The sequence below is a fragment of the Exiguobacterium sp. FSL W8-0210 genome (assembly GCF_038006045.1).
In the GTDB taxonomy this organism is placed as follows: domain Bacteria; phylum Bacillota; class Bacilli; order Exiguobacteriales; family Exiguobacteriaceae; genus Exiguobacterium_A.
In genome coordinates, this window is the sequence record NZ_JBBOUK010000001.1 from 2,657,169 (window position 1) to 2,772,511 (window position 115,343).

General features: G+C 44.0%; 108 protein-coding genes, 3 pseudogenes and 1 riboswitch (2 of these 112 cut by a window edge). Of the genes and pseudogenes, 18 read left to right on the forward strand and 93 right to left on the reverse strand.

Features of this window, described 5'->3' with window-relative positions; all coding sequences use genetic code 11:
* A protein-coding gene (locus MKY22_RS13800; RefSeq protein ID WP_312193198.1) for a hypothetical protein crosses the window boundary here: on the reverse strand, positions 1-560 show its beginning. Its footprint begins 664 nt before the window's first position; 560 of the gene's 1,224 nt are visible here — the first part of the coding sequence; the start codon lies at positions 558-560; its stop codon lies beyond the left edge, outside the window.
* Between the two features lie 87 nt (positions 561-647).
* On the opposite strand from MKY22_RS13800, the gene MKY22_RS13805 reads away from it, so the two are divergent.
* Together MKY22_RS13805 and MKY22_RS13810 are read left to right on the forward strand one after the other, a co-directional pair.
* Positions 648-1,403, forward strand: a complete 756-nt coding sequence (locus MKY22_RS13805; RefSeq protein WP_341089323.1) for a hypothetical protein — start codon at positions 648-650, stop codon at positions 1,401-1,403.
* Positions 1,400-2,083: a hypothetical protein gene (locus tag MKY22_RS13810; protein ID WP_341089324.1), complete on the forward strand. Its 684-nt coding sequence runs from the start codon at positions 1,400-1,402 to the stop codon at positions 2,081-2,083. Before MKY22_RS13805 ends, MKY22_RS13810 begins: the two co-directional genes overlap by 4 nt.
* 46 nt (positions 2,084-2,129) lie before the next feature.
* Here MKY22_RS13810 and MKY22_RS13815 read toward each other — a convergent pair whose 3' ends face one another.
* The 3 genes from MKY22_RS13815 to MKY22_RS13825 are packed head-to-tail and all read right to left on the reverse strand — an operon-like array spanning position 2,130 to position 5,544.
* A complete protein-coding gene (locus MKY22_RS13815; RefSeq protein WP_341089326.1) occupies positions 2,130-3,890 on the reverse strand; it encodes a zinc ribbon domain-containing protein in 1,761 nt (586 codons plus the stop codon).
* Positions 3,857-4,279, reverse strand: coding sequence for a zinc ribbon domain-containing protein (locus MKY22_RS13820; protein ID WP_029342665.1), 423 nt, complete (start codon positions 4,277-4,279; stop codon positions 3,857-3,859). The genes MKY22_RS13815 and MKY22_RS13820 overlap by 34 nt, the downstream gene beginning before the upstream one ends.
* A 20-nt stretch (positions 4,280-4,299) precedes the next feature.
* On the reverse strand, positions 4,300-5,544 hold the full coding sequence (locus MKY22_RS13825; protein ID WP_290784585.1) for a TcaA 3rd/4th domain-containing protein: 1,245 nt from the start codon (positions 5,542-5,544) through the stop codon (positions 4,300-4,302).
* A gap of 539 nt (positions 5,545-6,083) precedes the next feature.
* Between MKY22_RS13825 and galE the strand changes: the two genes are divergently transcribed.
* Positions 6,084-7,091, forward strand: coding sequence for a UDP-glucose 4-epimerase GalE (gene galE / locus MKY22_RS13830; protein ID WP_290784587.1), 1,008 nt, complete (start codon positions 6,084-6,086; stop codon positions 7,089-7,091).
* 123 nt (positions 7,092-7,214) lie between these two features.
* Here the strand turns inward: galE and pelG are convergent, their stop codons facing one another.
* Genes pelG through MKY22_RS13855 form a run of 5 tightly spaced genes read right to left on the reverse strand, consistent with a single transcriptional unit; the run spans position 7,215 to position 14,034 of the window.
* Positions 7,215-8,675, reverse strand: coding sequence for an exopolysaccharide Pel transporter PelG (pelG, locus tag MKY22_RS13835; protein ID WP_312193186.1), 1,461 nt, complete (start codon positions 8,673-8,675; stop codon positions 7,215-7,217).
* The gene (gene pelF / locus MKY22_RS13840) at positions 8,656-10,074 is read right to left on the reverse strand and encodes a GT4 family glycosyltransferase PelF (RefSeq protein WP_341089333.1); all 1,419 of its coding nucleotides are present in this window, start codon (positions 10,072-10,074) and stop codon (positions 8,656-8,658) included. The genes pelG and pelF overlap by 20 nt, the downstream gene beginning before the upstream one ends.
* The gene (locus MKY22_RS13845; RefSeq protein ID WP_341089335.1) at positions 10,071-11,906 is read right to left on the reverse strand and encodes a DUF2194 domain-containing protein; all 1,836 of its coding nucleotides are present in this window, start codon (positions 11,904-11,906) and stop codon (positions 10,071-10,073) included. Before MKY22_RS13845 ends, pelF begins: the two co-directional genes overlap by 4 nt.
* On the reverse strand, positions 11,903-12,811 hold the full coding sequence (locus MKY22_RS13850; protein WP_311246694.1) for a hypothetical protein: 909 nt from the start codon (positions 12,809-12,811) through the stop codon (positions 11,903-11,905). Before MKY22_RS13850 ends, MKY22_RS13845 begins: the two co-directional genes overlap by 4 nt.
* Entirely contained in the window at positions 12,808-14,034 is a 1,227-nt protein-coding gene (locus MKY22_RS13855) for a GAF domain-containing protein (protein ID WP_290784597.1), read from the reverse strand. The genes MKY22_RS13850 and MKY22_RS13855 overlap by 4 nt, the downstream gene beginning before the upstream one ends.
* Before the next feature lie 72 nt (positions 14,035-14,106).
* Positions 14,107-14,191, forward strand: a riboswitch (cyclic di-GMP riboswitch).
* 106 nt (positions 14,192-14,297) lie between these two features.
* On the opposite strand from MKY22_RS13855, the gene MKY22_RS13860 reads away from it, so the two are divergent.
* The 3 genes from MKY22_RS13860 to MKY22_RS13870 all read left to right on the forward strand — a co-directional run bounded on the left by MKY22_RS13860 (position 14,298) and on the right by MKY22_RS13870 (position 16,348).
* Complete coding sequence (locus MKY22_RS13860; RefSeq protein ID WP_290784598.1) at positions 14,298-15,089, forward strand: endo alpha-1,4 polygalactosaminidase; 792 nt, start codon at positions 14,298-14,300, stop codon at positions 15,087-15,089.
* 233 nt (positions 15,090-15,322) lie between these two features.
* Positions 15,323-15,613, forward strand: a complete 291-nt coding sequence (locus MKY22_RS13865) for a hypothetical protein (RefSeq protein WP_290784600.1) — start codon at positions 15,323-15,325, stop codon at positions 15,611-15,613.
* Positions 15,614-15,784: 171 nt separating this feature from the next.
* A complete protein-coding gene (locus MKY22_RS13870) occupies positions 15,785-16,348 on the forward strand; it encodes a GGDEF domain-containing protein (protein WP_290784602.1) in 564 nt (187 codons plus the stop codon).
* A gap of 230 nt (positions 16,349-16,578) precedes the next feature.
* Here MKY22_RS13870 and MKY22_RS13875 read toward each other — a convergent pair whose 3' ends face one another.
* The 4 genes from MKY22_RS13875 to MKY22_RS13890 all read right to left on the reverse strand — a co-directional run bounded on the left by MKY22_RS13875 (position 16,579) and on the right by MKY22_RS13890 (position 19,001).
* Positions 16,579-17,190 (reverse strand): ATP-binding cassette domain-containing protein, encoded by a 612-nt coding sequence (locus MKY22_RS13875; RefSeq protein ID WP_341089341.1) that lies wholly within the window; start codon positions 17,188-17,190, stop codon positions 16,579-16,581.
* Positions 17,187-17,534: a DUF1430 domain-containing protein gene (locus tag MKY22_RS13880; RefSeq protein WP_341089343.1), complete on the reverse strand. Its 348-nt coding sequence runs from the start codon at positions 17,532-17,534 to the stop codon at positions 17,187-17,189. Before MKY22_RS13880 ends, MKY22_RS13875 begins: the two co-directional genes overlap by 4 nt.
* Before the next feature lie 57 nt (positions 17,535-17,591).
* Entirely contained in the window at positions 17,592-18,458 is an 867-nt protein-coding gene (locus tag MKY22_RS13885) for a hypothetical protein (RefSeq protein WP_341089346.1), read from the reverse strand.
* A gap of 75 nt (positions 18,459-18,533) precedes the next feature.
* On the reverse strand, positions 18,534-19,001 hold the full coding sequence (locus tag MKY22_RS13890; protein WP_341089348.1) for a hypothetical protein: 468 nt from the start codon (positions 18,999-19,001) through the stop codon (positions 18,534-18,536).
* A 500-nt stretch (positions 19,002-19,501) separates the two neighbouring features.
* Here MKY22_RS13890 and MKY22_RS13895 point away from each other — a divergent pair, with 500 nt between their 5' ends.
* Together MKY22_RS13895 and MKY22_RS13900 are read left to right on the forward strand one after the other, a co-directional pair.
* Entirely contained in the window at positions 19,502-19,936 is a 435-nt protein-coding gene (locus MKY22_RS13895) for a sigma factor (RefSeq protein ID WP_313289897.1), read from the forward strand.
* Positions 19,933-20,766, forward strand: coding sequence for a tyrosine-type recombinase/integrase (locus MKY22_RS13900; RefSeq protein ID WP_341089353.1), 834 nt, complete (start codon positions 19,933-19,935; stop codon positions 20,764-20,766). Before MKY22_RS13895 ends, MKY22_RS13900 begins: the two co-directional genes overlap by 4 nt.
* Here MKY22_RS13900 and MKY22_RS13905 read toward each other — a convergent pair.
* A complete protein-coding gene (locus MKY22_RS13905; protein ID WP_341089355.1) occupies positions 20,747-21,565 on the reverse strand; it encodes a tyrosine-type recombinase/integrase in 819 nt (272 codons plus the stop codon). The two genes, MKY22_RS13900 and MKY22_RS13905, sit on opposite strands and share 20 nt — an antisense overlap.
* Positions 21,566-21,795: 230 nt before the next feature.
* On the opposite strand from MKY22_RS13905, the gene MKY22_RS13910 reads away from it, so the two are divergent.
* On the forward strand, positions 21,796-22,239 hold the full coding sequence (locus tag MKY22_RS13910; protein ID WP_341089358.1) for a hypothetical protein: 444 nt from the start codon (positions 21,796-21,798) through the stop codon (positions 22,237-22,239).
* Between the two features lie 944 nt (positions 22,240-23,183).
* On the opposite strand, the gene MKY22_RS13915 is transcribed toward MKY22_RS13910, so the two are convergent.
* The 12 genes and pseudogenes from MKY22_RS13915 to MKY22_RS17385 form a co-directional block, all read right to left on the reverse strand.
* Entirely contained in the window at positions 23,184-24,404 is a 1,221-nt protein-coding gene (locus MKY22_RS13915; RefSeq protein WP_341089360.1) for a phospholipase D-like domain-containing protein, read from the reverse strand.
* A gap of 11 nt (positions 24,405-24,415) precedes the next feature.
* Positions 24,416-25,438, reverse strand: coding sequence for an exodeoxyribonuclease VII large subunit (locus MKY22_RS13920; RefSeq protein WP_341089362.1), 1,023 nt, complete (start codon positions 25,436-25,438; stop codon positions 24,416-24,418).
* Between the two features lie 400 nt (positions 25,439-25,838).
* Positions 25,839-26,411 carry a hypothetical protein gene (locus tag MKY22_RS13925; RefSeq protein WP_290752829.1) on the reverse strand — a complete coding sequence of 191 codons (573 nt, stop codon included), beginning with the start codon at positions 26,409-26,411 and terminating at the stop codon, positions 25,839-25,841.
* 38 nt (positions 26,412-26,449) lie between these two features.
* Positions 26,450-28,087, reverse strand: a complete 1,638-nt coding sequence (locus tag MKY22_RS13930; protein WP_341089368.1) for a hypothetical protein — start codon at positions 28,085-28,087, stop codon at positions 26,450-26,452.
* Between the two features lie 355 nt (positions 28,088-28,442).
* Positions 28,443-28,976, reverse strand: a complete 534-nt coding sequence (locus MKY22_RS13935) for a transposase (RefSeq protein WP_341089370.1) — start codon at positions 28,974-28,976, stop codon at positions 28,443-28,445.
* On the reverse strand, positions 28,973-29,671 hold the full coding sequence (locus tag MKY22_RS13940; protein ID WP_341089372.1) for a transposase: 699 nt from the start codon (positions 29,669-29,671) through the stop codon (positions 28,973-28,975). The genes MKY22_RS13935 and MKY22_RS13940 overlap by 4 nt, the downstream gene beginning before the upstream one ends.
* A gap of 438 nt (positions 29,672-30,109) precedes the next feature.
* Positions 30,110-30,811, reverse strand: a complete 702-nt coding sequence (istB, locus tag MKY22_RS13945; RefSeq protein WP_341089374.1) for an IS21-like element helper ATPase IstB — start codon at positions 30,809-30,811, stop codon at positions 30,110-30,112.
* Positions 30,812-30,822: 11 nt separating this feature from the next.
* Positions 30,823-31,305 carry a hypothetical protein gene (locus MKY22_RS13950; protein ID WP_341089377.1) on the reverse strand — a complete coding sequence of 161 codons (483 nt, stop codon included), beginning with the start codon at positions 31,303-31,305 and terminating at the stop codon, positions 30,823-30,825.
* 219 nt (positions 31,306-31,524) lie between these two features.
* Positions 31,525-31,677, reverse strand: a pseudogene (locus MKY22_RS13955) (ATP-binding protein); the annotation flags it as partial.
* 42 nt (positions 31,678-31,719) lie between these two features.
* Entirely contained in the window at positions 31,720-32,478 is a 759-nt protein-coding gene (gene istB / locus MKY22_RS13960; protein ID WP_341085887.1) for an IS21-like element helper ATPase IstB, read from the reverse strand.
* Positions 32,478-34,012: pseudogene (istA, locus tag MKY22_RS13965) on the reverse strand (IS21 family transposase). The gene istB (MKY22_RS13960) and the pseudogene istA (MKY22_RS13965) overlap by 1 nt, the downstream one beginning before the upstream one ends.
* Positions 34,013-34,310: 298 nt before the next feature.
* Entirely contained in the window at positions 34,311-34,619 is a 309-nt protein-coding gene (locus MKY22_RS17385) for a nucleotidyltransferase family protein (protein WP_445298383.1), read from the reverse strand.
* Positions 34,620-34,906: 287 nt separating this feature from the next.
* Here MKY22_RS17385 and MKY22_RS13970 point away from each other — a divergent pair, with 287 nt between their 5' ends.
* Together MKY22_RS13970 and MKY22_RS13975 are read left to right on the forward strand one after the other, a co-directional pair.
* On the forward strand, positions 34,907-36,088 hold the full coding sequence (locus MKY22_RS13970) for an IS256 family transposase (protein WP_341088539.1): 1,182 nt from the start codon (positions 34,907-34,909) through the stop codon (positions 36,086-36,088).
* 198 nt (positions 36,089-36,286) lie between these two features.
* Positions 36,287-37,078 (forward strand): LicD family protein, encoded by a 792-nt coding sequence (locus MKY22_RS13975; protein WP_341089379.1) that lies wholly within the window; start codon positions 36,287-36,289, stop codon positions 37,076-37,078.
* Positions 37,079-37,373: 295 nt separating this feature from the next.
* On the opposite strand, the gene MKY22_RS13980 is transcribed toward MKY22_RS13975, so the two are convergent.
* The 20 genes and pseudogenes from MKY22_RS13980 to MKY22_RS14075 form a co-directional block, all read right to left on the reverse strand.
* Positions 37,374-38,084, reverse strand: coding sequence for a phosphomannomutase (locus tag MKY22_RS13980; RefSeq protein ID WP_341089381.1), 711 nt, complete (start codon positions 38,082-38,084; stop codon positions 37,374-37,376).
* The gene (gene istB, locus MKY22_RS13985) at positions 38,081-38,782 is read right to left on the reverse strand and encodes an IS21-like element helper ATPase IstB (RefSeq protein ID WP_341088992.1); all 702 of its coding nucleotides are present in this window, start codon (positions 38,780-38,782) and stop codon (positions 38,081-38,083) included. The genes MKY22_RS13980 and istB (MKY22_RS13985) overlap by 4 nt, the downstream gene beginning before the upstream one ends.
* 11 nt (positions 38,783-38,793) lie before the next feature.
* Positions 38,794-40,230, reverse strand: coding sequence for an IS21 family transposase (gene istA, locus MKY22_RS13990; RefSeq protein ID WP_341088991.1), 1,437 nt, complete (start codon positions 40,228-40,230; stop codon positions 38,794-38,796).
* A 150-nt stretch (positions 40,231-40,380) separates the two neighbouring features.
* A pseudogene (locus MKY22_RS13995) lies at positions 40,381-41,460 on the reverse strand (phospho-sugar mutase); the annotation flags it as partial.
* Between the two features lie 21 nt (positions 41,461-41,481).
* Positions 41,482-42,441, reverse strand: a complete 960-nt coding sequence (manA, locus tag MKY22_RS14000; RefSeq protein WP_312193498.1) for a mannose-6-phosphate isomerase, class I — start codon at positions 42,439-42,441, stop codon at positions 41,482-41,484.
* A 193-nt stretch (positions 42,442-42,634) separates the two neighbouring features.
* Positions 42,635-43,708 carry a hypothetical protein gene (locus tag MKY22_RS14005; protein ID WP_312193497.1) on the reverse strand — a complete coding sequence of 358 codons (1,074 nt, stop codon included), beginning with the start codon at positions 43,706-43,708 and terminating at the stop codon, positions 42,635-42,637.
* A gap of 55 nt (positions 43,709-43,763) precedes the next feature.
* Entirely contained in the window at positions 43,764-45,155 is a 1,392-nt protein-coding gene (locus tag MKY22_RS14010) for a sugar phosphate nucleotidyltransferase (protein WP_312193496.1), read from the reverse strand.
* Positions 45,156-45,178: 23 nt separating this feature from the next.
* Positions 45,179-46,426 (reverse strand): glycosyltransferase family 4 protein, encoded by a 1,248-nt coding sequence (locus MKY22_RS14015; protein ID WP_341089385.1) that lies wholly within the window; start codon positions 46,424-46,426, stop codon positions 45,179-45,181.
* Positions 46,423-46,953, reverse strand: a complete 531-nt coding sequence (locus tag MKY22_RS14020; protein ID WP_312193494.1) for an acyltransferase — start codon at positions 46,951-46,953, stop codon at positions 46,423-46,425. Before MKY22_RS14020 ends, MKY22_RS14015 begins: the two co-directional genes overlap by 4 nt.
* Positions 46,950-48,476 (reverse strand): murein biosynthesis integral membrane protein MurJ, encoded by a 1,527-nt coding sequence (murJ, locus tag MKY22_RS14025; RefSeq protein ID WP_312193492.1) that lies wholly within the window; start codon positions 48,474-48,476, stop codon positions 46,950-46,952. Before murJ ends, MKY22_RS14020 begins: the two co-directional genes overlap by 4 nt.
* A 14-nt stretch (positions 48,477-48,490) precedes the next feature.
* Complete coding sequence (locus MKY22_RS14030) at positions 48,491-49,582, reverse strand: glycosyltransferase family 4 protein (RefSeq protein ID WP_312193491.1); 1,092 nt, start codon at positions 49,580-49,582, stop codon at positions 48,491-48,493.
* Between the two features lie 3 nt (positions 49,583-49,585).
* Complete coding sequence (locus MKY22_RS14035; RefSeq protein WP_312193490.1) at positions 49,586-50,695, reverse strand: glycosyltransferase family 4 protein; 1,110 nt, start codon at positions 50,693-50,695, stop codon at positions 49,586-49,588.
* Positions 50,692-51,720: an O-antigen ligase family protein gene (locus tag MKY22_RS14040; RefSeq protein ID WP_341089389.1), complete on the reverse strand. Its 1,029-nt coding sequence runs from the start codon at positions 51,718-51,720 to the stop codon at positions 50,692-50,694. Before MKY22_RS14040 ends, MKY22_RS14035 begins: the two co-directional genes overlap by 4 nt.
* Before the next feature lie 233 nt (positions 51,721-51,953).
* On the reverse strand, positions 51,954-53,033 hold the full coding sequence (gene gmd, locus MKY22_RS14045) for a GDP-mannose 4,6-dehydratase (RefSeq protein ID WP_312193487.1): 1,080 nt from the start codon (positions 53,031-53,033) through the stop codon (positions 51,954-51,956).
* Between the two features lie 17 nt (positions 53,034-53,050).
* Complete coding sequence (gene fcl, locus MKY22_RS14050; RefSeq protein WP_341089391.1) at positions 53,051-53,995, reverse strand: GDP-L-fucose synthase; 945 nt, start codon at positions 53,993-53,995, stop codon at positions 53,051-53,053.
* A 20-nt stretch (positions 53,996-54,015) separates the two neighbouring features.
* Positions 54,016-54,681, reverse strand: coding sequence for a sugar transferase (locus tag MKY22_RS14055; protein ID WP_312193506.1), 666 nt, complete (start codon positions 54,679-54,681; stop codon positions 54,016-54,018).
* Positions 54,682-54,783: 102 nt separating this feature from the next.
* Positions 54,784-55,668: a UTP--glucose-1-phosphate uridylyltransferase GalU gene (galU, locus tag MKY22_RS14060; protein WP_312193505.1), complete on the reverse strand. Its 885-nt coding sequence runs from the start codon at positions 55,666-55,668 to the stop codon at positions 54,784-54,786.
* A 187-nt stretch (positions 55,669-55,855) separates the two neighbouring features.
* On the reverse strand, positions 55,856-56,620 hold the full coding sequence (locus tag MKY22_RS14065; protein WP_312193485.1) for a tyrosine-protein phosphatase: 765 nt from the start codon (positions 56,618-56,620) through the stop codon (positions 55,856-55,858).
* Between the two features lie 11 nt (positions 56,621-56,631).
* Positions 56,632-57,327: a CpsD/CapB family tyrosine-protein kinase gene (locus tag MKY22_RS14070; protein ID WP_174316649.1), complete on the reverse strand. Its 696-nt coding sequence runs from the start codon at positions 57,325-57,327 to the stop codon at positions 56,632-56,634.
* Positions 57,320-58,051 (reverse strand): YveK family protein, encoded by a 732-nt coding sequence (locus MKY22_RS14075; protein WP_341089396.1) that lies wholly within the window; start codon positions 58,049-58,051, stop codon positions 57,320-57,322. The genes MKY22_RS14070 and MKY22_RS14075 overlap by 8 nt, the downstream gene beginning before the upstream one ends.
* Before the next feature lie 196 nt (positions 58,052-58,247).
* On the opposite strand from MKY22_RS14075, the gene MKY22_RS14080 reads away from it, so the two are divergent.
* A complete protein-coding gene (locus tag MKY22_RS14080; protein ID WP_341089398.1) occupies positions 58,248-59,399 on the forward strand; it encodes a hypothetical protein in 1,152 nt (383 codons plus the stop codon).
* A gap of 39 nt (positions 59,400-59,438) precedes the next feature.
* On the opposite strand, the gene MKY22_RS14085 is transcribed toward MKY22_RS14080, so the two are convergent.
* The 12 genes from MKY22_RS14085 to MKY22_RS14140 form a co-directional block, all read right to left on the reverse strand.
* Complete coding sequence (locus MKY22_RS14085) at positions 59,439-60,338, reverse strand: LCP family glycopolymer transferase (protein WP_341089400.1); 900 nt, start codon at positions 60,336-60,338, stop codon at positions 59,439-59,441.
* Positions 60,339-60,519: 181 nt separating this feature from the next.
* The gene (locus tag MKY22_RS14090) at positions 60,520-61,206 is read right to left on the reverse strand and encodes a hypothetical protein (protein ID WP_341089402.1); all 687 of its coding nucleotides are present in this window, start codon (positions 61,204-61,206) and stop codon (positions 60,520-60,522) included.
* Between the two features lie 15 nt (positions 61,207-61,221).
* Entirely contained in the window at positions 61,222-61,911 is a 690-nt protein-coding gene (locus tag MKY22_RS14095) for a hypothetical protein (protein WP_341089404.1), read from the reverse strand.
* A 15-nt stretch (positions 61,912-61,926) separates the two neighbouring features.
* On the reverse strand, positions 61,927-62,619 hold the full coding sequence (locus MKY22_RS14100) for a hypothetical protein (RefSeq protein WP_341089406.1): 693 nt from the start codon (positions 62,617-62,619) through the stop codon (positions 61,927-61,929).
* Positions 62,620-62,649: 30 nt separating this feature from the next.
* Positions 62,650-63,348: a hypothetical protein gene (locus MKY22_RS14105; protein ID WP_341089408.1), complete on the reverse strand. Its 699-nt coding sequence runs from the start codon at positions 63,346-63,348 to the stop codon at positions 62,650-62,652.
* A 44-nt stretch (positions 63,349-63,392) separates the two neighbouring features.
* The gene (locus tag MKY22_RS14110; protein ID WP_341089411.1) at positions 63,393-64,076 is read right to left on the reverse strand and encodes a hypothetical protein; all 684 of its coding nucleotides are present in this window, start codon (positions 64,074-64,076) and stop codon (positions 63,393-63,395) included.
* Between the two features lie 17 nt (positions 64,077-64,093).
* The gene (locus MKY22_RS14115) at positions 64,094-65,653 is read right to left on the reverse strand and encodes a S8 family peptidase (protein WP_341089413.1); all 1,560 of its coding nucleotides are present in this window, start codon (positions 65,651-65,653) and stop codon (positions 64,094-64,096) included.
* A gap of 135 nt (positions 65,654-65,788) precedes the next feature.
* Positions 65,789-67,363, reverse strand: a complete 1,575-nt coding sequence (locus MKY22_RS14120) for a S8 family peptidase (protein WP_341089415.1) — start codon at positions 67,361-67,363, stop codon at positions 65,789-65,791.
* 125 nt (positions 67,364-67,488) lie between these two features.
* The gene (locus MKY22_RS14125; protein WP_341089417.1) at positions 67,489-70,167 is read right to left on the reverse strand and encodes a glycoside hydrolase family 70 protein; all 2,679 of its coding nucleotides are present in this window, start codon (positions 70,165-70,167) and stop codon (positions 67,489-67,491) included.
* A gap of 206 nt (positions 70,168-70,373) precedes the next feature.
* Positions 70,374-73,718: a hypothetical protein gene (locus tag MKY22_RS14130; protein ID WP_341089419.1), complete on the reverse strand. Its 3,345-nt coding sequence runs from the start codon at positions 73,716-73,718 to the stop codon at positions 70,374-70,376.
* Between the two features lie 500 nt (positions 73,719-74,218).
* On the reverse strand, positions 74,219-74,629 hold the full coding sequence (locus MKY22_RS14135) for a hypothetical protein (RefSeq protein ID WP_341089421.1): 411 nt from the start codon (positions 74,627-74,629) through the stop codon (positions 74,219-74,221).
* 61 nt (positions 74,630-74,690) lie between these two features.
* Complete coding sequence (locus MKY22_RS14140) at positions 74,691-75,932, reverse strand: UDP-glucose dehydrogenase family protein (RefSeq protein ID WP_341089424.1); 1,242 nt, start codon at positions 75,930-75,932, stop codon at positions 74,691-74,693.
* 111 nt (positions 75,933-76,043) lie between these two features.
* On the opposite strand from MKY22_RS14140, the gene MKY22_RS14145 reads away from it, so the two are divergent.
* A complete protein-coding gene (locus MKY22_RS14145; RefSeq protein ID WP_230088487.1) occupies positions 76,044-76,295 on the forward strand; it encodes a hypothetical protein in 252 nt (83 codons plus the stop codon).
* A 69-nt stretch (positions 76,296-76,364) separates the two neighbouring features.
* Here the strand turns inward: MKY22_RS14145 and MKY22_RS14150 are convergent, their stop codons facing one another.
* From MKY22_RS14150 to MKY22_RS14175, 6 genes are all read right to left on the reverse strand, one after another.
* Positions 76,365-76,790 (reverse strand): helix-turn-helix domain-containing protein, encoded by a 426-nt coding sequence (locus MKY22_RS14150; protein ID WP_029342712.1) that lies wholly within the window; start codon positions 76,788-76,790, stop codon positions 76,365-76,367.
* A gap of 112 nt (positions 76,791-76,902) precedes the next feature.
* Complete coding sequence (locus tag MKY22_RS14155) at positions 76,903-78,492, reverse strand: SdrD B-like domain-containing protein (RefSeq protein WP_341089433.1); 1,590 nt, start codon at positions 78,490-78,492, stop codon at positions 76,903-76,905.
* Positions 78,493-78,846: 354 nt separating this feature from the next.
* Positions 78,847-79,161 carry a four-helix bundle copper-binding protein gene (locus MKY22_RS14160; protein ID WP_341089434.1) on the reverse strand — a complete coding sequence of 105 codons (315 nt, stop codon included), beginning with the start codon at positions 79,159-79,161 and terminating at the stop codon, positions 78,847-78,849.
* Between the two features lie 96 nt (positions 79,162-79,257).
* Positions 79,258-79,680 (reverse strand): hypothetical protein, encoded by a 423-nt coding sequence (locus tag MKY22_RS14165; protein ID WP_029342715.1) that lies wholly within the window; start codon positions 79,678-79,680, stop codon positions 79,258-79,260.
* A 7-nt stretch (positions 79,681-79,687) separates the two neighbouring features.
* Entirely contained in the window at positions 79,688-80,110 is a 423-nt protein-coding gene (gene fabZ / locus MKY22_RS14170; RefSeq protein ID WP_341089437.1) for a 3-hydroxyacyl-ACP dehydratase FabZ, read from the reverse strand.
* 27 nt (positions 80,111-80,137) lie between these two features.
* A complete protein-coding gene (locus tag MKY22_RS14175) occupies positions 80,138-80,431 on the reverse strand; it encodes a DNA-directed RNA polymerase subunit beta (protein WP_056064243.1) in 294 nt (97 codons plus the stop codon).
* A 404-nt stretch (positions 80,432-80,835) separates the two neighbouring features.
* On the opposite strand from MKY22_RS14175, the gene MKY22_RS14180 reads away from it, so the two are divergent.
* Together MKY22_RS14180 and MKY22_RS14185 are read left to right on the forward strand one after the other, a co-directional pair.
* The gene (locus MKY22_RS14180; RefSeq protein WP_050678221.1) at positions 80,836-82,203 is read left to right on the forward strand and encodes a copper amine oxidase; all 1,368 of its coding nucleotides are present in this window, start codon (positions 80,836-80,838) and stop codon (positions 82,201-82,203) included.
* Positions 82,204-82,299: 96 nt separating this feature from the next.
* Positions 82,300-83,232, forward strand: coding sequence for a class F sortase (locus MKY22_RS14185; RefSeq protein WP_341089443.1), 933 nt, complete (start codon positions 82,300-82,302; stop codon positions 83,230-83,232).
* A gap of 211 nt (positions 83,233-83,443) precedes the next feature.
* On the opposite strand, the gene MKY22_RS14190 is transcribed toward MKY22_RS14185, so the two are convergent.
* Both MKY22_RS14190 and MKY22_RS14195 read right to left on the reverse strand, forming a co-directional pair.
* On the reverse strand, positions 83,444-83,767 hold the full coding sequence (locus tag MKY22_RS14190; protein WP_035410591.1) for a winged helix-turn-helix transcriptional regulator: 324 nt from the start codon (positions 83,765-83,767) through the stop codon (positions 83,444-83,446).
* Between the two features lie 66 nt (positions 83,768-83,833).
* Entirely contained in the window at positions 83,834-84,991 is a 1,158-nt protein-coding gene (locus MKY22_RS14195) for an AI-2E family transporter (protein ID WP_312450846.1), read from the reverse strand.
* A 250-nt stretch (positions 84,992-85,241) separates the two neighbouring features.
* Between MKY22_RS14195 and MKY22_RS14200 the strand changes: the two genes are divergently transcribed.
* Both MKY22_RS14200 and MKY22_RS14205 read left to right on the forward strand, forming a co-directional pair.
* Positions 85,242-87,782, forward strand: coding sequence for an ATP-binding protein (locus MKY22_RS14200; protein ID WP_341089448.1), 2,541 nt, complete (start codon positions 85,242-85,244; stop codon positions 87,780-87,782).
* Between the two features lie 100 nt (positions 87,783-87,882).
* Positions 87,883-88,731 (forward strand): NAD(P)-dependent oxidoreductase, encoded by an 849-nt coding sequence (locus MKY22_RS14205; RefSeq protein ID WP_341089449.1) that lies wholly within the window; start codon positions 87,883-87,885, stop codon positions 88,729-88,731.
* A gap of 50 nt (positions 88,732-88,781) precedes the next feature.
* On the opposite strand, the gene MKY22_RS14210 is transcribed toward MKY22_RS14205, so the two are convergent.
* The 3 genes from MKY22_RS14210 to MKY22_RS14220 all read right to left on the reverse strand — a co-directional run bounded on the left by MKY22_RS14210 (position 88,782) and on the right by MKY22_RS14220 (position 91,843).
* Positions 88,782-89,564 carry a flagellar hook-basal body protein gene (locus tag MKY22_RS14210; RefSeq protein ID WP_290756433.1) on the reverse strand — a complete coding sequence of 261 codons (783 nt, stop codon included), beginning with the start codon at positions 89,562-89,564 and terminating at the stop codon, positions 88,782-88,784.
* A 12-nt stretch (positions 89,565-89,576) separates the two neighbouring features.
* Positions 89,577-90,365, reverse strand: coding sequence for a flagellar hook-basal body protein (locus tag MKY22_RS14215; RefSeq protein ID WP_313351455.1), 789 nt, complete (start codon positions 90,363-90,365; stop codon positions 89,577-89,579).
* A 278-nt stretch (positions 90,366-90,643) separates the two neighbouring features.
* Positions 90,644-91,843 carry a multidrug efflux MFS transporter gene (locus tag MKY22_RS14220; protein ID WP_341089455.1) on the reverse strand — a complete coding sequence of 400 codons (1,200 nt, stop codon included), beginning with the start codon at positions 91,841-91,843 and terminating at the stop codon, positions 90,644-90,646.
* A gap of 180 nt (positions 91,844-92,023) precedes the next feature.
* Here MKY22_RS14220 and MKY22_RS14225 point away from each other — a divergent pair, with 180 nt between their 5' ends.
* Positions 92,024-92,893, forward strand: a complete 870-nt coding sequence (locus tag MKY22_RS14225) for a hypothetical protein (RefSeq protein WP_341089457.1) — start codon at positions 92,024-92,026, stop codon at positions 92,891-92,893.
* Positions 92,894-93,359: 466 nt separating this feature from the next.
* On the opposite strand, the gene mreB is transcribed toward MKY22_RS14225, so the two are convergent.
* From mreB to MKY22_RS14345, 24 genes are all read right to left on the reverse strand, one after another.
* Positions 93,360-94,340 carry a rod shape-determining protein MreB gene (mreB, locus tag MKY22_RS14230; RefSeq protein ID WP_341089459.1) on the reverse strand — a complete coding sequence of 327 codons (981 nt, stop codon included), beginning with the start codon at positions 94,338-94,340 and terminating at the stop codon, positions 93,360-93,362.
* A 219-nt stretch (positions 94,341-94,559) separates the two neighbouring features.
* Complete coding sequence (gene murA, locus MKY22_RS14235) at positions 94,560-95,864, reverse strand: UDP-N-acetylglucosamine 1-carboxyvinyltransferase (protein ID WP_149427920.1); 1,305 nt, start codon at positions 95,862-95,864, stop codon at positions 94,560-94,562.
* Between the two features lie 251 nt (positions 95,865-96,115).
* On the reverse strand, positions 96,116-96,334 hold the full coding sequence (locus MKY22_RS14240; protein ID WP_231925663.1) for a DUF1146 family protein: 219 nt from the start codon (positions 96,332-96,334) through the stop codon (positions 96,116-96,118).
* 334 nt (positions 96,335-96,668) lie between these two features.
* Positions 96,669-97,082, reverse strand: coding sequence for a F0F1 ATP synthase subunit epsilon (locus tag MKY22_RS14245; protein WP_029342737.1), 414 nt, complete (start codon positions 97,080-97,082; stop codon positions 96,669-96,671).
* 26 nt (positions 97,083-97,108) lie between these two features.
* The gene (gene atpD, locus MKY22_RS14250) at positions 97,109-98,527 is read right to left on the reverse strand and encodes a F0F1 ATP synthase subunit beta (protein ID WP_290777670.1); all 1,419 of its coding nucleotides are present in this window, start codon (positions 98,525-98,527) and stop codon (positions 97,109-97,111) included.
* 36 nt (positions 98,528-98,563) lie between these two features.
* A complete protein-coding gene (atpG, locus tag MKY22_RS14255; RefSeq protein WP_058704130.1) occupies positions 98,564-99,415 on the reverse strand; it encodes an ATP synthase F1 subunit gamma in 852 nt (283 codons plus the stop codon).
* Positions 99,416-99,457: 42 nt separating this feature from the next.
* Positions 99,458-100,966: a F0F1 ATP synthase subunit alpha gene (gene atpA / locus MKY22_RS14260; RefSeq protein ID WP_023469496.1), complete on the reverse strand. Its 1,509-nt coding sequence runs from the start codon at positions 100,964-100,966 to the stop codon at positions 99,458-99,460.
* Between the two features lie 19 nt (positions 100,967-100,985).
* Positions 100,986-101,519: a F0F1 ATP synthase subunit delta gene (locus MKY22_RS14265; RefSeq protein WP_023469497.1), complete on the reverse strand. Its 534-nt coding sequence runs from the start codon at positions 101,517-101,519 to the stop codon at positions 100,986-100,988.
* A complete protein-coding gene (gene atpF, locus MKY22_RS14270; RefSeq protein WP_214852108.1) occupies positions 101,519-102,052 on the reverse strand; it encodes a F0F1 ATP synthase subunit B in 534 nt (177 codons plus the stop codon). Before atpF ends, MKY22_RS14265 begins: the two co-directional genes overlap by 1 nt.
* A gap of 127 nt (positions 102,053-102,179) precedes the next feature.
* Positions 102,180-102,392 (reverse strand): F0F1 ATP synthase subunit C, encoded by a 213-nt coding sequence (gene atpE / locus MKY22_RS14275; RefSeq protein WP_023469499.1) that lies wholly within the window; start codon positions 102,390-102,392, stop codon positions 102,180-102,182.
* A 75-nt stretch (positions 102,393-102,467) separates the two neighbouring features.
* Entirely contained in the window at positions 102,468-103,211 is a 744-nt protein-coding gene (gene atpB / locus MKY22_RS14280) for a F0F1 ATP synthase subunit A (protein WP_023469500.1), read from the reverse strand.
* 8 nt (positions 103,212-103,219) lie between these two features.
* A complete protein-coding gene (locus tag MKY22_RS14285) occupies positions 103,220-103,606 on the reverse strand; it encodes an ATP synthase subunit I (protein WP_023469501.1) in 387 nt (128 codons plus the stop codon).
* Complete coding sequence (locus MKY22_RS14290) at positions 103,603-103,821, reverse strand: AtpZ/AtpI family protein (protein WP_023469502.1); 219 nt, start codon at positions 103,819-103,821, stop codon at positions 103,603-103,605. Before MKY22_RS14290 ends, MKY22_RS14285 begins: the two co-directional genes overlap by 4 nt.
* Positions 103,822-104,594: 773 nt before the next feature.
* Positions 104,595-105,728, reverse strand: coding sequence for a non-hydrolyzing UDP-N-acetylglucosamine 2-epimerase (wecB, locus tag MKY22_RS14295; protein WP_341089477.1), 1,134 nt, complete (start codon positions 105,726-105,728; stop codon positions 104,595-104,597).
* A 318-nt stretch (positions 105,729-106,046) separates the two neighbouring features.
* Positions 106,047-107,228 (reverse strand): IS256 family transposase, encoded by a 1,182-nt coding sequence (locus tag MKY22_RS14300; RefSeq protein WP_341088539.1) that lies wholly within the window; start codon positions 107,226-107,228, stop codon positions 106,047-106,049.
* A 79-nt stretch (positions 107,229-107,307) separates the two neighbouring features.
* Positions 107,308-108,051 (reverse strand): HNH endonuclease, encoded by a 744-nt coding sequence (locus tag MKY22_RS14305; protein WP_341089479.1) that lies wholly within the window; start codon positions 108,049-108,051, stop codon positions 107,308-107,310.
* A 212-nt stretch (positions 108,052-108,263) separates the two neighbouring features.
* Complete coding sequence (gene upp, locus MKY22_RS14310; RefSeq protein ID WP_023469504.1) at positions 108,264-108,893, reverse strand: uracil phosphoribosyltransferase; 630 nt, start codon at positions 108,891-108,893, stop codon at positions 108,264-108,266.
* Between the two features lie 72 nt (positions 108,894-108,965).
* Positions 108,966-109,922, reverse strand: coding sequence for a hypothetical protein (locus MKY22_RS14315; protein ID WP_290777677.1), 957 nt, complete (start codon positions 109,920-109,922; stop codon positions 108,966-108,968).
* 154 nt (positions 109,923-110,076) lie between these two features.
* Positions 110,077-110,745: an ABC transporter ATP-binding protein gene (locus MKY22_RS14320; RefSeq protein ID WP_290721651.1), complete on the reverse strand. Its 669-nt coding sequence runs from the start codon at positions 110,743-110,745 to the stop codon at positions 110,077-110,079.
* Positions 110,742-111,770: an ABC transporter permease gene (locus MKY22_RS14325; protein ID WP_341089487.1), complete on the reverse strand. Its 1,029-nt coding sequence runs from the start codon at positions 111,768-111,770 to the stop codon at positions 110,742-110,744. Before MKY22_RS14325 ends, MKY22_RS14320 begins: the two co-directional genes overlap by 4 nt.
* Before the next feature lie 75 nt (positions 111,771-111,845).
* Positions 111,846-113,201: a HAMP domain-containing sensor histidine kinase gene (locus MKY22_RS14330; protein WP_214728369.1), complete on the reverse strand. Its 1,356-nt coding sequence runs from the start codon at positions 113,199-113,201 to the stop codon at positions 111,846-111,848.
* Entirely contained in the window at positions 113,198-113,866 is a 669-nt protein-coding gene (locus MKY22_RS14335; protein WP_214728371.1) for a response regulator transcription factor, read from the reverse strand. Before MKY22_RS14335 ends, MKY22_RS14330 begins: the two co-directional genes overlap by 4 nt.
* Positions 113,867-113,940: 74 nt before the next feature.
* Complete coding sequence (glyA, locus tag MKY22_RS14340) at positions 113,941-115,200, reverse strand: serine hydroxymethyltransferase (RefSeq protein ID WP_290777686.1); 1,260 nt, start codon at positions 115,198-115,200, stop codon at positions 113,941-113,943.
* A gap of 111 nt (positions 115,201-115,311) precedes the next feature.
* Positions 115,312-115,343, reverse strand: partial view of a TIGR01440 family protein gene (locus MKY22_RS14345; protein ID WP_149427926.1) — the 3' portion only. The gene runs 508 nt beyond the window's last position; only the last 32 of its 540 coding nucleotides appear in the window; its start codon lies beyond the right edge, outside the window; the stop codon is at positions 115,312-115,314.

Consider the following 115,343-nt stretch of genomic DNA (forward strand, 5'->3'; position numbering starts at 1 on the left):
AGTTCACCATCAAAGATGTAACCTCCTGTGACGAGATCGTTCAAACTGCTTTGGAAGTTCTGATTGTAGGTGTTCGTACTGACAGACAATCCTTTGACGCTCCGCTCTGTCAGAGCGTCTTCGAGTTCTCGGAAAAAGAGCGTTGAAATATCCTGGATATTCTTATAATCCTGATCGGACACTTCCTTCGTATCTGACTTTTTCGCCGCTTCCGTCGGTTTCGATTCCGATTTGTCCTGACTCGTTTTCTCTTCTTCACCAATGACGAATGAAGCATCCTGCTTCTTTTGTTCGACCGCTTGAGGCGTCTCTTCCTGGTTCAAAAAGAAATACGTCCCACCGCTAGCAGCGAGTAAGAGGAGCAGTACGCTAATCCCGATCGTTCGCTTATTGCGTTTGTTCTTTTGTTTCTTTTCGTACTTGATGACGACGTACGCTCGTTCGATTTCTGTCCGTTCCTCGGATTCCTCTGGATGTGCTTCTAGCTTCTCAGCATACGCTCGCTCGAGCTCTTTCATCGATGAGGTACGCGATATCCCTAATCGTTCATATGGATCCATGATTCCCTCTCCTTTTTGTTCAAAAAATTGTTATTTTTATCTTTATTTTACATTATAATGACGAAGTTAAGAAAGGAGTGCTTTTTAATGTCACATTGTTCGAATTGTCGAACCCCGATGAATGACCAGATGATCTATTGTCCAGTTTGTGGTCAAAAAAATAGTCACACGCAATCCCGTTCCTCCAAAAAAGCGTGGTTCATCGGATTGCTGATTCTGTTGCTTAGCATCGGTGGAGGTACGTTCGGTTATCTCAAATATCAAGCGGCACAACCGTTATTCAAGACGAGTGAACTGACACATACAGCGGCTGATATCGATCAAGTTTTGCCGGAAGGTGCCTCAGCGATACAACGTAATCAACTGGCTGATGAAGACCTCGAGGATTACCTCATTTTTGATGCTGCCTCACCCGATTCCTTGTACGAGTTCCTGAACAGCTATGCCCAGCGCCTCCCCTTGCTCAACAATGGAGAAGATGGTGGTTGGGATTATTACGATCCTACCATCGAGGACTACAGCTCTTATGCTGATCTATTCTACGGTGAAGACGATTTAACAGAAGATGAGCGAGACCGTTTCGGCGATCGATTGAAGGTGTCTGAAGAAGATCCATATAGTTACCTCACATTAAAGGACATGACCTTCGATCGGATGGAAGCCATCAGCGAAAATGAATTCAGAGTCGAAACGACCGAGACTTATGCTCGTGTTCATTTCAGTAATGATGAAGACGAGAAACGATTCCATCGCGCCATCGTCGAATATGAGGTGACGTTCGATGACGACCGATACAGCATCACCTCTGTGAAACGAACCTTTAAGAAGGAGACGACATCATGATGCCACGCATACTTCCTTTTCTTTTAACAGCTAGCATACTAGGTGGTTGTAGTAACGACTCAGCGGATCTCTACTTGAAGCAAAGTGCTCAAAGCACGCTCGCTGGAGACCTTTTCGAAGAACAACAATGGCGCGAAAAAGCTCGGACGGAAGGTGCGACAGATAAGCGTCTGATCGCGCTATCACAGCAGCAAGAGGCATTTCAAGATTTGAAAGCCGCCTTGTTCATGAATCAGACGACGGACGCCCTTCGTCACGCGGAACGAGTCATGAATCAGACGTTCGGTGACAAAGCACTCGCGGATGAAGCAGCTCGTTATCACCGCACTCTTGGTAAGGTCGAAAAAGCATTTCGTGACGTGGCAGGTACCTACACGTACTCGACGAGTGATCAGGGCGAAAACGAACAAGATTATAGCGATGCGACGATTGATGTCGTGACGTATCCGAATCGTGAGGCGACACTGACAATCCATGATGCTCGAGATTATGAAGGACAACCACTTGATGACTTTACGTATAGCGGACGTTTTAATTCCGATAATAGCCTGATGCTATATTTCTATGAGTCTTCTTTAGAAATCGAGTTTGATGACGACGGCGGTCTGACCTTCCGCGATTCCGGGATTGAAAAAGACTCGACGATTGATTTTGAACAGACGACCAAACAATCCTTATGATAAAACGCTTGTCTTCGAAAACGGAGACAAGCGTTTTTGTTTGGAATCATCCTTTTGTATCTTTGAAGCGGTTCAACCCATATCCCACTAATCCACCGAGGAATGGGAAGAGGAAAAGCATGAATGCATTCCACCATGTCAAAGTGGAAACAACGACACCGGCTAGGATATCGTTATCCCATTGCAGTTCAAACCGCGTTTGTGTGAAGTACGCTAAAATGAGTCCACCGACCATAAAGACCCCGGCATAAATCGCAACATTCGGTAACGTCCGAATCCAGCGGAACCCGATTCCGATGTGGATGATGAACATCAGAATAAGAGCAATCAAGCCGTACGGAGCAATACTTGAACTAAGCAATTGTTCTTCTTCAAACGAAGTGGACGCATTCGCGATTTGTGCGAATCGTGTCAGAAGTCCAACATCCACCGTTTCATCAAAGCGTGTCACTTTCGGATCAAGCGTTGGATCTTCTCCATTTTGAATCTGATTCCCGATGATTCCTTGGATTCGACTCAGATTCGAAGCTTCTCCCGCTTCTTCCACTGGTCGTTGCAGATCATTCAAACGGTCTTGGCCATATAAGGCAGCACCTAAACGGAATTCTTCCGTCAAAACGGTCATCTTGAAATCGACTTGTCCCGCTTGTGACATCGCGTAAAGCGGAGATGCACCGCTCAAGAGAACGAGACTCGCCGATTCCCCAAATTCGACTTCGTCCATTTCATCGAGCTCGTTTAGATAATACACTTGTCCGAATGATGTCAGTAGGACACCGAACAAATAAACGCTCATCAATGTTGTCGCAGCGATCCGTCCGACTTGCCAAGAACCGCTTAGATTCGTTTGACCGATGAATTGGAATAATAGAACACCTGCGAACGCTAGAAGGAAAATTCGAATCATTCCTGTGATCAGATGTAGATCGAAAACGCCGAAATCCGTCGCAAACAATCCGACAACCAATGTAATCACCGATAATGTCAGGGCAAAAACGACGGCACGTTCAATTCGTTCATTCCACGATGTCGCCTTGATTCCGATGACACCACCTCGTTCGAGCAACCATGCGCTCCCGATTAATAGGATCAATCCCGGCAAGGATAGTAAGAAATGCCCTGAAAAAATATGAAAATCAAGTTGATTGATTGCTTTTTGAATATCAGAGAACCGATCCGCATCGTTACCTATCACTTCGGTCAGGAAGCGTGATTTCAAGTCTTCACTTGATGTGAGATTTAGACCAGCAAGGGCGACGAAAGCAAGGAAGAAGAACATTCCGAACGTACTAAAGTCATTCCCTACGTTTTCTTGAACAGTCTTGATTCCATCTAATGCTGAGTTATCACTGAGGAGACCGAGCATGACGAACAATAAGACGACGATTGCAGCAAAACAAATGATGGCAGCGATACTACCGATCGCAAGACTCGGATTCCCAAACGAGAAATCGAATCGTGATATAAATGCGCGTCCACGCTCTTTCAACGGGAGATTCACGTTCCAATCCTGCGACTTCCACTTCTTACGAATGTCGTCCATACCTGGAAGACGATCTACAAGTGAGCCTTCTGACGTCGCAGCGATGAGGCGCGAATGTCCACAATTCGGACAGTACGACGCACGACCATCCATTTGTGTACCACACCCGACACAAAAATGCGCAGCTTGTTCGAAGCGAATCGGACGGGCTTGCTTATCGAGCGACGTCCCGTCTACTTCGCAATACTGGGCGTGTGGAGCATGTGCTTGACCACAGGTCGAACAATACTTCATACGCGTTGCCCCATTTCCGATCCGCAGCATGTACAGAAATGCTGATCATTACGTTGTGGTGTATGACATGTCGTACAGGCGACTTTCGTTTGTTCGTTCTCACGTGGAACGGACGTGCCGCATTTCCCACAAAACTTCGCGCCTGGCTCAAGTGGCGTCCGGCATGACTTACATTGCTTTTGTGCAGCTTCGACTTCCATCTCGTCAATCCGTGACAAGGCACCGAATACGAGTACTTCTTGTGCAAGAATGTCCTCGATTTCTTGACGATGCCCTTCGCTCCGCAGCTTCATGTAATGACGCTCTCCGATTTCGTACAGCAAGCGTCCTTTTTCACGTCGTGCTTGCTCCGCCTGCTCCTGTAATTCTTTTGCTGTCATCCCTTGAAAACGTGATCTGACTGATTGCCAATCCATCATCTGTGTAGCCTCCCTTGTTCTTATTTAATACTCGTTGCCTGTTGAATCCTGAAACTTTCCTCGTAGCTATCCTCACTACTTTCATACGTGAACAAGTAGCGGAAGAGCGACTTCGATGTTGTTTTTCCTGGCGATTCACTATCAGGCGTATACATTTCACCCCGAATATAGGTTGTCGCCATGACTTCGATACCTACCGAATCCCCATATTCGACGAACTTAGCTGAGGGACGATCAATCGACGCATTCATGAACTCTCCGTCCCACTCCAAGTCCTTTCGGCTCCAATCGTCATAGTTCTTTTGTTGTTTCGCAAGATAGGAAGCATCATCAACGAGTGAGAAATAACTTGTATCTTGATAAGTTGCCGCATCAACCCAGTCAGAAGCATGCTGCTCGACGGCTTCTTGCAGTTGGTTCAAAACGTTTTCTGATGGTTCGAACGTGAACATCGCTTTTTTCGTATCTGGTTTGACGACAACCTCACCCGATGTTTCCTCACCCCAGGGGAATGAATTTTCAATCGAGAGTTTAATGCCGTTCTTCGGGATTGGTCCATAGTTCTTCAAATCTGATACTCGTTCTGATGTCGATTTTCCATCAACAATCAAAAAGGCATCCGGATACGTCTGGTCGAGTTCGACCGCATTTCCTTTTAAAGTGATTTCGTATTTCCGATCTGCAGCGTCAAGCGTCAACGGATTGATTGTCACATCGCTCGACTCTTTTCCGTATTCGCCATCATACGCGATCTTGGCATCCGTCAATCCTGGATAGACGCCGTCCATCATGATGCCCTCCGCCGACGCTTTACTACTTTCCGTTCCGACCGGATTGACGAGCGTCACCTTCGTTCCTTTAAAATTACTGATTACTTCCGTTTTGACACTATCGAGGCGCAGGCGATAATCCTTGAAGATCCCGAGCTGGCGACCACTCGCTACGATTTGACCAGGAACATCACTTTCGTTTTCTGCTTGAATCGACACACCGGCCATCAATAAATAATCCATGAATGATTTCTTTTGTTCCGGTGTCTCTTTTAAGGCATCTAAAAAGCGTTGCGCCATCTTCTGATCAACCGGTTTTCCGTTGAACTCCGTATGCTCAGCGAGTAATGTAGCGTCACCAGAGCGAATCGCATCACGGACCTTATTCGTCGTCGCTTCGACCGTGAACCATTGTGTCGCGAGTCCATAATAGGCACCACCTGCTACGACCAACAATCCAACTGTTAAAAGAACGGCTTTTACAGACTTACTCATTTTCTTAGGACGAATTGATCTGACGTCGCGTTCTTTCTCTACAGGTTCTGCATGTTCTACATGCTGTTCTAAGGCATCACCGCAACTCGGACAGAATTTCAATCCACGCTTTGCAGCATCCGAACAATTCACACATGCCATTTCTTCTACTCTCCTTTTGTTTTTTAATTTCATTTAAGCGAAAAATATCCATTAAAAAGATAACATAATATTCTACAATTTACTATTTATGTAAAAATAATTGTGTTTTCTGAATGTTTGTTGACCATAATTAGTATTCACTAGAATATTTCTCGTTTTATTCTGAAGCCAAAAATGGATTCAGTGATGTGAATCTCACTCGAAACTTCAAAGAGTATAGCTTCTTAGTGAATAAATGCATCTAAATGACTATTAAATATCCTTTTTACAGGTATTAGATTAGCGGTCTTACTTACAAATGACTCATTCAACAAAACGGATAAAGAGAAAAATCAATAAAAAATTTCTACTTCTATGTTATTATTATAGAAATTATGGAATTAAACGGAGGACAAAATATGAATATTTTAGTAACTGGAGGCGCTGGTTATATCGGCAGCCATACATGTCTCGAACTTTTACGAGAGGGTCATGAAGTCATTGTCGCTGACAATCTAAGTAACAGTCATCGGAATGCCCTTGAACGTGTCGAACAGCTTGCGGAACGATCTGTCACATTTTATGAGATAGACGTTCGCGATGAATCATCATTAGAAAACATCTTCCAAAAGCATTCGATTGATGCCGTCATTCATTTTGCTGGTTTAAAAGCAGTTGGTGAGTCCGTATCACAGCCGTTATTCTACTATCAAAATAATCTGATCAGTTCACTTGTCTTACTAGAAGTGATGAGTCGTCACGACGTTAAGAAGCTCGTCTTCAGTTCGTCCGCAACAGTCTATGGTGTGCCTGAGACGACACCGATTACAGAATCTGCTCCGCGATCTGCAACAAATCCTTATGGTGCGACAAAACTCATGATTGAGCAGATTCTTGAAGATATCGCTCAGGCTGATCCAACGTGGGACATTACGTTACTCCGCTATTTCAATCCAATTGGTGCGGATGTGAGTGGTCTCATTGGTGAAGATCCAAATGGTATTCCGAACAACCTAATGCCTTACGTGACGCAAGTCGCTGCAGGTAAATTAGATATCCTTCAAATATTTGGAGATGATTACGATACGGAAGATGGCACGGGTGTCCGAGATTATATTCATGTCGTCGATTTGGCAAAAGGGCATATCAAGGCGCTATATCATGATCATTCTGGTATTGAGGCATTCAATTTAGGAACGGGTCAAGGCACAAGTGTCCTTGAACTTGTTGCGACGTTCGAAGACGCGACTTCCCTGCAAATCGATCGAAAGATTACGACCAGACGACCGGGAGATGTTAGTTCATGTTATGCGGATGCTTCAAAAGCAGAACGCTTACTCGGATGGAAAGCAGAGAAAAACTTATTTGAGATGTGTAAGGACGCTTGGCGCTGGCAGTCAAATAATCCAGACGGTTATCAAAAATAATGTATACGACAAAAGATTTTGCTCTACAAACATAAAAGGAGATCAATTTCCGAATCCATGTCGGAAATTGATCTCCTTTTTAAATAAATAAAACAAATGTTAGAAAACTTTTTTAGGCTAACTTCACATCCAAGAGCGGTTCAATCGTTCACTCCAGCGGGTGAAGCGCATCGATCGTGACGGTAACGTCATTCGACAAAACGTATGATAATCAATATCCGAGACATACTGGATGAGTCGTATCAATGCAAACGCGAACGTCAAGGTCGATCCGATCGCAAAGCTAAGACCGTATCCAGAAGCGCCGAACGGTGCAATCAATAAGGCTAAGATTCCGTTAGCAAAGAAAAAGATGAACGAACTCCACGCCGCTCCTTTTTGGTCTTCAAAATATAGTAACAGTAAGGTCAGGACGAGAACCATCGCATTCGAAAAAGCACCAATTGTCGTCATCTGGAAGATACTGATTGTCGCTTCAGGTAATGCGAGGTAACCGAGTAACGTCGAGGCGAACAACAAGATGAACAACGTGAACAATCCTTGGTTCCGAAACAGTCGCTGTAATTCCTGGCGTAAGACGAGTAACATCGCATCTTGCGCTTTTTCGACCTGATCTAGCGTTCCGCCTTCATTCGCGTATCCATAAAAAATACGATACCGCTCATAGAAACGTGTCTCGACGGAAACGACGAAGATCGTCATCGTCGGGATAACCGTCAAATACGACAAAAAGATTGCCGTATCGTACAACGGATGATAGCGGAATGTTCCGAGATGCACGGCACCTCCGTCCGCGAACCAGATGATCCAGTTCCCGACCCAAACACCAATATTGTAGAGAAAACTCGTCCAAAAGAGTGCCGGGTGACGATCAAAGTAACTCAAATAGGTAAATTGGTTTTTCGTTCCGCGATGCGGAAACGTCAGCAACATCGAGGTAAATAGACCGAACAACGTGATAATCATGCCGAATGTGAAGCCTGCCGTCAACGCAATGCTTGGTGTGAGGAGACCAGTCAGATAGTTCATCAGATACCGATCAATCAGTAAAACCGAACCGACGGCTACGGTGCCACCAATCAAAAAGCTATATGCGACGGACTGATAGAACTTCGCGGCACTTAAGAATAAGAAATGCACCCAAATCAAATTGATCGTCATGAATAGAATGAAGATCAGTCCATTCAATAAGAATGGGAGCTTCGAAAAACTGAGAAAGATTAGAAAGACAATACTACCTAACGCCATCGTCATCTTCGTCATGCCTAGAAAGGCAGGAAACAAGTCTTCATATCGTTTCTCGTAGAAACAATCCGCCAAATACCGGGTGACGACGAGCTGCTGAATGCCAAGCAGTACTTGTGAAAAAATGAAACTGTACGAGACAACCAGATTGAACGTCGTCCGTTCTTCAAAAGAAGCAATTGACAGGAACGTCGTCAACCACTGGGTCACGGCGATCGTTAAGATAACGATCAACCAGGGACCGGACGTGACAAGTCCGGCAAAGGCATATGCTTTTAGTCGTGATGAAAAATAATCTTCTTGAAATAACTTTTGAAGTTTAAACCCGATGCCCGCCATATGTCACCCCCCTCTCTTGATACAATGTCTGATACTCCGAGATGAAACGTCGTGTCTGATAATACGCAAGTGCACGTTCTTTCCCATTTTGTCCAAAACGAATCGCTTCTTCTGGATGTGACTGGAACCAGGCACAACGCTCCGCAATTCGTCGCGGATTGACTGGAGGTACGACGAATCCCGCCGGTCCGTATGGATCATCCTCACGTCCGTTGATCAGTTCGGAGCATGCACCGACATCAGTGACGACCCACGGAATGCCTGCAGCCATCCCTTCTAGGACAGCAAGCGGTTGACCTTCTGAAATACTCGTCAATAAACAAACATCAAATGATGGCAGATAGCTCCGAATATCAACCTTTCCGACGAGTTTCACACTCGCGGATAATTCAAACAGATCGATTTGTTCCTGACATTCACGGGCGTATTCCGGATCTTCTTCAAGCGGACCCATGATCGTCATTTCGAATGGAACATGCATTTCCTGTAAGACCTTCGCAGCATGAATCATTGTCTTGATATCTTTAATCGGAACAATCCGGACGATGGCACCAATCCGGAGAACATCTTGCTTTGGAAGATGACCTAACGCAGCAAGTCCCGTCGCATCAATTCCGTTCGGGATGACACGAATTTTTTCAGCAGGTGCACCGAGTTCACGCTGCAATTCACCATTTCGGTCAAAGAGCGTGATGATATTGTCTGCCCCTTCGTAGGCTTCGCGTGATAAGTGATGGAAGAACTGAACCCAATGCATGCGGTATTCTTGCGGAATCCACATCGCTTGAACGAGTTCTTCCTCTCGTTCACGGGAGTAGATCCCGTGTTCCGTTAGGACGAAAGGAACTTGTTGGCGCTGTTTAATCGCTGCTGCGACGAGTCCCGCATATCCCGTCGACGCGGAGTGGATCAGGTCGACGGTCGGCAATTCTGCTTGAAGTAGTTCCAGAACAGGCGCATACATGCTACGCCACATCCAGAGATAATCGATGAAAGAGTCAGCCTGTTGTTCTTCCCGGTAGCTCGTCTTGACGAGATCAAAAAAGAGCCGGCTCGTAAAAAATTGTGTCGATGTTCCGATGGCTTGACCGAAGAGTGGGAAAATCGATGTGTTCGTCGCTTGAAATCGCATCCAACGTTTGATATCCTCTTCCTGCTCCGGTGTCAATGTCTGTTTCAACGGACGCATCTCATGGGTTTGATCGAGTGGAAGATTAGTCACACCGACGACGTTCACCGGAAGGGCGTACCGAAATTCTGCTTCGGTCATCCGTGTAGGTGTAATCGTGATCAGCTCGAACTCATGCTCTGGAATTTGTTGAATCAGCATATGTGCCCAACTGGCGACTCCACCACTAACATAAGGATAACTCCCTTCTAACACTAAGCCAATCTTCATTGAGACACCCCCAATACTGGTATACGTGCGAAATTCTTCTTGAGTTCTACTTCGTATAAATCGTCCGCATTTCCCAATTTTCGTACCTCACCATACGCAAAGGAGCCCGTCGCAATTTTCCCATCATTGACACGAACCATCATTTTAGAAGGAAGAAGCATCTGACTTCCTGAAATCTCAATCGCCGTTTTAGAATACCGGACATCGATCTTCGATTCTTGGTATAGCTTCATTTTTTTGTAGCCATCATACTGCGTCATGCTCTCGAGATACGGATAGTCCGTATGAATCGTTTGGAACATCTTTTCAATTGAACGTTCCATCTTCGGCCATCCTTGTCCTTTCGAACGTTGTTCGTCAAGGACGTCATCTGGGTGGATGAAATGCGAGACTAGTCCGAAGTTGGCTACAGCGTCAGCTAAGACGAACATGTCTTCAGGCGATTCATTATATCCGCTTGTGATCCGTGGGAAGTTGTATAAATTCTTATAGGTCGCGTCTGGCTCGAATTCTTGAATGTAGCTTCCTTTTGAAGCATCCCCGTTATAGAGTGATGCGATGATTAGACCATCCGGGAAAGCTTCATTCAAAACGGATAAACCGGTCGGTCCGATGATGTTCGAAGGTGGGACATAACTACGTATTTGTTCTTTCGGGAAGAAATACTGATGTGCCACTTTGACTTCTTCAATCCCTTTCATCATTTGAGAACGATCGTCCCATGTGGTATAGCCGAGACTTGGATCCATTGTTTCCCCGTTAATGACGAGCGGTTGGTGGTTATATCCATGCAGTCCTAGTTCTCCGCCCATTTTTAATAATCTACGTCCAAAGTTCAACATTGGAAAACGAATATTTTCAATCAACTGCTCTTCCATGTCATCGATTGCATTTCTGTAACTTCCGATGATGAATCCGGAATAGATTATATCTTGTTCTTTTGCGATTCGTTGCATGTCTCTCAACCAAACATCCGCAAAGAAATCTTTAACCGTCAAATCATAGTTCTTTTGAATTGCTGGATTGGAGGCATCTGGTACAGGCGCTGGGAAATCATCGAAGTGTGCTAACTTAATAGCGACTTGTTGGCTAACGAACGTCGGAAACAGTAAAGAAAGTGACTGGACGAGTAAGCCGCGTGAGTTTTTTTCAAGCAACGAAGAAGTATTCCAAAACAAGACCTCTCCTTTTCCATACTCATGTGTCCATAGAATCGGGTTTCCTTCTGCTTCGATTTTGACATCAGCATTCTGCAATGTCACATCCGCAATACTGTGAACGAACAGTGTAGACGACTTCGATAAATCGATGTACCCGGGAAATAAATCTTTTTTAAACGTCATACCTTTGACATTTTCCTTGAAGTCACCAAAACGTTTCACACCAACCAAGTCCCCCCACTTCGGATCGATGAATCGACCCGCAACATAGAGTTTCCCTCCTTTTCGGACGAACTTTCGAATGGTTTTGTACGGCCATTCCTTCGTGTGTTCACCCGATAAAACAAGGACTGTTCGCTCGCTTGGATCAAGTGTCTTGATGTCAGATGTACGAATACGCTGATAATCGATTTTCGCGTATTTCAGCGCATACGAAAAGTTTTGAATGACGCCTTTTGACAGATCACTATCATTTTGGAGCAAGTAGACGCGCAGTGCCTCTCCTTTAGCTTCGGTTGTTTTCGTATTTGTCGTCTCGAATGAACGAACCTTCGTTTTTTCAGAAGGAATCAGTCGATGTGGATAATCGAGACGAAACAATTGCACGATGCCCATTGCTACGAATAGAACGGCAAACAACCCAATGAGATAGCCGTAAGTTTTCTTATTCATCGGTCTCCTCCTTCCAAACGTTTCAAAATAAAGCGATGTTCTTCTGGTATGTCTTCCTCTACCACCGCTGTTCTTAACTGATGAAGCACCGGTCCAATCGAAGACCAGTTATTTCGTTGAAAGTAATAGCGAACCAAAGCGAGGTACCCGTCTGGTAAAGTCGGGTGAATCTGAATCATCTCTTCATACGACGCAATCGCCTTCTCATCATTATCTTGACGTATCGCCATTTCTGCTTCCGCTTCGATCCGTGTGAGATCCGTCGGATAGAGGACGCGCATTTGCTCAAGTACTCGGTGAAGTCGTTCATCGAGTCGGCCAATGCCACCTTCATCTAATAGACCGCTCTCAAGAAAAGTTTTACATTCTTGAATGAACAGATGATACGTCGTCACGTCGACGGGATTGAGTTGTTGTTCCCGTAAACGAAGATTGGCTTCATATCGATCAAACAAGGAATTTCGGACTGTCGCTGCATAATGGACGGTTTCTGAATCATCATGATCGAGTCCGTATTGCAGATATTTTCCACTATTTTTCAGAGACGATGTCGTTAAGTGGATCATTGACTGTTTCCGGCGCTTCGCATCCATATTCAACGCCTCCTTGATTGGAACCATTTCCATGTTATCGGCTGCCTGTTGCTGCAGTCCTTCAAGATTCATGACATCAAATTGCACATATTCATCGTAATCCAGTAACGTATCTGATGACGCAAATCGTCTCGAAATCAAGTAAGCGATACCCCCAAGCACTTCACCAAAAAGTGGCAGGAGAGCACTGAACAGGCAGATGAACGTCAAGATTCCCCGCTCATGCTCTGGCAACCGCAAGACGAGTAAACGATAGGTAAACACGACAAGCAGAAGATGGAGTACATATAGAACGGATAGAAGTGTCATCATTGGACACGTCCTCCCTTTTGTACATACACAGCTTTTATTCGTTCGAGGAATCGGTTCGCATGTTCTTGAGGTGTTCCCGGTAGTAAAAATTGTAGTTGTTCCGTACTTTCGTCAAAACCGATCAAGTCAATTTCACGCATCGATTGCCGTAAGATCAGTTCTAGTTCGATCAGCGAGAACGGCGTATCACGAATATCAAGCTGAACGAGACTGTATGGTTGACCGTAATGCTCGCGTCTGTATTCTTGATATTTCACTTTTTCCTCAAAATGCTCTCGTTTAACGATGCGCGTGCCTTCAATCAATTCATGACGCGTCTCGATCCATTCCATCAACATCGCTTTTTCAATTCGTGATCCTGTCCAATCGACGATCAGTTGCATGACGTGCATCTCATAGTTTGTCAATCGCTCGAAGGCGATCGATTGAATGACGACGACTTCTTGGATACGACCATCATAACGAATCGGTGCAATCAGTAACGGCACATCCGTCTCATCGATCGTCCGGATGGCGATTGCTTGCTTTTGGAACATCCGTTGATAGATTCCTTGTTCTGGATCAATGAACATCGTTTGTGGTAACTGTTCTTTATCACCGAAACGAATGTGTAATCGTAATGTACGTCGTGACGTATCGACGTGATAGATCGCAATCTCCTTCGCATCAAAAGAGGCTTGTAAGATCTGTACGAGTTTATCACGTACGATGTCCGCGACAGATTGATCGAGTTCTGTTCCGATCCGGTAGATGTTCGTCAACGTATGATTGGATTCAAGTACCTTATTTCGCATTGCTTCTTGAGCGACACGTAACTTTTCGAGCGTTTCACGCAGCTGTTCGTTCTCGACCACAACTTCTTCTTGACGCAGACGCAAAGATAGATAGCGCTCCTGAAACGACGTACTGAATATGCCGCAAGAGATCGCGACTAGAAAATGCAGGATAATCCATGACATCTCACCCCGATCATAGACAAAGAGTAAGACGTCTTCTCCCCCCCATGCGAGCGAACTCAGATGGTAGATCATCGTAAACAGAAAGCTCGCGAAGGCTCCTAGTAGTCCGTAACGAAGCGAAAAAAGTAAAATATAAAAAATAAGTGGATCAATCGTCCATTTTAAGATCGAAAGATTAAACATATAGTCCAAAATGCCGATAATAAGGATACTAACGATCATTTCAATCCATTTAATGCCTTGTCGGTTCTGAGTATATATCATTTCTATTCACTCCTTTTATTTTTTATCGGTATGATAACGGAAGAAATGTATCGTTAAATCACTACAATTTCATATCGAGAAGGGCAAACTTACTGAAAAGTAAGGGCGCAAAGACATGGGTCGTCGATCTTCGGATACCGATCGCCAGTCTGCAATGCCGCGGCCGCTCTCTGATAATCAATCAGGAGGCTATCAACATGGGTATTATCTCACTCAAGCGCATGACGTCTATTTTGTGCATTCTTTTACTGGGAGTGTTCTTCATGTCGTCATTAGACGCGAAAGCAGAAAAGTCAAATCCACTAGACAATGCGAAGTCGTATAAAGTTTACTACGACGCACCGTCAGCAGCGAAAATCAAGAAGATGCAACAGTATGATGTCATGATCATCGAACCCGTCTTTTATTCAGCTGCACAAATCAAACAGATTCAACAAAATGGAACAAAAGTATACGGCTACATCAATACGATGGAAGCAGATAATTGGAATACAGATTTGATGGGGCAACTCGTGGAATCTGACTTTTTCCACCGGAACGGTCAACGTATTCATTACGCTGAATGGGATTCGTACTTAACGGATATCACATCGAAACACTATCAAGCTGTTTTAATGAAAGAAGTTGAAAAACAAATCGTCCAAAAAGGACTAGATGGTGTTTTCCTCGATACAGTCGGTAACATCGATAACGAGCATGCCGACCAACCTGTCGTTCTCGAACAACAACGAATAGGAATGAAGAACTTCCTAAAGTCACTGAAAAAAAAACACGCCTCTTTATCACTGATCCAAAACTGGGGATTTGGAACGTTGAAGTACCGTACGTATCCTTACGTCGACGGTATCATGTGGGAGAACTTCAATTATTCAACAGTCGCCAATGATCAGTGGTCAAAGGATCGGATGACAGACCTCCAAAAATTAAATCAATCTCAAGACATCAAAACACTGACGATTTCTTCCGTACAAGGCACAAAAAGTGAAACACTTGCTCAAAAGAACGGATTCCTTCATATGAAGTCAAACATTGATTTAAATTACAATAAATTCTAAACATTTTCATATACCACTTTATAAAGTGACAGCAAATCCCACTACCTGTCAAGCACATGGCATATATCTTATTTCGAAAATGAAGTACCAATTTCCTCTACAGCACGAGGAAATTGGTCCTTTTTATCTCCACAAAAAACCATCATCTCAAATGCTAATATACAGTATTTGACACTAATCGTTTTTAATTATATATTTTAGAAAACTATTTGTATAGATTGGACGTCTTAAATATGATTCAAATTTGGATACTTCAAGGGTCGATGATGTTTGGGTTGACGTATCTCCTTTTAGCCACATATCAATTAATTCGTAGCAAAAATAGTGAAATTGTAGGTACTTTCATCATCATCCTATGGTTTGGTAGCTACCTGTTGATCATCGATGTCTTATTTTTATCATATGAATTAATCTGGCAGGTCATCCCTTTTGTTTTACTAGCCTATCATCGAGAAAAAAGAGCATTCATCAGTGTAGCACTCATCGCTCTTATCAATATGTCGGTGACAGCAGATACTGAATAAATGCTCCTCTCGGTAGCGGGTATTGCGTTTCTCTCGTTTCTCTTACAAAAGAAGACACATCTCGCTTTGCGCTTTGCCGTGCTTCACCTTCTCATCGGAAGCTTCATAATATTCTTTCAATCGGATCACACGCTATCCACGATTATTTTTAACGGAAGTCTCACGTTATTGATGTACAGTATATTTCTTTATCTATTGCCGCTACAGTATCGCTATCGAAAGCAACTTGAGACCTATCAACAGTTAGCGGAATATGATGCGCTGACGGGTCTCGCCAATCGACGAGTGTGGGAATTACGCGCCAAAATACTTGCTGGTCAATCTTCGACCTATCATTTGATCACGCTTGATTTAGATCAGTTCAAACAAGTGAACGATCAATATGGTCACTACAACGGCGATGCTGTGTTGGAGCAGTTCGCGAAAATACTGAAGCGCAATACACGTCCGGAAGATTCAGTCGTTCGGATGGGTGGCGAAGAATTCCTTGTTCTCCTAATCAACCTGACAGTCGAACAAGCAACCACCATCGCCGAACGAATCCGCCAGGAAGTCGAGCGAAATACCTTTCATTTACTCGACGGCTCCTCGATTCATGTCACGACATCAATCGGTCTTTCTTCTGGAAAGCGAGACATTCCTGTTCAGCAGTCGCTAGAACTATCCGATCAAGCTCTCTATCAAGCGAAACGATCGGGACGAAATATCGTTCAAAATGCTAATCAGCTGTCATGAAGACTTCGACTCATATACGAACTCTATCTTACGTTGAGAAATTCGTCTAGCGTGTAAGATGGAGTTTTTGTTGTGATTTACGATTTACGAAAAAATGGGGACTCTCTTTTTGTTACACATACGTATTTCAGTGTTCTTCATCGATATTCAATCATTATCTAAGCACAACCAAGTTTCTTATTAACATGATGAAGAATTATCTCGAAAACAACAACGAATCGTTCGTTTCGTCACCCAATCTCCACCAGCCTTTTCCCTTGTTGTTTAATCGCTTCGTCATGCGTGACGAGAATAATCGTCTTTCCTTGATTGTTCAATTCTTGTAAGAGCACCATCACCCGTTCAGCGTTCGCTTGATCGAGCGAGCCCGTCGGTTCATCCGCTAAGATGATGTCACATTGCTTCAGCATCAATCGGGCTAATGCGACCCGTTGCTGTTCCCCACCTGACAACATGAAAACTTTTTGATTGATTTTGTCACTCAGTCCAACAGAAGTCAGCACTTCTTCGATCGTCTTGCCCGAGCGATAGCGTTTTTGAACGATTTCGAGATTCTGCCGGACCGTTTTTTGGTCGATGAGTGCGAAGTTCTGAAATAAGAAGCCAAGCTTCGTCCGGAAGTATGCCAGTTGATTGCGCTTGTTCGTGATATCCTTTCCATCGACGATGATCGTTCCCGTAGCAATTGGCTCTAGCGCCCCAATCATGTTGAGCAACGTCGTCTTCCCGCACCCACTCGGACCAGAAAAGATGACGAAGTCGCCCTGAGAAATCGTTAACAATAGGCTTTCGAATAAGATTTTTCCTTGAAACGACTCGGTCAGTTGCCGGATTTCAATCATAGATTCCCCCCCTTTAAAATGCGCTGGACATTTGCCCGTTCAATCTTTCGAATCAGCCAAATTAGCAAGACGCCTTCTGCCACTAGTAAGAGTCCTCCGCCAGCTAACAATAGCCCAGGTGAAGAAAACTCAAGGATATAGGCAGTAAGCGCTACAGCCAGTGTACTGACAAGCGTAATTCCCATTGTCGACACGATCAGGCGTCGGTTTTTCTGCCAGATGCTGTACCCTATCACCTTCTGAACCGATAACTCGATCGCATTCACTTGATACTCGAGTCGTAGCACCGTCCAGATGACGAGTAACTCCAGACTAAGAATCAGTACGACAAAGATCAGATTCATATTCATCAATCGTTTTGCTACTTCCCAAATGCCAAGATACTTCTCCCACGCATTCGTCTATAAGACGAGTTCGTTCGTCATCTGTTTCTCCGCCACATAGTCTTGAAAGGCTTCTTGGTCCAGGTCATACATGACGTCAGCCAGTAAGACATTGGACAGTTGTTTTGGTGCTTTCAGTTGCTTTGCTTCATTGACGACGATGAGTAACGGATCATCGATGAGCGTACTGCCGCTAGTAAGATTTTGATCGATCGCGACGGTTTTGAAATCTTCCTGATAGCGGACGATCGGATAGGTGTCTGCGAGATACGCCCCGAGTCCGAGTTCACGAAGTCCACTATCAATGATCGACTTCACTGGAATTGCAATCCCCTCTGGCGCAAAGAACGTCAGCTCATGCTCTAAAACGGAGGCACTATTTGCAAATTGCCCGGCAACTTCATTAAATGCCGTCCGGTTCATCAAGACGGTCGGTTGATCTACCGTGAAGCTGTTAACTGGGGTATTCATTGTCACTTTAAAGTCATCATAAAAGCGTGTGTACAGTTCCGTCTGGATTCGTTCCGAGATGTCGGAACTTTTTCCATCCGAATAGCGTGGAAACGTTACTTTTTGACCGATGTAAGTGTACGAATAATTTTTCTTCGCTTCAAAGAACGGACGCTGTTTATAAATCGTTACCGCTTCGGCGATGACCGTGATACTGCTCGAGAGCATCAAAATCGTCAAGAACGCTGTTGCGAATTTCATTCCATATGTAAAGACAAGTAACTTATTCGACCGCTGACCGTTTGAGAACGCTTCTTTGATCGTCAAGCGTCGTAAGCGGAGATAGACGAGTCCGTTTACGACGAGCAATCCAATCATCAATCCACTGAACAGCATCAAGTGCGGATCAATCGGTGTGAACGAACGGAGTGTCAAAAAGCTGACGATGAATGCAACTAGTGCGAATACGCCTAAGATACGGTACCGTTCTGCCGACTCGTTATAACAAGGTTACGGATGATTCCCCGCGTATGTATCAATCAATTCCATCTTAAACGCCTTTACGGCAGCGGCTGAACCGATCCCGGAGAAGTTCGGCGTATAAGAAACGGCAGGATGTTCGGATAACGGCTTGAACTGGAACGTGATATCACCGAGGAAGACACTTTGGTAGACCTGTTCTTCAATCGAGCGGGTAGCAAACATCGCATCGGTACCAGCCGTCTCGTAAATCGTCTTCGTACTGGAGAGCGTTCGATTAGGCGTCTCTTCATAGGTGAAGACATCGACTTGATGTTTCGTCGTGGCTCGCTCGATATCTGCTAGCATCTGTTGTTCCGAAATCTTCGGATTCGGATAGATCGTCGTCGACACGAATGGTTCTGCGAATCCTTCAAGCGTCAGCATCCGACTCTCTCCAATGATGAACAGACTCGTAAACACCATTACGGTTAGCATCATCAATTTCAAGCGCTTCATCCGGTTTCCTCCCATCTTTTAGTAATACGTTCAGATTACCTTGAAACACGAATAACCAAAAGATATAATTTCCTAACGCAATCCAACAAAACACGTCCTTTAAAAACAATAGCCATCTATTCCTTAAAATCAGTAGACTCACTTCTCTTTTGCGAATAGGAATCTAAGGACTCTAAGCGAATTAGGAAGATCGCCTCTTTAATTTTCTTTTTTCCATGACTTACTCCCTATCTTTCGATTGGTAGAACGATACTGATTTTTTTTCGAACACCCCAGCGGATAAGTAGAGTTATCCTGAAGACATTCGCTTTAGAATGCGGGTTTAACTGAAGAGAACTGGTAGATTGACGAGGAATTGCATCACTTACGCTACTTAAAAGTTAAAGAAACCGTTGGCATGATTGAAGAAATGGAACGTTGCGCTCGGCGGATAACTCTACTTATACTAAAACTACCGCGGAATACATACCAGATATGCATATCTGAAGAAACGGATACCCATGAACGACTTACTACGCAACTGGATTCCCCTCGTCAACTCCCTCCTGTCCCGCCTGTCGATCCACCCGAATGAACATGATGAATGCCGGCAAGCCGCCCTGCTCCGACTTTGGAAATCAATTGAAGAAGGCAAGGTCATGACCGTCACCTTCGCCCGGATTCGGGCAAAGGGCGCGATGCTCGACTACCTGGCAACCCGCAACCGGACCCTTGCGACCGAAGTCGCGGTCGAGACGATGCCGGAGCTTCCTCGGACACCGAACGTCTCCTTTCATTATCTCCTAAGCGAACTCAAACGGGATCTGTCGAATAAAGAGTACACGTTTCTCGAAGCCTTGATGCACGGCACGGAAGAGACGCTCGGTTACTCACCGGCGCGACTGCGTTCATTAAAGTCGGAACTCCGGCAGAAAGTCCAGCTCCTTCTCGGATGATGACCTATTACCAAGAACGCTTACTCGCAATCATCGAACAGGCGGACTATCGTCCTTTGACGAAAAAAGCCTATCGCTCGGACGTACAACATCTCTGTCGCCACGTCGAACGAATCGATGTTCCGTCGCTGCAACGCTATGGTAAGTTTCTACGCGACACGTACGCCCCAGCAACTGCCGCTCGACGACTACATGCTCTCTCCATCCTGTTCGATCAACTGGTCGCGGAACGTTCACTCCCGACAAATCCGTTGGCTCGCGTCAAAAAACCGATTCCTGCACCCTACCGACGACTTGCCTTCACGTACGACGACGTCCACCGTGTCCTCGAGACGATTCGTGATGAGACCGTCTACGCCTTTAGCTTTCTTCTCCTGCACACGGGGCTGCGGTTTTCGGAAGCCCGTGACTTACAGCTCGCAGATATCGACTTTGCACGCGATCAGTTACTCGTCCGAAGCGGTAAAGGCGATCAATCACGTCAGGTTCCGCTGCATCATGCGTTACGTGATGTCCTGACGCGCTATATCGAGACGATTCGTCCTAATGCACTTCCATTATTTTGCGAAGACAGTGGACGACCGGTCAATCCGGCAAAGTTTCGCCGTGTCCTAAAAGAAGCAAGTGAACGATGTCTTGGACGGATCCTGCGGCCGCACGATATCCGGGTGACGTTCGCAACGACGCTCTATCACGTGCATCAGACGGATATTTTAACGATCATGCGCTTGCTTGGGCATAGCGACGTCCGGACGACCCAACACTACGTCCTACCGTCGCACGACATTGCTCATTTGTCGGTTAATCGACTCAAGCGGACAGACGATTAAGAACGTCCCGGACGTGATTCGTCTGGCTACGGATGTATCCTTCCGTCGTCGAGATGCTGGCGTGACCAAGCAGACGTTTTATATCAAGCAGCTTCAAACCGGCTTGTTGATAGAGATAGGTCGCATAGGCGATCCGGAGCATATGCGGACGAACGTGACGTCCTAGATACGTGAATCCTACCTCGCGAAGTGCTTTTCTCACCGCATGTTCATTGATCTTCCGTCCCGTGACAGACTGAAACAAATAGCCGGTCGTACGACCCGCTAGAAATAGAACGATCTTATCGCAAAGTGATTCCCCGATCGGAACCGTCCGTGTTCGCCCACCTTTGCCGTGACGAATGTACAGTTCATTCGTCACCACATTAAAATCCTGTACCGTCAACAAACGGGCCTCCATGAAGCGGAGGCCTGTTTGACTGAGCACCTCGAAGAAGAGGCGATAAGTTGGATTTTGAATCTGCCGGATTACCGGAATCAACTCTTCACTATCGTGATACGTCTCATCCTGCAAACGTTGGTGGACAATCGGACGGATCTCGATCATCGGATTCTTTTTGATGCGTTTCTGCTCGACGAGAACATTACCAAGCCGACGCAAGACATGGTAGCGTCGCAAAATCGTCGATGGTTTATAGCATGCCTTCATCCAGTGAAAATAACGCTGTAAGGATGCAACCGACCAATCGACGTGATGACTTCTCATTTGCCGAAGGTCGCTCCGGTACGCCTTAATGGTATGCGCCGCATATTTCGAATGCGTCAACAGATACTGATCGAGATAGTCATAGTGTGTCATGGATGGTTCCTCCTTTAGATGGCGACTGGCGCAATGAATAATAAAACCGCACGACCAATTTCCAATAGATTATCAAGAATCGCTTTCCCAAAACACTTAATGAGCGAACAAAAAAACAAGGAAAAAAGTTACAATCTTATTGAATCCCTTTCCGTTTCGGATAGGAGAAACCACGTATATGTACTTACCCCGATTCACCCATCATTGATTCCACCCAAAGGAGCCTATTTATGAACACGGATCACGATTATCTCGGTAACCCCTCGGATATTCTCGTCACCACTCATGTCTTGGAAGAAGATTTACGTGACGTCATTGCGATTGAATTTAAAGACTTTTGGCACCCGAAATTACGGATCACCCCCAACGAGCTCGTCATCACCGGTTCGACTGTTTCAACAGAACATCGATTCGCCCACCATAAACCGTTCACCCTCACGATCGCCCCGTTTCGCATCTGTCATAACATCATCTCTTTCCACATCTACGATATCAGTCCGGCATCGCAAGAGCAGACAATTCTGAACATACTAAAGGAGCATCCGAATGTGTCTTACAGCTACCACATGATTCATATTCAACTCTTACCATGTGACTTCGGCAATGAATTCTTCCACACGCTCCAGTATACGAAACTACTCGATCATAAAATCCTCGTCGGTCTCCATCTGTAGCTCACTCCCAACACATTTTTTATTTGAAATTAAAGTACGATTAGGTGTTTTCCCCAAAAAAATCAACTTAAAAATAAGGGCGACACACCGATTACTCGCTAGTGTGTCGCCTTTCAAGCATCATTCTTCGTATTCACCCAAAACTGACTTACTTGATTAACACATGCATCGTTTCCGTGTGAGCGGGTCGTTGAACATCCTCATAAAATATCGATTGTGATCTGATGTGAAAAAAGTAAGTACCGGGTGAAGTTGTTTTCGTTCTAATTCGTAAAGCCACCGGTTTATCACCATCTATTCTTATATATTGGTTACGTATTAGCTTTTGAACACCTTTTGAATCTATTCTGTACATCAAAATTCCTGTAGATTGACGTTTATCAGTTTGATAAGGAGACTTGAGCGAAAACGTGTGGTACGTCGTTTTACCAACACGCTCTTGACTCCAAGTGTAGAAATGTCGTCTAACATCTTTATTGTATCCATTCCCGTTAGGAAAACTTAGTTGTGTGTATCCCATCGCTACGATTTTTGCATCTACTTTAGGAGCATGGAAGAATACACTTGTGACACATACACTGATTAGCAGGATTACTTGAATAATTTTTTTCAAGATTCATCCTCGATTTTATTCATTAGCAATATGTTTATATTTTAATCGCCACATAACTTCAGTCTTTACGTTGGATACAGTTAAAAATCAGTATGCGTTATTTTCCAAGTTCAACTTCCATGATACTTACAGAGACTCACATTCATCGACACAACAAAATAGCGGAACTCCTGTTGGGGAGAACCGCTATTTGCGTTTAATACTATGCATCGAACAATTAGAGAGTAACTACTATTCGTCATCATGCGTTTAATATCCGCAATTTCATACGATTTCATCAATCACATTCGTGTAAACATCGCTCTCGTTACCATGTAGCGTCTACTTTATTTCAAAACGAAAAATGAATCTCTTTTAGTTGACGAATCCGTTCTGTATCTTCAGCATACTCGCCTGCTTCATGCCAAGATCCCGCCTCTCCAAACTTTCCTTGATTCGACAAGAAATTATAGCTACCTATGACTAAATAAGTCTCATCACACATCAAGAGTTTGAAATGGGTATTCGAAACATGTAACTTCACTTTTCCTGGGTAGCCTTTTTTCAGCCATCTATTCTTCAAGTCTTTCGCGACCTTTTCAGACGTGACTGCTCGATCGTCCCGCATTCCTTTATCCATTCCAATACCATAGACGATTTTGATATCCACGCCACGTTTGAGTGCCGCCTCTATTTTATTCTTCAGGTTTTTGTCTCTCAGTAGCCAATTCCCTAACCACGGACTGACAATACAGATGTCAGAGTGTGCTTCATCAAAAGCGCGATAGAATAAATCCTTCATCTGTTGGTTTTCAACGTAGTGCCGATTCATGGGTTTCACATCTTTCAGTTGTAAATCCTGAATGATTTGCCGCATCGTCTCGACGTCTAATCCGTCAGACGACTTTTCTTTCAACAGTTCCATGACTTCTTGTAATGTCTCATCTTTGCTTTCATGAAGACGAAGAGCCGTCTGTAAATCAGCCATCATGGCTTCCGACTGTTCAGCTGTCACGTCTGCATTTCGATCAATCTTCCCGTTCAATCCTTCAAGATCTTTCCTCATGTGCAGCGAATGGCTTTCCATCATGGCGTGCAATTCAGCCATTTTTTGATTGGATGACGCTTCCGTTTTTTGCATGACGTTCTCCATCGTTCGCAACACCTGCTCCATGTAATGATCCATCTGCATCATCAGTGCTCGTGTCAATTCGTGTTCTTGACGTGCCACGTCCATGGTAGGCGTTGATTTATAAGCAACTATTTCCGTAGCCTCAGGAGCAACCTGTACTTGCTTTGACAAAAGATTGATTACGATAAAGCTCATACATAAAAGGACGACATAGATTGCCGACAGCAATTGATCAAATAAAAAGAAATGGAACATAGTCAAGAGTGTCATCACGGCAAGTGTCATATAGGCGGTTCGTTGATCATAGTCGCGCTGTATGTACCAGATATAGACACTGATTAGACCGAGGATCAGTAACATCACTAAACTGATTCCCGCGGGAAATACCCATGGTAAAAAAGATACCAATACATTGACGATGAGTAATTGTCGTTGTGTCATGAGCGTCTCCTTCAATCTACTAAAACTTTATCAATGATGAGTTCGAGTTCATCTTGATAGACATCGACGGTCGCTACGACACGAATCGGAAAACGGGAAGTCATCGCATTTTCAATGCGCTCTTTTCTTCCCTTAATTTCATCATTGTCGGCTTTGAATAAGACTGCTTTGATTTGTGAATCGTCTTGCGTCAACTGCAAGAAGAGATGTCCTTTCTTCTCCGTCACTTGCTCGACCATTCCTTCGACGACGACTTGTGATCCACGGTCTGACGATTTGATGGATGAAATCTGACGTGTTTGCACCGTCTCTGCTTTTTTATTCGTGACCTCCACGTCTCCTAACGTCTCCGGTACGAGCTCTAACTCACCTTTGTATTCGGTTACTTTTCCTGTGATTATGGCTGTAGCATGAACGGGGTACGTCGTAGCATCTGGTTGTAATGTCGAAAACAACGGAACTTTCAGTGATTGTCCATTTTCACTCTCGACCGTCAAGAAAATATGTCCCTTCGGATGAACATATTTCGAAACAATTTCGGCAGAGATCGTCTTTGTTTGTCCGATGTCGTCATTTGTGAGACGTTCGCTTTCTTTTGTCTCCATCACGACGAGATCTTTTTGTGTTTGGGGAATGATTTCAATCTTTCCTTGATATTCATCCACTTCTCCTGTAACAGTAATCTTCTGACCGACACTCATTTCTGTCGCGTCAATCGCTTTGTCTTTAAAAATAGGGACACTGATCGTTCCACTCGTATCTTTGACTTTTAGAAAGACATGCCCTTTATTCATGGACCGCTCTAGAATCGTTCCCGTAATAGTTTGTTGTTGCCCTTTCATCGAGGAATCGAGCGTTGCAATCGTCGTCGTTTGACCCGCTTCCGTCGTTTCGTCCGCTTTTACAGATGGGACGGGCTTTGTTGCGTTGTTTGAACTCGAATCAAACAGATTTAACTTATAGATCGCTCCCCCGACGAGTAATATCAGTATGCATGCAGTCACTACGATGAACGTTCCTTTTGATTGTTTCACCTAAATTCACTCCTTAAGAATCTATAGCTAATATTTATTTTTGTATTATATTTCTAATTTTACACAACCACCCAAATCCTCATATTTATTTTCTGTACAAGTGGTCAATGTCTATTTTTTCAATACAGTAACTTTCAAAAGTTCATTCTGCAGATGTTTTTTAGTTTAATACCTGTCCACATCTTTTATTATTAAGTAAGTCTATCTAGCGGAAGGTATCTTCGGTATCACTAGTATTATTTCCTTGGCAATGATTTCAGTAAAAGAAGACGAGTGATCGCTGCATACGAATGAACCTTACTCGACACACAGCACTTCACTTTTGGATGAACAATAAAAAGACATCATAATAAGCCTAAATCGGCTTGTTATGATGTCTACAGCATCCATGGGCACACTTTTATCTCTTCTTCAATGAAATCATCAGTGGAATGGTTAGAAAAAGAGCGCCTAACGCTACGTATATAATAGTCAAAGCCTGCATCGCCTCAACGACAATACTTCCTGAAATACCATACGCTAGCTGCAATTGATCTAATTCTCGATACATGTTGAAAAAGACGAGTGCAGATAGCAATGTAATACTAAACGGGATGATCCATACTTTTTTCTGATTCGTTTTAATCGATGTCGAGAGGAAAACAAACTGTATCACCACAATAAGAAGAATCGGCACGAATACCGACATCACGTTCTCTTCGCTTTGGAAGAAAAATCCTCGATTATGTTGCTCTTTAAAGTATGCAGAATAGATCCACAAGCTGATCAAGTAAACAATCAGACTTCCCCACATCATAAGTCTAATCAACGGACCATCTGATGTTCTGGTCACGATGTTTTGCTGCTCATAAAAATTAACCGGCTTTTCTTCGTTCAATTTTTTGAGTTCTTCATATTGAACCTTGTTTCCGCACTTCGGACAATACTCATACTGTTTTTGAATACTCGTTTGGCAACTCGAACATGTCGTCATCTTCCTGTCCTCCTCATCCTTATTAAAGATACGATTCATTATTCAGGAGCTGACTCAAACAGATGCAAATATCGGACATATCCTTTTTCATCGTAGACTACTTCTAAAGCATTCTTCTTTTTGACAGTATAGAGACTGATTTTTTTGATTTGATGTTGATCAAGCGCGCTGTTCCCTCGCATCAATTTCGAAGACAACGCCGGGTCGAATCGGTAAGACTTCTTCGGTTTTCCGAAAACATCCATTATTTGTTTTTCACTAATATCGTTCCGTTTTTCCGTACTCATCGGTAAAAGTATTTCGTCCACAGTTTTCTTATTGCGATATGTTCCGTACAAGGCATTCCCTTTAAAAATACCACTCGTATAGACTTTTCCTTGGTAATAGAACTTTCCATTCGTTCCTTTTACTTTAGAGTAAGAATCATACAACTTATGCGAAGCCTTCACGAACGTTCCGGTTTGATTCAACATATTCTTCTGAGACGTTAACCATTTCACGTTCGTTGTGTTTGATGCTTTTCTGACGGTTAATGAAAGTGTGGCCGTGTACCCTTCATATGTCCCTTTGATTGTTACTTTACCAGGCGATTTTCCGATTAACTTCCCATTTGAGAAGTAAGCGATTTGTGAATTATCCGAGCGCCACGCGACTTGATTCGTCAATTTCGTTTTCGTACCGTCTTTCGCTATTGCGACAAACGTCGGCGTCATATCATTTCGAACAATCAATGAATTAAAGTCTGTACTAATCTGTGCGTTCACAGTTCGCTTTTTTAAGTTTTTCGTATCGTAGACACGAACCGGGTCACCTGTCGTAATGATTCTAGACGAGTTTTCGTTAAAGGCAATCCGTGACTCGTCTAGATTTGTATAAATCCGCTTCGCTGTTTGCATATCATATAAGATTCCTTTAGAAGTACCAAGGAACATGCCACTCTCGTCTAAATCAATATCATCGTAGGTTTTCAGTGTCGAGAGGACCGACTTATTGTATGGACTCTTAGACTGATAGATACGGGAGCTATACGTATTAAAAACAAGCGTATTCGATTGTGTCAGATCGTATGAGATGATATTTTCTGATGGTAACACTTCCGTTATCAAATCTAAGTTATGGTTCATGACACGAATCGAGGTGTTATCACCAATCATGATGTAATCATTCGATACTTTTAGCGCACCATATGTGTCAATCCCGCGAGCAGCTAATACCTTTTCACTATTCAGGTCATATAAAAAAATATGGTCGTCAGATGCGATGACGAGTTTCGAGGAGTTCGGCAAAAAGTTCACTTTGATCCCGCTATTGAATCGATACGTCTCTCCATTGTATTCAAGACTGTCAATCGTACAAATTTCATCTCCGAACGCATCATAAATCGTAAAGTACGTGTGCCAAAATTCTTTGGCGATGAATTTCGACTCGTCCTTACTAACATCTAGCAATGTATCCCCCGTAGGATTTTTCCGTAACAATATACCTGTTTTTAAATCAAAGAGCTTCGTTCCTTCGTAATCAGAGTGATACATCGTATTGCCTCGAATGATCATGTTATTTCCAGTCACATCGTTTTCTTTAATTTGAGCGACAGTTGGCAGACTGACACTTGCTGATGCTGACATTCCAGGGTACAACAGCGAAATCACTACAGCTCCTGCTATCATTTTTTTCATTTTTTCATCTCCTTATTCTTCAACGGATATCCTACATATTATAGAAAAAGTAATAAAAATAAAGGATTAATTTGAAATATAAGGAAATAATATTATTGAGTGCGGATTTTATATACTTTACTAAATAGAATTTAACAATAAATTGTAATAATGTTTTTTATTGTATAATATATAGGCAAGATACAATGTTTCGCATGGATCAAAGGATTTATTTGGACACTTATTTCAATAGAGGAGGTCTTGTATGAAAGGACTACACACCGTTGTATTTTGCAATAGGTTTGTGGTTCTTACGCAATGTTAGTGAACGTTGACGGGTATACTCCCGAATAAACAAAATCGTTTTCTTACAATATTAAAGCTTCGGATCTGGATTACGACAGAGCACTCGAATACGGAGTAGATCGAAGTTAGCACGCCCATATATGAGGCGTTCGATCATTTTCAATCGATTGACATTACCTTCCACGTAGCCATTGTTTTCTTCGTACTGACAGGCTGCCAAAATGACCGGAAGATCTTTTTTGAGGCGACGTACAAAACGAGCGAGCCTCGGATGCGCCATGACTTTCGGGTTCATAATCAATTGGAGCAGCTCCTCGCTATCTCGCACGCGTATGGCTTCTCGGAATCCTTGGATGAAGCAGAATGGGATTGAAAGATCCGGATATTCGCGCAGCAACTCTGAAACATCTGCGATGTCTTTCTCATTCTTTTTCGGCCATTGCCAAAGTAGTCGACACGCATCTTTACGCGAAAAAAAGAGCGGATTTTCCAGAAGCAGCCCCCTACGAATATCTCGAGCCTGATAGCGGATAGCCCCGTAAGATCCCTTATACCCTAGACCTCTGAGCAACCGTTCGATTTCCTTCAATGTCAAATGGTTCATACGTACTCTCTTAAATGGTCCATATAGCGATCAATTGAGTGGGGACGCTTCGGTCGTAGTAACGAGGTTTGATCATTAAGCTCACTATACTTCTTGACAGTTCGCCAATTCAGGTGAAGAGAACGAGCGATTGCATTCAGGGACATGCCCTTTCGATACATGGCTTGAACAAAAGAGACAAGTATTTGACGATTAGAATCGATAGGCAGTAAGTCTGTGATAGAGGACGGAAGTTCCTCTACCGCAGACTGTTTCTTAGGGATAGGCAGGCGACCAGGTAGCACACGTCTACAAACGGTAACGAACAACTCCCACAGATTGTGGATCAGGTGGAAACGATCACTCACTACTGTGACGCCTTTTTTCTGAAGTGTTTCCTGATATCCTGGGAATCTGTCTGAAGACGCTCGGACAGGCTTTTCGATGAGTCGATCCATCCATGCGATCAGCTCGTCGGGATTCCGTGAACGGAATAATTCGATTGGACGATGGGTCTGTGCATTGCAGATGATTGTTCCATAACGACGTCCTTTTTTGAAGGCGAAGTCGTCAATCCCGATGATACCTGGCTGTTCCGAAGGAACAGGGACGCGTCTCAAAATCTTGAGAAGTGTATCGTGACTGATCCTTATACCGATCGTCGGGCAAACACGTGCCGCTTCCTTAGCATTCATGGCAAGCATCAATGTCGTCAATACATGGTTGGTCCGATTGGTCCGTCTAGAATAAGGTATCGCCCACTCGAGGCGTTCAGTAAAAATGATGCGTTCACAATTCGGATTATCGCAAAACCATTTCGGAACCCGGAGCGTGAGTCGGATACAATGCTGTATTCTGAACAGGTCACCAATCCTTCTTCAAGTGAAACCATGCCTTCTGTCACAACGTGCACCGCAGTCCGGACAGTGGCTAGTGGATGAGACAAGATGCGCCATAAGGTGTGTTTCGTGATCAGTCTTCTCCATCGTCATGATGCGAATACGCGGATCCAGCTCTTCGATCTCGTACATAGGAATCAGTCCTTTTTAACTCTATTCCCATAGTATTGAAAACATTACCTCACTAACATTGCGTAAGAACCAGGTTTGTGCAGTAAACTGCAGAAAAAAGTACAGAACTTTGCCAGTACATATTTAATTTCTTGATAATGCATGTGTGACGCGGTAACTGTCACCCGTGAAAGTCAGAATGTGCGCATGATGAATCACGCAATCGACGAGTGCCGACTTCAATCTCGGGTCTGTGAAAATGCGATTCCATTGACTGAATTCTAGATTTGATGTGATGATGATACTTTTCTTTTCGTACCAGTCTGTTATGAGATGGAAAAGCAGCTCAGCGGACTCTTTGGATAATGGAAGATAGCCCATCTCATCTAAGACGATAAGATCCGCGGAATCGAGACGTGCGTGGAAGCTACTCAGCTTCCCATCACGCCATGCCTTGGTAAGTTGCTCTACGAGCTCCGAAACACGAAAGAATCGTACCTCCTTTCCTTTACGGCAGGCTTCCCGTCCTAGACCAATCGCTAGATGCGTCTTCCCTGTGCCGGGGGCACCTGTGAGTACGATATTTTGTTGATGATCGATGAAGGATAGTGACATCAATTCCTCTTTTTTGAGATGGCGGGGAAAGTAGATGTTATCATGCCAACGATAGTCTTCAAGCGATTTGTTATTGATGAACTTTGATTTTTTTATGAGCCTCTCTGCCTTCGCTTCTTCACAAAGCCTCATCTCCGTCTCGAAGAGTCGCATGAGAAACATCTCGGACGATTCCATCGGAATCGATTCGTAAATTTCAGCGACGTATGCGAGTCGGAGGGATTTGCACATTTCTTTTAGATTCACGGCTGCACCTCACTCTGCCACGGTCGGTTCAAACTGTCATACTTGCTCCAGTCGACATCGTAGGGATGCTCTTCGATGTCCGAATACGCATCGCTCTGGCTCAGTAGTTCATATAATCGTTCATCGATTTCAGTGATGGAATGCATGACTAATCTAGAACGTAGCCACCCCAGTCTTTCTCTCTGTATCATCAGATTTTGGATGTTCAAACACTCTCGAATTCGTCCAGGGAGGTACTCCGCGTGACGTGAATGACCATAACTACGTGGCTTTTTATACCATTCTTTGAGAATGCTTTCCCAAGGTAACGCCCTTTTCGTCATCATATAAGGTCGTTTTTCTTCGTACAGGATTTCTCCGTGACGAGAAATGATTTTCATATCGTCCCATTTCAGGATTGCTCTCACTTGTCCATGTCGAGAACCAAATCGAACGAGAATTTTCGTTTGATCGATGGTCACTTCTCCATATTTGTTCACCTTCAAGAGTTCCTCCCTAAACACCGGAAAATCTTCTTCCAGCAGTCGAAGGAGATACTTTTGCTCTTCCACAACGAGATCTTTGATCCGTACTTTCTTTTCGTAATGTATACGTTCCATGTCATCCCTGAGGGATGATGCGAGGCGCCGGTTCAACGACTGTCAACAGCGGTTTAAAATCCCTTCTTAATAACGGATTAAAAATCCCTTTTTTACACGTTACTCTTGGAAACTATCGACACGGGTCGGCTGGATGCCGGCCCGTTTCTTTTCCCTCATCCGATATGAATCTCCCCGAATGTTAAAAGTGGTCGCATGATGAAGAAGACGATCTAAAATTGCGGTTGCCAAAACCTCGTCACCAAATATTTGTCGACGTCAAGTAGAAATTGACGTTTTCTGCTCGATTGATATTTACACTTCTGTTGAAAATAAATTCTTACGATTTCTCATGCGATGACTGTCGTCATCGCTATGAATCACTTCGACACGATGTAAGAGACGGTCTAATATTGCAGTTGTGATTCCTTGATCACCAATTAGTTCGCCCCATTGATCCGGACTTTTATTCGAGGTTAGAATAATTGAGCTTCGTTCATACAGATGATTGATAAGATGGAAGAATAGATTAGCTTCTCTCTGATCCATCGCCATATACATCAAATCGTCAACGATGACGAGATCGGATTCTCTCAAACGCTTTAGTTGAACTTTAGACTTATTAGAAAACTCCTCCGATTTCAATAAGTGAATCAACTCACCCATCGTAACGAAAAATACTCTGTATCCACGTTGGACAGCTTCTAATCCCAAGCCGACTGCTAAAAACGTTTTGCCGACGCCAGGCGGACCGAGTAGGATTAAGTTATAATGCTGCTCGAGCCAACTCAATTCGATCAACTGCTTCAATTGTCGGCCCGTCAGGGCCGTTTGTTCATCAATTTTAAATTCTGATAATGGCTTCAAAAAAGGGAAGCGAGCCCATTTCATACGTCTTTCTAAGCTCTTCGCTTCTCGTTTCTCCCGTTCATGACGTGTGATGGCTTCGAGAAACTCTAGATACGTCCAAGATGATTTCTCAGCTTCTCGTAAAATCTGTGGAAGCGCATCGGCGGTCTCCGCCAATCTCAACTGTCTGAACTGCTGTTGTAAGTCTGTCACGGTCTGATTCATCACACGTCTCCTCTCAAGATACTGACATACGTACTTAACGGACGTGTGTTCACTTGGATATCAGAAACATGTTTTCCGATGGAATGGACACGTGATTCCGCGATCGGACTCGTATTCGAACTCAGGTAACGTGCGACGTCTCGAAAGTCATTCGCGCTGTATAGCTTCTCCTGTGTACATTTCTCGAGTGACTGGTCCAATTGCGGACCATAGTCATGGATGACATTTTCGATGATCGCTAACTGCTCACGCTTGTAGCGCGGAAATTTTTTGCAGAGTTCTTCCAAGTAATGCGTGGCTTTTTCCTCATCCGTAAAGTGGCCGGTCAGATGTTGTTTAAGCTCGTCGATGCCATGTGAACGATCCCTTAGATGATGACGGCTCTGAATCAATTTCCCTCTTTCTGAACTGACGGGATGATCCGCAATCACTTTCCCTTCCGGCTGTGTCCGGATGAGCAGTCGGTTAGCGTCAGTCAACTCGATAAAGACGGTGTTGGCCGCATAGGAAGAATAGGTCCCGAGAGGGACTGAATAACGATTGGAACGGTATCGAATCGTATTGTCCTTGCTAACGTTCCTTGCTATACTCGACACATGGGTACTTTCATATGAGAGTAACGAATGGACCGGTTGTAAGTGTTGTTTTTCGAAGGAGAACACTTCAGCTGGTCTTTTTTTCGTTGTCTGATGGACATTATGATTTCCTGTCCGTGCTAGCCACTGCGACGCCCGTCGATTCCAATCTTCGATGTTCGAATACACACGGCTATCCGCAAAGTTTCCTTTGATATACTTGACGACGTTCTCGATCATTCCTTTAGATTCTGGGTCCGCACGCCTGCACAAATGGACGTTGAATTTTCTTTGCTGCACATATTGTTGGAATTCAGAGGTCAATAGGAGTTCACCTGCATTTTCACTGACCGCAATCAGATGATCTTGATCGTAGACAATTTCGGTTGTCCGTCCGCCGTAAAACTGGAAGGCATTCTCATGACAACGTATAGCGTCTCGTGTCGTGAATGGTCTGTTCTGCCACTCCATATACTTCATGCGAGAGTGAGCGAGCACGAAAGCGATGAAGTATAACTTGATTTCTTTGTTACTCTTCGTTCTTTGCTTCGTTTCTCCCCAGTCAACTTGGAGTTGTTTTCCCATCGGTTGTTCAGGAATCGCCTCGTATTGGCGTACCTTCCGTTTTTTATCGATTTGATTTACTTCGCGTATTTCTCTGACATACGTCCTGACGGTGCTTCCACCGACTAGAAGTTCCGGATATCTTTCCAGTAACCAATCATGGATTTGAGCGCTGCTGAGGTGTGGGAACTCCTCTAACCAGGCTACTATCCAGTCTTTGTACGGATCCAACTTTTTGACCCTCGATTGCGATAACTCTTCTGAATGACTTTTCACTTCTTCGAAAGTCATGTTCAAATACTTATAGACCGTAGGTCTTGAGATTTTAAGTTCTTTTGCAATTTGAGCAATCTTAAATTTTTTTGATGTGACTGATGGATTTTGATATGTAGCATTAACTTTTCCTCCAACGTTTTTCCTTCCAGATCAAATAATGACAGTCACTATTTTACTAGAGTTCTAAATAAATTGAGCAAAAGTGTAAAGCGTCATCGAGCAAAAACCGTCAACTAAATTCTAACGGTTACAATCCCGTCTCGTCAGAGATGGCTTTGATTGTCCATCCTTTGCTTCTTAACTCACGAATCATAAAAAAATCCCTCACTTCGGATCATGTCTCACACTCCATTTTCAGGTTGTCAGAATCATTATCCGTTAATTTGAGGGATTTTTAATACATTGATACAAGGGATTTTAACAGCGTTGATTACAAGCAACATCGATAAGTAAATCTAAATCACGAAACATCCGTAGCCCAATCGAATGATAAATTTTTTGTCCAATGACGGGTCCCTTCAAATAAATTAAAGGGATATCATTAGAAGAAAATACTTTAACAATAAAAATAAGCTCTTTAGTCAAATTCAATAGTTGAAAATATATCATTTGTTTCTCAGTTTTTATATTCGTTTTCCTCTCAAAATATGGATAATCATTTGCAGAAAGTAAAGAATGTAACCTATGGTAAGTAACTAATTCAAAAATATCATTATTTTTTTCAATATTTTATTTAACGCCCTAAACAATTTCTCGACATCTGTATGGCTATACATCATTAAAAATCTCCTTTAGTTAATATAGTCGTATATTCCTATATCACTTTCTTAAAAGATTTATAGAATGCCAGTAATAAAAAAATTTAGGTAGTTCTAACTGTAAATGTAAAATATATTTTTGTTAAACTTGAGAGAGCGTAAAATATCTTGTGTAAATGAATAAATAGAAAAAGGAAGACCTTTTCTTGTAGAATTAAGTCACCACAACCCATTCACAGAAAAGAGGCCTTCCCTATGACTCAGTTTACAACAGATATCATGCAAGCTCTAGTAAAAAAAGAAGACATCTCCGAAGTTTTCCGCAAGCATCTGGAGACAGCGGTCAATACGCTCCTTCAGACCGAACTCACAGCTTTCCTGGATTACGAAAAATATGACCGCATCGGCTTCAACTCCGGCAATTCCCGGAATGGCGTCTACACGCGGACACTCCATACGGAGTACGGGGATTTAAACCTGTCGATTCCACGTGACCGGAACGGCGAATTCAACCAACAGACGGTCGCTCCATACAAGCGCTCAAACGATACGCTGGAATCTTTCGTCATTCACATGTTCCAGAAAGGCGTCACGATGTCCGAGATCTCGGATCTGATTGAGAAGATGTACGGCCATCACTACACCCCGCAAACGATTTCCAATATGACGAAAGCGATGAGTGAACAGGTCGAAGCGTTTAAATCTCGTCCGTTGGATAAGCGCTATGCCTGTGTCTATCTGGATGCGACTTACATTTCCCTCAAGCGCGACACCGTCTCCAAGGAAGCCGTCTATATCGCAGTTGGCATCCGGGAGGATGGCTCGAAAGAAGTCCTGGCTTATACAGTGGCGCCCACGGAATCCGCGTTCGTTTGGGAAGAAGTCCTATTGGACTTAAAGGAGCGCGGTGTCGAAGAGGTGCTTCTGTTTATCTCCGACGGCTTGAAAGGCATCACCGATCGCATCTTTGCGGTTTTTCCGGATGCCAAGTATCAAGCGTGCTGCGTCCATCTGTCGCGCAACATCTCCCACAAAGTCCGTGTCGCTGACCGGCCAGAAATCTGTGAAGACTTCAAATCGGTGTACCGGGCGGAAAGCCGGAAACTGGGCGAAGAGGCACTGAAAGCCTTTGTCGAGAAATGGAAAACCGCCTATCCGAAAGTGACAAGATCATTGGAATCCAATCCCTTTATTTTCACCTTCTACGACTTCCCAAAATCGATTTGGCGAAGCATCTATTCGACAAACCTCATCGAGTCGTTCAATAAGAAAGTGAAGAAATACAGCAAGCGCAAGGAGCAATTCCCGAACGAAGATTCCTTGGACCGCTTCCTGGTTTCCCAATTCGAAATCTATAATCAGAACTTCTCCACCCGTTGCCATATCGGATTCGATCAAGCTCGTGCAGAGCTGGTTGAGATGTTCAAACAGGCTTAATCAACATATATACAAGAAAAGGATTTACTTATTTACACATAATTATTGACGGTCTCAAACTTGAGTAAAAAGAATCAAAAAAAACACATATGATTGATGTTACAATTATCTCTATAAATAATCATAAAGAAGGTTTTTTAAATTAAAAATACTTTTATAGATTTATCTAACGATGATGTAAAAAAAATTCAGACGTTAATGTTAGCACATCTAACATATTTTTTAGATGACAATGATATCTCTTATCACATTATCGCTGGAACATTATTAGGTGCAGTAAGACATAAAGGATTTATACCGTGGGATGATGATATTGATATTGCGATTAAAAGAAAAGATTATGATCGATTATTGAAAACATTTAAAAATTGCGATTTATTCTTTTTACAAAGTTGGCATAGTGACGAAAATTACGGACAGCCATTTTGTAAGTTGAGATTAAATAATTCTATTTATCAAGAATATTCTGCTAAAAAAACTGATATTCATCATGGTATTTATATTGATATCTTTCCACTTGACGAAGTTTCTCAAAATAAATTTGTATATATGTTGCAGAAATATCTAGGTTCCTGCCTTCAAAAAATCATTTCAATTAAATCTAAATATATATATGAAGAAAGTAAATTTAAAAAAGCAATTAAGTTACTTATTTTTTATATTACGTTCTTAGTTAAGAAAAAATGTTTGATTCAATCTTTCGAATTTATTAATAAGTATTTATCTAGATATAATTCTTCAAATAGATTAGTTTGTACAGGTGGATCTTATGGTTTCAATAAAGAAATTGTCTATAAAGAATGGTTTAATTCTTTCAAATTAATTCCTTTTGAAAACATAATGGTTAAAGCCCCCTGTAATTATACTGACTATTTGAAGAATTTATACGGTGATTACAATAAACTTCCTTCTGTAAATAATAGAGTGGGCAGACATCGTGTACTCGTAAAAAAAATATCAATTAGTCAATATAACTTATTGAAAAAATAAATAGTTGATTATTAAACTAGTATGTAAATATGTCGTTTTATAAAAATTGAGTGCAAACCTCTTCCAAAATGGAACCTTACGCTGATTCTAATAAAAATACTTCCGCTAAGTAGATTGTTAATTTTAAAATGTCCTATTCGCTTTGAATCATTAATTAAATAGTAGCCTCCTTCAACCTAATTAATGTCTTTCTGCATTGATAGGGTTGAAGAAAACTATATGATTCAACTTACGCAATGTAATAAATGTTTAATGTCCAAATACTTAAAGATAAATTTTACTAAAATCAAAATGTTTACACTTTATATTTTCCTATAAATTCACCTTTAATTTTTAGTAGTGTTTCAACACTTAAATCAAAACTATTTTCTTTTACACTAAAGTAAAATTTAATTTTTGGTTCTGTACCGGATGGGCGAAGTGTAATCCATGCTTCATCTTCCAGGTGTATCTTCAATACGTTCGATGTTGGCAAGTTGATACGAGTAATTTCGTTCGTCTTAAGATTAATGCTTTGACTTAGTAGATAATCCTCGACCATCACGACTCTTTTACCTGCAATTTCATTCATAGGTGCTTGTCGGACTTGTTCCATCATTTCTTGAATTTGCGTTGCACCATCTTTACCTTTTAACGTCAATGAGATGAGATCTTCTTGATAGTACCCATATTGCTCCATTAAGTTAAGTAAGGCATCGTACAATGTCATTCCTTGTTCATGATAATATGATGCGACTTCTGCAATAAATACAGCTGCTTGAACAGCATCTTTATCACGAACGAATTCTTTAATCAGATAGCCGTAGCTTTCTTCATAACCAAATAAGAACGTATTTGAAGATTGTTCTTCAAATTGTTTAATCTTTTCTCCGATGAATTTGAATCCAGTTAATGTATCAATTGTCTCCATACCATAATCGGTAGCGATCTTACGACCAATTGTATTTTGCAATAGGTTTGTGCAGTGAATTGCAGAAAAAAGTACAGAACTTTGCCAGGCATTCAATTTCTTGATAATGCGTGAGTGACACGATAACTGTCACCCGTGAAGGTTAAAATGTGCGCATGATGGATCACGCGATCGACGAGTGCTGACGTCAATCTTGGATCTGCGAAAACACGATTCCATTGACTGAATTCTAGATTTGAAGTGATGATGATGCTTTTCTTTTCGTACCAGTCTGTTATGAGATGGAAAAGGAGCTCTGCTGACTCTTTGGATAATGGAAGATAGCCCATTTCATCTAAGACGATCAGGTCCGCAGAATCGAGACGTGCGTGGAAGCTACTCAGCTTTCCATCACGCCATGCTTTGGTGAGTTGCTCTACGAGCTCCGAAACACGAAAAAACCGCACCTCCTTTCCTTTACGACAGGCTTCCCGTCCTAAACCAATCGCAAGATGTGTCTTCCCAGTGCCAGGGGCACCTGTGAGCACCACGTTTTGTTGATGATCGATGAAAGAGAGCGACATTAATTCTTCTTTCTTGAGATGACGGGGAAAGTAAATGTTGTCATGCCAACGATAGTCTTCGAGCGATTTGTTATTGATGAACTTTGCTTTTTTTATAAGTCGCTCTGCCTTCGCTTCTTCACGAAGCCTCATCTCCATTTCAAAAAGTGTCAGGAGAAACGTCTCGGACGATTCCATCGGAATCGTTTCGTAAATTTCAGCGACGTAAGCGAGCCGAAGGGATTTGCACATCTCTTTTAGATTCACGACTGCACCTCACTCTGCCACGGTCGATTCAAACTGTCATACTTGCTCCAGTCGACATCGTAGGGGTGCTCTTCGATGTCAGAATAGGCATCGCTTTGGCTCAGTAGCTCATACAATCGTTCATCGATTTCAGTGATTGAATGCAGGACTAATCTAGACCGTAGCCATCCCAGTCTTTCTCTACGTATCATCAGATTTTGGATGTTCAGATACTCTCGAATTCGTCCAGGGAGGTACTCCGCGTGACGTGAATGACCATAACTACGTGGCTTTTTGTACCATTCGTTGAGAATGCTTTCCCAAGGTAACGCCCGTTTCGTCATCATATAAGGTCGTTTTTCTTCGTACAGGATTTCTCCATGACGAGAAATGATTTTCATATCGTCCCATTTTAGGATTGCTCTCACTTGTCCATGTCGGGAACCCGATGGAACGAGAATCTTTGTTTGATCGATGGTCACTTCTCCATATTTGTTCACCTTCAAGAGTTCCTCTCTAAACACTGGAAAATCTTCTTCCGGCAGTCGAAGGAGGTGCTTCTGCTCTTCCACAACGAGATCTTTGATCCGTACTTTCTTTTCGTAATGGATACGTTCCATGTCATCCCTGAGGGATGATGCGAGGCGCCGATTCAACGACTCGAAGTCATTCATGATAGGAGAAGGAACTAGGAAGTTGTAACGGACATAGCCGACCTTGTTTTCGACGCTTCCTTTCTCATTCCCACTGTACGGATTACAGCTTTGAACCTGGAAACCATAGTGCGCCACGAATTGCTGAAAGGCATCCGTATAAACGGCTTCTTCTTTTGTTGTCCGTACTTTAGCGACAGCTGCCGGGAGATTGTCGATTCGTAATTGTTGCGGCACGCCTCCGATTTCTTCGAACAGTCTCTTCAATCCGGTCAGGAAACATTCCTGGTTCTCTGCTGGTAATGCAACCGCAGCTGTTCGATTGCTATATGGCATGGATAGGATCAAGCAATGCACATCGACCGCATGACTATCCTTCACGACTTCCATGACACCAAAATCTACTTGTGCTTCTCCGGGAGGGTGGGCCAATCGTTCGAATCGACTATCGTTTTCTACATCGCGACCTAGTCGCCATTCTTTTATAAATTGACAGACGGTCCGGTAGGACCCTTCAAATCCATATGTACATAAGGTCTCATATAGTTTTTTATTGGTTCGCCGTTGTTTCTTTTTCATCATCGCATCTTCCTGTAGCCAGTCCTCAATCATCTCGCCCCAACGGGTGCCATACATCATGCCTCGCTTGGAAGAAGAACTTTCTTTTGGTAGAAAAGACTCATCGGCATATTTTTTAGCAGTTCGCCAGTTCAGGTTAAGATCTTTCGCGATTTTATTGATGGAATAGGATTTATGGTTCCTTAAAAATTTGATACAATTGATTTCGGACATTGTTAGCATTCCTTTCATCTCCTTAACGTTCTTGTTTCGCAACTTAAACGTTAGGATGAAGTTGTGGGTGCTGGCAAGTCCTTTTCTTTTTTCGCAAAAGGAGTGCAGAACTGTGTACGTTTCCGTCGCACAAGTCTGCACTCCTATTCTGCATTACACACCAATCTCAGAAGTAACGATTGTTTTTAAGACAGCACCATCCATAGGAAGACTTCCTGCTCGCTTTTTCTGCTCCAAAATGTAGTGTAGCATTAGTGCGCCCGCTTGATTTCCTGTTAAGACTTCATATTGTCCTTTAGCGTTCTTCACAGCAACACCAAGTCGATCTGCATCTGGATCAGTTGCGAGTAATAAATCCGCATCGTGCTCTTTTCCATAACGAATCGCATATTCAAAGGCCGCACGTTCTTCTGGATTCGGCGAATCGACGGTCGAGAATTCTGGATCTGGAGTCATCTGCTCTGTTACCAAAATGACATTTTCAAAACCAAATCGCTTTAGCCCTTCTGGAACAAGATGATGCGCCGTTCCGTGAAGTGGCGTAAATACGATTTTCATATTTGCCTTTGTAACTTTTCGCAATTGAAGTGTGTCCAGTGCAGCTAGATATGCTCGATCAAACTCGTCACCAATCATTTGCAACAAACCGGTTTTCAAAAGCGTTTCGTACTCCACAAACGGAATCGTTAATTCGTTTTCAATTTGGTTGATGTACGAAGTAATGACATCCGCCATTTCAAGCGGCATTTGACCACCATCTTCTGCATAAATCTTAATTCCATTGTATTCAGGCGGATTATGACTTGCGGTGATAACAATCCCTGAAAATGTATTCAGATAGCGAATTGAGAAAGATAACTCTGGCGTCGGACGTAGCGCGTCGAAAACATACGATTTGATATTATAATGTCCTAGTACTTGAGCAATTTCCATCGCAAACTCTGCTGATTTGTGACGCGAATCATACGCAACGACTACTCCACGTTTCATTGCTTCTTCGCCTTGTTCAACAATATAACGGGCAAGTCCGTCGATTGCTTTACGAACAGTGTAGATATTCAAGCGATTTGTACCGACTCCTAGCTCACCACGCATCCCACCTGTTCCGAACTCTAACGATTTATAAAAGCGCTCTTCTAATTCTGATGTCTGATTTAAAATAGAATCCAATTCTGCTTTCAATTCAGAATCAAGATGGTTATATGTATTCCATTGTTGTGCCTTTTCAAGATAATTCATATTGTCCTCCATAACATTTAGTCACTGTTTATGACCGACTTCACTTGTAATCCATTCCATTTGCCCTGAAGTAACAATGATGTTACTCGTCTTTTTAGTAACGATTAAATGATCACCTTTAGTTACTTCTAATGACGCTTCATCAGTTTGAAGAATTCCTGACCCTTCAATAATTGTCATTAACGAAAAGTGAGTTCGTTTTGGGTACACATATCCTTCATTTACGCGATGATGATACACGTCAAACTCGGGTGATTGAACAAGCGTACGAATCATTCCCGCATGAACTAATTGTTCAGATGGTTGCGCAAGCACCGGGATATTAGGAACCGTTGTCACAGCAAGTGCTTTCTCTAAATGAAGTTCTCGTTTATTCCCCTTATCATCCGTTCGATCAAAATCGTATACACGATATGTAGTATCACAAGATTGTTGCGTCTCAAGAATCATGATTCCCTTGCCAATTGCGTGAATCGTTCCACTTTCGACAAAAACAAAATCACCTTTCTTGACGGGTTGTCTTTTGAGCAAATCAGACCATTTTTCGTTAGCAACTGCAGTTTCTAGCTCTGATTTGGTCTGAGCAGTATGTCCAAGAATGAGTTCAGATCCCGGATCAGCATCAAGTACATACCAACATTCCGTTTTACCAAATCGTTCTCCTTCTAAACTGTACGCTTGTTCATCATTCGGATGAACTTGTACAGACAAATCATCTTTAGCATCCAGTATTTTAACGAGTAGAGGAAATGTCTCATGAGTGAAATCACCAAATAGTTCTTGACGATGGTTTGCCCAGAGTTCAGATAATGTATGACCCGAATAAGTGCCATTAATAATTGTGTTTTCGCCATTTTGATGCGCCGAAATTCCCCAACACTCACCGATCGTACCGTGAGGAATTTCATAATTAAACTCTTCTTTAAGTCGTTGACTTCCCCAAATACGTTCTTGAAAAATAGGTTCTAATTTTAGTATCATGTCTTCTCCTTATGTATAATATATTAATAATTTCTCATCTGATAGTCACAAGCAGTTTGAAGGACTTTCTGACAGAAGGTACTTCAGCGCTCCATAATTTTTTTGCTTCATTTTCTCTGTATGGCTAAAAGATATTTTTAACGCTGATATTTCACTCAAACCTATACTTATATTACTCAACTAAATAAAAATATTATTTATAAATGTATTTTAAAATTTCTTCTAAATCATCGATTAAGTAGTCGAGTTCTTTATTAATCGGCTTAAGTCGAATCATTTCCTTTAAATAATTTATGAGAGTTGAATTGAAAATTAATTTTGAAAGGTCTTCTACCGAAAACACTTTACAGTAGTTTTCTGTTTCTAGTTTTTTTATAGTAGCTTGATCTTCGATGAGGGAAGTCCGATTTATAAGTATTATTCTACTTTCACCACAAATTGCTTCACTGACTGTACTCCATCCTGGCTTAGTAATAGTAAAATCAGAGGCAGCTATATAATTCTGTGTTTCAGTATAAGTAACTGGTATCTTGTAAACATTTGGATGATCAATATCTATATGTGAAGACACAATAAATTTACAACCTTTAGTTGACCATATAGGAGACTTATTACTAAATTGGTAACTGTGATCAATTTTCATTCCGAGCCCAAAAAATATGATTGTATTTTTTGAAGTAGCATTTAGTTCATCTTTTATTCTTCTTACGTCTCGCATATTAATTGCACGAGAAAAATAACCGTAAGTTTTTGTTGAATTAATGTTCCCCTCTAATGGAAGATAATGACTCATTTTCTTATATGCATTTTTCATGACTCTCAGTTTTGACTCTTCAATTATGTTTTCATACACATCGCTCCATAAGAAATTTGATATCCCAATGCTTAGAATATTTAATACATCTGCCGCTTCGATCGCATTTGCGTATATATCTGTTATGACACAAGCTATATGGTTTTGCTTCAAAAAATCCATTTCATCTTTGATTTTTTGAGGACGTGAAGATAAATATTCTTCATACATTTCATTCATTTTCTCAGAATCCAGTTCTAGAGTATCTGAATTTAAAATATATCCAATATCTGTAGGTACGGCTCGAAATTTTATTCGCTTGTCATCAAAAGAATTCATTAATAACTTGCTAGCAAAACTATGACAAATAGTAATCGTTATCTTTGAGTTTTTTTTCAATAATTCTCGAATGATTGCAATACTACGAGTAGCATGACCATATCCGTAATCTGAAATATAATAAGCAATATTCATTTTTTCCTCCAAACAAAATAGGAGAGAAGTGTTAATTCTCTCCCTGAACAAACAATTAATAAATCACACGCGAGTCAGATTGATTAAAGCACGAAAGTACATCCGACCATTTATAATAAATACGTACAAAATCCTCTTCTGTAATCTCAAGACCAGTCTGTACCTCAATAAACTCTAATTCAGACAGTGCGTAAATACCGTGTTCTTTGCCAGCCGGTAAATGAACGATATCTCCAGCTTTGACTCGAGTAATTCGACCGTCTACTGCCAAATCTCCCTCACCTCGAACAATCGTCCAAACTTCATCTCTTAAAATATGACGATGATAAGAAGAATTACGTCCAGCATAAATACAAATACGTTTTGTGACCATTTCTTTTTGTTCATTGTATTTTGCATAATCAAGTGTTCGTGTCCACCCCCACATGCGTTCTTCATACATTGGTGGTTGATCATATTGCCCAATATAATCTTTGATTTTTGGACTAGCCTCTTTTTCGGATACTAGAATTCCATCAGGGCTAGCTGCAATGACTAGATTTTTCACTCCAATGACTGTTACAGGAATATCAAGTTCATTAATAAGATGTGTATTCGTACTATCTTTTGAAATAATACCTTTACCAATTTGAGAAGTCGCCATCTCTTCTGTCAAAGTATTCCAAGTCCCAAGATCTTTCCAATATCCATCGTAAGGAATGGCGATGATATTGTTTGTATTTTCAACCACTGCGTAATCAAAACTAATTTTAGGTAACGTCGCATAAATGTCGAGTAATTCTTGATAATCTAAAGGCAATCGATTTACTTCAAGTGTTTGAAGTAGATATCCTAAACGAAAAGCAAATACGCCACAGTTCCAGAGCGCACCATCTTCAATCAATGTCTTTGCTTTTTTTTCGGGAGGTTTTTCTGTGAACTGTTGAACTTCAATATACTCATTCAATGTTTTAGTAGATGCTTTAGGAACCATGTAACCATATTTTGAAGAAGGATACGTTGGTTTTACACCGATAAGAGCTAAATCAGCTTTTGAAGAAATCAGTTTTTCTTCTAATACTTTAACTTGTTCGAAAAACTGATCATCGACATAAGGATCAACTGGTAGCACGACTACAACTTCGTCTTTATCTACGTTTTGAACAGAGTACAAATGACTTGCAGCTAAAGCAATTGCTGGATATGTATCACGGCGCTCAGGTTCGATGATCAAAGGGACGTTTTCTCCAATTTGAGTATGAATCATATCTCGTTGCATTTTTGAAGTTGCAACCATTGCATCATCCGATAAACCTGTAGCTTCAAGTTGACCCCATACACGTTGTACCATTGACTGTTCCTGTAAATTATGGCTTTCAAGAACTTTCAAAAATTGTTTCGAACGTGTATCGTTCGAAAGGGGCCATAGGCGTTTACCAGATCCTCCTGATAACAGAACAAGTTTCATATACTACGTCCTCATTTCTATCTTTATTGACTATTGATAATAGTAGTTAAAGTTTCTTTATATTTATTTAGTGATAGTTCTTTTCTCAAATATAAATCAAGATATTGACGACCACGCATCCCCATTTCGTGCCGTTCTTCGCATTTCATATCGTAAATATCTTTGATATTCTCAACAAATTGCATGTAATCTTGTGGTTCTGAAACTAATCCAGAGTGACTTGTTGAAATTAAAAATTCCGCTTCGCTACCTTTTTCAAGAACTCCCAAAATAGGTTTTCCTGCAGCCATAACTCCATAAATCTTACTTGGAACTGAAACTCCTTTTATACCTTTTTGATTTACTACAAGGTGGACATTTGCCACATTTAAAGAATACTTAATAAATTCTTTGGGTTGGTACGGTAAAAAAGTAACGTTTTCCAAGTTATGTTTTAATACGTAATCTTGCATTTCTTTTTTTGACGCACCTTCACCAATGTATAAAAAATGAATATCTGAAAAATGCCTTAACTCCGAAGAAACTTTAATTAAGTTTTCCAGATCATAGTATAAACCTAAGTTTCCAGAATACATAATAATGAACTTACCCTCGAGATGATGCTTTTTTAAAAATGATAATACATGCGGATTTTTTTTAGATAGAGGAACAATTTCATTTTCATCCGTCCAATTATTTATTACACTATGGCTGAGCTGATGATTTTTTCCAAAACGATTCTCTAATGTTTGTTTCATATCATTTCCAACTAAAATAATATGATCAGAATAAAGACAATTTAGTTGATCAATTTTTTTAGCAATCTTATATACTGTTCCGCCAGTATAGTTTACAGCTGCAGCTTGTTCTGGATTAAAGTCTTGAATATTGTAGACATGCTTTGAACTTTTTAATAGCTTACCAATTGTTCCTATTAAACCACCTAGTACAGGTGGTTGTGAAATTGTATATATCAAATCTACATTTTTTTCTTTTAACAATGCAATATTGGCTAGCATGAAATATTGTATAATATATTTCATTCGGCTTAGCTTCGATCGCTTGTTTACTTTTGGTAACTGTACACGAATGATTTTCATCCCATTCCAGTACTCAATTTCGATTTTCTTTTTACCTTTTTCTTTAAAAGTTTCTTCACTATATCCTGGTTGTGCTGCAATTACAGTAATTTCGAAATCTTCTTTAAGGTGCATACAAAGTTCGGTCATTAATTGACCAGTTGATGCATAGTCAGGATGAAAATAATTAATTACAAATACTATTTTTCTCATATTATTTCTTTCCCACCTTCAATATCTGCTAATTTTTTCTTAACAACAGCAGGAATACCTGCCACTAGAGTATCAGAAGGAACATTCTTAACGACTACGCTTCCAGCTCCAACGATTGTGTTTGAAGCGATTTTTACACCAGCAATTATAGTAGAATTTATACCAATCCAACTTCCAGTACCAATAGTTATATTAGCTAGATAGCCTTTACCGGCTCTTCTATCTTTTAAACCAATTTCGTGGGTACCTGTGCAGATTTTACAACAAGGTGCAATGTCTACATTATCTTCAATTGTTACAAAAGAAGGACTTGAATTGTAAATCCTCAAGTTGTCGCCAATCCATACGTTATTTCCAATCTTCAAATTAGTAGACAATATAAATATCTTTCCTGATATAGAGATATTTTCACCACATTCTATACCTGAAAAAATTAATAATCTTCTTTTCAACTCAAACAATCTACAAAAAGATAACTTATTAATGATATATAAAGAAAATAATAGTTTCAATTTTTTTAATTTCATTCTACTGTTCCTTTCACAATATCTGTCTTATTAATAATTTTAAATTTAAAAAAGCATAATATAGTTATAGTCATGTAAATTACTATATAAAGAACGAAAGTAATAAGATTTTTTTCAACATCAAATATAAACATTAAAATTTTTTGTATAACTAACAAAAAAAGTAAATTAATCCCGATAATTTTAGTTAATTCTATATATATATATGATCCTAACCTTATATTATGTTTTTTGTTAAGACTAAATAATAATAGTATCGTTGTAAAAATCGAAGCTATACTAGTAGCAAGAATTATTCCAGATAATCCGTAATAGCTTGATAAAATTACACTGAATATGATATTAAATATAATTGTAAAAAAACCGTTTATAAAAGGTGTTTTTGTATCATTCAACGCAAAAAATACACGATTTAATATTTCACGAAAACCTAAAAAAATCATTCCAATTGAATAACACTTTAATAGTAATGCTATAGTTTTAGCATCCTCAACTGTAAGAGAGCCTCTTTGAAGTAATGTAAGTATGATAAAATCACTATGAAAAAAAACAATAATTGATATTGGAGCAGTCAAAATTGCTACAATTTTCATTGAATTAGTTATTGTTTTATCAAATACTCTTCTATTTTCAATACTACTTCTAGATAAGATCGGAAAAACAACAGTTGCAATAGAGGTAGCAACAATTCCAAAAACAAATCCATTTAGTCGATCTGCATAATTGATAGCTGTAATACTACCAATGGGAAATGTAGATGCCAAATATCTATCAACAAACAAGTTGATGTTTTGAAAAGATGTAGAAATAAACATAGGAATCATAGACACTAAAGTAATTTTAATATATTTTTTTTCATCTTCATTTTCAAAAAAATGATTTACTAATTTTATTTTAAAATGATTTTTTGTTGAAAAGTAATATAAAATAAAAGATTGTAATAAGAAACCAATTAATGAAATGAAAACGATTACCTTTAAATTAGGTTGATAAACTAAAATGGTGAATACGAGTAATAAATTAGAAGGTATCATTGAAGATACTGTCAATAATGGCTTATTTATTACTTGAAGGTAGCTAGAAAATACTGCAGTAATCATGAAGAAACCAAATGAGATTAACAGTATTTTTAAGTATCCATTAGAAATTTCTTTACTTTTTATACTAAGACCTGGAGAAATAATATCTATAATATTTTCAGAATAAATAATTGTGATTACGCTCAAAATCATAGAAAAAGAAACTAATATTAGTAATAGATTATTTGTGTAGTTTAAAGCTTCTTTTTGACCTTTTTCGATATTTATTTTTGAATAGATTGGAATAAACACGCTAGATAATGCAATCGTAAATCCTGAAAAAATCAATAATGGTACGGAAGTAGATAAAAAGAAAGCGTCTGTATACTCATTAGATCCATAAGTATAAGCAATAGCTATTTCTCTGGAAAATCCAGTGATTTTACTCAGTAATGTTAATAAAATCATAAATAAAATACTGAGACTTATTTTTTTTGTTTTCATATCAATCAGCCTTTTTATTCTATCATTTCAAAAATATAATCAATGTATTTTGTTTTTAATTTTTTGTTATTTATCCACTTTTCTGTACTAGAAACTTGCTTAGTCTGCCACTTATTAATTACACTCACAATTTCATCTTCATAATCAGAATCAAAGAAAAAAGCATTTGTTTCTGGTTGAACTAATTCTTTTGAATATTTTGAGGATGAGAGTATTAAGTCTAAACCAAATATTTGAGCTTCAAGGATAGGTAATCCTAAAGATTCAATTTTAGATGGAAAAATTAACGCATCTGAACCGTTATAGTATCTTCCGATTTTTTCATAAGGAATGTTATTTGCAAAGGTTACATATTCATCACTTTTACCATCAATTGTGATTATCAAATGTACCTTATTTTTTATATCTTTACTCTCACCAATTTTTTTTATAGCACTAATTAAAATTTCATTTTTTTTATATTTTTCTCTATTTGTTGGATAAAATAAAATTTTAGTATTTTTATCTAATTCTATTTTTTGTTCTTCTAAAATTAAGCTTCTATCGTTTTCTTTAGAAGAAATATTCCAGCTTTCTTTTATTTCTGGGCGTACAATTACTGACTTAATTCCAAATCTATTCTCTGCTTCTTCTTTCATCCAGTCAGTTTGTACAAAAAATTTCGTTATTTTATTTTTCTTTACTTGGTATTCAATGATTTTCCTCATCAATAATTGGTATTTAAGTATGTTTTTTATTTCAATTAACTTTAAATTTACTTTTTCAAAAATTAACCCTTGATGTAATAAAACATATTGAGGAATATCAATATTTAAATTCCCGATGTTTTGCATAGAAAAATAACTTTGTATATTATTATCAACACAAATTTCTTTCAGAAATCTTGACTCCTTAAAAAGTCTTTTCAATAAATTTCCTTTAAAAATAATTATCTTAAGGTTTTCATTTTCATATTTTTTAAATTCTTCTAATCGCGTTACAAAAAATACTTTAATGTTCTTTTTTTTTAGATCTTCTTGTTTATTAGTCAATTCATGTACAAATGACTTGACTAACGTATAAGAGCCTCTATTACTCAAAGCAATTGAATTAACTAGTATGTTCATGTTTTAGTCCCTTTTATTTATAGTTTCTATAACTTTTCCATAACTTCTTGTTGACTGAGTAAAGCTCCAATTTTTTATAATTTCTTTTGATGCTTTACCAAGTTGAGTATATAAATTATTCTCATCGATATCTTTCAGAATATTTGTAAGGGCATTAATATCTCCTTCTTTGTATACATATCCATTACCTTTCACAAGATCTAATGAAGAACCACACTTTTCTGTTACTATAACTGGTAAACCCGCAGCCATTGCTTCGTTTACTACAAGACCCCATGGTTCGTCACTCGAAGGCAAAATAAATATGTCACCTGCGAAGTAATGCTCGAATAGTTTTTCTTGATCTGAAATAAATCCGGTGATAATTATATCAACTGCTAATTTTTTTGCGAGGTTCATTAACTTTTCTTTTTCTTCCCCATCACCCATTACTAATAAAGTAAATTTAGAATGCCCTATACTTTTCATTGAATATAAAATATGTTCAACATTTTTTCTTGAAATCAATCTGCCACTATAGATTAAAACAATATTTTCAGCAGAGATATTATACTTATTTCTTATCTCATTTCTAAAATTTTCAGATGAATTTCCTAAACTAAAAATTTTTTCGTTATCAATACTTAAATATTGATTTATAATTTTATCCTTATCATATGAAAATTTTTCAGTAAATAATTTTTTTGAAACAATCCCGTTCCCTAAAATAATTGAAGCGTTTGAAATAACGAATTTTTTTATCACATATTTATAAAAACTATCTTTTTTACTTATCTTAGTTGGATCAATCCCATCGTATATTAGAACATAGGGTTTTTTTAATACTTTGCATAGTAATGATAAGAGCATATATTTTATTCTTTCATATCCCCCTATAAAAATAATGTCGTTGTTTTTCAATAATTGAAAAGTATTAATATTATCATGTTGTTTCTTTATATAGCTTAATTTTTTCTCATCAACATTCTCGATTTTTTCAACATTCCATTTCCGCCCTATTATGTTGTTGTCAATATATGCTACGGTAATATCATGATGAGTATTTTTTTGAAAATCTTCGATTTGTAGCTTTCTATAAGGCGATCGAATATTCGTAACGATTGCGATTCTCAAGAAACTATCCCCTTTTTTGAATTTGCTATATAAAAACCTATTAATAACCAAAGTAACAGGCTAATTATTTCACTAGGTACCATTAAAGTTATCTCGAAAATAGCATAGTACATACAACTAACAAATATAGAATATACATATATATTCATTTTAATAACATTTTTATCTTTGTTTTTTCGAAAGTCTTTAATAAAGTATATAAAAAGTGATATTAATAATATAACCATTACAATTATCCCTAATAACCCCAAAGTCATATATGTATATATATACCAATTGTCAGTTATTATAATTGTATTGATATTATCATAAAAATAGCTAATATTTACAAAACCAGTTCCTACTATAATATTGTTGAATTGATTTATATAATCAAATGTATTTACCCATCCATAGTATCTATTACTATTTTCTAAAATAATTGAATAGTTTAAATTACTATAAATCAAATAAGTAAATATAGAAAAAAGTAAACTAATCCATAAAAGAATAAAATAAACGTTTTTAAAGCGTGTTCTTAAATTTTTTTTATAATGCTTGTATATCAGTACCATCCAAAAAATTAATACTCCAGTTAACGCGGTTCTACTACCAGAATTCAAAATAATAATTATTGGAACTACAATGCCTAATAAATATACTAAAAAATTTTTTTTATTATCAAAATACATTTTATAAGTACAAAGCAATATTCCTACGAATCCTATGAGTCCAGCAGTGTTTGCGTGCTTTAATCCAAAATCTTGTCTTATTCGATCATCTAAATTAAAAGCATTTTTTATATCTGAAATATTAAATAGAGAAATTTGTGTTGAAAAAATTAAATAAACTAAATAAATTAGAGTTATATAGAAAAATAGTGTGATTAGCTTACTAACTAAATTTTCTTGTGTAACTACACATGTCATTAAATACAAATATAATATATAAATAAAATACAAAGCCATATTATAAAATATTTGGATATTAGAAAAATTTATCAACCCAATTATAGGTATTACACAAAAAGTTATAGCCAATAACATGTATATAATTTGAATTAGGATTTTTTGTTTTTGTACTTTATAAAAAACCAATATATATATACATATAATCATAAATATTATGTATTTTAAATTTAATATGAATGCGAATTGATTTTCTTTCTGATATGCAAAATAAAACGCTAAAAATAATAATCCATTCAAAATAATCAATATCTTATTTTTCATTTTCTCTCCATTAATTTTTGTATTTGTTGAAAACAAAGATGTTTGATTTAATCAAACATCTTTGTTTTTTCAAATTCTTTCTCTACTTTATTTAAATCATGTTGAACCATAATTTTTATGAGTTCCTCAAATGATGTTTTAGATGGATTCCATCCTAAAATATTTTTAGCTTTTTCTGGTGTACCGAGTAATTGTTCCACTTCTGCTGGACGGAAAAATTTCGGATCTACTGAAACAATTAATTCTTTTGTTGCTCTGTTATAACCTTTCTCTTCCACTCCTGTACCGGACCATTCTACTTCAATACCTGCATATTTGAATGCAAGTTCAACAAATTCACGAACTGAATGCATTTCACCCGTTGCAATGACGAAGTCTTCTGGCTTATCATGTTGTAACATTAACCACATACATTCAACATAGTCTTTCGCGTATCCCCAGTCGCGTAAAGAATCGAGGTTACCTAGTTTTAATTCCTTCTGTTTGCCTTGTGCAATACGTGCTGCTGCTAATGTGATTTTACGAGTTACAAATGTTTCACCCCGACGTTCTGATTCATGGTTAAAAAGAATTCCGTTTACAGCAAACATGTTGTAGGATTCACGGTAGTTCTTCGTGATCCAGAAACCATACATCTTTGCAACACCGTATGGTGAACGTGGATAGAATGGTGTTGTCTCCGATTGTGGAACTTCTTGCACTTTTCCGTAAAGCTCTGAAGTTGATGCTTGATAAATTCGTGTCGTTTCAGTGAGACCAAGAATTTTAACTGCTTCTAGGATCCGTAACGTCCCGACAGCATCGACGTCAGCTGTGTATTCTGGTACGTCAAATGATACGCGGACATGCGATTGTGCTGCTAGGTTGTAAATTTCATCTGGTTTGATTTCGCTGATCAATCGAATGACGTTTGATGTATCTGTAATATCTCCATAATGAAGGTGGAAGTTTTCATTATTGTACATTGACTCCGCTTCATTCTCGTTCATAACGTCTTCTAGTCGCTCCTGGTTATAAGACGAGCTACGACGAATGACACCGTGCACTTCATAGTCCATTCCGAGTAAAAATTCTGCTAAGTACGATCCATCTTGACCTGTAACACCTGTGATTAATGCTTTTTTCATGTTTTTCGCTCCTTGAATTAAACTTTTTCTAATTTATCTGTATTATTTAAGAACCAATCATATGCTTTACAAATTCCGTCTTCTAACTCTACCTTAGCTGTCCAGCCCAGTTGATTGATTTTCGTCGTATCAACTAGTTTGCGAGGTGTTCCATCTGGCTTTGTCGTATCAAATTTCAATTCACCTTCGAAGCCAACCACACGTTGCACCGTTTCAGCGAGTTCTTTAATTGATACGTCTTCTCCCACTCCAATGTTAATGATGTCATCTTCATTGTAATGATTCATTAAGTACACACAGGCATCTGCTAAATCATCTGAATAGAGAAACTCACGCTTCGGTGTACCCGTTCCCCATACTTCAACTGACGATTGGTTCGATAATTTCGCTTCATGGAACTTCCGAATCAAAGCTGGCATGACGTGAGAAGATTGAAGATCGAAATTATCATTTTCACCGTACAAGTTTGTTGGCATCGCTGAAATGTAATTTGTTCCATATTGTTTATTGTAGGATTGACACATTTTGATTCCAGCAATCTTCGCTAATGCGTAAGCATCATTTGTCGGTTCAAGTGGACCAGTTAATAAATACTCTTCTTTTAATGGTTGCGGTGCTAATTTAGGATATATACAAGTACTGCCGAGGAACAATAATTTTTCAACCTGATTTCGATACGAAGCATCAATCACGTTCGTTTGAATCATTAAATTGTCGCGGATGAAGTCCGCAGGGAATTCATTATTGGCAACGATCCCCCCTACTTTAGCCGCTGCAACGAAGACAAATTCCGGCTTTTCTTCTTTAAAGAAACTGTCCACTTGTCCTTTATCGCGTAAATCAAGCTCTTTGCTCGCCCGTACGACTAAGTTCGTATAACCATCTTTCATCAATTTCCGATGAATAGCAGAACCAACTAAACCACGATGTCCTGCAATGTAAATTTTCGAATTTTTATTCATAAGTATGTCGTCCTTTACGTTTAATAGGCGTCTTTTGAACCAATCATCACACCGACTGTTTTAATGATGATTTTAAGATCCATCATAAATGTGCGTGACTTAATATATAAAATGTCCAAATCTACCATCTCTTTGAATCCAATATTACTTCTACCACTTACTTGCCACAATCCAGTACATCCTGGAGTCACGCTTAATCGCTGTAAATCATATGAAGTATACTCGGCGACCTCCCTTGGTAAAGGTGGTCTTGGACCTACTAACGACATATCACCTAACAATACATTCCATAGTTGAGGAAGTTCATCAAGACTTGTTTTCCGGATAAAACGACCCACTTTCGTTACACGTGGATCGTTCGACATTTTAAACATCGCTCCTGCAATCTCATTATGCTCTAACAGATTATTTAATCGTTCTTCCGCATCAGATACCATCGATCGGAATTTATACATCCGAAATCTCTTTCCATTCAATCCTACTCGATCTTGTGCAAAGAAGATCGAGGCTTTACGATCTTCCATTTTAATGATGATTGCAAGAATGATGAGTAACGGTGATAAAACGAGTATTCCTAAAAATGAGCAGATAATATCAAATACACGCTTCAATACTAAATAGTATTTAGATTCGTCAAGTGAAACAGGTGTGACGACAAACGTATCTGGAACTTCACTGTATTGAATATTTTCAACATTTGCGATACCAGAGTCTGGATTTTCAAGCGTTGTAATAGCAGTTTCTTCTTTAATCAAGGACGAATCATTCACACTTATCCCTCCAAATGATTATTCAGCTAATGAAAGCTTCTCTTGTAATAGTTCGTACATCATTTCCCGAACTTCCTCACCCAAATCTTCACGATTTAATGCAAACTCAAGTGTTGTACGAATGAATCCTAATTTTTCTCCAACATCATAGCGCTTCCCATCAAATTCATAAGCAAAGACCCGTTGCATTTCATTAAGTCGTGTAATCGCGTCTGTTAATTGAATCTCACCACCAGAACCAACATCTTGCGTTTCTAGATATTTAAAGATTTCTGGCGTTAATAGATAACGTCCTAAAATCGCTAAGTTTGATGGAGCAGTTCCCGGTGCTGGCTTTTCAACGAATGATTTTACTTTATGTAACTGCGCTGAGATGCTTGTACTTGGATCAACGATTCCGTAACGATTCGTATCCTTTTCTGGTACTGGCTGTACACCGATAATCGAACTATTCGTGATTTCATACTGCTCAATCAATTGTCGTGTACAAGGTACGTCTGCTTGAACGATATCATCCCCGAGCATAACGACGAATGGTTCGTTACCAACAAATGCTTTTGCTTGAAGAATTGCATCCCCAAGACCTTTCGGCTTCGATTGACGAATGAAATGAATGTTAATCTTCGTTGTCTCTTCGACTAAGTAAAGTAATTCTGATTTATTCTTTGAAATCAGATTCGCTTCTAGCTCTGGTACGGAATCAAAATGATCTTCAATGGATCGTTTACCTTTTCCAGTAATAATTAAAATATCTTCAATTCCCGATTCAATCGCTTCCTCGATAATGTATTGAATCGTCGGTTTATCTACAATCGGTAGCATTTCTTTCGGCATCGCCTTAGTAGCTGGTAAGAAACGTGTCCCAAGCCCCGCTGCCGGAATGACAGCTTTTTTAACTTTTATCATCATCATTCTCCATTCAATAATTTTAATGAAATATATAACTAAAGTTCCATTCTTTATGTAAATTAAGATAACACATAAAAGATGGATTTTTCTATATTGTTTTCCATATTTTCATAATGTAAGCGTTAACATAGAAAAAAGAGAGTGCGATTTCACTCTCTTTTCCTTACCTTAACAAAAAATGTTATACCCATTGCCCTTTCCAATTCTTTTCAATTGGGTTTGGAGGGTTAATCGTAATTAACTGATTTAATAAAACTGCTTCATTGTTTTCATAAATTTCATCAATCAACCAGTCTTCTAATTTTTTTTCAAGCACTCGTTCACATTGCTTCCAGTAAAACGGACGTTTCTCGATATGGTGCGCATCACTAGCGATGAGATGTGCTTGTGCATTTTCTAACAGAGCCAGCGCAAAGCGCTGCACATCCTTACCGTACTTTCCAACTAAACTAGCACAAGTGACTTGACTGATCGCACCATTCGAAATCAATTCAAATAATAGGGACGGATTTTGAATAATTGCCTTGTTCTTTTCTGGATGCGCAACAATCGGAATGTAGCCATCTGAAATCAATTCAGCGAATACTTGACGCGCGTACGATGGAATCCCGCTCGACGGAAACTCAATCAAGATGTAGCGCGACTCATTCAACGTCAACGCTTGCCCTGCTTCTATGGCTTCCATCAACTCACCAATCAAACGAATCTCATGTCCTGGATAGACAGTGATTGGAATACCACGTTGTTTCAATAACACGTTGAACTCATTCACTGTCAATTGTACGTCGACGTCTTCTGTCTCGAATTGCGGATGATAGAGATGTGGTGTCGCGATGATCCGTGATACTCCCTCGGTAGCAGCTTGTTCTGCTAACTGTAACGCGTGCTCGACACTAGACGGACCGTCATCGACGAGCGGCAAGATATGACAATGGATATCAACCATGTGAATGTCCCTCACTCATAAGAATAGTAGTATTGATATGCTGAATCATCTGTCAGTTCACGACGGTTCAAGACGACGCCAAGGATTTTTGCTTCAGCGAGATCAAGTTGTTCTTTTGCTTTTAAGACACGTTGACGATCTGACGTCGTACAGCCGACGACGAGTACGACACCATCCGTGAGCTTCGATGTAATGCGACTGTCTGCTACTTGTAGCAATGGTGGTGCATCGAAGATAATCACATCAAAGTCTGCTCGTAGTTGTGATACAAGGTGCTCCATCGCGCGTGACGATAATAACTCTGCTGGGTTCGGTGGAATCGGACCTGCTGTTAAAATGGATAAGTTATCAACCTTTGTCGGTAAAATTGCCTTTTCTTTTTCTGCTTGACGCGTTAAAAGACTAGATAGACCTAAGCCGTTCGCAACTTTAAACGTGTAGTGTACTGTTGGACGCCGCATATCCGTATCAATGATCAAGACTTTTTTTCCTTGTTGCGCGTAAGCGACTGCAAGATTGGACGAAGTCGTTGACTTCCCTTCCCCTTGCGTAGCAGATGTAACAAGAATGGCCTGAATCTCACGATCGACAGCCATGAATTCAATATTCGTTCGAATCGTCCGATATTGTTCAGCAACGGGTGATTTTGGTTGTGTCACTGTAATCAACTTCCGTGCGTCTTTATTCATTTTACTTTTCTTAGCCATATTGTTTGACCGCCTCTCGTTTGGCTGTTTTTGATGAAGACTTGAATACTTTACTGTCGATATCTGGAATACTACCGAGGACCGGTAGATCAAGGATTTGTTGGACTTGTTCTTCTGTACGAATGCGGCGATCGAGTACTTCACGTAAGAAAGCGAGACCGACACCTAATAAGAAACCTACTACTGCAGCAATCGCTGTATTTAAGATAACGTTCGGACTGACGGGTGATGTTGGAATACCTGAAACTGATAACACTTTGACGTTATCGACATTCATCAACTTAGGAATATCTTCACTAAATACATTCGCAACAGAGTTCGCAATGTCTGAAGCGAGTGCTGCATCTTTACTTTGAACAGATACATTAATGACCTGAGAGTTCTGTTCACTTTCGACTGTGATCATATTATTAAGTACAGATATACTTGACGGGGCATTCGATACTTCTTTCTGAACCTTTTCTAAGATGGCTGGACTTTTAATAATGACACGATATGTATTAACGAGCGTCACCGATGACTGGACTTGTTGTGCATCAATGATGTTGTTTTCTTGTTTCTTCGGTGTGACAAGGATTTGCGTTCCTGCCTGATACGTCGGTTTAATTAAAAAGCTACTGACCGCAAACGAAATCAAGGACGCTACAATCGTTAGCGCTAGAATTCGCCAAAACGATTTACGTAAAATTGAAAATAATTCCTGCAAGCTAATCGTTTCATTCATGGTTTAATTATTCTCCTTTATTTGTCTAATTCAACGTTTTCTAACACAACTAAAAGTTAGTATAACAAATTTTTGGGAAATGGTTGATGTTTTTTTAGGAAATATCATACGTTTTTTGAAAAACATTGCGTATAATAAAATATGAATTGTTCCAATTTTACATTCATTCCTGCAATCAGACATAGGAGGATTTTTTATGCACCGCTCGCTTCAAGCCTTACAATTTTATACCTCTCACTCGGCTGAGGATATTTCTCGGCTGCATGAACGGATCCGTTCAAGTCTTGCTTCGACGGAATCCCTCACCGATACGATGATTCGTATCACGGGTCAACCACCGCTCATTCCCTACGAAGAAGATACGGTGACTGCGGCGGAATGGGAAGCATATCTCGGTGGAAAACATCACCCCGTTCTCGCTGATTTTTATGGTACGCTCGTTGCTCGTCCTCTACTAGATGAAGATGGTCCGCTTCCAGATGAAGAGGAAGAAGTAATTCCTACACTCTCACGAAGTCATCGGGAACCCGAATCCAAACGTCGTAAAAAAGAGAAGGATATTCCACATGCTGGTGCAAAAAAATCAGTTCCATGGGGCTGGATTGCACTATTGATTCTTTGTTTCTTGCTTGGTGCCGGTGGAACATACGTCTACTCGACATACTTCGCTCATTCGGCAGATACGACACCTAAAGCAACAGTCGAAAAACCGGTCACCGTCGAGAAAACAAAAGAACAAAAACCTAAAGCAACAGAAACTGCTTCTCCTGTCGATGATGTACTGTATGTCAAAACGCGTTCGAGCAATATCTATCAAGAAGAATCGATGACAACGTTACTCTACGAAGCTGACTTTGGCGACGGATACCGGATTGTCGAGAAGAAAGACGGTATCACAGAAGTAGAACTATCCGATGACTTAACAGGATTCATTAAAACATCTGATACAACGAAACGTTTGGAAGGTGAACCACTTGCTGACGAAACACTCTTAACTTGGGTGAACGATCAACTCGATACAAGCTTCGTCACAGGTACACTCATTGACCTTATCGGTAAAACAAGTACAGAGTTGAATAGTCTTTATGGACAAGCTGATCGGACATTCGAAGATGAATTACATGATTATGTATTTTATGGTGATCATTTCTTTGTTTTAAAAGATGACCGCGTCATTGCAATTGATTGGACGAACACGGATATCACGAACGCACAACTCGCTTCGCTTGCTCCGCTTCAACTCGAAACGGAAACAACGGGACTCATCACGAGTAACTCGTATCGACTGCAACGCTTTGAAAAAGAAGGTAAGGTTAGCCGCATTCGCCTAGCTGAACAATCGTTTTAAACGAAAAGCACCAAATCCTCGTGGATTCGGTGCTTTTTATCATTCCATATCAAGTGAATACCGCAATGCTGTCTGTGTTTCTTTCAGTGAATCATCTGTCGGATGCCAGTAGTAAATGCCGTCACCCTCTTTTCCACCTGTTCCTTCAAGCTTTAAGTTCTTTTGGTTACGGAAAGCGTCCATATAATCAAAGGCTAGCGTCCGCATCGGTTTGAACGAAACGTTCGTTTGAGCGTTCTTCCCGACGACGTCCATGATCGCATTGAAGTTACTAATCGACACATCTGAAGATAATTTACCTACTACTTGCTCGATGACTTGACGTTGACGCATTTGTCGACCGAAGTCACCACGTGGATCTTCGTAACGCATCCGCGTGTATTTAAGAGCATCTGCTCCTGTTAAATTGATTTTCCCAACAGAAAAATGTGTACCAGCACTCGTAAAGTCTAAATCATTATAAACCGTTACACCACCGACTGCATCAACCAAGGACGTGAACCCTTCCATGTTGATTTCTGCATAGTAGTTAATTGGGATATTAAGAAACTTTTCGACTGTCTTGATTGCCATCTCCGGTCCACCAAATGAATAGGCATGGTTGATTTTATCATTTGTTCCTTTTCCGACGATATCAACCTTCGTGTCCCGGGGAATACTGATCAATCGACTTTCATTTCGTGTCGGGTTCAATGTCATGACCATGATTGAGTCACTACGCCCGCGCTCGCCTGGACGTTGGTCGACACCAAGTAACAGAACCGACACCGGCTTTTGCTCTTCGACGACTTTGTCTCCCGTATTCTTGACGGGTGATTGAATTTTTTTGACCGTTTGGTCGACTTGATAATATGTATAGCCGATGAATCCACCGACACCGACGACGAGGACAAGCGCAATCAATAGCATGATTTTCAGTGGCGTCCAGCGTTTTTTCATCTTACGTCTTTTTTTGACTCGTTCCAACTGCGTCCATTCCCTTCTGTGTTTTGCTTCTCGTTAATATCGGTTGTGTATGAAAAGACTTACAGTCCGAGTATAACGAAATTTAAGCGTGATTTGTCAAAAACGGGAAAAGATGAAAAAAAGAGCCTATCGTTCAGATAAGCTCTTTCGTTCATTAGAGTGATGTTTGACTTTCTACCGTGTATGTTTTCTTTTCATAGTCATAGTTCATAATGACGAGTTTACGTTGAGTTGTCGAAGTCGGGAATACGTATGTTTTCGAGAGTGCTTTAATTCCGAGTCCATAGTCCAGTTCTTGTTTCGATTGAATCGATGTCCAGTCAATCGAATCCACTCCTGTCCACTCACCAAGACCAGTTCCAGATAATACTGCATCCAATTGTTTCTCCGTCATACCCGTCTTGATTTTCTTTCCTTTGAGCAATTTCATCTTACTTTCACGCGCACCTGAGTAAGTATCAACACGAAACAGATCTAACGACTTTCCTGTCAGACGATAAACCGAACTGTTCTTTTTCGTCATGAACTGGAAAACAGACATATTCGTGAAGTTCTTTTCATCAGAGAACGTGTATGCCGTTGTTTTTTGACCTTGTGAAACGGTTGTATACTCTGCTTTTTTCTTTAGTACCGTCGAACCACTCTTTTTCGTCAGCTGCTTCTTATATTCTTTCCCATAGATGACTTTTGCCGCTTGCTCGATTGTCATCCCCGCTTTTAATGCTGTGTAACGGTCGGTTACTTTTGTTTCGTCTTTTGTCGCTGCAGAGGCTACTCCTCCGAATAAAGTTGTTCCTGCGATTACTGTTGCTACTGCAACTTTCGTAAATGTCGTTTTCATGTTCCTATCCCCTTTTTAGAATGTCTCGTGATTTTCAATAACGTAGGCTTTCTTTTTCGTGTCATAGCTCAGCTCAACGTAAACGCGTGATTTCGTTGATTTTTGGAAGACATACAATTTTCCTTTAAACGCTTCAATCTCATATGCTTTGATTTCTTTCGCACTGAAGACGATTCGTGCATCTTCCTCAAGCAATCCAGCCCACTCCCCAAGACCAGAACCTGAAAGCACAGCATCGAGTTGTTTCTCCGTCATTCCCGTCTTGATTTTAGCGCCCGCGTTTAATTTCCGTGTACTCTCGCGGTATTCAGAATATGTATTCCGTCCCATTTCGACTTGTTTCGAGATAAGACGATAGACGGAATCGTTCTTTTTCGTCATAAAACCGAGCGACATCAAAGTCGGAGGAATCTTTGCCTTCCGATCATAGATTTCGTAATAAATTTCTTTACGCTTATCTTCAACGTCCTTAAACTCTTCTTTCGTCTTTAGTACTTGTGAACCGCTTTTCGTTGTTAATTGCTTTTTGTAGTCTTTGCCGTATAAGACTTTTGCGACTTGCTCCATCGTCATACCCGCTTTAAGTGCTGTGTATTGATTTGTCGCTGTTGTCTCGACTTTCGTCGCCGCCGATGCCGTTCCACTAAAGAGTGTTGATCCCGCGATGATTGTCGCCACTGTGATTTTCATGAAGGTCGTGTTCATACTTTACTCTCCTTTTTAATACTGACTATGATCTTCGACACGATACGCTTTCTTTTCCGTGTCATAGATAAAAAAGATGTATTGCCATTTGTTTGTTGCCGTCGGAAAAACGTATGATTTCGTATGAATGATCGTCGCTTTCCCTGCTTTGACTTCTTTTTTTCGAAGAACGGATGTCGTATCGACGTGACCGAGTGTTCCGAATGCCCCGAGCCCTTTCCCTGTCAATACTCGATCGACTTGTTGTTCCGTCATTCCGTTTTTGATTTTCGCACCTTTGATTAGTTTGCGATCACTCGTCCGGAATCCGGCTGCTGTGTCACGCTTGAACTCCATTTGTTTCATCGTCAGCCGATACTTCGTTCCGCCCGTCTCCGTCATGAACATCAGGACACCGATTGCTGATGGGAATTCCACTTTTCGATTCACGAGATCATAAATTAGGACGTTCCGATCCCATTCCTCCATCTCGATTTCTGTGTTCAATCGTAAGACTTGTGAACCGTTTTTCATCTTCAGTTGTTTTTTATACGTCTTGCCATAGAGGATTTTGGCGACTTGCTCCACTGTCATCCCCGGTTTTAAAGCACGATATTGTTTTGTCGCGATCGTCTCAGCTTTCGTTGCAGCACCCGCCGTTACTGGATTGAGGCAAACTATTGCGATCAGTACCATGAGAAGCCGTCGTTTGACGTTCCACTTCTGCATCCATTTCACTCACTTTCTGTTGCACGTGCTTTAGTTCTTCGCCTTAATCGTCCGCATGTCACTGATTTCGTAGGTTTTCGCTTGTTCGTTATACGTCAACTCGACATGTTTCCATTTGTCTATCGTCGATTTAAAGACATATTCTTTGATCCGAGACACTTCAGCAAACCCACGTTTTTGTTCGTCCAGCGTATAAGCAGACGCTGTATCCATATGACCGAGCATCGTCCAGTTGCCAAGATCCTTCCCCGTCAATTTCGCATCGAGCTCTTTTTCCGTCATCCCGTTCTGAAGCGCGGCACCTTTGACGAGCGATCGTGTACTTTCGCGATACCCTGTCTTCGTCTTCCGTTCGATGAACAAGCCTTTCGTCACTAAGCGATACTTCGTACTCTTCTGTTTCGTCATGAATTGTAAGACCAGTTCAGTCGGGGGATGTGTTGTTGTCGAATCGGAGAGGACATGGATCAATTGCTTATGTCCTTCTTCATCCCCTTCGAAGTTGATTGGAAGTTTAAGAACAGTCGATCCGTTTCTTTTCTTCAGGTGTTTCTGATACGACTTGCCATACAGGACTTGCGCGACTTGTTCCATCGTCATTCCATTTTTCAAGCCCTTGTACTGTGTCGTCGCAAGCGTTTCTGCTTTTGTTGCTGCGGATACTGTTCCTGGAACAAACAGACCAAGCAACAGTACTAAACAGAGTGACACTATCATAATGCGTTTCATACCTGTTTCCTACTCCCCTCGATGACTCCATGAATCATCATTATTCATTTTTCATACTTCAATGAAATCCCGATTTCTGTATCCACCTCATATCGCTTTTTCTGCGTGTTATAGGACAAGGTGACGACCTGCATCTTTTTCGAATGCGACCGGTGGAATTGATAGATTTTATAGCGTCCATTTTTCATCGGACTTTTTTTAATGACGGACGAAACGTTCCAACTCAAATACATCGACACCTGTCCGAGCTTTTTGCCGGACACCAGTTGGTCGAGTTGTTTCTCCGTCATCCCGTGGCGTAATGACGCCGGCTTCATGAGTGTCCGGCTATTTTCATACAAGCCATTTTCCGTATCGGCTTGGTAGTACAGCGCTTTTTGTGTCAGATAATATGTCTTCTGGTGCTGTTTCGTACTAAATTCAAGAAGCGTTGTCGTTGGAAGGTCTTTGGAGGGGCGATCCAGTACGTATCCGAGGGACCGATACCCTTGTTCGTTATCGGTCGTTCCCGGTTTTTTCGTAAAGACGACGCTACCATTTTGTTTCTTGATGTATTTCCGGTACCCCTTTCCATATATTGTATTCGCGACTTCCGTTAGCGTCATACCGAACTTAAGTGCTTTGTACTCTTGTTTGATCTGCAGTGCTTCCTTTGACGCTGCTTGTCCTTCGAGTGTCCCACTGAAACAAAGGACACCAATCAGGAAAACACATAGAATACGTTTCATCGTTCGACCTACTTTCCTTATTTCACGAGCTGAACGGCACGATCAGCATTCAAGCGACCGTATCCGTACGTCGTGTCGCGACCTTTTTTGCCGAGGTCCTTCGCTGACTTCCGAAGAATCGATTCGACGTCCGTCACTTTGATACTTGGCTTTAAGCTATAGAGGACACTCGCGACACCTGCGACATGCGGTGTTGCCATCGATGTGCCACTCCAAAAGATCGATTCGCCGTCTTGCAAATAACTCGCGATATCTTGTCCCGGTGCGACGAGATCCAGTCCTTCGCCATAGTTCGAAAACGACGCTCGTTTATCGAATCGGTTCGTCGCCCCGACCGAGAACGCATATTTCGAACGTGCCGGATAGGACAGTTTCGATGCGCCTTCATTGCCGGTTGCTGCTGCGACGAAGATTCCTTTTTTGCGCGCTTCTGCTAAAGCATCTTCAATCGCTAAGGAGACACCGCCACCACCAAGACTCAAGTTGATGACTTTTGCCTTTTGTTTCACAGCGAACAGAATGCCTTTCGCGATATTCGAGTTCGAAGCGTAGTTATTGCGCGAAATGACCTTAATCGGAATGATGCTCGCCCGATCATTGATCCCCGTCATCCCGTAACCATTGTTCGATGCTGCGGCAATGACACCCGCGACGTGTGTACCGTGTCCATGATCGTCATAAGCGAGCTGTCGCTTATGAACGAAATCGTATCCGAGATCCATCCGGACGCGTCCGGCGAAATCCGCATAGGTCGGATTAATCCCCGTATCGACGACTGCTACACGAACGGTCGAACGTGACTTGTTGGCAATCCGTTTGACCATCGCGTGATAACCGATATCGGCTCCTTTAACGCCTCCGCGTTGTCCGGTGTTTTTTAATGCCCACTGGACCGATTGGAACGGATCGGTACTGAGTAACTTCATCGGTTGATCGAGTTCGACGTACCGGACGCTCTTCGTTTTTTCCAGTTGGCGTTTGGCTGCCATCGCTTGGATGAAGCTGTTGTAGGAAAACTTCTCGAGCCGTAACGTACTATCAATCGTTTCGTGATCAGTAGCCCGTGACGTCTGTGACAACGTACTCGCTTTCGTCGCCCCGTTCAGACGAACGACGAGACTCGTTGCCTGTCCGGTTGTCGTTGATTTTGTCGCGTATTCGCGAATGGGTTCAAGGCGTTCGAGTTTATAGGGAATCGTAAAAGCTTTATTCTTCGCCCCCGTCACTTCGATGTATTGTCGCCCACTCCATGTCAGTGGGAAAAAGAGTGTTTGTTTACTATTCGCATACCGCGCATATGGATCTTTTTGTTTGTATTCCGTCTGCGACGTATAAACGGTCGCTTTTTTGGAAGCGTCAAAGGCGAACTTCAAGTGTGTTCCACCTGACAGATACGTCTTCGTATCAAAATAGAACAAGGCTTTCCCGCTCGCATCGAACGTTCCTTTGATGTAGCCTTTTTTCGTTTTCGCTTCGATGGCTGGGACTTTTTTCGCCGTTGTCGCAGCCTCTGTCGTATCCCATGTATATGTACCAAATGCACTCACGAGGAGAGCACTGACGATGACCTGTTTCATTTGATTTCACTCCTTATCGTTGTATCCTTTTTCATTATAATGGAAAAAATTGATTTTCCTAGTTCTTTTTACCTCTATCAATCAATGAATTGACTGAAAAAAGAAGCCCTGTTCGCACAGGACTTCTTGACTGCATTAAGGGATTAGTTTGACGGCGTTATCGGTATTCAAACGACCGGCACCATAACTCGTATCATAGCCTTTTTTACCGAGATCCTTCGCTGATTTCTTGAGGATACTTTCCACACTACTTGCCTTCAAGGACGGCTTCAGACTGATCATAAGACTCGCGACACCCGCGACGTGTGGCGTCGCCATCGAAGTACCACTTCCATATAACAGCTCCCCATCTGCAAGGTAGCTTGGGATCGAGACACCTGGAGCGACGAGGTCCAGTCCCGTTCCGTAATTCGAGAACGAGGCTTTCGTATCTTTTCGTCCGGTTGCACCGACCGACAAGACATATTTCGAACGGGCCGGATATGCGACCGTTCCGCGTCCTTCGTTCCCGGAAGCAGCGACGATCAGGATGTTCTTCTTGACTGCCGCTGCTAATGCCGACTCGATCGATTTCGAAGAAGAACTACCGCCGAGACTCATGTTGATGACTCGGGCACCTTGTTTCGTTGCATGCTGGATGCCTTTGACGAGTCCCGACACCGAACCAGCCCCTGACTCATCGAGCACCTTGATCGGAATCAACGTCGTCATCGGATTGATGCCGGTCATCCCGTACGTATTATTTCCACCCGCTGCAATAATTCCGGCGATGTGTGAACCATGTCCGTTGTCATCCCACGCTGTCTTATCGCCATTGATGAAATCATAGCCGAGATCCATCCGGACTTTACCTGCGAAGTCGGCATACGTCGGATTGATGCCGGAGTCGAGAACTGCGACTTTCGTTGCAGACAGCTTCTTGCCTTTGATGCGTTTTTGCATGGCGACGAAGCCGATGTCTGCTCCTTTCAGTCCCTTCTTTTGTCCCGTGTTCTGCAGCGACCATTGATGTTTTTGATAGGCGTCGACACCGAAGGCTTGAATCGGTGCATCGAACTCCGCGAACGCCACGCTGTTCGATCGCTCGAACTTTTTCTTCGCTGCTTCAGCGTCAGCATAGGAATTATAGACGAGTCGTTCGATGCGGAGCTCAGACGCTAATGATTCGACTTTTGAGGCCCCGAACGATTGCGCCCGCATTGCACCAGAACGTGTCTGAACAAGTAACGCCGGTTTGACTGCTTTGACGGCAGCCGTCATCGATTCCTCAATCGGTTCATAACGCGAGACGTAGGCGGGAACAGAATAACGGTCGCCCGGATAGCCTTCGAGGACTAAGTACTGCCGTCCGCTCCAACTGAGTGGGAAGTAGAGTGTATCGTCCGTAACTTGATAGTAGCGGTTGTAGACGCGACCTGCTTCCGCGTCGGCTTTGCTGGCGAACATCGTTCCGTACGTATCGTAGTCGAGTTCGAACTCAAAGTGCGTCCCTTTTGCGACAAACTCCTTCGCATCAAAATACCATACGGCAAATCCATCCGAGTCGAAACGACCTGTCAAAGCACTCCCAGCTTGTTTCGAAAACGCTGGAACTTCCTTTGCCTTAATTAGTGTTGCCGGACGAATCATTTCCTGCTTTTCAAGCGCCTTGACTGGTAGCGTACTACAGATCAAACCAAGCGCTAAGCTCCCTGCTATCCATGTGCGCATCATCGTTCCTCCCTCTAGGTCTTTCTTACCAATACCCGGATTAGATGGAATTATGTGGAATATATTGAAACATTGACGCAAATCATAAAAAAACACCACTCTCGTGTTGAGAGTGGCGCTTGATGTTACTTGACTGTAACTGTGAATGTTTTAACGACTTTGTAGTTACCCGCTGTCGTGTACGTGACACGAATCGTCGTTTTGCCTGCTTTAATGCCTCTGACGTTACCGCGTGACGAGACTTGTGCGACTTTTTTGTTTGCTGACGTATACTGAACGGATTTGATTTTATCCGTTGCTGAAGTATAGGCAATCCGTGTCGTCTGGTTCTTCTTCAGTGTTGCTTTTGTTGCTTTCAGCGTGACGCTGTTTGCTTTTGTTTCGATTGGTAAAACTGTTTTCAAGACAAAACCGTCTTTTAACGTAACCGTTGCTTCGACTGTCGTCTTACCTGTTGCTTTACCTGTCAGGCGACCTTTTGAATCAACTGTCGCTTTTTTCGTATCCAGGACACGGTAGCGTGTTGACGCAACTGCTGCTGTCGTGTTCGTAACTGTCGTTTTCAAGTCGAGTGCTTTTCCTTGATAGACCGCACCGGCTTTGATCGTTGCGACTGGTGCTTTTGTTGTTTGTGGGACGAAGACGCCGACGTAACCGTTGACTTCAGCTGTTTTGATCCCTTTGACTGGAACCGTCAAGATACCGTTCTTATCTGTGACGAGTTTCGTTTTCGTAACGCCACTAGCATCGACGAAGACTTGATTCGCGTGTGTTTTACCCATGTTGACTTGAACTGTCGTATCCAGCGCTGCATTTTTCCCGATGACTGTCGCGACACCTGTGTTGCGGTCTTTTCCGAAACGGACGCTTGAGATCAAGTCTTTGCCCGCTTCTTTTGACGTGTTCGATGTGTGGTACGCAACGTGCTGTTTACCGTATGCATACTGTTTACGGACTTTTAGGAGATTCGTGATTTCGTCATAGTACGGTGTCGTTTTCGACATGTACGATGCATCCGTCTGATAGAGATCACCGTAGTAGACCGTTGGGACCGTATTTTTGTTCGAAAGAAGGAACGCGTATTGCGCGACGACGTTTTCCGTCGAGTATTTCTTCGTCGGACTTGCGAGTTCTTTGTTGTAGATCGCAAGTGCCTTCGCTTCATCTTCTTTATTGTAGAGCTTCTCGAACGATTTCGGCTCGCCGTCTTTTCCGTACTGCGTATTCGTTTTGATGCCGTAAGTATCAAGCATGATTTGGTTGATGCGGTTTTTCTCTTGGTCATGGTTGTTGACGAATGACCAGTTCGCTTGAACGTTCGTCGCGCCGTCACCTTCACGGTTAACGACTGAGACTTTCGCTAAGTCACGGAGTGCACGTTTGTTTGATGGCGTAAGTGCTGAACGGAGCGTGAAGTAAAGCTCTCCGTCCATGACGAGTTGTTCGTTATTGTTTGCTTTCATGTAAGCATTCTGTTCTGTTTTATAGCTCTCGATGTAGCTGAGGTAATCTTTTTTACCGAAGTGCGCTTTTGACACTTCTGCTTCTGCATTCAAGATTCTCGTATCATAGTGTGATGCTGCATCGATCCGGAAACCGTCGAACTTATATGTTTCAAGCATCCACTTCATCCAGTTCTTTTGTTCCTTGATGACTTCTGGGTTCGAGTTCGCCAGGTCGACACCAACCAAGAACTCATCGTTGTTCGTCATTGTTTTGTTGTATGCCTGCGTTGGGAAACCAGTCTCATCGACGAAGAGGAACTGATCTTCGATGTCGATGCCTGAGTTATCGTTTTGGTATGAACGTTCTTCTGATCCATAACCGTACGCAGCTTGTGTCTTCATGTATTCTTCCGTCAACGAAGCAATCTTGCTGTTTTCCGTTGAAGTAAGCAAAGCTTCTTTTGTTTCGAAGCCATTTTGTTTCATGTACTCGAGGTATCCTTCATCCTTCGCATATTGCGAAAGCATCGGCTTCCAGTTCTCTGGTGAGACTTCATACCAACCATCTGCTGCGAGGTACGTATCGACGACATTCAAGTTCTGTGTCTTCGCTGCGTCAAGCAACCATTCTGGTAAGTAGTTCTTCGCATCATCTTTACCGAAGTAACGGTATGGTTTACCGTCTTTGTCCGTCATGACGCGGCCCATCCCCTGCCCTTGCAGTGATGTCCCATTGATGAACGATTTGTTCCACTCTTTGAGGTAACCGTATTTTGCTTGTCCCATACCGCCACCTTTTGTGTAAGCGAGGTAAGGCGTTGCGAGGGTCTTCGTTTTTTCTCCACCTGTGTATGGGTTTGTGAACGGCTCACCTGAGCTTGTCGCACGACGAACGAAAACAGCTTCACGTTTGTTGAGACCGAGCATTTGGTTCGGAACGAGATCCATCTGGACTTTGATGTTGTCGTCATGCAACATGTCGACCATCATCTCGAGTTGTGTGGCTTTACCGTATTTCGTCGCAACCGCTCCACCTGGTCCTTGTGGGAATTCACCGAGGTCATAACGGTCAGCGATTGCATAGCCTTCCATGTAACGTGCCATATCGAATGAACGATACGCAGGTGGCAACCATACATCTGTTACACCCCACGAGTTGAGCAAATCACCTTTTTTAGCAAGCGTCCGGTACATATTGCTTTCGTACGGTTGATACAGGCTGAAGCTTTGGAAAATAACGCGATTGTCGAGTTTTTCACTTGGTGCGAAAGCCTTTGCGCTTTCTGGTGCATACGTTAGTCCGCTTGTCGCGACCAATGCCGCAAGCAAACCTGTCGAGACTTTTTTCGTCTTGTTCATGAGTCTAATCTCCCTTTGAGTAATATATATTTCTGATTATTTATACCTAAAATTCCAAATAACATAACATAATTTAACATCTTTTTTCAAAGTAAAGACAGTTGTATTTTTTAAAAATAGGTAAATGAATTTATCTAGATGCAATCGATTGCGCTATTTTGTCACAAAAAACTCTCCCTACCGAAGTAGGAAGAGATTTTCATTGCTTAGTTCAGTCCGAGAAGAACTGCTTTCTCGTAACCACCAGTCAAGACAGAGTTGTCATACGACTGAAGCTCTTTGTTGACCGTGATGACGTTCGACAATGTTTTAAGTGTTCCAGCTGGAACTTTGATCTTAACGATGTCGAGACCGTTCGTGATATCATCATCCGAATCAGCAAGCGAGATGCTTGTGCCGACTGGGAGATTTTTTCCGTTCAACGTGTACTGTGCAGTGTTCGTTGCATCGTACATACCAGTGTATTGTACACCTTCTGTGAACTTGATACGGATGACATCTTTTTCATCTTTTGCGTTAGCTGTGACTTTAGCGATTTCGAATGGCGAAGCCACTGGTGTGACTGGCGTTTTCGAAACTTTAAAGTCGTGTGTTGCTGTAGCGACCGTGTTACCGACATCGTCAGAAAGTGACTTGACGACGACTTTCCACTCTTCTCCATAACCGTCTTTGTCGACGAGGTACTGGAGGCTATCGTTCGCTTTAACGCGGAAGTTCGAATCCGAACTGTTCGTGTAACCGACGACTGATCCGTCGATCGTAACGGTTTTACCATTTTTATCTTTACCGATGAACTCGACAGTCGTTTCAGGAAGATCAACCAATCCATCTTTACCTTTTAACGGCGTATCGTACTGGTCGAGACCTTTCAATTTAACCGGTTCGCTCATCAAGACGTTGAAGTCATTCGAGAGAAGGATACGGTCGATTGCAGTGATTTCCGCACTCTTCAGATCTGGAGAGTTGAGCGGTGAACCAGCATAGTTGAGTTCAAGTGTCAACGCATCGTTCTTCTCACCGTTCGCTTCTGCTTTGACAGCATCTTTTGCGAGCGAAAGTTTAAACTTATCGTTGTAGTAGTTCTCTTTCGTGTTGACCGTATCGTAAATTTCCGTCCAGTCCTTATTGAGTTCGACGAGAACTTCACCTGTTTCATCGTTGTAGTATGTCACGTCAACATACTGACTGAAGTCTTCGTACAGCTTCGTGCTTGAGTTATAACGCTCGAGTTTCAACTTCTTCGAAGCAAGCAATGCTTTGACTGCGTCGAGGTCGAGACCTTTCAGCTGTTTGCTGAACATGATACGGAATTGTTCTGGCGACTCAACAACGACGCCTGCAGTTGGCTTGACTGTATCAGCAGCAACTGTGAAGTCGAGGTTTTGTGTTGTTCCGATGTTCGACTCATCCGAAAGGGCTGCGAAGTCCATCGTGTTCCAAATTTGGAGTGAGTGTTTACCAGGCGTGAAGTAGCCTTTCTTCGGTCCTGGGTAAGCTTCTTCTGCTTTTGCACCCATCATCATCTGCTCATCGTTCAACGTGATGATGACTGTATCACGGCGATCGACGCCTGTTTTGTTATCAAATCCGAGGTATTCGACTTTGAAGTACTTCTCGCCGTATTGACCATCGATTTTGAACTTCGCGCCCGCGATTGCTTCTGAGAATTTCACTTCAAGTTGGTTCAGACCGACTGGTTTGACCGAAGTGACTTCCGGCTGACGTGCATCCGTCAACTTGAAGCTTGCTTTTGACTTCACTTCTGTATCCGTGCTGCTTGTGATTTTCGCAAGCACTTTAACAGTTGCGTTGTCTTGGAGTGGTGTTTCTTTATCAAGGATCAATTCGAATGCTTTTGGATTCGAAGGAATCGATTTGATACCGATGACGCGTTTCGAACCATCGAATTGCTCGATTTGGATGTTGTCGTTTGCAAGGTATTCGCTCTCATCAACCGTCGGTAATTTCTTATCGAGACCGAACGATTTCAAGAGAAGATCACGTGAGACGGCTTTATCGAGGAAGATCGTCACACGATCCGCTTGGTTCGATTCCGCTGCAAGGACGTTGATCAATTCAACTGGTGCTGGTGTAACCATGACCGTGCTGAATTTGACTTTCGCTTGTCCATCGATTTTACCGATCAAGTCTTTGTACTCACCGTTGACTGTCTCGATGATTTGCGCGTCGATTGTTGCTTCGATGTCTGTGTTGCTGAACTCAGACGTCAAGAGAACCGTCGCTTTACCATCTTGGATCGTAACGCGTTCTTTCGCGAGTGATCCGAATGATGTCGATAATTTCAAGACGATATCGTCTGCTTTCGTATCGACTTCACCTGTCGCTTTGTTTTTCAACTGGAATGTGACTTCCGTGTTGTCTGATCCGTTTGCAAGGATCGAAGACGCTTTGGGTGTCACTTCAAGCATCCAGATGTTTTCGACGCTTTGCGTCATGAAGCTGAGTGAACCGAGGTCTTTTGCAACGCCACCGATTAAGATGCCTTTTGCGTCAACTGAGTAGTCCATGCCGTACTCGAGTCCTTCGACTTCAAGAACTGCTGACTTCTTGTCTGCGCTAAGTGTCGCTGACTTGACTGTCGCACCTGCGATTTTGAAGTTGTCTGCTGAGACAGAGTCAACGGCACGCGAGAATGAGACTTCGACTTTCTCTTTGCCGATTGCTTTTGCTGAAGCGAGAACTGTGTTTGCAATCGTGAAGTCCATCGGAGCTGATTTGACATCGCCGACTTTGACGACGTAGCTGTGTGTTCCTTCTGGAATGCCACCTTGTGATGCCATGAACTTCCCTTTCGAGAGCGTTCCTTTTGCAACGATTGGAGTTGCTGACATGTCTTTTCCTGGGTAGATCAAGAGTTCTGCCATTGCGCCGACTGCCGGGTACATGACGTCTGCTTTGACTGAAAGCATCTGATCATCGACGCTTCCCATGACGTTCGAGATGCTTGCTGCCTTGACTTCGTAGTTGATGTAACCTGTTACGACAGAGTTAGCACCTTTGTACGAGTAAGCCAGTTTATATTTTCCTGCTTTTGAAGTCGATGGAGTTTTGAGATTGAACTTGCTGATTGGGCGTTTAACGATGATACCTGATTTGTACTGGATGCTGATCGTGCTTGGCAATTGAACTTTTCCGCCAACAGCGATCGGCTCGAGGACTGGTTCGAGAACATCAACTGGGTAGTTTTGAAGTTCGACTTTGAGGATCGCTTTTTTCGTCGTACCCGCTACCTTACCGTAAAGGACTTGGTATTTGTTGATGTATTTCTTTTCGAATTTGACAGAACCGCTCCATTTGACTGAGCGCATTTCGTACTTGCCGTTTGAAAGTTTGACTTTGACTTTCGTCGGAAGCGTCAATTTCTTGACTGCATATTTCGAACCACCAGCGTGCTTCATCAAGATTGGAGAGATGTATTTAACCGAGACCTTCGATGCTGCATCAGCAGCAACCGGTGCTACGACAGACGCCGTGACTGCAAGCGCAGCTGCAGCAGCGTACAATTTGTTCGTTTTCTTCGAATAACCCATGTTTACTATTCCTCCTCTTTTCTAACAAATCAAGAGCGCAAATCCCAATTTTAAATCTACAATATAAGTAAAATATAGAAATATTTTACTTTAAAGCAGTTAAAAAATTCTTTAGTCGTCTTAGGAGGAGTACGTTCTGTTTCACGTGCGACTTTTCGTCTATCATCAAGACGATCCATGCGTGAGCCATTATGTATCCGATTGGGATGAACTAAAGAAACTGCCGAAATCGCTCCAAGAAGCCATTTCTGATTGTAGATTCGTGCGTTCCATCGTTTCGTTTTTGAGAATCGGTAGAAACGCTACAGGTCAAATATACAAAACTGGGAAGGACGCTACAATAGCTTTTTTGTAAAAAATAGGTGAATAGTAGTAAGATAAAATATATTTATATGGGCTGTGCATGGAAATTAATTTTTGGATTCACCCCTTTAAAGAAAACGCTTACATTTTATTAAGTTTTTGCCTTATTTTCGTTTTATTAAAATAAAGTTTTGATTTCACGAGATAAAATGATCTGCTTTTTCGATTGCTTGAAGGAACGATTCCCGATGCAAGCGATGGACATCATCAGCCCACATTTCAATCTTCTCTCCACGTCGTTTGAGTTCAATCGGTAATCCGCGACTAATCCAATCGAGCTGTCGTTGCAGGACATGACGTTTTCGTCCATCTTGTCGCTCCGCCTCCGTGAACTGGCGCAGATACTGTAAGACATAACCGAATCCGAACTCGATCGGAATCCGCAGTTCCGCTCCTTTGTCTCGTATCCGGATGATCCCGGCTCCATAATGGATGACTCGAAACAATTCCTCATTGATGCGCTGATACCACGTTCCTTGTGTCAGACAGTGCGGCTCTAGTGCGCCTTTTTTCCCACTCGGTAAGACTGCGAAATAATCAATGACCATGTATCTGCTCCTTTTTATCAAAAATAGGTGAGTCCGCGAGGGGCTCACCTATCATGACAGGTCAAACGGTTCGATTGTTCGAAAATGATTTAGCCGGTCGTCCAATACTTTCGTATTGAACATCTCCCAGTTGATCCGTGAATGACCAACAGTTACGTCCATCAACGACACGGGGTTGACGCATCTGACGAACGAATTGCTCTGGTGTAATATTACGGAGTTCTTCCCATTCCGTCATGATGACCGCGACATCTGCATCCTTCAATGCTTCTTCTACCGTTTGTTTTTGGTCGAGTAACGTCCGGGCAACTGGATCATAGCCGGTTACACTGACGCCAAGTTGCTCCAGACGTGTTGCGAGGCGTAGTGCTGGCGCGTCTCGTAAGTCATCCGTTCCTGGTTTAAAGGCGAGACCGAGTAGCGCTACGCGCATTCCCGTCTGCGGTTGGATTTTTTGTAAGACATAATCCAGTTGAGCTTCATTCGTTTTATCTGCTGCTTCAATGACATGAAGTTGTTGCTCATGCTCACGGGCAAGCGTCGTAAGCGCTGCGATATCTTTCGGGAAACAAGACCCTCCGTATCCGGCTCCAGCTCGCAAGAACGAGGAACCGATCCGTGGATCGAGACCGATTCCTTTTGCAACATCCGATACGTCAGCCCCAACAGCATCCGCTAGTCGCGCGATTTCATTGATAAAACTGATTTTCACTGCCAGAAAACTATTCGCCGCATATTTCGTCAACTCAGCCGTCGTCGGGTCGACTTCAACAAGAGGTGCTGTCGTCGCAAATAATGTCGCTAGTTCTTGCGATAAATCGTCATCGTTGGTTCCGATGACGACTCGATGAGGATTCCGCATATCAGCAAGAGCCGTACCCTCCCGTAAAAACTCAGGGACCATCGCAAAGCGTAGCGTCGGATACTGCAACGCTAGTTGCATCGTCGTACCAGGTGGAACTGTCGATTTAATAATGACAGCCGCAGTTGGTGCGATTCGTTCAATATGAGCGACGACAGCTTCTACTGCCGACAAGTCACAACTCCCGTCCGCTTTCTCCGGTGTTCCGACAGCGACAAGATATGTCTTTGCGACTGGGTATTCCGTCGTGAATGTCATTCGTTGTTGATTCGCGACTAGCGCTTCTTCGATCCCCTCTTCTTTAATCGGCGGGATCCCTCGTGTCAATTGCGCCATCCGTTCTGCATTCAAGTCAACGCACGTTACGTCGTGTCCGTTTTCCGCCAGTCCAATTGCGGTCACGAGACCGACATATCCTGTTCCAATCACTGTCAGTTGCATTCCATCACGTCCTTCGATAGTTTCTCTGTCTCCACTATACGGGAGAGCAGAAGATTTGTGCATCGAAAAAGCTTTCCGAATACGCTATACTGGATTACGGGAATGGGAGGAATGCTCGTGGCTATCATTATCTTTTGCCTCGTCTGTCTCATTGCGTATCGGATCCGCAAGCTTCCCGAAGCACTACGGACGATTTTACTCATCCTCGGTTTGATCAGTGGATGGTTCGCGCTCTTTGAGATGATCAGCTTCATCGAAGCTAACCCGTACTTGGCTGCAATCCCGATTGGACTGGGACTTGCTTACTGGTACTGGTACCGTAAAAAGAAACAAGCAAACGACAAAACCCCTTCCGACTCGTGAAGTGGGTTTTTCTTATGGTCGAACGAAAAAAAGCGATGTCTCCTCAATTGGGGACATCGCTTTTCGTATTCAGGACTGAACTTTTCGTTCGATTGCTGCGATCTTTTCTTCGATCTCAAGCAACTTCAGTTCGTGCTCAAGTTCGAGACGACGTTTTTTGCGTTTTAGACGATCGAGTTCTTCTGCGAGTGACTCGTTCGATGCTTCCGGCTTCGGTGGCGCTTGCTCCATCGATTGACGGAGTGGGTCAAACAAGTTCGATTTCGCGAACTGAGCCGCTTCTGGTCCGAACATGTCTTGGATGAGTGGGAGAATCTTGTTCATCGCGGTTCCTGGAATCTGTGACTTCTCATCGACGAGACGTTTGAGCGCCAATTCATCGACGAGATAGCCTTTTCCGTCCTGTTCGGCATGCAATTCGCCTGTCCGGATCCAGCGACGGACCGTTTCTTCTGAGACACGTAACAATTCACTGATCTGTTTTGTCGTTAACATCGTCATCCCTCTTTCCTTCTAGTAGTATCTTTACTATACACACATGTGTGCGTGTGTGTCAAAAGATACACACATCAAAAAAAGAGACCTTCTGATTGAAGGTCTCTAATCATTATGCTCCCCGACGAACGAGTAACCAAAGACCGACGATGGCAAGTCCTGCTCCCGTTGCTGCATATGGGAATGGCTTGTCTTCCCCAGCTTGTGGTAATGTTCCCGTTGCTGATGTTGTCGACTGTTTTGTCGCAGCATCGACTGCTTTGACCGGCGTTTTTGTTGACGTTGGTGTTGGCGTCGGTTTCGCGACCGGTTCTACTTTCGCAATTTCTGCGAGCAAGATCGTACCGAAGCTATCGTCTTCAATCGTCACACCTGCTTCCGGTGATTTCCGCTCAAAGTACTTCAACAACTCATCGACCATTTCTTGTTCTTCTGGCGCCAAGGCTTCTTCATCGCTCGCCATCAATTTCATCGCTTTTGCTTGCTGGGCGAATGACTCATAGTCTTCATACATTTCTTCATCCATATCTTCCATCAAAGCATCCATGTCCAGGTGATGCATCGCTTTGATCGTATAGCCTTCTGCGACTTCCGTCTTGACTGTGTACGTACCTGGATCGAGTTGGATCATCATCAAGTCATCTTTTGAAATCTTCTCTTGATAGACATCTTTGCCTGTGATGGCATCGGTCACCGTATACGTTGCAGGAACCGTTTCTTCATCGTAATCCGGTTTTTGATTCCCGTTCGCATCCAAGAAGTTGACGACAGCTAACCAATGCTCGAACATACCATCGAGCTCTTCGTCGCCGTAGAGACCAGCATCGATCACTTCCGTTTGTCCTGCGACGAGACGGACTTTTTTCGTTCCCATGTCTTCGTCGACATCGGAATCGATCGTCCGGTCGTCACCGACGTTTTGCTCGGAATAGAAGTAGTAACCCATATCATATCCGTCGACTTCCACTTCATACGTTCCTGGCTTCAAATTCTTGAAGCTGTATGTGCCGTTCTTCGTGTAGGCTTCATCGATGACATCTTCGTTCCGATTCATCAAAGAGACGAGGATATCATCGAGACGTGTTTCCTTCTCTTGACGGATCCCGTCCTCGTTCTCATCGAACCAGATCGTTCCTTCGATCGTTGCCGTCGTCGGTGTTTCGACTGGTGTCGGTGTCGCATCATCACCCGTCTCTGGCTCGTCTGTCGTCGGCTCTTCCTTGACCGGTTCTTCCTTGACTGGATCTTCCTTCACAGGATCTTCCGGTGTTGGTTCTTCCTTGACGGGTTCGTCAGTCGCTGGTTCTTCTGTGACTGGCTCATCCGTCTTTGGTGTCTCTGTCTTCGGTTCGTCTGTCGTTGGTTCGTCTGTCGTCGGCTCATCTGGTGTAACGACTTTACCGAACTGGACGAGAACCGTCCGCTGGCCATCTGCTGAGACGACCTTGACGACAGGTGCCGTCTCTGCCGTAAACGTCACGACCGGTGTTTCTTCGATGTTGACGTCTTTTCCTGTCACGCCCTCTTCAAAGATAAGTGCTGTCTCCGACGTGATATCGACGATGCCTGCGCCCTTAAACGTTAACGTATACGGACCCGTGCCCGTTCCTGTGACATCCCACTCGACAGTTTCCGCGTAGACCGGTAGCTTCAGACCAAACGCAACAACGAGTGCCATCAAAAGTAAGCTTAATTTTTTCATAAGGGTATGTATGCTCCTATCGTGTTTTAATATTACCTCCCTAAATAGTAAACAAATACGCCAAAAATAACTAGAAAAATCTTGAATTTATTCTATTTTTTTATATTAAAAAAGGGGCTGACTCATATGTTGTCCTCTACAAAGATAAGGGTGGCAGAATGATGATCCGCCACCCTTATCACGTAAAAAAAGAATGACGCGTCACACGCTACTCCTACAGGAAAAAGCGCATTATGCGCTGTCAGAGACAAATAAGACCCGCTTTCCTGCTTGAATGAAGCAGGAAAGCGGGCTTGTGTCTCTCATGAGGAAAGGGCGTGAAAAGACTCGTCATTCTTTTTTGAGTCGGCCTCTTTACACAAGCTGACTACATGCTTGCGCGCATTCTGTACATGCTTTCGCACAAGCTTGGCAATGGTCATGATCATGTTTACTACACTCAGCGGCACATGCTTCGCATATCTCCTGACATGCTTTTGCAAGGACCGCGACATTTGCACTGTTTCGAGTGATCGCTTGCAGCAATAAGCTACAGATATCGGCACAATCGCGGTCGAGTCGAATACAATCTGACATATGTCCGACATGTTCCTCGTTCAGGCAGGCATCAAAACAATGATTACAGGCGAGAATACAATCCGTCAGTCGTTGCTGTACTGCGTGATCCATATTGATTCCTCCTTTGTATAGGTTTTGATTACCCTGATGACTTGAAACAAAACAAAAATAAGACAGCATCTGGAGCAAAATGCTCACCATGCTGTCTTATTTAACGATCTCAAGCGGAATCTCGATCCCACGCCCTGCTCCTGCATCAATGATGAGGACCGGAAGACGTTGGTCATCGAAGACTTCTTTTTCGATCGTCGTATTGGACGTATAGGTCCGGATTTCCCCCATCTTCTTCGCTTCGAAGGAGACGAACGGAAACGGAATCGATTGATTGGCGACTTCGAGCCGAATATCGACCTGTTGGTCATCGAGTCGAATGTCATTCGCTGTCCGGATAACGAGACGCATCCGGTCATTTTCCGTCAGAGTGACCTGAGCGGAAATGTTCTCGGTCTGTCCTGCACGCTTAACGGGATCTACGATGACCGTCGGGGAAGCGGTCTTCGCTTGTTCTGCGCGCTGACAACCAGGAACGACGAGTAAGGAAATCGCGAGGGGGAGAAGCCAGCGTTTCATGTTCGCTTCACTTCATAGCAAACGTCAGTTCAGCGACACAGGCGACTTCCCCATCGACTGTGGCTGTGGCACGACCTTTACCGATTGGTCCGCGGACCTTCGTCAATTCGACTTCGAGGCGGAGCTGATCCCCGGGTACGACTTGACGTTTGAAGCGGCATCCTTCAATTCCTGCGAAGAAAGCGAGCTTCCCTTGGTTCTCTTCCATCTTCAATACGGCGAAGGCACCGACTTGCGCGAGTGCTTCGACGATCAAGACGCCGGGCATGACATTGTATTCTGGAAAATGGCCATTGAAGAATTCTTCGTTCGCCGTGACGTTCTTGATTCCAACGGCGCGTTTTCCCTCTTCGACTTCCAAAATGCGGTCAACGAGTAAAAACGGATGCCGGTGCGGAATGACTTCCTTGATTTGTTCGATCGTATACATATTCGACAGCTCCCATCACTGATTAAATTAAGATTTCATCCAAAAATCGGTGATGCGGGTCCATGTGTCGAGCTTTAACACATCCATTGCCTCGCCACCACCAAACGTCGCATAACCCACCATTGCGCCGACGATCAGTGCTACGACGATGAGAACGAGAACGATCAGTACGCGTACGATGATCGGAACTCGGCGTGTCGAGTACGCACGAAGACGTCGCTCTGATTTGTGCTCCGGATTGCCGGTTTCCTGGTTCGAAGGCTGTTGCTTCTTCAGGCGTTCACGCGTTGGCTGATCCGTGCCTGTTTGGTTTTGTACCATCTTGATCACCTTTCATTGATTCAGTCTGAGAACAGTATAGCATATTAGTACCTGGTATTAATTAGTTCCAAATTCGCTACAAAACGTGTTCCGCAACTAGTGTAACACGACCAGACAGGCAATTTCTCTAAAAAATTTTAGTTTGTATATAAGGAAGCAGAAAAACAGTTTCCCACGATCTGCGGGCTTTTACGATTTTTTTAAATCCAAAATGAACTGCTCGGCGTAAGCTTTCCAGAACGACGCAGCAACGGTCCACCGGATGGCATGAAACATCACTTCGACAGTCTTTTGAAAAAAAATAAAACTTCATGCAATCCAAATCGACCAGTGATGCGTAAGCTATTCAGAACAGGCAAGAAACACTTACCAAATAAACCAAAAACTGAGAGGAATGATTTAAGATGAAACACACGAAAAAATTCGCAGCATCAGCAATGGCAGCAGCACTCGTACTACCAGGAACGGCAGCATTCGCTTCCGGTGGCGGAGAAGACATGAAACAAGATGCACCGAAAAACGTCACGGTCAAAACAAAAGCCGCTGACCTTCGTGCAACACTCGATCAATTACTCTCTGAGCACTTCGTCCTTGCCGTCATGGACATGAAGAAACAATATGACGGTTCAAAAGACGCACAATATTACGAAGCAGCACTCAAACAAAACGCACTCGACATGACTCCAGCAATCGCTTCAGTCTATGGCGAAGAAGGCGCGAAACAATTCGAGAAAATCTTCGTTGATCACAACAAATATACGACAGACCTCGTCAAAGCTGTAAAAGCGGACGACCAAGACGGTATCAACGCTTCGAAGAAAGAAACAGAAGAGTTTGTTCAAGATCTCTCAAGCTTCCTCGATACAGCTACGGAAGGTAAACTCCCGAAAGCAGCTGCTGAAGAAGTTCTCCGTGCTCACGAAGCAGACGTCTACAAAACATTCCAACAATATGCAGCTGGTGACTACGAAGGATCGTACAACACGTTCCGTGAAGGTTACAGCCGCATGTACGATATCTCAAAAGCACTTTCTGTTGCGATCACAACACAGATGCCTGAGAAATTCGACAACACGAAAGCTGATTCAAAAGCAGCAGATCTTCGTTCAACACTCAATAGCCTTGCAGCTGAACACGTTGCTCTTGCAAACCTCAGCATGACAGCTGGTGTCGATCAAGCGAAAGATTACGATGCAGCAAACTGGGCTGAAGATATGCATACAGCTGACTTCAAAGCAGCAATGAAATCAGTATACGGTCAAGCCGGTGCAGATCAGTTCGAGCAAGTTTGGACGAAAAACCACATCGAAGCACAAGCTAATCTCGTCACAGCAGCAATCAATGACGACAAAAAATTGATGGGTGACGCACAAGATATGCTCAAAATGTTCTCGAACGACTTCGGTGCATTCCTTGGTGCAGCTACAGAAGAAAACCTTCCAACAAAAGCAGCACAAGAAGCCGTATCAGGTCACGAGACTTACGTCCAAGATACGTTCATGCAGTATGTTGAAGGCGACTACAAAGGTTCTGTCGACACATTCCGTGAGTCTTACGCTTACATGTACGGCGTAGGAGCTAACCTCGGTGATGCAATCGTTAAACAATCACCAGAGAAGTTCATGGATGGTACTCCAGGATCAATGCCTAACACAGGTAACGGTGGAATGAGCGACAACAACTCAGCTGCAACAACTGGTGCAATCGCAGTATTCGGTCTTGCACTCGGAGCAGTCGGTCTTGTCCTCGCACGTAAACGTCAAAACGCCTAAGAAATTGGGTATAATCAATAACAGGATAGCGACATGCTATCCTGTTATTTTTGTACATAGAGGGAATCCCTTCTCTCGGAAAGGAGATACGCGTTTATGAAACGTTGGTTATTACCAGCGAGCATTCTTTTGATGGTCGCATCGGTCGGAACATTGCTGTTCCTCTTATTCGGTCAACCAAAACCGGACACATCGAACATCACGCAAGGTGATGTTAAAACAGAATCCGCGGCCTCTTCCGAGACGAAGGAAGATCCGCTCAAGCCGTCAGAAATCTTCAAGAAGGAGTTCAAGGATCTCTCGACGACGGAGGTCGAGCTCCCAAAACAACTCTTCATCCCGAAACACGACATCAAGACGAAGGTCGAACAAGTCGGACTTGATCAAGACGGCGCCATGGCAACGCCTAAAAATGAACAACAAGCCGGGTGGTATAAGTTCGGTCCGCGTCCAGGTGATGTCGGGAACGCCGTCATTGACGGGCACACCGATACGAAGACCGGTCCAGCCATCTTCTATAAACTGCATGAACTAAAAAAGGGCGATCCAGTCGAAGTGACGGACGCTTCCGGACGGAAGCTCGTCTTCCGCGTCAAAGAGCTCGTCCAGTATGATCACTTAAAAGCACCACTGAAGAAAATCTTTGGTCCAGCCGATACCCGGAACCTCAACTTGATCACGTGTATCGGGACGTATAATCAGAACCAAGGCACTTATGATGACCGACTCGTCGTCTTCACGGAACTCGACGAGAAAGCATCGGGTCCAGTCAAGACGCCACCAAAACCAGCGACGAACATTCGTGTCAGTGGTGGATTCATCAACTGGTATGCGTCAACCGATGAAGACGTCGTCAAATACAACGTCTATCAAGAGAAGGATGGAAAACGCAAAAAACTCGGTACGACAGAATCGATCGAGCGTAAAGCGTTCCCACTCCCAGAAGATGCAACAGGTCGTTTCGTCGTCACAGCGGTCAATAAAGCAGGAATCGAATCAGAAGACGCGTTCAGCGCCGTCCAAAAATGATAGTAGAGCAGGAACCAACGGATGATTTGGTTCCTGCTCTACTTTTATCTGCTACACTTCAAGTTCTCTCGTTCAGAAGCATTGAAGAAGACATGCATCGCCTTGTTTTGACCCGGTTCTTTCCTACGCATGCCATTTTTATAGGAGGATCGCTTCAAAACACGCAAAAAAGACCTCTGAGCAGCTGCTCAGAGGTCTAGAATCCTGCTTTTTAATATCGGATATGCTGTTTACTCCACCGGATCGATTCCGTGAATTGTCGGACAAGGTCTTCTGCCGGTGCCGTCAAATAATAGGCCAGTCCATGCACTTTTTCAGACATCTGCTGGATGACGAGTCCGTCTTCAATCAGCTCCTGCAGTTGCTCGAGGATTTGCCCGTGCGACTGATCAATCCGTTGCTCGAGTTCCCCGATCGTCAATGCGCCATCACGCAAGAGATAAATGATGCTCGACTTGAGACTGTTTTCGAAGTTGTGTTGAAATTTTTGCAACGCCAGTAGATCGGCTTGTTCTTCGGTATGACGTGAATCCATCTGATTCTTGCCCCCTTCTCTTAGCTACCTCTTCAGTATGACGCACTTTTACATGAATTTCAAAACTCAATCGCGCTCGGTGATGATCGTATCGAACGTCTTTTCTTCCTCCGTGATGACCATCTTCTTCTGCGATCGGAGGTGATAGAGACGACGGATGTTTAGAATGACGACCTTCATGACAGCGTAGAACGGTACACCGAGCAAGACTCCGAAGAAACCGGCGATGTTCCCCGCGACGAGCAAGACGATGATGATCGTCAACGGGTGGACATCGAGTGTCTTCCCTTGTACAAGTGGTGACATGATGTGCGAATCGATCTGTTGCGCGACCGTCATGACGATGATCGCATAAATCGCAAGGATTGGATCCTGGATGAACCCAACGATCAATGCCGGAATGACACCGAGAACCGGACCGAGAAACGGAATGATATTCGTCAGTGTCGCAAACAAGGCGAGTAACAACGCATAATCGATTCCGATGATGAGATATCCGATATAGGCGATGATCCCGACACCGATACTGACGATGACTTGCCCGCGGATGTAGCTCATGATCGTCACGTGGACGTCCCCGAGGATTTTTTGCGTTTCCTTATGGTACTCATACGGCATCAGCTTAACGAGATTGCCTTTAAGCTTATCGCCGTCAAGCAGCATATAGATCAACATGATCGGAATGATGATGATCGTCACGACCGCTGTCGTCAGGACACTGACGAACCCACCGACACCCGTACCGATGTTCTTCAGGAACGTCGATGCGTATTCCGAGATGTTCCCTGAGAACTTATTGAACAAGTTATCTGGTCCTGATAGGAAGCGTGAAAAGGCTGCACTGTTTTCGAGTTGATCCCGGACGTCAATCAATTGGCGCTGGAACTGTGTCGCGAGCGTCGGTATCGAATTGACGAACTGCGTGACCTGCTCCGACAACATCGGACCAAAGATGAAGCCGAGTGTCGTTAAAATACCGATTAAACCGACGAGCACGATTAAGACAGCAGGTCGCCGCTTCATCTTTTTCTCGAGCAACTCGACGATTGGCAACAGGACATAGTAGAGAATCCCAGCGATTGCAAGGGGTGGTACGACCATTTGAAGCAGAATTGCGATTGGTCGGAACAAGAACGTAACATGATCGCCAATCCAGACGATGATGAGCAATGTCATGACCCACCATGCGAATCGATACCATTTGTTTTCAAACATTTTTTGCATCTAACCACTTCCCTACTTAAAATGATGAAGTTCAATATCTTCTATGGTTTTTCCTTAAAACATTGCTTCTTAATCCTTATTCTTAAAAAATGTATCATTTGATATCAATTAACAAATATATGATATATTTGTTTTAGTGGTTTTTGCAGATTCAAATTTGCCGAGACCTTTAAAACTACGTAAGATGAATATATTCGGCATTTAAGCAATCTTTTTCATACATGTAAAACAGAATACGGAGGATACCCCAGTGAAATGGATTAATCGTACCATCGGTCGTCAATTGATGTTCGCCTTCTATATGGTGTTCGTCGCGCTTAGCATCACGTCTGCGATCGTCTATTTCTATACGGAACAGAAGATCGATCAAGCCAATGCAACATTTGATGATTTACGTGAACGGCGGACGAATGCGAATGCACTCGCTAACGAATGGACCGTCGCGCAAAGTAACGTCAAATCTTACTTATTGACTGGTTCACAGGAAACACTTGATCAGGTGAAGACGAATCAGCAGGAAATCAATCGTCTGACGACGTGGTTCGAAAAGTATGCAATTTATGAGCAAGGGAAAGAATATGCGACAGCGACTCGTCGCATTTATGACGATTATTTCGGCACATCTCTTCCACTTCTCAACGAATACGTCGAAGGAAAAAAGGACGGGAAGATCAATGAAGACTTTGTGACTCCTGACACGCTCGCTGCTCTTTCCAACGGGAAAGACTTGTTCACCAAAAATGGGACGTTACGCGGGTCGGTCAGCTTATCAGAAGCAGACGTCGACATGACACGGATTGATACGTTGCTTTCAGATTATCTGACGTTGATCGAAAAGAAGGAAGTGGACGCGAAAAACGATCTTTTAAGTGAGATGCGTGTCGCGCAGTTCATCTGGCTGTCGAATCTCGTCGTCTTGATTCTCGTCCTCTTATCTCTCGTTCGCCCATTCATCAGCCGCGTCACGAAACAGGTCAATACGCTATCCCACGACAGTGCTCTACTTGCATCAGGGGAAGATATCCAAGCAATTCCGTTACCGAAACGTAAGGACGAATTGCATACGCTAACGGCATCGTTCAATCAGATGGCGACTTCGATCGCGGATAACAAGGTCCATATGCTCGCGAAGAACGAAGAACTCCAAGCGCAACAGGAAGAACTCGTCGCGCAGCAAGAAGAATTGCAAGCGCAGCAGGAAGAACTCGAGGAAGCACTTGATATCACGCTTCGGAGTGAACAACACCTCAAGTATCGTAACGAACTGACTGAGACGCTTGCTTCTCGTGAAACGTTGACGGCTTATCCAGAAATCATCGAGAAACTCGTCTCGATCACGCATTCTGAAATCGGTGCCCTCTTGTTCCTCGATCATCAGGAAGTCCGCTCGACGATCGATTACGGGATGACAGAAGAGATGGTCGGTCGTCTCGTCTCTGATGATCAGTCACTCCTGCACCGGGCACGTCTTCTGAAGCGTCCTGTGCACTCATCGAAACAGGTAGCGCACGATAGCCCGCTTCCGTACCCGTACTATATGTATGAGGTCGCGGTTCCGGTCCTTGATCCGTCAAAAGAGCATATGATCGCCTGCATCTATCTCGTTCGTTATCGTGATGCCTTCACGACGGAGCAGATGAGCGACATCTTGTCGTTCTCGCATCAATTGTCGCTCTCCCTCCTACGGATGGGGATCTATGAGGAAATGATCCGCGAGAAGAACAAGACGACGCAACTGTTGAACTCGATTCGGGAAGCTGTCGTCTACATCGAACATGAGACGGATGAGTTGCTCGTCAACGAACCCCTCATGACGTTGTTTCCGGAAGTCCCAACAACGTTCGAAGACGAAGAACGCTCTGCCTTCGAACAAGCGATGCAGGCACTCGCTGACATCATTGACGAACCGGCAGCGTTCGAACGTTACATCGAACAAATCGTCGAACTCGATTTACCGAAAGACAGCTTGATCGTCTCGATCCGCAAGCATAGTACTTACATCCAGATCTACGCTGAGAAAATCGAGGTCGATGGCCTGTGGGTCGGTACGATGCTCGTTCTCCGCGACGTGACGAAAGAAACGGAAGCCGAGCGAATGAAGGAAGAGTTCGTCTCGACCGTTTCGCATGAGTTACGGACACCGCTCTCTTCCATCTACGGCTTCACGGAGTTGATGCTCAACAAACGGTTCGAGGAGGAACGGCAACGGAAGTACCTCCAGACGATCCACTCCGAGACTGGTCGCCTGACGACACTCGTCAACGACTTCCTCGACGTCCAGCGCATGGAGTCGAGTGAACACCGTTATGAGATGACGACGTTTGATGTCGTCGAACTCGCTCAGGACTTGATCGAGTTCTATGATGTCTCGCATGAGACGCATACGATTGATTTTGAGGCCCGTGGACCGATCATGATCGACGGGGATGCGGAAAAGATGAAGCAGTTGCTGAACAACCTGCTCAGCAACGCCGTCAAGTACTCGCCGAGCGGTGGTACAGTCTTGATACGGATTACAAATGAACTTGGTTTCGCTCAAATCCGTATCCAAGATGAAGGCATCGGAATTCCGCAAAACGCCCTTCCCAAATTGTTCGATAAGTTCTATCGTGTCGATAACTCCGAGACACGCAAAATTGGCGGAACCGGTCTTGGTCTGTCGATCTGTAAGGAGATCGTCAAGCACCACAACGGAACGATTGATGTCGAATCTGTCGTCGGTGTCGGCTCGACCTTTACGATTCGTTTCCCAATCGCCGTCATCTCGACCATCCTCACGTATGAAGATTAATCACGCGACCGTTCACATCATGTGGACGGTCTTTTTTGTCGTTAGATTCAGCGAAGCGCGGGGTATAGTCAAAAGCGCATCATGATAAGGAGGAATCGACATGCAACTCGGATGGATCGGTTTAGGACATATGGGTGTACCGATGGCAAAACGTTTAATTGATGGTGGTCATGATTTGCTCGTCTATAATCGGACGTATGAAAAGACAGCTCCGCTGACTGAACGAGGAGCAATAGCTGTTAAAGAAGCACAGGACGTCGTGCGTCAAAGCGATATCATCTTCGTCATGCTAGCGGACGGACCTGCCGTCGCGTCCGTTCTCGAAAGTATCCAAGAGAACCTCACCGGTAAGACAATCGTTAACTTAAGTACAATCTCACCGGAAGAAACGAAGGAGATGGCTCGTCTCGTCGAAAAGAATGGCGGGACGTATCTGGAATCGCCTGTCTCAGGCTCCGTTCCGGTCGCAGAAAACGGTCAGCTCGTCCTGCTTGCCGGTGGTGACGCGAACGTCGTCGCGACTTGTCAGCCGTATCTTGAGCTACTTGGCAAGGAAACGATTCATTTTGGACCACATGGCTCAGGCAGTGCGGCGAAACTCGCCATCAATTTATTGCTCGCAGTCGTCGGTCAAGGGGTCGCGGAAACATTACTGCTTGGGGAAGGTGCCGGGCTCGAAAAAGAGAAGCTGATCCAGATGATCAGTGCTTCCGGGATGAACACTCCCCTCTTCAGCGGTAAACGTGACATGTACCGGAAGAACGACTTCCCGTCTGCTTTCCCGCTCCGTCTGATGGCAAAGGATCTTGGACTCATCACGGCAGAAGCGAGACGCCAACAGCTTGAGCTACCCCTTGCGCAAGCAACGGACGCTAGCTACACTAATGCGAAACCCGCTTACGGCGACGCGGACATGGCTGCGATCTATCTTGCGTTACAGGAAAAATAATGAAAAGGGTGATACCTCTCTTGCGAGAAGCGTCACCCTTTTGTGATGTTTTATTTCAGTGACGTGACGATCCCCATCATCTGATCACTCGTCATCAACGCTTTCGAGTTAAACTGATACGCCCGCTGGAGTTGCGTCAAGTTCGTCATCTCAAGCGCCATATCGACGTTCGATGTCTCAAGCCGACCGACCGTCAACGGATTCCCTGTCGCATTCTGGTATTGTCCGGTTGCTGTGAACAAGCCACCCCCGACTTCCGTCAGCTCTCCGTAGTTCGGGATGTTCGCGACACCCACTCGAGCGAGGACACGACGATCCCCGTTTAAGATGCCGGTGATGTTGCCGTCCTTGTTCAGTTCAATCTCGGTCGCGTTCGCCGGTAAGACGATTGGATCATTCGCCTGATTGATGACGGAGCGCCCGGCATCGTCCGTCAACAGAACTTGTCCGTTCGCTTGCGGCGACAACTGGAAGTTTCCGTCCCGCGTAAACTTCGTCACGCCATCCGTATCGATGACACCGAAGAAATGGTGCGGGTTTCCGAGTGCCGCATCGAGTTTTCGATCCGTCGTCCGGAATGTTCCGACGCCAAAACGTGTCGCTTCGTTCGCGACATAACCACCAACGCCGAGTCGAAGACCCTCTGGCGTCGTCAAGGGACCTGGTGTGAAGCCTGTCGCTTGGTTATTGATGTTACGGACGAGCAGTTCATTGAACTGAGCATCCCGCCGTTTATAGCCGTTCGTATCCACATTGGCAAGGTTTTGCCCGGTCGTATCAAGCTGTTTTTGCAATTGTCCCATCGTACTTGCGGATGTATAGATTGATTGCATCATATCCTCCTATTAGCGAACGCGTCCGATTTCGGAAACAGCTTTTTCTGCTGTCCGGTCGTACGCTTGAATGACTTTTTGATTGGCTTCGAACTGACGTAGACCAGCATTCATCTCCGCCATCGTCTGTTCAATCTCGACATTTCCGAGTTCGAGTACACCTTGATCGACTCGAACGTTTCCGGCATTCAATGGATTGGCTGACCGGAACAAACCATTTCCTGTCCGTTCGAGCGTCTCCGGTTGATCCGTTACGACGAGACCAAGGTTTCCGATTGCTTGACCATTTCCATCCGTGACGGCTCCGTCCGCGTCAACTTTGAAGTCCTCATTGACGACGTCGAGTGGTTGTCCGTTCGTATCAAGAACGAGATCATTTTCTGTCGTCCGGAGTAACCCGTCTTGTCCGACGGCAAACTGTCCGTTCGTCGTATAAAGCGTCTCTTCCTCTCCTGTCAATGGATCCCGGTGACGAATCGTGAACAGCGGTGCTCCTTCAAGTGAACTGATTTGTAGATCGGTCGCATTGCCTGTCTCCGTGATCGAACCTTGCGTGAAGTTCGGGGTCGCTGCCTGCATGAAGACACCGGTCGCGAGTTTCCCGACCGTCGCGACTCCTCGCACGCCCGTCCGTTCATTGTTTGCTGTCTGCTGGATCAGCATCTCCGGAAACGTCCGGAGTGACGCTTGATCAGCGCGGAAGCCCGGCGTCCGCGCATTCGCCAAGTTGTTACTGAGCATTTCCTGTTGACGTTGTAATGCCTGCATCGCATTCGACGCCGTATACATTCCTCGTAGCATGCGTTCATCTCCTCATTGACTTCATGTTCAATTCTTTCCTTTCAGTATATCGGTCGACTGAAGAGGAATTATGAGCTTTTTTGAACAAAACGGTAATATCCAGCAGAGATGCATCGAAAGACCTACCTCAATTACATAATTCGCTTTTCCATAGTTTACATATTGAAAATTGACAAATTTTGTTATACTTTAGATAATAATTTAAAGATACTTAAGGTGAATCCTATGAAAAAAAGCTTCCGTTCCCCAAACACAGTCTAGGAAATGGAAGCTTCTCATTAGTTATTCGGATTTTTCTTTAAAACAGCCGTTTGTGTTCGCTCTAGCACCGCATTCGTGATGACGATCAAGCCAGTAAAGAGGAACAGCGCTTCAAAACCAAAGTGACCGGCAATCTGTCCACCTGCGAGTGGTCCGAGGAAGTTCCCCATGAACTGCGCGGACTGATTATATCCAAAGATACGTCCTGATGCATTGGCTGGCGTATTCTTCCGGAGCAGTGCCTGTACCGACGGCATCAGTGCTGCTGTCGCAAAACCGATTCCCATCCGTAAGACGATCAATTGACTTGTATCCGTGACGAATGCTTGCGGAATCAAGAAAGCGGCAAAGACAAGTAATGCAAAGAATAAGACACGCTCTGCGCCAATCTTATCGGAGAGACGACCGAGCCGTTGCGCCGCAATCAAGGCCGCGATACCAGGTGCCGAAGCGACGATTCCGGATAGTAACGCCAGACGTTCTGTTCCAGGACTGAGTTCCCGGACATAGAGCGACAGGATCGGACTGATCGATTGTGCCGCGAACTGAATCAGGAACGTCGTCAAAAAGAGGCTTAAGATGAGTTCCGGATGACGAAGCGACTGGATGATTTCCTTCGCGGACGCCATTTTTTTGACTTCCATTGGGACGAATTCTTCTTTGACTAAGAAGTAGGTCACGAGGAAGGTAATGAAGAGCGGAACGCTCGTAAAGAGAAAAACGGGTCGAAGCCCAACAACGTCGGCGAGGAATCCTCCAATGAGAGGTCCTAGCAATCCACCGGCAATCCCACCGGTCGACAGGGTGCCGAGCGCCCAGCCACTTTTCTCTTTTGAGGTTTGGGAAGCAACGAGTGTGATACCGGCTGAGATGAATCCGGATACGGCTCCCATGACAAGACGTAGAAAGACGAGTTGATAGACGTCTTGAACGAAACTAATCAAGAACATGACGATCGACATACCAAGACTTGCGCGAAGCAACATCAGCTTCCGTCCTTTTCGATCGGCGAGACGTCCCCAGATTGGTGAGACGATCGCAGCGACGAGGAAGGTTGCACCAAAGGCGATACCAGACCAGGTCGTAATATCTTGTCGGCTGTCGACACCGAGTTCTTCAATGAATAAAGGCAAAAACGGTAATACGAGACTGAGGGCTGCGGCGGTCAAAAAACTACCAAACCAAACGACGACTAAATTTCTTTTCCACAATGGCATTGTGGCATCACTTCCTTTTATTTTACAATTCGTTTCAATACAACAACTTTTAATATACACTTCACATTATGAAATGTCTAGGATTTGAACTGTCAAAGTGTAGAACAGGACCTTTGATGCATATAAGCAACTACTTGACGACCGATAGTAAGGTAATCCACACGAAGGAGTGAAATTGAAATGAAACGCTTTTTGATTGGCGTAGTCTGTCTGTCGTTGCTTCAATTCGGACTACCACTCAAGAGTTCAGCTGCCGTTTCCGTCACTCGTCACACGGTCATCTGGTCCATCCCAAAGGCCAACTCCATTTCAACGAAGATCAATCAGCTGGCAAACAGACAGATGAAACGTGTCTATCTGCATGTCGCTGTCGAGGGTGACCGTACTCTCTACCGAACGTTCGTTGAAAAAGCGCATGCTGTCGGCATTGAAGTGTACTTCCTATTCGGACAGCCGCGCTGGATCACAAACGAAGGAACGACAGCTCGACCAAACGTCGAGGATCCGTTAGCCTGGATTTCGACCTATCAGCAGGAAACGATCAGTCATCCGGACGGCATCAGCATTGATCTCGAACCGTATGCCTTACCGGAATGGGAGACGGACCAACCACGTGTCATCGCCTCCTACGAACGGATCTTACTCGCCTTTCGCGAGAAAGCCTCTACTGAAGGACTACCGCTTCAACTGTTCCTCCCGTTCTGGTTCCATACCGTACAGGATGCGAACGGTCGCCCTCTCAGCGAGTGGGCAATGGATCTCGCCGACGAAGTCACATTGATGAGTTACCGGACCGTTTACGGTGGCGGTAACGGACTTGGCGCCATCACGATGACGGATGCACTGTATGCGGCGAGTAACGGATATCGTTTATCGTATGCGATCGAATTCACGGAGCTTCCGGAAACACCAGACATTACGTTCTACGGCAAAACACGGACTCAGCTGAATCAGCTCGTCAATCAGACGATGGCAAGTTCGTTGCCACCAAGCGCCATTGTCTATCATGATTTTGAAGCCTACCAGGCTTTCATGCGTAGTACGCGGTGAACTATCTTCATCTGTCTGCCCCCCCTTTCATCCGCTTTCCTCAGGGGAGACACAAGCCAGTCTTCACTGTTCGTATAACAGTGAAGCCAGGTCTTGTTTGTCTCTGACAGCGCAAAATCGCGCTTTTTCCTGTAGAAGTCGGATGAAGCACAAGGAGGCACATAATCATTTAGTACCATGGCATTGCATTATGTTTAAAATAAAGGGAGTCCAGTTTCCGATACGTACTTCGGAAACTGGACTCCCTATTGGTTTGATTCATATCGAACGAACCTGTCCATTCTCGACTCCTGCAGGAAAAGAAAGTGCAAGCAGCACTTTCGTCAGGGATAGGTAAGACCCGACAACTCGCATGAAATGCGCGCTGTCGCGGCTTACCTCCCGCCTGTGGAAAGCGAGAAGGACAAGACGGTCGTTATAGGAATGAATTTTTACGAAAAATCATATCCTTTACGCTGACACGCTCTTACTTCCCAAGATTGTCGAGCATGATCCCTGTACCGCGTGCGACACATAACATCGGATCTTCTGCGATCAGAACCGGTAGGCCGAGTTCTTTTGCAAGTAACTGGTCGATTCCGTCAAGAAGTGCGCCCCCACCCGTCAGGATGATGCCACGGTCGATGATGTCCGCTGCAAGCTCTGGTGGTGTCTTCTCGAGCACACGCTTCGTCGCTTCGACGATCTCCATCGCTGCTTCTGCGAGTGCATCATGCATCTCTTCTGATGTCACCGTGATGTTGTGCGGTAAGCCCGTCACGAGATTACGTCCGCGAATTTCCATCTGTTCCCGACGTCCGTCTTCTGAGACCGTCGCGACCGTCGTCTTGACGGCTTGCGCTGTTCGCTCCCCGATGATCAACTTATGCGTATCCTTGATCGAGCGGATGATGTCGTGGTCAAACCGGTCGCCTGCGACTTTGATCGTTTCACCGCAAACGATATCACCCATTGAAAGGACGGCAACATCCGTCGTTCCACCACCGATATCAATGACCATGTGCCCTGCTGGCATCCAAATGTCCATACCGGCCCCAACTGCTGCGACCTTCGGCTCGACTTCAAGGAAGACCGTCTTCGCACCTGATTTTTCACCAGCTTGGCGAATCGCTTTTGCTTCGACCGTCGTGATGCTTGCTGGTGTACAAATCAACATGCGGACTCCACCAAACATCTTACGGACCTCAATCTTATCGATGAAATGGCGTAGCATCGCTTCTGTCATTTCGAAATCGGCAATGACACCGTCTTGAAGTGGTCGAATGGCTACGATGTTCCCCGGTGTCCGCCCTACCATCAAATGTGCTTCCGTACCTACCGCATGAATCTTACCTGTTGCCTTATCGATCGCGACGACCGATGGCTCATCGAGGACGATGCCTCTCCCTTTGACATGAATGACGACGTTCGCCGTCCCTAAGTCGATTCCGATATCTCTTGAAAACATCTCGTGTGCTCTCCTTTACCCACTGGCTATTCTTCCAAAATATAGAACGTCGTTTGGACGTCTAACCCATTTATGTATACATACCTTTCAATTCTAGCATATGCCCCCTCATGAAACGACTTTCTTTTTCCCCTTTTCGGATTTCATTGTCGTCATTTTCAAAAGACGACAAAAAAGAGCACCATCCCGCAAAATGGGATGATGCTCTCATATAAGTGCTTAAAGTTTTGTAGCAGCTGTTTCTTCAACGACTGTCGCTTCTTCTGTCACACGTTCTACGTCTGCACCAAGTGCTTGTAACTTCAAGTGGAAGTCAACGTATCCACGGTCGATGTGGTGAAGCGCACCAACGCGTGTTTCGCCTTCAGCGATCAATCCTGCTGTGACGAGTGCCGCACCTGAACGAAGATCCGTTGAAAGAACTTCTGCGCCTTGTAACTGTACGCCACCGTTGATGATCGATGAACGACCTTCGATCTTGATGTCAGCGTTCATGCGACGGAATTCTTCAACGTGCATGAAGCGGTTTTCGAAGACCGTTTCCGTGATGACTGATGTGCCGCCTGCTTTGAGGACGAGCGCCATCATTTGTGCTTGAACATCTGTCGGGAAGCCTGGGTGTGGCATCGTCTTGACGTCGACTGCTTCGAGTTTCGCTGGACCGACGACACGGAGACCTTCTTCTGTATCCGTGATCTTAACGCCCATCTCTTCCATCTTCGAGATGAGTGGACGAAGGTGTTCGCGCTCTGCGCCGATGACTTCGACGTCACCTTCTGTGATCGCTGCTGCGATCATGAACGTACCTGCTTCGATCCGGTCAGGAATGACGTAGTGTGTTGCACCGTGTAATTTCTCGACGCCTTCGATGCGGATCGTTTCTGTACCTGCACCGCGGACTTTTGCGCCCATTGCGTTCAAGAAGTTAGCAAGGTCAACGATTTCTGGTTCTTTTGCGACGTTTTCGATGACTGTCGTTCCTTCTGCGAGTGTTGCAGCCATCATGATGTTCTCTGTCGCACCGACTGATGGGAAGTCGAGGTAGATTTTTGCACCTTGGAGGCGACCGTCAACATGCGCTTCAACGAATCCGTTTCCGATGATCGTTTTTGCGCCCATCGCTTCGAATCCTTTCAAGTGAAGATCGATCGGACGTGATCCGATTGCACATCCACCTGGCATTGCGACACGTGCGCGCCCGAGGCGTGCAAGTAATGGACCCATGACGAGAATCGAAGCTCGCATCTTACGCACGTACTCGAGTGGTGCCTCGTCTTTGAGATTCGGCTCTGCATTGACCGTCACCGTGTTTGCTTCTGCGTCGAATTCGACTTCCGCGTTCAAGTTTCGTAAGACGTTATTGATTGTATAGACGTCTGCTAGACGTGGTACGTTTTGAAGAACTGATTGTCCCTCTGATGCAAGCAATGTCGCGACGAGTGTTTTTAAGACCGCGTTCTTTGCACCTTCTACTTTGACTGTTCCAGCTAATTTACGTCCGCCACGGACAACGATTTTTTCCATTCTCCCTACTCCTCTGCTTCGTTTCTGTTCTAGTATGTTCAATTCGTGATTGGTGAGGATCATAGTTGGAATTCAACGAATGTTAGAAAAGAAACTTCCCTATAGTTGATCTCTTACTCCAAAGCCAATACGACGTTTCGATTGTAATGTTAGATGATTGCTAAATGACTGTGTTCCTTCATTGAAAGAGCAGTGTCCTGTTCCATGGTAAAACAAATTACCATTTCAGGGTTTACAATGCAGTTACAAGTTCACCCGATTAAAAACTGAAGACGTTGTGCAAAACCGGCATAATCCAGTAAAAAGCGCGCTACGATGGATCCGAGTGCAATCGCAAGAATCGTTCGTAAGGCTACCGCATGCGGTCCTTTAGGATGTTGCAGGATTTTCTCCCATTTGACTGGTAACAAGGACCACCAAGCGAGCAAAATCGCTACGATATAGACCAGCATACTAACTAACGCACTCACACCAATAGATGTCACTTTCGTTGCACCTCTTCTTCATAGTTTCTTCAACTCTACTATGATTTCACAAAATGAATGATTGCGCAAACAAAAAAGAACACGCTGAATTAATTTTAGCGTATAAAATATATTTATTGAAGATAAATTTGGTCTTCTACTGAAAAAAGGTTGAAGAATTCGTGAAGACGAGGCATATAGTGTACTTTTACATATTTGCAGTATTTTAAACCTGTATCCTTCATCGTGTTGCGAAAACGGTTGCCATTCGAAAAATCATTGATGCGTCGTACAAAAAAAGACCCGATTCCTTAAAGGAAATCGAGCCTTTTCATCAAAATCAATCGCGACCGTAGTCTTTCAAGCTGAGACGGTTAACTGCTCGTTTCAGTGAAAGTTCAGCACGCTTGAATTCGAGTTCTGATAATTTCGTGTCCTGGAGACGACGTTCTGCACGAACCTTCGCAGCTGCAGCACGGTCGTAATCGACCTTGTCTGCTTGCTCCGCAGTTTCCGCAAGAACCGTTACAGTATCCTGGCGCACTTCCATAAAGCCACCGCTGATAGCGATCAACGTGCGTCCGCCATCTTCGTGGCGCAACTTCAAGATGCTGATGTCGAGTGGTGTCACGAGTGGGACGTGGTGCGGGAGAACCCCGATCTCACCAGAAATCGTCTTCGCAACGACCATACGGACATCGCCATCATACACTTCGCCATCCGGGGTGACGATATTGACATGAAGTGTGTTCATCTCAAGTCCCCCTTATGCTTTGTCACTTAGACAAGCGCCTTCGCTTTTTCAATCGCATCTTCGATCGGACCGACGAGACGGAATGCTTCTTCCGTTAAGTCATCGTGTTTACCTTCGAGGATTTCTTTGAAGCCGCGGATCGTGTCCTTAACTGGGACGTACGATCCTTTTTGTCCTGTGAACTGCTCAGCTACGTGGAAGTTCTGCGACAAGAAGAACTGGATACGACGCGCACGGTGTACAGTCAATTTGTCGTCTTCTGACAACTCGTCCATACCGAGGATCGCGATGATATCTTGAAGTTCTTTATAACGCTGAAGTGTTTCTTGAACTTGACGTGCAACACTGTAGTGCTCTTCGCCGACGATTTCCGGTGAAAGGGCACGTGATGTCGAAGCAAGTGGATCCACGGCAGGATAGATCCCCATCTCAGAGAGACGGCGCTCAAGGTTCGTCGTTGCATCTAAGTGAGCAAACGTCGTCGCAGGAGCCGGGTCAGTATAGTCATCGGCTGGTACATAAACCGCTTGGATCGATGTAACCGAACCTTTGTTTGTTGATGTGATTCGCTCTTGGAGCATACCCATCTCTGTTGCGAGTGTCGGCTGGTAACCAACGGCAGATGGCATACGACCGAGAAGGGCCGATACCTCAGAACCCGCTTGTGTGTAACGGAAGATGTTATCAACGAAGAGAAGAACGTCTTGTCCTTGCTCATCACGGAAGTATTCTGCCATTGTCAAACCAGTCAAGGCAACACGAAGACGTGCACCCGGTGGTTCGTTCATCTGACCGAAGACCATCGCTGTTTGTTTGATAACGCCTGAATCCGTCATCTCGTGGAACAAGTCATTTCCTTCACGCGTCCGCTCACCAACACCTGCGAATACCGAGATACCGCTGTGCTCTTGGGCGATGTTGTTGATCAATTCCTGGATGAGGACGGTCTTACCTACACCCGCACCACCGAAGAGACCGATCTTACCACCCTTGATGTAAGGAGCGAGCAAGTCGACGACTTTAATTCCAGTCTCGAGAATTTCAACTTTCGTTGAAAGGTTATCGAAAGTCGGTGCTTTTTTGTGGATCGGAAGACGTTCCACGTCAGCAGCGATTTCTTTTTCATCAATTGGGTTGCCGAGTACGTTGAAGACGCGACCAAGTGTCGCTTCTCCGACGGGTACCGAGATTGGAGCATTCGTATCGATTACTTCCATTCCACGGCGTACTCCATCCGTTGAGTCCATCGCAATGGTACGGACGACGTCGTCACCAAGGTGCAGGGCGACCTCAAGCGTCAAGTCGATAGCCACTTCTTCTACAGTTTGCGGCGTATATTGAATACGAAGCGCGTTGTAGATGTTCGGTAAGTGTCCTTCGAACTTAACGTCGATGACAGGTCCCATGACCGCGACGACGCGGCCTTTTAAACCGAGTTCGTTCATCGTGTTTCCTCCTACCTATCGTTACGTCAGTCGGGATTACTGCTGTGCAGCAGCCCCACTGACGATCTCTGTGATTTCTTGCGTGATTGCAGCTTGTCGAGCTCGGTTGTAGACGAGAGTCAATCGACCGATCAAATCATCTGCGTTATCTGTCGCACTTTGCATTGCTGTCATACGTGACGCATGTTCTGCTACTTTCGCGTCAAGAAGCGCACCGAAGATCAAGCTCTCCGCATAACGCGGGAGGAGTTCCGCAAGGATTTGTTCCTCGCTTGGCTCGTACTCATAAGTCGTCGAAGACGAAGCTTCGATTTCTCCGAGTGGGAGAAGAGTTTCGACTTTCACTTCCTGGCTGATGACAGATAAGAAGTGGTTGTAGCACAGCTTGAGCTCGTCGATTTCGCCGATCGTGAACGCACTCACTGTGCGCTTCACGATCTCAGCGACGTCGACATACGAAGGAGAATCGTTCAAGCCTGTGATCGCATCCGTGACCGTGATTCCGCGTGAACGGAAGAACTGGACACCGACTTTACCGACCACGAAGAGAACGTAACTGTCCGTAGTATGCTTTTCTTTGATTTCCCGGTAGACTTCACGCAGCACGTTGGCGTTATATGCACCAGCTAAGCCGCGATCCGATGTGATGACGATATAGCCCGTCTTTTTGACGGGACGTTTCTCGAGCATCGGATGGCTCGCACCTGTCGTGCCATTCGCAATGGTTCCGAGTACCTCTTGCATTTTCAGCATGTAAGGTTGGAACTTCGCGCTATGTGCTTGAGCGCGGTTCAGTTTCGACGCCGAAACCATGTTCATCGCTTTCGTGATCTGTTTCGTACTTTTCGTCGAGTTGATCCGCGTTTGTATCTCGCGCAACGATGCCATTTCGATTCACCACCTTGTTAGTATCAAGAGCGTTCCGCCGGATTAGACCGTCGCTTGGAACGTTTTCTTAAATTCTGAGATTGCTGCTACGATCTCTTCGTCTGCTGGAAGGTTACCTGTCTTACGGATCTCATCGCAAAGTTGTTTGCGGTTTTGATCGAGCCAGAGGTTGAGTTCCTTTTCAAAACGACGAATATCCGTTACAGCAACATCATCAAGGTGACCACGAGTCAAGGCATAGATGATGATGACTTGCTTATCGACAGTAAGTGGTTGGTTCAAGTCTTGTTTCAAGACTTCAACTGTCCGCTCACCACGGTTAAGCTTCGATTGAGTCGCTTTATCAAGGTCAGATCCGAACTGAGCGAATGCTTCAAGCTCACGGTAAGATGCGAGGTCAAGACGGAGCGTACCCGCTACCTTCTTCATCGCTTTTACTTGAGCCGAACCACCTACACGCGATACCGAGAGACCCGGGTTGATCGCGGGACGGACACCTGAGAAGAAGAGATCCGATTGAAGGAAGATTTGACCATCCGTGATCGAGATAACGTTCGTCGGGATGTAAGCTGAGATATCCGACGCTTGTGTTTCGATGAACGGAAGGGCAGTCAAGCTACCTGCGCCAAGCTCGTCGTTCAACTTCGCCGCACGCTCAAGAAGGCGTGAGTGGAGGTAGAAGACATCCCCTGGGTAAGCTTCGCGGCCTGGTGGGCGTTTCAAGAGAAGTGAAAGCTCACGGTAAGCAGCTGCTTGTTTTGAAAGATCATCATAGATGACAAGAACGTGTTTGCCTTGGTCCATGAAGTGTTCACCCATCGCGACACCTGCGAATGGTGCGAGGTAAAGAAGTGGAGCTGGCTGTGAAGCCGCTGCCGAAACGACGATCGTGTAATCGAGGGCACCGTTTTTACGGAGCGTCTCGACGACGCCACGGACTGTTGATTCTTTTTGTCCGATTGCGACGTAGATACAGATCATGTTTTCTTCTTTTTGGTTGATGATCGTATCGATGGCGATCGACGTTTTACCCGTCTGACGGTCACCGATGATCAACTCACGCTGTCCACGACCGATTGGAACGAGGGCATCGATCGCCTTGATTCCTGTCTGAAGTGGTTCGTGTACCGATTTACGCGCCATGACGCCAGACGCCTTACGCTCGATCGGGTTGTAGTGTTCTGTTTCGATTGGACCAAGACCATCGATTGGCATACCGAGTGGGTTGACGACACGTCCGAGGAGTGCGTCTCCTGTTGGTACTTCCATGATGCGGCCCGTACGGCGAACAGAGTCACCTTCTTTGATTTCAAGGTAGTCACCGAGGATGATGATACCGACGTTGCCTTCTTCTAAGTTTTGCGCCAAGCCCATTGTGCCGTTAGCGAATTCTACGAGCTCTCCCGACATGACGTTGTCGAGTCCGTGTGCACGAGCGATACCATCACCGATTTGGATGACCGTACCTGTCTCGTTCACTTCCATCGTAGAACCGTACTGCGCGATACGCGCTTTAAGCAGGGCGCTGATTTCTTCAGCTCTAATGCTCATGCGTTTCACCCCTATTTTCTTACGCTTTTAACAGCTCACGCTCAAGGCGCGTTAGTTTAGTTTCGATCGTACCGTCATATGTCGTGTAACCGATTTGAACGCGAAGTCCTCCGATGACACTCGTGTCGACGACGTTCTCGACTTCAAGCGTTTTACCTGATTTTTGGCCAAACGTCTCTTTCACTTTCGTGAGTTCCTCGTCTGACAATTTGTATGCACTCGTGACGATTGCCGTCGCGACATTGCGGTGTTCATTCAACAATGCAATGAAGTGTTCCGGTAATGTAACGATTTCTGCCGCCCGGTCGTTTTCGACCATGACGAGCAACGTGTTCAAGACGATCGAGTTGAAGCCAGTGAAGCTTGTTTGAAGAACTTGCTTGAGCTCTTCAGCAGAAATCGATGGGTTATCTAAAACCGAAGCGAGCTCTGGTGTTGCGTGGAGCACTTCGCCGAGCGTCCGCACATCAGCTTCTGCTTGCTCGAGCACATGGTGCTCAAGCGCAAGATCGAAGAGCGCTTTTGCGTAGCGTCCCGCTACGTGATCACGCATTAGTTCGTGCCCTTAGTATCAGCAAGGAATTGATCGACGAGTGCTTTTTGAGCGGCTTCGTCTGTCGCAAGCTGTGTTTTCATGACGTGGCGTGCTGCAGCGATTGCTTGAAGAGCGACATCGTTCTTCAAAGCAGCTTGTGCTTCAGCGCGTTCACGTTCGATCGCACGGCGAGCTTCTTCCTTACTCATTTCGGATTCAAGACGTGCCTGCTCCATCGCACGTGCTTGCTCTGCTTCTGCCTGACGGCGTGATGCTTCTAAAAGATCGCGTGCTTCCGTACGCGCCTTGTTTAATTCTTCGCGTTGTTGTTCTACGTAGACTTCAGCGTCTTTACGGCTCTTTTCAGCCGAGTTGATCTCGCTAGCCACATGCTCTTCCCGCGCTTTCATCATGTTGACGAGCGGGCCCCATGCGAATTTCTTCAAGAGGATGAGGAGCAAGAGGAAAACGACGATCGTGACGATCATGTTGGCTAATAAGAGATGGTTGCCTTCGCCACCAGCCTCTGCCGCAAGATACGTTAGATTCATTCGATTACACTCCCCTCGTGGTTGGTTCAACTTCAATATCTACATAAGGGAGCCTAAGCTCCCGTGACGGTTCACTCAAACGTTGAACGAATAGCGCCCTATGTAGTCCGTTCTCGTTAATCGTGGATTAAGAGTTGAGAAGAAGGAAACCGACCGCTACACCGATGATTGGAAGTGCCTCAACGAGACCGATACCGATGAACATTGTTTGACGAAGTTCGTTTTTGAGTTCTGGCTGACGTGCTTGACCTAATACTGTACCGTTTACGATAAGACCGTTACCGATACCTGCGCCGAGTGCGCCGAGTCCGATGATGATCGCTGTTGCAATAAGATTCATGATAAATTGCCTCCCTAGAGTATGTTCATTGATTTGTCGTGCTGTTATCGGAAAAGCGGATGCTTTACCTTCGAATTAATGGTCGTGCGCTGCCTTATGTCCGATGTAAACCATCGTCAAGATAAGGAAGATATACGCTTGGATACCACCGATGAAGAGTGAGAATCCTTGCCAGATCAACATCGGGATACCCGAGATGATCGCGCCGACTGGTCCGAGGAATTGGAAATCGTTCGTACCAGAGACGATACCGATCGAAAGAATAATTCCGATCATGATTTCACCAGCGAAGATGTTTCCGTAAAGACGAAGACCGAGCGTCAACGTGTTTGCAAACTCCTCGATGATGGTAATGATAAACATCGGTGTCATGAATGTTTTCGCATAAGCACCGAAGCCTCGCATCTTCACACCGTAGTAATGACTTAAGACTACTACGAGAGATGAAAGTGCCAGTGTCACGTAAGGATCTGCAGTTGGTGAGTTGAACCAAATGTAGTGTCCCGTCACGACGTTGAATGGGAGACCCATGATGTTGGACACAAGGATGAACAGGAATAATGTCATTCCGAACGTAAGGAAGCGACCCCCTGTTTTCCAGTCCATCGTGCTGCTGATGATTCCGCGAACGAATTCAAGGAACATCTCCATCACGTTTTGAGCACCGGTTGGCTTCATCACAAGACGTCGCGTACCGGCCACGGCAATCAAGAAGACGAGAGCAGCAGCAATCAATACTGTGATCAAGTTCGTCCAGCTACCGTACAGAACGAAGTCACCCCAGAGTGGGATTTCGTAAAGTGGCATTTCGTGGTTCATTTGACTATTCACCTCTTTTCCCGCTTGAGTTCGTGAGTCAAGAACTCACAAAATTGTATGACGTGGCCGGCGAGAAGGCCTATTACCACCGCAGTTAATGACAATTCAGTTTGATATTTCAAACCGATCATCACACAAAGTACCGCGACCGCCATGCGTGAAACGGTCCCTCGAGACACTGGCTTACGCCCGGTCTCAATTACACGATACATACGATCGACGCTGAGTCGTTGAAGCGTCAAGATCAGAAAGCTGCCAGTTCCACCAAGTGCTAGTCCATAAATGACCGGGTCACTCGGGCGTCCGATGAGCAGCAGGACAGCCAGGATTCCATAAAAGAGTCCAAACCATCGTAAGTACGCACGATACAACGCATCTTGAAGGATGATGTTCATGTCTTCTCCCCTAACAAGTGCCTGATCATGGCGATCATGCAAAGAATGCCGATGAAAATCCCGATGAACACGGCGAACGTCGCACCCATTTTTTCCCACCATTGTTGTTGTTCCCCATAGTTCCCAACCAAAAAGCCAATGACGATCGGTGCAGCCAGTGCCGTCGAAATTTGCGAGGCCATGACCATACTCTTCGCGAGCCCACTTTGGCGCACTAGAGACGACCCCCTTTTTTCCCAATTGTGAGTTCTTTTTCTTTCCCACAATTTGCGGATTTTCATACTAGTCAAGAATACAATGAAGCAGCTTTCATAGTCAAATGAATTCACAATAAAAACAGAGCCGAAAAACCTATACATATCAACGATTGATAAGGTTTTCACAGATGTCTTACATGCAAGTCATTTCACGAAGATGTGAAGAAAATATGTAGTACTATCAACGGTTAAAGAGATTGTTCATATGGTGAACAAAACCGTTGAATAGTAACGTTATATCGTGCCCGTTAAAGCGAAACAAGCCCTCTAAAATTGATTTGTGTCGATTTTGTGAAAAAACATTTTTTGTTCACAATTGAAAACGCTTCCGAATCGGGACATAAAAACAGCTCTGACATCTGTTTGTAACAATACATTTCAGCGATTTCCATTTTTTTAATCGTGCGCTACGTCACAGCTTGAATCGTCATCGCTTCCCTTCCAGTTTCAAGGTCATTTGGTTTTACATTTTCTAAACAAATGGGCTGATTTTAGTGGAAATGGTAAGATTTAAAGATATTATCCTCCTAAATCAACTATTGCGATTACACGAAATTCAAGACATAACAAAGAATCGCTCACATCACGCGACTCCTACAGGAAAAAGCACGAGTTTTCGTGCTGTCAGAGACAAGTGAGATCCGACTCCTCGTCTAAAGACGAAGGAGGCGCGGCTCACGTCTCGCCTGAGGAAAGCAAGTGAATGCAAGCGATTCGAGGATGATCGTTTTTTATTGCGTGAGTAACGGTGCCGGTGCTTCTCCTTGACCGAAGTGATGCAGAATTGCTTGGACGATGCGTTCGGACGCGTGACCGTCTCCATACGGGTTTGAAGCATGCGCCATCTCCTGATAAAGTGTTTTGTTCGTCAAAAGTTCTGTTGCCATCTGATAGATCGTCTCTTCTTCCGTTCCGGCAAGCTTCAACGTTCCGGCAGTAATCCCTTCCGGACGTTCCGTCGTATCGCGTAAGACAAGAACAGGAACACCGAGTGATGGTGCTTCTTCTTGTACGCCACCCGAGTCAGTTAAAATCAAATGGGCACGGCTCGCGAAGTTATGGAAATCGAAGACGTCGAGTGGAGCAATCAACGAAATCCGATCATGTCCTTCAAAAACCTTCTTCGCGGCTTCTTGAACGACTGGATTGAGGTGGACCGGATAGACGACGTGCGTCTCCGGGAACGCATCGACGAGGCGACGAATCGCCCGGAACATTTGGTGCATTTTCTCGCCTTGGTTCTCACGACGGTGCGCTGTCATCAAGATCAACTTCCGGTCCCCGACCGTCTCGAGCATCGGGTGGACGTAATCGGTTTGGACGGTCGTTTGCAGGGCATCGATTGCCGTGTTTCCTGTGATGTAAACACCGGCGTGACGATTTTCGGATGCGAGATTCGCTGCCGCTTGCGCTGTCGGAGCGAAATGTAAGTCCGCGAGCGTCGACGTCAACTGACGATTGACCTCTTCCGGGAACGGAGAGTACTTATTATAGGTCCGCAGTCCCGCCTCGACGTGACCGACCGCGATCTGATTGTAATAAGCAGCAAGGCTTCCAACGAACGTCGTCGTCGTATCCCCATGGACGAGGACGAGATCCGGTTTGATGTCCTTCATGATGGCATCAAGTCCTTCAAGACCACGCGTCGTAATGTCGACGAGTGTTTGACGTTGTTTCATGATATTCAAATCATGATCCGGTTCGATCTCAAACAGATCGAGCACTTGATCGAGCATCTCGCGGTGTTGGGCAGTGATCGTAACATGAACATCAAAAGCAGGGTGTTGCTTTAGGGCGTTGACGAGCGGTGCCATCTTGATGGCTTCCGGTCGTGTCCCGAAAATCGGCATGACTGTAATCGGCATGGTGACTTCCTCCTGATTTTTTATTTTTATTAATCTTTAATCCAATTTTTACTGAACTCATCGCTTTTTCGAGTGATTTCTTCAGCTAAAGAACATTCTCTAAGTAATTTTTCTTTAGTATCATTTAATAAAAATCGACTCGAAACATTTTTATATAAATATGCATTTTCTGTTATGACTAATAATCCATGAAAATTATTAAAAATATTTATATAGCAACTAATTCTATTTTTATTTTTTATTAACAGAGCAATATGAGAATGAGACCGTCAATAATTATGTGTAAATAAGTAAATCCTTTTCTTGTATATATGTTGATTAAGCCTGTTTGAACATCTCAACCAGCTCTGCACGAGCTTGATCGAATCCGATATGGCAACGGGTGGAGAAGTTCTGATTATAGATTTCGAATTGGGAAACCAGGAAGCGGTCCAAGGAATCTTCGTTCGGGAATTGCTCCTTGCGCTTGCTGTATTTCTTCACTTTCTTATTGAACGACTCGATGAGGTTTGTCGAATAGATGCTTCGCCAAATCGATTTTGGGAAGTCGTAGAAGGTGAAAATAAAGGGATTGGATTCCAATGATCTTGTCACTTTCGGATAGGCGGTTTTCCATTTCTCGACAAAGGCTTTCAGTGCCTCTTCGCCCAGTTTCCGGCTTTCCGCCCGGTACACCGATTTGAAGTCTTCACAGATTTCTGGCCGGTCAGCGACACGGACTTTGTGGGAGATGTTGCGCGACAGATGGACGCAGCACGCTTGATACTTGGCATCCGGAAAAACCGCAAAGATGCGATCGGTGATGCCTTTCAAGCCGTCGGAGATAAACAGAAGCACCTCTTCGACACCGCGCTCCTTTAAGTCCAATAGGACTTCTTCCCAAACGAACGCGGATTCCGTGGGCGCCACTGTATAAGCCAGGACTTCTTTCGAGCCATCCTCCCGGATGCCAACTGCGATATAGACGGCTTCCTTGGAGACGGTGTCGCGCTTGAGGGAAATGTAAGTCGCATCCAGATAGACACAGGCATAGCGCTTATCCAACGGACGAGATTTAAACGCTTCGACCTGTTCACTCATCGCTTTCGTCATATTGGAAATCGTTTGCGGGGTGTAGTGATGGCCGTACATCTTCTCAATCAGATCCGAGATCTCGGACATCGTGACGCCTTTCTGGAACATGTGAATGACGAAAGATTCCAGCGTATCGTTTGAGCGCTTGTATGGAGCGACCGTCTGTTGGTTGAATTCGCCGTTCCGGTCACGTGGAATCGACAGGTTTAAATCCCCGTACTCCGTATGGAGTGTCCGCGTGTAGACGCCATTCCGGGAATTGCCGGAGTTGAAGCCGATGCGGTCATATTTTTCGTAATCCAGGAAAGCTGTGAGTTCGGTCTGAAGGAGCGTATTGACCGCTGTCTCCAGATGCTTGCGGAAAACTTCGGAGATGTCTTCTTTTTTTACTAGAGCTTGCATGATATCTGTTGTAAACTGAGTCATAGGGAAGGCCTCTTTTCTGTGAATGGGTTGTGGTGACTTAATTCTACAAGAAAAGGTCTTCCTTTTTCTATTTATTCATTTACACAAGATATTTTACGCTCTCATGAGAATCTGGATGAGCAAAATTTGTCAGAAAATCTTTTTTATCATTAACCGATTCAACATTTCCGATCAGTTTGTCTAATTTTAGTTCATTTGATAATATGTAATTTCTTATTTTGGTTGCCATTTTATCATTAAGATAATCTTTACCAAGCCAAAAGTAAGTCATTTCATAAATAATTTTGATTATTGCTTTTTGATAACTATGCATATCTAATTCCATTTTAATATTCACTCGAGGATTTTCTATTTTTTCGTATTTTGCGCTTGAAAATACCTCTTCTTTTGTCATAGACTCCGATCCGTTTCTTTTTAATACTTTATTTACGGTTTCAACAAGTTTATCAGGTTCGCTTGCATCTACCATTACTCTGTACTTTCCGTCATTATTAGGTATTACATTTGGAACAACATAAAGAGTCTTTGGTATTCCATCATTCGTATGTTTATATCGTAAAGTCATATCTGGATCATCTATACTTTTTCCAACACTTAAGGGATTAGGAATAGTTCCCTTTTTACCTTTTAATCTTTTAGCAAATCTAGCTAATTGCATTAATCCATGATCAACTAAATGATAATCAACCTTCCCACCTAACTTATCATTACATTCTTTACATACATCGTGTATTACCAACAACCCTCCTAAAGAATCAGGAAAAACATGTTCTTTTGATGGTGTTTTTTCTTCTAAACAAAAAATACATTGAATAGTACTCATTTTTACCTCCAGTAAAAAATTATTTTTACAAAAACTAAAATAAAAAGTACTTTTCATGCCATTAATTTTTATTAAATTTAAATCTTTTATCAACAGTATGCAAATTACTTACGATTTTCTCTGTAAAAATCATAAGTAATTTCGCTTAGCTTAGCTTGAAAAAAAGCTGCAGACAAATAAATTGTCCACAGCTTTTTCTTTCAAACTTTCTCTTACTTCGTTCCGAAGAGACGGTCTCCTGCATCACCGAGTCCAGGGACGATGTATCCGTGGTCGTTCAACTTCTCGTCGAGTGCCGCGAGATAGATGTCGACGTCTGGGTGTTCTTCTTGAACGCGTTTAACGCCTTCAGGTGCTGCACAGAGACATGCGAGCTTGATGCTCTTCGCCCCTTGTTTCTTTAAGGAGGAGATGGCGTCTGCCGCCGAACCACCTGTCGCAAGCATCGGGTCAACGACGACGAAATCACGTTCTGCGACGTCTGTTGGGAGCTTGAGGTAGTATTCCGTTGGCTCGAGTGTCTCCGGATCACGGTACAAACCGATGTGACCGACTTTGACGTTCGGCATCATGCGGAGCATCCCGTCGACCATACCGAGACCGGCGCGGAGAATCGGGACGATCCCGAGTTTCTTGCCTTCGATCATCTTTTGCGTCGTCTTCGTGACCGGTGTCTCGATCGCGACATCTGTGAGTGGAAGGTCACGTGTGATTTCATATGCCATCAATGAAGCCACCTCGTCGACAAGTTCCCGGAATTGTTTCGTTCCTGTTTCGACTTTACGCATGATCGTCATCTTGTGCTGAATCAATGGGTGATCAAATACATGTACTTTACTCATTGTTTGCATCTCCTCTCCATTCTCTTTTCGCATTGTACTCTAAAAACGTACTGCTTGGGAACTGTTTTTTCGTCAGTTCCCGAGCGTACTCTTCCCTGATAGAATTGCTTTTGCGGCGTAAGACCATTCATTGTCCGGTTGTTTCGCGAGTTCTTGTAAGGTCGCACGATAATCACCTTTTTTATATTTTTGTTCATAGACCGCTTGCATCCAGAGGACGTCACTCATGTATCCGGACTTCGGGAAATCTTTCCGATAGGCAATATAATCCACCTGTGTCGTCTGCTTGAGCTTTCCGGCAGTGATCAACTTATAGAAGCGTGCCATACCTGCTGTCTCTTTGTTCGTCAAGACGGATCCGGTCAAGACACTGTCTGCTCGTTTGTAGTCTTTCGCCTGAACGGCAGCAACCCCTTGCTCGAGTGCTTCTTTCGGAGGTAGTTGCGTCTGCTTTGTTTCGGAAGAAGTCTCCTTCTTCTCTGGCTTAATCGCTTTCGCTTTTTCTTGCTCACTTGCCAGCTGCTCGTTTTTTTCTTTTAACTGTTCGACTTCCGTTTGCAGCGCTGCGAGTTGTTGCTCGACCTCTGTTTGTTTCGTTGCGACTGGTGTTGCGGGTTCGCTATCCAACTGTGTCCAGACGAGAACGAGAGAGACGACAGCAACGGCTCCACCAATCCACCATGGATTCAGTTTTCCGAGTCGCTTCCAGTCTTTCAATTGCGGATGATTCTGAACCGTCATGGGAAAGGATGCCAATCGCTTCTGGGCAAGACGCTTCCCACCTGCTTTTCCTGCGATCGCCAGGCGATAACGATAGACTTCTGCTGGCATCGGTAAGGTCTTCCACTGTTCAAAACGAGCATCTGCCTGTTCATAAAATCCTGCCTGTTGCATGATGACGATTGCTTTGAAATCTTCGAGCATCCGGTGATATTCCCGGCGCTCGTGGCTTTTATGGGTGAACCATTCTGTCAGGCGTTCCGTTTGAATGGCTTGAAGTTCTGATTGGATCAAGGTTGATAAGTTCACATTTATTTCCACCTTTATCTTTTTTTACTACGGTTAAGTATAGCAAAGATAACGCTTCCGCAAATGGTTCGTTTCCCCTATCTTCTTGACGAAGCATTGAAAAAAAACCTCTTGTTTTCGTACGTCGATGTACGAAAACAAGAGGATGAATCGTTTAACGATGAGAATAGGATCGGAATACTTTTGTTTCCGTGATGCGTCCGTCTTCAATCCGCCAAATCCGGTCACAGACATCAAGCATCCGTTCGTCATGCGTGATGACGATGACGGTCTTGTTAGAAACATGCGCTTGTTGTTGCAACAGCTCCATCACCCGGCGACCATTCGGATAATCGAGACTTGCCGTCGGTTCATCCGCGAGTACAAGTCGTGGTTCATTGACGAAGGCTCGGGCAATCGCGACACGTTGTCGTTCGCCACCTGATAAGGCGTGCGGCAAATGGTCTTTCCGGTGCTCGAGTCCGAACACGGCGAGAGCCGATGTCACGTCAACGGTTCGCCCCGCTTCCTGCGCGACCAGCTCTAGTTGCTCTCCTGCTGTCAAAAATGGTACGAGATGCGATTCTTGAAAGATGAATCCGACTTCCTCAAGTCGCAAACGACGACGTTCTTCGTCCGCTGCTTCACTGACGCACGTATCATCGAAGTAGACGGCACCCTTCGTTGGTGTCTGTAACAATCCAAGCAACTGGAGCAATGTACTTTTCCCGCTACCACTTGGTCCGACGAGGGCAATCAACTCACCCGCTTCTGCTTGTAAGTTGATGTCATGTAAAACCGTCATCTCACCATAACTTTGTTCAATCTGATCTAATCGGATCATCCGTTCATTCCTCCCATCGCATCTGCTGCCTCGAGTTTTTTGACCATCCGTAACGGAACGAGCGCACCGAGGATTGCCGTTACGAGTAAAATGCCCCCGTACATCAGACTGGTCGACCATTCAAAACGGAATGGAAGATCCGACGGTAGGAAACGACTCGTCAGATAGGTGATGGCGACGCTGACAGTAAAGGCGAGGCTCGTCAAGAGGATGACTTGTACGAGTAGACTCGCACCCATCGTCCGTGTCCGGATACCGATTGCCTTTAAGACACCAAGCTGTTTCATCTTCTGCATCGTCAAAATATAGAAGAAGGCTGTCAGGATCAATGCTCCGATGACGACGAGCGCGACCCGCATCATCTGAAAGGAGTTTTGCTCCGCTGCATAGCCTGGTACGTTCTCAACGACTGCTTGTTTTGAGAAGACCGCTTGATCCGTTTGCAACGACTGACCGATATACGCTGAGACGTATGATGCCCCCATCTTCGATTGCCATGCTTGCCACGATTCATCCGTCATCCAGAGAACGGGTGCATGACTATAACGACCGTCCGTCACTGTACCGGCAATCTGGAACGTCTCCTTCGTTCGAAAATCCGTGATCGTATCGCCGACGCGCGTTCCGCGTTGCTCCGCATACGCAGCATCAACAAGTACCTCCCCTTTTTGCAACGATTGCAGCTGTTTGGGACCATATTTCGTAGTCTGTGATAACGCAAAGACCGTTACGTCGTCCTTCGTTTTATTCTTCTTCTCAAGCACCATGTTCTGGACACCGAGTGCTTCCGCGCCCTTTGGTGTCTCATCCGCCTGTAAGAATGAACGGGTCAGCTGCCCTTCTGCATCTTTACTTAGCGCAAACTGTTCGACCGGCAGATTACGGACGGCTGCCCCATTGTCATAAGCTAGTCCATCTGCAAGACCGGTGATCATCAAGATCAATAAGACGATCAACATCGTCACAATCGTCATCCAACTGAATCGCCCTTTCATCCGGACGAGTTCTTTCCATCCTAGTTTCATTGTGTGTTCCCTCCTGTATGTTCGCTACAGGATTGATGATACAGCCACAATATGAACGGAACATGAACGCAGGTGTCACGCGCGTAAAAAAGTTAACGTTACGGTTAGACCCGATGAAGCGGACGACAAGCTCGCATCCCCGCCGAGTTGACGCATCGTCTCTTTGACAATCGCTAGACCAAGACCCGTTCCGCGCGTCGTCCGGGATGCATCGCCTTGATAAAAGCGTTCGAAGGCATGTTTCATCTGTTCATCAGTCATGCCTGGTCCTTCATCCTTGATTCGGATGATGATCTGATCCGCTTGTTCCTCTGCTTGAATCTGGATCGTCGCTCCGTCTTTTGAGACCGAGACAGCGTTTCGGATGACATTTTGGAAGACATGTTCCAACGCACTGACATCCGCTTGTATTTGTATCACCGTCGGAACATCGAGTGCGACAGCGATTCCTTGCTCATCCAGCTGGAAGGCAAGTGTCGTGAGTGTCGCCTCAAGAGTCGTCCGCAGATTAAGTGCTTGTCGTTTGAAGCGTCGTCCTTCATCGAGCTTCGCTAAGATCAACAGTTGACGCGTCAGCTCCGACATTCGCTCCGCCTCTTGACGGATGACCGTCCGTTTCCTGACGTCTTCTCCCGTCACATCGAGTTGTCCCGCGTAACCAGCAATCGTCGTCAGCGGCGACTGGAATTCATGCGAGACGTTCGCAACGAATCGGCGCCGTTCCGTATCAGACGCTTCGACTGCCGTTGCCATTTCGTCAAACCGCCGGGACAGCTCACCAATTTCATCGCGTGCCTTCGTTCCGACGCGGATTCCGTAGTCACCGTCTGCCATCTGTTCCGTCGCTTTTGTCAGGCGTCGGATCGGACGAACGAGATAGCGGATTGAAAAGACAAGCAAAAGGAAACTGATCACGACAAGCAGTCCGAGGAACAGACCGACGAACAGATGCAACTCACGGATCTGACGACTCAAGTCCGGTCGGACGAAGATCGCGTCCGTGCCTTGCGCCGTCTTGACCGACGTGCCGTACGTATTGATGACTTCGTTATCGAACAGACCGAGCAAGAAGAGATGGAACGGATATTCACGCATTCCGTAATACGGTTGACCACTCTTCACTTGCTCGACGACCCGATTCGAGAGCGCTTCATTGCGAAACGGGTTTCCGTAACGCTCGATTGCGTCGTCCGTGCGCACATAAAGTTGAAAGCCGGTCGCTTGTAACATCCGGTAAAACGACTCCGTCTTTCCGTCCCCGTGCGTTTCATAATAATCGATCGCCGTCTCGACCGCTTCCTCGACTTTTTGGCTATAGCTGTCCTGCCAAAAGGAATAATAGGCAATATTACTAATCAGGAGCGCCAGTAGTGCCGACACGAGTAAGACAACGCAGACGAGTCCGACGATTTTCGTATAGAGGGATCTCATGCGTTGACCTCCAACCGGTAGCCGAGTCCGCGGACCGTCTCAATCTTCACCTGATTCGTTTCCTTTAAGCGTCCACGGAGACGTTTGATGTGAACATCAATCGTCCGGTCATCCCCCATGAAATCGAGTCCCCAGACATGTTCGATCAATTCCTCGCGGCTGAAGACCCGTCCCGGGAAACTCGCCAACTGATGCAACAATTCGAATTCACGTCGCGGGAGTGTCCACTCGGTCGACTGAATCGTCACGAGCTGACTACGTTTATCGATCGTGACATCTCCAAGATGCAAAACAGGTTGCGCCGCTTTTTGATAGCGCCGAGCCACAGCGTGGAGGCGAAATATTAATTCTTCCGGATCAAACGGTTTTGTGATGTAATCATCGGCACCTGCTGCGAAACCGTCCCGTTTATCTGTCAGCTCCCCGAGTGCCGTCAGCATCAAGATCGGGATGTCCCCGTGTTGCCGTAATCGCTCGCATAAGACGAGACCGGTCTGTCCGGGGAGCAGGACATCAAGTACGGCTGCTTCGAACGTCATCTTCTCGATCCAAGCAAGCGCTTCGTTTCCGTCTGCTGTCGCTCGGATGGAATGCCCGTCGGCTTGTAACGTTGACACGACAAGGGCTTGGATATGAGGATCATCTTCTGCGACTAGAATATACATCGTACTCCTCCTTTTTTAGACAAACAAAATCCCCTTCCCCCTTCTCAAAATGAAAAGGATGAAGGGGATGACAGTCATCCGCGCTCTGGGTAGAGTGGGAAACGACCTGTCAACGCAACGACACGCTCACGTGCTTGTGCGAGAACGTCTGCTTCTTCCGGGTGGTTCAAAACGAGTTCGATCAACTCGGCGATTTCTTTCATCTCAGCTTCCTTGAATCCGCGAGATGTCATCGCTGCCGTTCCGATCCGGATACCGCTCGTGACGAACGGGCTCGCTGGGTCGAACGGAATCGTGTTCTTGTTGACCGTAATGCCAGCTTCGTCAAGCGCATGCTCGGCGAGTTTACCTGTGATACCGAGTGGTTGCAAGTCAACGAGGAGCAAGTGATTGTCCGTTCCGCCTGAGACGATCCGGAGTCCACGCTTCGTCAATTCCTCACCGAGGACTTTTGCGTTCGTGACGACTTGACCGATGTAGTCCTTGAACTCTGGTGCAAGAGCTTCACCGAACGCGACAGCTTTCGCGGCGATGACATGCATGAGTGGACCACCTTGGATGCCTGGGAAAATGGCTTTATCGATTGCTTTCGCATGCTCTTCTTTACAGAGAATCATCCCACCACGTGGACCACGCAACGTCTTATGCGTCGTCGTCGTGACGAAGTGTGCATGCTCGACTGGGTTCGGATGTTGACCTGCTGCGACGAGTCCAGCGATGTGTGCCATGTCGACCATCAAGTAAGCACCGACGCTGTCTGCGATTTCACGGAACCGCTTGAAGTCGATGACGCGCGGATACGCCGATGCGCCCGCTACGATTAATTTTGGTTTGTGCTCTTCTGCTAATTTCGCGACGACGTCGTAGTCAATCATTTCTGTCTCTTGATTGACACCGTATTCCACGAAGTTGTACTGGACACCGGAGAAATTGACGGGACTACCGTGCGTCAGATGACCACCGTGCGATAGGTTCATCCCGAGGACCGTATCGCCCTGTTCGAGAATCGTGAAGTAGACCGCCATGTTCGCTTGTGCACCCGAGTGTGGTTGCACGTTCGCGTGCTCCGCACCGAAGATTTCCTTCGCGCGGTCGCGTGCTAAATTCTCAGCGAGATCGACATACTCACAGCCACCATAATAACGACGACCTGGGTAACCTTCTGCGTACTTGTTCGTCAAGACACTGCCTTGTGCTTCCATGACAGCTTGCGAGACGAAGTTCTCGGATGCGATCAATTCGATGTTATCCCGTTGACGACCTAGTTCCTGGCGCATTGCCGAAAAGAGTGCCTCATCTTGTTGTTTCAGATACGTAAGCGGTGTTTGTTCCATCTGAATTCCCCCATTTCATTTCGATAGACCTATCTTAACACGAATGTTTCGTTCCCGGCATCCCTAAAAACAACATCAAAAAAGCAAGGGGTGCGCAACCCCTTGCATCAATCATTCGTATTTAGCACGTGCCCCACCGATTA

Coding starts and splice junctions, on each gene's coding strand:
- MKY22_RS13805 (WP_341089323.1), top strand. CDS start 648: ATGTCACATTGTTCGAATTGTCGAACCCCGATGAATGACCAGATGATC.
- MKY22_RS13810 (WP_341089324.1), top strand. CDS start 1,400: ATGATGCCACGCATACTTCCTTTTCTTTTAACAGCTAGCATACTAGGT.
- MKY22_RS13815 (WP_341089326.1), bottom strand. CDS start 3,890: ATGCTGCGGATCGGAAATGGGGCAACGCGTATGAAGTATTGTTCGACC.
- MKY22_RS13820 (WP_029342665.1), bottom strand. CDS start 4,279: ATGATGGATTGGCAATCAGTCAGATCACGTTTTCAAGGGATGACAGCA.
- MKY22_RS13825 (WP_290784585.1), bottom strand. CDS start 5,544: ATGAGTAAGTCTGTAAAAGCCGTTCTTTTAACAGTTGGATTGTTGGTC.
- galE (WP_290784587.1), top strand. CDS start 6,084: ATGAATATTTTAGTAACTGGAGGCGCTGGTTATATCGGCAGCCATACA.
- pelG (WP_312193186.1), bottom strand. CDS start 8,675: ATGGCGGGCATCGGGTTTAAACTTCAAAAGTTATTTCAAGAAGATTAT.
- pelF (WP_341089333.1), bottom strand. CDS start 10,074: ATGAAGATTGGCTTAGTGTTAGAAGGGAGTTATCCTTATGTTAGTGGT.
- MKY22_RS13845 (WP_341089335.1), bottom strand. CDS start 11,906: ATGAATAAGAAAACTTACGGCTATCTCATTGGGTTGTTTGCCGTTCTA.
- MKY22_RS13850 (WP_311246694.1), bottom strand. CDS start 12,811: ATGATGACACTTCTATCCGTTCTATATGTACTCCATCTTCTGCTTGTC.
- MKY22_RS13855 (WP_290784597.1), bottom strand. CDS start 14,034: ATGATATATACTCAGAACCGACAAGGCATTAAATGGATTGAAATGATC.
- MKY22_RS13860 (WP_290784598.1), top strand. CDS start 14,298: ATGTCGTCATTAGACGCGAAAGCAGAAAAGTCAAATCCACTAGACAAT.
- MKY22_RS13865 (WP_290784600.1), top strand. CDS start 15,323: ATGATTCAAATTTGGATACTTCAAGGGTCGATGATGTTTGGGTTGACG.
- MKY22_RS13870 (WP_290784602.1), top strand. CDS start 15,785: ATGTACAGTATATTTCTTTATCTATTGCCGCTACAGTATCGCTATCGA.
- MKY22_RS13875 (WP_341089341.1), bottom strand. CDS start 17,190: ATGATTGAAATCCGGCAACTGACCGAGTCGTTTCAAGGAAAAATCTTA.
- MKY22_RS13880 (WP_341089343.1), bottom strand. CDS start 17,534: ATGAATCTGATCTTTGTCGTACTGATTCTTAGTCTGGAGTTACTCGTC.
- MKY22_RS13890 (WP_341089348.1), bottom strand. CDS start 19,001: ATGAAGCGCTTGAAATTGATGATGCTAACCGTAATGGTGTTTACGAGT.
- MKY22_RS13895 (WP_313289897.1), top strand. CDS start 19,502: ATGAACGACTTACTACGCAACTGGATTCCCCTCGTCAACTCCCTCCTG.
- MKY22_RS13900 (WP_341089353.1), top strand. CDS start 19,933: ATGATGACCTATTACCAAGAACGCTTACTCGCAATCATCGAACAGGCG.
- MKY22_RS13905 (WP_341089355.1), bottom strand. CDS start 21,565: ATGACACACTATGACTATCTCGATCAGTATCTGTTGACGCATTCGAAA.
- MKY22_RS13910 (WP_341089358.1), top strand. CDS start 21,796: ATGAACACGGATCACGATTATCTCGGTAACCCCTCGGATATTCTCGTC.
- MKY22_RS13915 (WP_341089360.1), bottom strand. CDS start 24,404: ATGACACAACGACAATTACTCATCGTCAATGTATTGGTATCTTTTTTA.
- MKY22_RS13925 (WP_290752829.1), bottom strand. CDS start 26,411: ATGACGACATGTTCGAGTTGCCAAACGAGTATTCAAAAACAGTATGAG.
- MKY22_RS13930 (WP_341089368.1), bottom strand. CDS start 28,087: ATGAAAAAAATGATAGCAGGAGCTGTAGTGATTTCGCTGTTGTACCCT.
- MKY22_RS13935 (WP_341089370.1), bottom strand. CDS start 28,976: ATGAACCATTTGACATTGAAGGAAATCGAACGGTTGCTCAGAGGTCTA.
- istB (WP_341089374.1), bottom strand. CDS start 30,811: ATGTGCAAATCCCTCCGACTCGCATACGTCGCTGAAATTTACGAATCG.
- istB (WP_341085887.1), bottom strand. CDS start 32,478: ATGAATCAGACCGTGACAGACTTACAACAGCAGTTCAGACAGTTGAGA.
- MKY22_RS13970 (WP_341088539.1), top strand. CDS start 34,907: ATGACTCAGTTTACAACAGATATCATGCAAGCTCTAGTAAAAAAAGAA.
- MKY22_RS13975 (WP_341089379.1), top strand. CDS start 36,287: ATGTTAGCACATCTAACATATTTTTTAGATGACAATGATATCTCTTAT.
- istB (WP_341088992.1), bottom strand. CDS start 38,782: ATGTGCAAATCCCTTCGGCTCGCTTACGTCGCTGAAATTTACGAAACG.
- istA (WP_341088991.1), bottom strand. CDS start 40,230: ATGCTAACAATGTCCGAAATCAATTGTATCAAATTTTTAAGGAACCAT.
- manA (WP_312193498.1), bottom strand. CDS start 42,441: ATGATACTAAAATTAGAACCTATTTTTCAAGAACGTATTTGGGGAAGT.
- MKY22_RS14005 (WP_312193497.1), bottom strand. CDS start 43,708: ATGAATATTGCTTATTATATTTCAGATTACGGATATGGTCATGCTACT.
- MKY22_RS14010 (WP_312193496.1), bottom strand. CDS start 45,155: ATGAAACTTGTTCTGTTATCAGGAGGATCTGGTAAACGCCTATGGCCC.
- MKY22_RS14015 (WP_341089385.1), bottom strand. CDS start 46,426: ATGAGAAAAATAGTATTTGTAATTAATTATTTTCATCCTGACTATGCA.
- MKY22_RS14020 (WP_312193494.1), bottom strand. CDS start 46,953: ATGAAATTAAAAAAATTGAAACTATTATTTTCTTTATATATCATTAAT.
- murJ (WP_312193492.1), bottom strand. CDS start 48,476: ATGAAAACAAAAAAAATAAGTCTCAGTATTTTATTTATGATTTTATTA.
- MKY22_RS14030 (WP_312193491.1), bottom strand. CDS start 49,582: ATGAACATACTAGTTAATTCAATTGCTTTGAGTAATAGAGGCTCTTAT.
- MKY22_RS14040 (WP_341089389.1), bottom strand. CDS start 51,720: ATGTTATTGGCTATAACTTTTTGTGTAATACCTATAATTGGGTTGATA.
- gmd (WP_312193487.1), bottom strand. CDS start 53,033: ATGAAAAAAGCATTAATCACAGGTGTTACAGGTCAAGATGGATCGTAC.
- fcl (WP_341089391.1), bottom strand. CDS start 53,995: ATGAATAAAAATTCGAAAATTTACATTGCAGGACATCGTGGTTTAGTT.
- MKY22_RS14065 (WP_312193485.1), bottom strand. CDS start 56,620: ATGGTTGATATCCATTGTCATATCTTGCCGCTCGTCGATGACGGTCCG.
- MKY22_RS14070 (WP_174316649.1), bottom strand. CDS start 57,327: ATGGCTAAGAAAAGTAAAATGAATAAAGACGCACGGAAGTTGATTACA.
- MKY22_RS14075 (WP_341089396.1), bottom strand. CDS start 58,051: ATGAATGAAACGATTAGCTTGCAGGAATTATTTTCAATTTTACGTAAA.
- MKY22_RS14080 (WP_341089398.1), top strand. CDS start 58,248: ATGCACCGCTCGCTTCAAGCCTTACAATTTTATACCTCTCACTCGGCT.
- MKY22_RS14085 (WP_341089400.1), bottom strand. CDS start 60,338: ATGAAAAAACGCTGGACGCCACTGAAAATCATGCTATTGATTGCGCTT.
- MKY22_RS14090 (WP_341089402.1), bottom strand. CDS start 61,206: ATGAAAACGACATTTACGAAAGTTGCAGTAGCAACAGTAATCGCAGGA.
- MKY22_RS14095 (WP_341089404.1), bottom strand. CDS start 61,911: ATGAACACGACCTTCATGAAAATCACAGTGGCGACAATCATCGCGGGA.
- MKY22_RS14100 (WP_341089406.1), bottom strand. CDS start 62,619: ATGCAGAAGTGGAACGTCAAACGACGGCTTCTCATGGTACTGATCGCA.
- MKY22_RS14105 (WP_341089408.1), bottom strand. CDS start 63,348: ATGAAACGCATTATGATAGTGTCACTCTGTTTAGTACTGTTGCTTGGT.
- MKY22_RS14110 (WP_341089411.1), bottom strand. CDS start 64,076: ATGAAACGTATTCTATGTGTTTTCCTGATTGGTGTCCTTTGTTTCAGT.
- MKY22_RS14115 (WP_341089413.1), bottom strand. CDS start 65,653: ATGAAACAGGTCATCGTCAGTGCTCTCCTCGTGAGTGCATTTGGTACA.
- MKY22_RS14120 (WP_341089415.1), bottom strand. CDS start 67,363: ATGCGCACATGGATAGCAGGGAGCTTAGCGCTTGGTTTGATCTGTAGT.
- MKY22_RS14125 (WP_341089417.1), bottom strand. CDS start 70,167: ATGAACAAGACGAAAAAAGTCTCGACAGGTTTGCTTGCGGCATTGGTC.
- MKY22_RS14130 (WP_341089419.1), bottom strand. CDS start 73,718: ATGGGTTATTCGAAGAAAACGAACAAATTGTACGCTGCTGCAGCTGCG.
- MKY22_RS14135 (WP_341089421.1), bottom strand. CDS start 74,629: ATGGTCATTGATTATTTCGCAGTCTTACCGAGTGGGAAAAAAGGCGCA.
- MKY22_RS14140 (WP_341089424.1), bottom strand. CDS start 75,932: ATGCAACTGACAGTGATTGGAACAGGATATGTCGGTCTCGTGACCGCA.
- MKY22_RS14145 (WP_230088487.1), top strand. CDS start 76,044: ATGCTCGTGGCTATCATTATCTTTTGCCTCGTCTGTCTCATTGCGTAT.
- MKY22_RS14150 (WP_029342712.1), bottom strand. CDS start 76,790: ATGTTAACGACAAAACAGATCAGTGAATTGTTACGTGTCTCAGAAGAA.
- MKY22_RS14155 (WP_341089433.1), bottom strand. CDS start 78,492: ATGAAAAAATTAAGCTTACTTTTGATGGCACTCGTTGTTGCGTTTGGT.
- MKY22_RS14160 (WP_341089434.1), bottom strand. CDS start 79,161: ATGGATCACGCAGTACAGCAACGACTGACGGATTGTATTCTCGCCTGT.
- MKY22_RS14165 (WP_029342715.1), bottom strand. CDS start 79,680: ATGAAACGCTGGCTTCTCCCCCTCGCGATTTCCTTACTCGTCGTTCCT.
- fabZ (WP_341089437.1), bottom strand. CDS start 80,110: ATGTATACGATCGAACAAATCAAGGAAGTCATTCCGCACCGGCATCCG.
- MKY22_RS14175 (WP_056064243.1), bottom strand. CDS start 80,431: ATGGTACAAAACCAAACAGGCACGGATCAGCCAACGCGTGAACGCCTG.
- MKY22_RS14180 (WP_050678221.1), top strand. CDS start 80,836: ATGAAACACACGAAAAAATTCGCAGCATCAGCAATGGCAGCAGCACTC.
- MKY22_RS14185 (WP_341089443.1), top strand. CDS start 82,300: ATGAAACGTTGGTTATTACCAGCGAGCATTCTTTTGATGGTCGCATCG.
- MKY22_RS14190 (WP_035410591.1), bottom strand. CDS start 83,767: ATGGATTCACGTCATACCGAAGAACAAGCCGATCTACTGGCGTTGCAA.
- MKY22_RS14195 (WP_312450846.1), bottom strand. CDS start 84,991: ATGCAAAAAATGTTTGAAAACAAATGGTATCGATTCGCATGGTGGGTC.
- MKY22_RS14205 (WP_341089449.1), top strand. CDS start 87,883: ATGCAACTCGGATGGATCGGTTTAGGACATATGGGTGTACCGATGGCA.
- MKY22_RS14210 (WP_290756433.1), bottom strand. CDS start 89,564: ATGCAATCAATCTATACATCCGCAAGTACGATGGGACAATTGCAAAAA.
- MKY22_RS14215 (WP_313351455.1), bottom strand. CDS start 90,365: ATGCTACGAGGAATGTATACGGCGTCGAATGCGATGCAGGCATTACAA.
- MKY22_RS14220 (WP_341089455.1), bottom strand. CDS start 91,843: ATGCCATTGTGGAAAAGAAATTTAGTCGTCGTTTGGTTTGGTAGTTTT.
- MKY22_RS14225 (WP_341089457.1), top strand. CDS start 92,024: ATGAAACGCTTTTTGATTGGCGTAGTCTGTCTGTCGTTGCTTCAATTC.
- mreB (WP_341089459.1), bottom strand. CDS start 94,340: ATGTTTTCAAGAGATATCGGAATCGACTTAGGGACGGCGAACGTCGTC.
- murA (WP_149427920.1), bottom strand. CDS start 95,864: ATGGAAAAAATCGTTGTCCGTGGCGGACGTAAATTAGCTGGAACAGTC.
- MKY22_RS14245 (WP_029342737.1), bottom strand. CDS start 97,082: ATGAACACACTTCATGTCAATATCGTCACCCCGGATGGCGAAGTGTAT.
- atpD (WP_290777670.1), bottom strand. CDS start 98,527: ATGAACGAACTCGGTTTAAAAGGCCGCGTCGTCGCGGTCATGGGACCT.
- atpG (WP_058704130.1), bottom strand. CDS start 99,415: ATGGCATCGTTGCGCGAGATACAAACGCGGATCAACTCGACGAAAAGT.
- atpA (WP_023469496.1), bottom strand. CDS start 100,966: ATGAGCATTAGAGCTGAAGAAATCAGCGCCCTGCTTAAAGCGCGTATC.
- MKY22_RS14265 (WP_023469497.1), bottom strand. CDS start 101,519: ATGCGTGATCACGTAGCGGGACGCTACGCAAAAGCGCTCTTCGATCTT.
- atpF (WP_214852108.1), bottom strand. CDS start 102,052: ATGAATCTAACGTATCTTGCGGCAGAGGCTGGTGGCGAAGGCAACCAT.
- atpE (WP_023469499.1), bottom strand. CDS start 102,392: ATGAATCTTATTGCAACAGCGATCATCATCGGACTCGGCGCACTCGGC.
- atpB (WP_023469500.1), bottom strand. CDS start 103,211: ATGAACCACGAAATGCCACTTTACGAAATCCCACTCTGGGGTGACTTC.
- MKY22_RS14285 (WP_023469501.1), bottom strand. CDS start 103,606: ATGAACATCATCCTTCAAGATGCGTTGTATCGTGCGTACTTACGATGG.
- wecB (WP_341089477.1), bottom strand. CDS start 105,728: ATGCCGATTACAGTCATGCCGATTTTCGGGACACGACCGGAAGCCATC.
- MKY22_RS14300 (WP_341088539.1), bottom strand. CDS start 107,228: ATGACTCAGTTTACAACAGATATCATGCAAGCTCTAGTAAAAAAAGAA.
- MKY22_RS14305 (WP_341089479.1), bottom strand. CDS start 108,051: ATGAGTACTATTCAATGTATTTTTTGTTTAGAAGAAAAAACACCATCA.
- upp (WP_023469504.1), bottom strand. CDS start 108,893: ATGAGTAAAGTACATGTATTTGATCACCCATTGATTCAGCACAAGATG.
- MKY22_RS14320 (WP_290721651.1), bottom strand. CDS start 110,745: ATGATCCGATTAGATCAGATTGAACAAAGTTATGGTGAGATGACGGTT.
- MKY22_RS14325 (WP_341089487.1), bottom strand. CDS start 111,770: ATGAAACTAGGATGGAAAGAACTCGTCCGGATGAAAGGGCGATTCAGT.
- MKY22_RS14330 (WP_214728369.1), bottom strand. CDS start 113,201: ATGAGATCCCTCTATACGAAAATCGTCGGACTCGTCTGCGTTGTCTTA.
- MKY22_RS14335 (WP_214728371.1), bottom strand. CDS start 113,866: ATGTATATTCTAGTCGCAGAAGATGATCCTCATATCCAAGCCCTTGTC.
- glyA (WP_290777686.1), bottom strand. CDS start 115,200: ATGGAACAAACACCGCTTACGTATCTGAAACAACAAGATGAGGCACTC.